Origin of the sequence: Acinetobacter sp. 1130196 (assembly GCF_000588095.1) — a bacterium.
Lineage (GTDB): Bacteria > Pseudomonadota > Gammaproteobacteria > Pseudomonadales > Moraxellaceae > Acinetobacter > Acinetobacter nosocomialis.
Genome location: NZ_JFWX01000007.1, coordinates 1 through 108,049, shown reverse-complemented (window position 1 = coordinate 108,049; position 108,049 = coordinate 1). Strand labels below are relative to the sequence as shown.

The 108,049-nt window shown below is 39.0% G+C and carries 92 protein-coding genes, 5 tRNA genes and 3 pseudogenes; 59 read left to right on the top strand and 41 right to left on the bottom strand.

Going from position 1 to position 108,049, the window contains the following annotated elements:
• Positions 1-108: 108 nt before the first annotated feature.
• Genes J671_RS10070 through ompR form a run of 4 tightly spaced genes read right to left on the bottom strand, consistent with a single transcriptional unit; the run spans position 109 to position 4,054 of the window.
• Positions 109-1,623: an acetyl-CoA hydrolase/transferase family protein gene (locus J671_RS10070; protein WP_017392587.1), complete on the bottom strand. Its 1,515-nt coding sequence runs from the start codon at positions 1,621-1,623 to the stop codon at positions 109-111.
• A gap of 35 nt (positions 1,624-1,658) precedes the next feature.
• A complete protein-coding gene (locus J671_RS25005) occupies positions 1,659-1,763 on the bottom strand; it encodes a hypothetical protein (protein WP_079377474.1) in 105 nt (34 codons plus the stop codon).
• Positions 1,764-1,814: 51 nt separating this feature from the next.
• Positions 1,815-3,272 (bottom strand): ATP-binding protein, encoded by a 1,458-nt coding sequence (locus J671_RS10065; RefSeq protein WP_002052250.1) that lies wholly within the window; start codon positions 3,270-3,272, stop codon positions 1,815-1,817.
• A gap of 17 nt (positions 3,273-3,289) precedes the next feature.
• On the bottom strand, positions 3,290-4,054 hold the full coding sequence (gene ompR, locus J671_RS10060; protein ID WP_000060753.1) for a two-component system response regulator OmpR: 765 nt from the start codon (positions 4,052-4,054) through the stop codon (positions 3,290-3,292).
• A 655-nt stretch (positions 4,055-4,709) separates the two neighbouring features.
• On the opposite strand from ompR, the gene J671_RS10055 reads away from it, so the two are divergent.
• The gene (locus tag J671_RS10055) at positions 4,710-7,061 is read left to right on the top strand and encodes a Tex family protein (RefSeq protein ID WP_002052244.1); all 2,352 of its coding nucleotides are present in this window, start codon (positions 4,710-4,712) and stop codon (positions 7,059-7,061) included.
• Between the two features lie 299 nt (positions 7,062-7,360).
• Positions 7,361-9,550 (top strand): bifunctional SulP family inorganic anion transporter/carbonic anhydrase, encoded by a 2,190-nt coding sequence (locus J671_RS10050; RefSeq protein ID WP_017392589.1) that lies wholly within the window; start codon positions 7,361-7,363, stop codon positions 9,548-9,550.
• Positions 9,551-9,618: 68 nt separating this feature from the next.
• Here the strand turns inward: J671_RS10050 and J671_RS10045 are convergent, their stop codons facing one another.
• Both J671_RS10045 and J671_RS10040 read right to left on the bottom strand, forming a co-directional pair.
• On the bottom strand, positions 9,619-10,509 hold the full coding sequence (locus tag J671_RS10045; RefSeq protein WP_004711613.1) for an SDR family NAD(P)-dependent oxidoreductase: 891 nt from the start codon (positions 10,507-10,509) through the stop codon (positions 9,619-9,621).
• A gap of 274 nt (positions 10,510-10,783) precedes the next feature.
• Positions 10,784-12,067: an O-acetylhomoserine aminocarboxypropyltransferase/cysteine synthase family protein gene (locus J671_RS10040; protein ID WP_009499606.1), complete on the bottom strand. Its 1,284-nt coding sequence runs from the start codon at positions 12,065-12,067 to the stop codon at positions 10,784-10,786.
• A 254-nt stretch (positions 12,068-12,321) separates the two neighbouring features.
• Here J671_RS10040 and J671_RS10035 point away from each other — a divergent pair, with 254 nt between their 5' ends.
• The gene (locus tag J671_RS10035; RefSeq protein ID WP_031982145.1) at positions 12,322-14,043 is read left to right on the top strand and encodes a thiamine pyrophosphate-dependent enzyme; all 1,722 of its coding nucleotides are present in this window, start codon (positions 12,322-12,324) and stop codon (positions 14,041-14,043) included.
• A 220-nt stretch (positions 14,044-14,263) separates the two neighbouring features.
• Complete coding sequence (gene ettA / locus J671_RS10030; protein WP_031982143.1) at positions 14,264-15,925, top strand: energy-dependent translational throttle protein EttA; 1,662 nt, start codon at positions 14,264-14,266, stop codon at positions 15,923-15,925.
• 43 nt (positions 15,926-15,968) lie between these two features.
• Here ettA and J671_RS10025 read toward each other — a convergent pair whose 3' ends face one another.
• On the bottom strand, positions 15,969-16,349 hold the full coding sequence (locus J671_RS10025) for a tetratricopeptide repeat protein (RefSeq protein WP_031959631.1): 381 nt from the start codon (positions 16,347-16,349) through the stop codon (positions 15,969-15,971).
• Positions 16,350-16,679: 330 nt separating this feature from the next.
• A complete protein-coding gene (locus tag J671_RS10020) occupies positions 16,680-17,372 on the bottom strand; it encodes a hypothetical protein (RefSeq protein ID WP_031982142.1) in 693 nt (230 codons plus the stop codon).
• Positions 17,373-17,525: 153 nt separating this feature from the next.
• Between J671_RS10020 and J671_RS10015 the strand changes: the two genes are divergently transcribed.
• The 5 genes from J671_RS10015 to J671_RS09995 all read left to right on the top strand — a co-directional run bounded on the left by J671_RS10015 (position 17,526) and on the right by J671_RS09995 (position 24,832).
• The gene (locus J671_RS10015) at positions 17,526-17,921 is read left to right on the top strand and encodes a cation efflux protein, CzcI-like (RefSeq protein WP_342451356.1); all 396 of its coding nucleotides are present in this window, start codon (positions 17,526-17,528) and stop codon (positions 17,919-17,921) included.
• A gap of 57 nt (positions 17,922-17,978) precedes the next feature.
• Positions 17,979-19,388 (top strand): TolC family protein, encoded by a 1,410-nt coding sequence (locus J671_RS10010; RefSeq protein WP_017392592.1) that lies wholly within the window; start codon positions 17,979-17,981, stop codon positions 19,386-19,388.
• Positions 19,388-20,596 carry an efflux RND transporter periplasmic adaptor subunit gene (locus J671_RS10005; RefSeq protein WP_031982139.1) on the top strand — a complete coding sequence of 403 codons (1,209 nt, stop codon included), beginning with the start codon at positions 19,388-19,390 and terminating at the stop codon, positions 20,594-20,596. The genes J671_RS10010 and J671_RS10005 overlap by 1 nt, the downstream gene beginning before the upstream one ends.
• Positions 20,586-23,744, top strand: coding sequence for an efflux RND transporter permease subunit (locus tag J671_RS10000; RefSeq protein ID WP_031982138.1), 3,159 nt, complete (start codon positions 20,586-20,588; stop codon positions 23,742-23,744). Before J671_RS10005 ends, J671_RS10000 begins: the two co-directional genes overlap by 11 nt.
• Positions 23,745-23,875: 131 nt before the next feature.
• Entirely contained in the window at positions 23,876-24,832 is a 957-nt protein-coding gene (locus J671_RS09995) for a cation diffusion facilitator family transporter (RefSeq protein ID WP_002051646.1), read from the top strand.
• Positions 24,833-24,851: 19 nt separating this feature from the next.
• Here J671_RS09995 and J671_RS09990 read toward each other — a convergent pair whose 3' ends face one another.
• A complete protein-coding gene (locus J671_RS09990) occupies positions 24,852-25,190 on the bottom strand; it encodes a membrane protein (protein WP_031982136.1) in 339 nt (112 codons plus the stop codon).
• Between the two features lie 274 nt (positions 25,191-25,464).
• Here J671_RS09990 and J671_RS0104360 point away from each other — a divergent pair.
• Positions 25,465-26,412 (top strand): annotated as a pseudogene (locus tag J671_RS0104360) (hypothetical protein).
• A gap of 92 nt (positions 26,413-26,504) precedes the next feature.
• Here the strand turns inward: J671_RS0104360 and J671_RS09985 are convergent.
• The 9 genes from J671_RS09985 to J671_RS09945 all read right to left on the bottom strand — a co-directional run bounded on the left by J671_RS09985 (position 26,505) and on the right by J671_RS09945 (position 31,633).
• Positions 26,505-26,580 (bottom strand) — tRNA-Glu (locus tag J671_RS09985).
• A 28-nt stretch (positions 26,581-26,608) separates the two neighbouring features.
• Positions 26,609-26,684, bottom strand: a tRNA-Glu gene (locus J671_RS09980).
• Between the two features lie 28 nt (positions 26,685-26,712).
• Positions 26,713-26,788 (bottom strand) — tRNA-Glu (locus J671_RS09975).
• Positions 26,789-26,922: 134 nt separating this feature from the next.
• Positions 26,923-27,807 carry a hypothetical protein gene (locus J671_RS09970; protein ID WP_080660957.1) on the bottom strand — a complete coding sequence of 295 codons (885 nt, stop codon included), beginning with the start codon at positions 27,805-27,807 and terminating at the stop codon, positions 26,923-26,925.
• Positions 27,808-27,923: 116 nt separating this feature from the next.
• A complete protein-coding gene (locus J671_RS09965; RefSeq protein WP_031982134.1) occupies positions 27,924-29,342 on the bottom strand; it encodes an amino acid permease in 1,419 nt (472 codons plus the stop codon).
• A gap of 131 nt (positions 29,343-29,473) precedes the next feature.
• Positions 29,474-29,549: transfer RNA gene (locus tag J671_RS09960), tRNA-Glu, on the bottom strand.
• Between the two features lie 25 nt (positions 29,550-29,574).
• Positions 29,575-29,650, bottom strand: a tRNA-Ala gene (locus J671_RS09955).
• A 57-nt stretch (positions 29,651-29,707) separates the two neighbouring features.
• Positions 29,708-31,216 carry a glutamate--tRNA ligase gene (gene gltX, locus J671_RS09950; protein ID WP_002051704.1) on the bottom strand — a complete coding sequence of 503 codons (1,509 nt, stop codon included), beginning with the start codon at positions 31,214-31,216 and terminating at the stop codon, positions 29,708-29,710.
• Between the two features lie 117 nt (positions 31,217-31,333).
• Positions 31,334-31,633: a hypothetical protein gene (locus J671_RS09945; protein ID WP_031956437.1), complete on the bottom strand. Its 300-nt coding sequence runs from the start codon at positions 31,631-31,633 to the stop codon at positions 31,334-31,336.
• A 401-nt stretch (positions 31,634-32,034) separates the two neighbouring features.
• Here J671_RS09945 and J671_RS09940 point away from each other — a divergent pair, with 401 nt between their 5' ends.
• The 9 genes from J671_RS09940 (at position 32,035) to J671_RS09900 (ending at position 41,609) form a co-directional block, all read left to right on the top strand.
• Positions 32,035-33,033, top strand: a complete 999-nt coding sequence (locus tag J671_RS09940) for a sulfate ABC transporter substrate-binding protein (RefSeq protein ID WP_031982132.1) — start codon at positions 32,035-32,037, stop codon at positions 33,031-33,033.
• A 226-nt stretch (positions 33,034-33,259) separates the two neighbouring features.
• Positions 33,260-34,183, top strand: coding sequence for a 16S rRNA (cytosine(1402)-N(4))-methyltransferase RsmH (rsmH, locus tag J671_RS09935; protein ID WP_031982130.1), 924 nt, complete (start codon positions 33,260-33,262; stop codon positions 34,181-34,183).
• Positions 34,183-34,515, top strand: a complete 333-nt coding sequence (locus tag J671_RS09930; RefSeq protein ID WP_002051754.1) for a cell division protein FtsL — start codon at positions 34,183-34,185, stop codon at positions 34,513-34,515. The genes rsmH and J671_RS09930 overlap by 1 nt, the downstream gene beginning before the upstream one ends.
• Positions 34,516-34,526: 11 nt before the next feature.
• The gene (gene ftsI, locus J671_RS09925) at positions 34,527-36,359 is read left to right on the top strand and encodes a penicillin-binding protein PBP3 (RefSeq protein WP_002051677.1); all 1,833 of its coding nucleotides are present in this window, start codon (positions 34,527-34,529) and stop codon (positions 36,357-36,359) included.
• A 3-nt stretch (positions 36,360-36,362) separates the two neighbouring features.
• Entirely contained in the window at positions 36,363-37,862 is a 1,500-nt protein-coding gene (locus J671_RS09920) for a UDP-N-acetylmuramoyl-L-alanyl-D-glutamate--2,6-diaminopimelate ligase (protein ID WP_031982128.1), read from the top strand.
• 8 nt (positions 37,863-37,870) lie between these two features.
• Complete coding sequence (locus J671_RS09915) at positions 37,871-39,271, top strand: UDP-N-acetylmuramoyl-tripeptide--D-alanyl-D-alanine ligase (protein WP_031982127.1); 1,401 nt, start codon at positions 37,871-37,873, stop codon at positions 39,269-39,271.
• On the top strand, positions 39,272-40,390 hold the full coding sequence (gene mraY, locus J671_RS09910; protein ID WP_002051726.1) for a phospho-N-acetylmuramoyl-pentapeptide-transferase: 1,119 nt from the start codon (positions 39,272-39,274) through the stop codon (positions 40,388-40,390).
• 59 nt (positions 40,391-40,449) lie between these two features.
• Complete coding sequence (locus J671_RS09905; protein WP_031982126.1) at positions 40,450-40,782, top strand: hypothetical protein; 333 nt, start codon at positions 40,450-40,452, stop codon at positions 40,780-40,782.
• Positions 40,783-40,784: 2 nt separating this feature from the next.
• A complete protein-coding gene (locus tag J671_RS09900; RefSeq protein ID WP_086223555.1) occupies positions 40,785-41,609 on the top strand; it encodes a putative RNA methyltransferase in 825 nt (274 codons plus the stop codon).
• Positions 41,610-41,627: 18 nt separating this feature from the next.
• On the opposite strand, the gene ponA is transcribed toward J671_RS09900, so the two are convergent.
• Positions 41,628-44,186 (bottom strand): penicillin-binding protein PBP1a, encoded by a 2,559-nt coding sequence (gene ponA, locus J671_RS09895; protein ID WP_031982123.1) that lies wholly within the window; start codon positions 44,184-44,186, stop codon positions 41,628-41,630.
• A gap of 161 nt (positions 44,187-44,347) precedes the next feature.
• Here ponA and J671_RS09890 point away from each other — a divergent pair, with 161 nt between their 5' ends.
• From J671_RS09890 to J671_RS09810, 17 genes and pseudogenes are all read left to right on the top strand, one after another.
• On the top strand, positions 44,348-45,406 hold the full coding sequence (locus tag J671_RS09890; RefSeq protein WP_004711654.1) for a pilus assembly protein PilM: 1,059 nt from the start codon (positions 44,348-44,350) through the stop codon (positions 45,404-45,406).
• Positions 45,406-46,050 carry a PilN domain-containing protein gene (locus J671_RS09885; protein WP_004711656.1) on the top strand — a complete coding sequence of 215 codons (645 nt, stop codon included), beginning with the start codon at positions 45,406-45,408 and terminating at the stop codon, positions 46,048-46,050. Before J671_RS09890 ends, J671_RS09885 begins: the two co-directional genes overlap by 1 nt.
• Positions 46,047-46,787 (top strand): type 4a pilus biogenesis protein PilO, encoded by a 741-nt coding sequence (locus tag J671_RS09880; protein WP_006581061.1) that lies wholly within the window; start codon positions 46,047-46,049, stop codon positions 46,785-46,787. The genes J671_RS09885 and J671_RS09880 overlap by 4 nt, the downstream gene beginning before the upstream one ends.
• Before the next feature lie 10 nt (positions 46,788-46,797).
• Positions 46,798-47,325, top strand: a complete 528-nt coding sequence (locus J671_RS09875; RefSeq protein ID WP_004711660.1) for a pilus assembly protein PilP — start codon at positions 46,798-46,800, stop codon at positions 47,323-47,325.
• A 62-nt stretch (positions 47,326-47,387) separates the two neighbouring features.
• Positions 47,388-49,553, top strand: coding sequence for a type IV pilus secretin PilQ (gene pilQ, locus J671_RS09870; protein WP_031982120.1), 2,166 nt, complete (start codon positions 47,388-47,390; stop codon positions 49,551-49,553).
• 11 nt (positions 49,554-49,564) lie between these two features.
• Positions 49,565-50,134, top strand: coding sequence for a shikimate kinase AroK (aroK, locus tag J671_RS09865; RefSeq protein ID WP_002051689.1), 570 nt, complete (start codon positions 49,565-49,567; stop codon positions 50,132-50,134).
• Positions 50,135-50,162: 28 nt separating this feature from the next.
• A complete protein-coding gene (gene aroB, locus J671_RS09860) occupies positions 50,163-51,245 on the top strand; it encodes a 3-dehydroquinate synthase (protein WP_031982118.1) in 1,083 nt (360 codons plus the stop codon).
• Between the two features lie 15 nt (positions 51,246-51,260).
• Complete coding sequence (locus tag J671_RS09855) at positions 51,261-52,136, top strand: hypothetical protein (protein WP_004711666.1); 876 nt, start codon at positions 51,261-51,263, stop codon at positions 52,134-52,136.
• Between the two features lie 462 nt (positions 52,137-52,598).
• Positions 52,599-57,074 carry a glutamate synthase large subunit gene (gltB, locus tag J671_RS09850; RefSeq protein ID WP_171073045.1) on the top strand — a complete coding sequence of 1,492 codons (4,476 nt, stop codon included), beginning with the start codon at positions 52,599-52,601 and terminating at the stop codon, positions 57,072-57,074.
• 69 nt (positions 57,075-57,143) lie between these two features.
• Positions 57,144-58,565 (top strand): glutamate synthase subunit beta, encoded by a 1,422-nt coding sequence (locus J671_RS09845; protein WP_002051782.1) that lies wholly within the window; start codon positions 57,144-57,146, stop codon positions 58,563-58,565.
• Between the two features lie 173 nt (positions 58,566-58,738).
• Positions 58,739-59,626 carry a metal-dependent hydrolase gene (locus tag J671_RS09840; protein WP_031982115.1) on the top strand — a complete coding sequence of 296 codons (888 nt, stop codon included), beginning with the start codon at positions 58,739-58,741 and terminating at the stop codon, positions 59,624-59,626.
• A gap of 133 nt (positions 59,627-59,759) precedes the next feature.
• Positions 59,760-60,350 carry a LemA family protein gene (locus J671_RS09835; RefSeq protein ID WP_002051712.1) on the top strand — a complete coding sequence of 197 codons (591 nt, stop codon included), beginning with the start codon at positions 59,760-59,762 and terminating at the stop codon, positions 60,348-60,350.
• A 21-nt stretch (positions 60,351-60,371) separates the two neighbouring features.
• A pseudogene (locus J671_RS09830) lies at positions 60,372-61,453 on the top strand (TPM domain-containing protein).
• Complete coding sequence (locus J671_RS09825; RefSeq protein WP_022575997.1) at positions 61,447-62,007, top strand: TPM domain-containing protein; 561 nt, start codon at positions 61,447-61,449, stop codon at positions 62,005-62,007. Before J671_RS09830 ends, J671_RS09825 begins: the two are co-directional and overlap by 7 nt.
• A gap of 339 nt (positions 62,008-62,346) precedes the next feature.
• A complete protein-coding gene (locus J671_RS09820; RefSeq protein ID WP_031982113.1) occupies positions 62,347-62,808 on the top strand; it encodes a pilin in 462 nt (153 codons plus the stop codon).
• 56 nt (positions 62,809-62,864) lie between these two features.
• Positions 62,865-64,175, top strand: coding sequence for an O-antigen ligase family protein (locus J671_RS09815; RefSeq protein WP_031982112.1), 1,311 nt, complete (start codon positions 62,865-62,867; stop codon positions 64,173-64,175).
• A gap of 99 nt (positions 64,176-64,274) precedes the next feature.
• Positions 64,275-65,903 (top strand): PglL family O-oligosaccharyltransferase, encoded by a 1,629-nt coding sequence (locus tag J671_RS09810; protein WP_031982110.1) that lies wholly within the window; start codon positions 64,275-64,277, stop codon positions 65,901-65,903.
• A gap of 40 nt (positions 65,904-65,943) precedes the next feature.
• Here J671_RS09810 and bfr read toward each other — a convergent pair whose 3' ends face one another.
• The 7 genes from bfr to gmk form a co-directional block, all read right to left on the bottom strand.
• Complete coding sequence (gene bfr / locus J671_RS09805) at positions 65,944-66,408, bottom strand: heteropolymeric bacterioferritin subunit Bfr (protein WP_000678123.1); 465 nt, start codon at positions 66,406-66,408, stop codon at positions 65,944-65,946.
• Between the two features lie 244 nt (positions 66,409-66,652).
• Positions 66,653-66,847 carry a bacterioferritin-associated ferredoxin gene (locus tag J671_RS09800; RefSeq protein ID WP_000289091.1) on the bottom strand — a complete coding sequence of 65 codons (195 nt, stop codon included), beginning with the start codon at positions 66,845-66,847 and terminating at the stop codon, positions 66,653-66,655.
• 220 nt (positions 66,848-67,067) lie between these two features.
• Entirely contained in the window at positions 67,068-67,451 is a 384-nt protein-coding gene (locus tag J671_RS09795; protein WP_002051728.1) for a RidA family protein, read from the bottom strand.
• A 121-nt stretch (positions 67,452-67,572) separates the two neighbouring features.
• On the bottom strand, positions 67,573-69,678 hold the full coding sequence (locus J671_RS09790) for a RelA/SpoT family protein (protein ID WP_017392603.1): 2,106 nt from the start codon (positions 69,676-69,678) through the stop codon (positions 67,573-67,575).
• A 39-nt stretch (positions 69,679-69,717) separates the two neighbouring features.
• On the bottom strand, positions 69,718-69,849 hold the full coding sequence (locus J671_RS25790; protein ID WP_102990545.1) for a hypothetical protein: 132 nt from the start codon (positions 69,847-69,849) through the stop codon (positions 69,718-69,720).
• Between the two features lie 38 nt (positions 69,850-69,887).
• Entirely contained in the window at positions 69,888-70,166 is a 279-nt protein-coding gene (gene rpoZ, locus J671_RS09785; protein WP_000135049.1) for a DNA-directed RNA polymerase subunit omega, read from the bottom strand.
• A gap of 72 nt (positions 70,167-70,238) precedes the next feature.
• Positions 70,239-70,868, bottom strand: coding sequence for a guanylate kinase (gene gmk / locus J671_RS09780; protein ID WP_031982109.1), 630 nt, complete (start codon positions 70,866-70,868; stop codon positions 70,239-70,241).
• A 122-nt stretch (positions 70,869-70,990) separates the two neighbouring features.
• On the opposite strand from gmk, the gene ispH reads away from it, so the two are divergent.
• The 12 genes and pseudogenes from ispH (at position 70,991) to rplS (ending at position 82,400) form a co-directional block, all read left to right on the top strand.
• A complete protein-coding gene (gene ispH, locus J671_RS09775) occupies positions 70,991-71,941 on the top strand; it encodes a 4-hydroxy-3-methylbut-2-enyl diphosphate reductase (RefSeq protein WP_002051768.1) in 951 nt (316 codons plus the stop codon).
• 168 nt (positions 71,942-72,109) lie between these two features.
• Positions 72,110-72,583 (top strand): pilus assembly FimT family protein, encoded by a 474-nt coding sequence (locus tag J671_RS09770; protein ID WP_016803890.1) that lies wholly within the window; start codon positions 72,110-72,112, stop codon positions 72,581-72,583.
• Positions 72,577-73,137, top strand: a complete 561-nt coding sequence (gene pilV, locus J671_RS09765; RefSeq protein WP_081404860.1) for a type IV pilus modification protein PilV — start codon at positions 72,577-72,579, stop codon at positions 73,135-73,137. The genes J671_RS09770 and pilV overlap by 7 nt, the downstream gene beginning before the upstream one ends.
• Positions 73,137-74,135 (top strand): PilW family protein, encoded by a 999-nt coding sequence (locus tag J671_RS09760; protein ID WP_031982106.1) that lies wholly within the window; start codon positions 73,137-73,139, stop codon positions 74,133-74,135. Before pilV ends, J671_RS09760 begins: the two co-directional genes overlap by 1 nt.
• Positions 74,132-74,947, top strand: coding sequence for a PilX N-terminal domain-containing pilus assembly protein (locus J671_RS09755; protein ID WP_031982104.1), 816 nt, complete (start codon positions 74,132-74,134; stop codon positions 74,945-74,947). Before J671_RS09760 ends, J671_RS09755 begins: the two co-directional genes overlap by 4 nt.
• 1,214 nt (positions 74,948-76,161) lie before the next feature.
• A pseudogene (locus J671_RS09750) lies at positions 76,162-79,131 on the top strand (PilC/PilY family type IV pilus protein); the annotation flags it as partial.
• 12 nt (positions 79,132-79,143) lie between these two features.
• On the top strand, positions 79,144-79,626 hold the full coding sequence (locus tag J671_RS09745; protein ID WP_004884685.1) for a type IV pilin protein: 483 nt from the start codon (positions 79,144-79,146) through the stop codon (positions 79,624-79,626).
• Complete coding sequence (locus J671_RS09740) at positions 79,623-80,048, top strand: type IV pilin protein (protein ID WP_017392607.1); 426 nt, start codon at positions 79,623-79,625, stop codon at positions 80,046-80,048. Before J671_RS09745 ends, J671_RS09740 begins: the two co-directional genes overlap by 4 nt.
• Before the next feature lie 146 nt (positions 80,049-80,194).
• Positions 80,195-80,446 carry a 30S ribosomal protein S16 gene (gene rpsP / locus J671_RS09735; protein WP_000260334.1) on the top strand — a complete coding sequence of 84 codons (252 nt, stop codon included), beginning with the start codon at positions 80,195-80,197 and terminating at the stop codon, positions 80,444-80,446.
• A 19-nt stretch (positions 80,447-80,465) separates the two neighbouring features.
• Positions 80,466-81,014 (top strand): ribosome maturation factor RimM, encoded by a 549-nt coding sequence (rimM, locus tag J671_RS09730; RefSeq protein ID WP_031982101.1) that lies wholly within the window; start codon positions 80,466-80,468, stop codon positions 81,012-81,014.
• A 46-nt stretch (positions 81,015-81,060) separates the two neighbouring features.
• Positions 81,061-81,816: a tRNA (guanosine(37)-N1)-methyltransferase TrmD gene (gene trmD / locus J671_RS09725; protein ID WP_002051760.1), complete on the top strand. Its 756-nt coding sequence runs from the start codon at positions 81,061-81,063 to the stop codon at positions 81,814-81,816.
• Positions 81,817-82,031: 215 nt separating this feature from the next.
• The gene (gene rplS / locus J671_RS09720; protein ID WP_002051668.1) at positions 82,032-82,400 is read left to right on the top strand and encodes a 50S ribosomal protein L19; all 369 of its coding nucleotides are present in this window, start codon (positions 82,032-82,034) and stop codon (positions 82,398-82,400) included.
• 51 nt (positions 82,401-82,451) lie between these two features.
• On the opposite strand, the gene J671_RS09715 is transcribed toward rplS, so the two are convergent.
• Complete coding sequence (locus J671_RS09715) at positions 82,452-83,393, bottom strand: lipase family alpha/beta hydrolase (RefSeq protein ID WP_081404862.1); 942 nt, start codon at positions 83,391-83,393, stop codon at positions 82,452-82,454.
• Between the two features lie 114 nt (positions 83,394-83,507).
• Positions 83,508-84,542, bottom strand: a complete 1,035-nt coding sequence (locus J671_RS09710) for a lipase secretion chaperone (protein ID WP_002051740.1) — start codon at positions 84,540-84,542, stop codon at positions 83,508-83,510.
• Between the two features lie 153 nt (positions 84,543-84,695).
• Here J671_RS09710 and truB point away from each other — a divergent pair, with 153 nt between their 5' ends.
• From truB to J671_RS09695, 3 genes are all read left to right on the top strand, one after another.
• Complete coding sequence (gene truB / locus J671_RS09705) at positions 84,696-85,601, top strand: tRNA pseudouridine(55) synthase TruB (RefSeq protein WP_031982099.1); 906 nt, start codon at positions 84,696-84,698, stop codon at positions 85,599-85,601.
• Between the two features lie 19 nt (positions 85,602-85,620).
• Positions 85,621-86,397, top strand: a complete 777-nt coding sequence (locus J671_RS09700; RefSeq protein ID WP_004711708.1) for a sulfite exporter TauE/SafE family protein — start codon at positions 85,621-85,623, stop codon at positions 86,395-86,397.
• A 211-nt stretch (positions 86,398-86,608) separates the two neighbouring features.
• Complete coding sequence (locus tag J671_RS09695; protein WP_002051715.1) at positions 86,609-87,052, top strand: hemerythrin domain-containing protein; 444 nt, start codon at positions 86,609-86,611, stop codon at positions 87,050-87,052.
• A 7-nt stretch (positions 87,053-87,059) separates the two neighbouring features.
• Here the strand turns inward: J671_RS09695 and J671_RS09690 are convergent, their stop codons facing one another.
• The 3 genes from J671_RS09690 to serA all read right to left on the bottom strand — a co-directional run bounded on the left by J671_RS09690 (position 87,060) and on the right by serA (position 90,229).
• Positions 87,060-87,923: an EamA family transporter gene (locus J671_RS09690; RefSeq protein WP_031982097.1), complete on the bottom strand. Its 864-nt coding sequence runs from the start codon at positions 87,921-87,923 to the stop codon at positions 87,060-87,062.
• Between the two features lie 90 nt (positions 87,924-88,013).
• Positions 88,014-88,898 carry an EamA family transporter gene (locus J671_RS09685; protein WP_031982094.1) on the bottom strand — a complete coding sequence of 295 codons (885 nt, stop codon included), beginning with the start codon at positions 88,896-88,898 and terminating at the stop codon, positions 88,014-88,016.
• A 98-nt stretch (positions 88,899-88,996) separates the two neighbouring features.
• Positions 88,997-90,229 carry a phosphoglycerate dehydrogenase gene (gene serA / locus J671_RS09680; protein ID WP_002051786.1) on the bottom strand — a complete coding sequence of 411 codons (1,233 nt, stop codon included), beginning with the start codon at positions 90,227-90,229 and terminating at the stop codon, positions 88,997-88,999.
• A gap of 378 nt (positions 90,230-90,607) precedes the next feature.
• Between serA and J671_RS09675 the strand changes: the two genes are divergently transcribed.
• Positions 90,608-92,017, top strand: coding sequence for an FAD-binding oxidoreductase (locus J671_RS09675; protein ID WP_002051720.1), 1,410 nt, complete (start codon positions 90,608-90,610; stop codon positions 92,015-92,017).
• Positions 92,018-92,082: 65 nt separating this feature from the next.
• Here J671_RS09675 and J671_RS09670 read toward each other — a convergent pair whose 3' ends face one another.
• Complete coding sequence (locus J671_RS09670; RefSeq protein WP_031982093.1) at positions 92,083-92,871, bottom strand: hypothetical protein; 789 nt, start codon at positions 92,869-92,871, stop codon at positions 92,083-92,085.
• Between the two features lie 185 nt (positions 92,872-93,056).
• Between J671_RS09670 and J671_RS09665 the strand changes: the two genes are divergently transcribed.
• Positions 93,057-93,425 carry a hypothetical protein gene (locus tag J671_RS09665; protein WP_031982092.1) on the top strand — a complete coding sequence of 123 codons (369 nt, stop codon included), beginning with the start codon at positions 93,057-93,059 and terminating at the stop codon, positions 93,423-93,425.
• 45 nt (positions 93,426-93,470) lie between these two features.
• Here J671_RS09665 and J671_RS09660 read toward each other — a convergent pair whose 3' ends face one another.
• Positions 93,471-93,785, bottom strand: coding sequence for a putative quinol monooxygenase (locus tag J671_RS09660; RefSeq protein WP_031982091.1), 315 nt, complete (start codon positions 93,783-93,785; stop codon positions 93,471-93,473).
• Positions 93,786-93,798: 13 nt separating this feature from the next.
• Positions 93,799-94,386, bottom strand: coding sequence for an NAD(P)H-dependent oxidoreductase (locus J671_RS09655; protein ID WP_002051666.1), 588 nt, complete (start codon positions 94,384-94,386; stop codon positions 93,799-93,801).
• Between the two features lie 221 nt (positions 94,387-94,607).
• On the opposite strand from J671_RS09655, the gene J671_RS09650 reads away from it, so the two are divergent.
• Complete coding sequence (locus tag J671_RS09650; RefSeq protein WP_002051788.1) at positions 94,608-94,973, top strand: hypothetical protein; 366 nt, start codon at positions 94,608-94,610, stop codon at positions 94,971-94,973.
• A gap of 368 nt (positions 94,974-95,341) precedes the next feature.
• Positions 95,342-96,571, top strand: a complete 1,230-nt coding sequence (locus tag J671_RS09645; RefSeq protein WP_031982090.1) for an MFS transporter — start codon at positions 95,342-95,344, stop codon at positions 96,569-96,571.
• A 36-nt stretch (positions 96,572-96,607) separates the two neighbouring features.
• On the opposite strand, the gene yccS is transcribed toward J671_RS09645, so the two are convergent.
• From yccS to J671_RS09625, 4 genes are all read right to left on the bottom strand, one after another.
• Positions 96,608-98,758, bottom strand: coding sequence for a YccS family putative transporter (gene yccS, locus J671_RS09640; protein ID WP_031982088.1), 2,151 nt, complete (start codon positions 98,756-98,758; stop codon positions 96,608-96,610).
• Between the two features lie 194 nt (positions 98,759-98,952).
• A complete protein-coding gene (gene sodC, locus J671_RS09635; protein ID WP_022575983.1) occupies positions 98,953-99,528 on the bottom strand; it encodes a superoxide dismutase family protein in 576 nt (191 codons plus the stop codon).
• A gap of 116 nt (positions 99,529-99,644) precedes the next feature.
• Positions 99,645-100,763, bottom strand: coding sequence for an AI-2E family transporter (locus J671_RS09630; protein ID WP_002048810.1), 1,119 nt, complete (start codon positions 100,761-100,763; stop codon positions 99,645-99,647).
• Positions 100,764-100,888: 125 nt separating this feature from the next.
• Positions 100,889-101,533 carry a ParA family protein gene (locus tag J671_RS09625; protein WP_031982086.1) on the bottom strand — a complete coding sequence of 215 codons (645 nt, stop codon included), beginning with the start codon at positions 101,531-101,533 and terminating at the stop codon, positions 100,889-100,891.
• Positions 101,534-101,691: 158 nt separating this feature from the next.
• On the opposite strand from J671_RS09625, the gene J671_RS09620 reads away from it, so the two are divergent.
• Together J671_RS09620 and J671_RS09615 are read left to right on the top strand one after the other, a co-directional pair.
• Complete coding sequence (locus J671_RS09620) at positions 101,692-102,159, top strand: Holliday junction resolvase-like protein (protein ID WP_031982084.1); 468 nt, start codon at positions 101,692-101,694, stop codon at positions 102,157-102,159.
• A 139-nt stretch (positions 102,160-102,298) separates the two neighbouring features.
• On the top strand, positions 102,299-102,871 hold the full coding sequence (locus J671_RS09615; RefSeq protein ID WP_006580734.1) for a hypothetical protein: 573 nt from the start codon (positions 102,299-102,301) through the stop codon (positions 102,869-102,871).
• Between the two features lie 48 nt (positions 102,872-102,919).
• On the opposite strand, the gene J671_RS09610 is transcribed toward J671_RS09615, so the two are convergent.
• Both J671_RS09610 and J671_RS09605 read right to left on the bottom strand, forming a co-directional pair.
• A complete protein-coding gene (locus tag J671_RS09610) occupies positions 102,920-103,453 on the bottom strand; it encodes a hypothetical protein (RefSeq protein WP_002048806.1) in 534 nt (177 codons plus the stop codon).
• 15 nt (positions 103,454-103,468) lie between these two features.
• Positions 103,469-104,263: a class I SAM-dependent methyltransferase gene (locus tag J671_RS09605; RefSeq protein WP_031982083.1), complete on the bottom strand. Its 795-nt coding sequence runs from the start codon at positions 104,261-104,263 to the stop codon at positions 103,469-103,471.
• A gap of 127 nt (positions 104,264-104,390) precedes the next feature.
• Here J671_RS09605 and J671_RS09600 point away from each other — a divergent pair, with 127 nt between their 5' ends.
• Both J671_RS09600 and J671_RS09595 read left to right on the top strand, forming a co-directional pair.
• The gene (locus tag J671_RS09600) at positions 104,391-105,668 is read left to right on the top strand and encodes a hypothetical protein (RefSeq protein ID WP_031982082.1); all 1,278 of its coding nucleotides are present in this window, start codon (positions 104,391-104,393) and stop codon (positions 105,666-105,668) included.
• A gap of 415 nt (positions 105,669-106,083) precedes the next feature.
• Positions 106,084-107,517, top strand: coding sequence for an amino acid permease (locus J671_RS09595; RefSeq protein ID WP_031982079.1), 1,434 nt, complete (start codon positions 106,084-106,086; stop codon positions 107,515-107,517).
• Between the two features lie 200 nt (positions 107,518-107,717).
• Here J671_RS09595 and J671_RS25000 read toward each other — a convergent pair.
• A partial coding sequence (locus J671_RS25000) for an IS30 family transposase (RefSeq protein ID WP_003123972.1) occupies positions 107,718-108,049 on the bottom strand: 332 nt, incomplete at its 5' end.

The window sequence follows — 108,049 nt, the reverse complement described above, 5'->3', positions numbered from 1 at the left end:
TGATGTATTGAAAAGATAAAATAAAAATACGCAATTGAGCAGTAGTTGTGAATAATTTAAACAAATAAAAAAGCACCCCCGTAGGAGTGCTTAAATTAAAAATATTGCTTACGCTGATTTTGCAACAGGTGCCGCTTGAAGCATTTGACCTGTTTCTTCGAAGTTTGCATGCCAAGACAATGCTTCACGAAGTAAATGAGGAGTATGTCCACCTTTGGCACAGGCACGATCAAAGTAGTCGTTCAATGCATCACGGTAAAGCGGATGCACACAGTTATCAATAATTGCGCGAGCACGTTCACGAGGTGCTAAGCCACGTAAGTCTGCTAAACCTTGCTCTGTTACTAAAATATCAACGTCGTGTTCACTGTGGTCAACGTGGCTTACCATTGGCACAATAGAAGAGATATCGCCACCCTTAGCAATTGATTTGGTCACAAAAATTGCCAAGTGAGCATTACGAGCGAAGTCGCCTGAACCACCAATACCGTTCATCATTTTAGTACCACATACGTGAGTTGAGTTCACGTTGCCGTAAATATCAAACTCAAGTGCAGTGTTAATGCCGATAATACCTAAACGACGTACAAGCTCAGGGTGATTCGAAATTTCTTGTGGACGAAGTACTAATTTGTCTTTGTAAGCTTCGATATTGCCAAAAACTTTCTCACCACATTTAGCTGAAAGGGTAATTGAGCTACCAGAAGCAAACTTCATTTTACCTGCATCAATGAGTTCAAAAGTACAGTCTTGTAGTACTTCTGAGTACATGATGAGGTCTTCAAAATTAGAATCTTTTAAACCTGTTAATACTGCATTGGCAATTGAACCGATTCCTGCTTGTAATGGACCAAGGTTCTTAGGTAAACGGCCTTCAGCAACTTCTTTTTCAAAGAAAGCAATCAGGTGATTTGCGATGCCTTGAGTCTCATCATCTGGAGGAGTGACTGTTGATGGTGAGTCATGTGTATCGTTAAAGACAATACCTACAATTTTTGCAGGATCGATCTGGATGGCTGTTGTACCAATACGCTCATCCACTTTTGTTAATGGAATTGGCGTACGTGTTGGACGGTAAGTTGGAATATAGATGTCGTGCAAACCTTCAAAGCTTTCGCTTAAAGAGGTATTGATTTCAACAATAACTTTTTCAGCAAAAATTGCGAAACTTGCAGAGTTACCCACAGAAGTTGTTGGAATAATGCCACCATCTTCAGTAATTGCAATTGCTTCAATCACCGCAACATCTGGACGTTTAAGTTGCTGGTTACGCATTTGCTCAACAGTTTCTGATAAATGTTGGTCAATGAACATAACTTCGCCGTTGTTAATCGCACGACGTAAAGTATTGTCTACCTGAAATGGCATACGACGAGATAAAACACCTGCTTCCGTGAGTTGTTTGTCTAAGTCATTACCTAAGCTAGCACCCGTAATTAACGTGATTTTTAACGGATTCTTTTTTGCAAGCTCTACAAGTGCTTGAGGAACAGCTTTAGCTTCGCCAGCACGAGTAAAACCACTCATACCAACAGTCATTCCATTTTCGATGAATTGCGCAGCTTGTTCAGCACTGATGACCTTGTCATGAAGAGAAGCTAGGCGAATACGACTTAAAGACATTGGACATCCTCAATATTGTCAAAACATACCGGATTTTAGCTATGAAAAAATGAAAAGTGCATAGGTGTTAGGCTAAGGTCTAATTTTTTAAATAAATGGCGGTATAAATTTATTTTATGACTTTTAATACATTGATTTATTTAGTATTTAATAAATTTTAAAATAGCGCTTTAAATGATCAATTGATCAAATTAGAAGCGCTCACTTAAAGTTTGTTTAATTTTTTCCAAAGGATTTGGCGTTGTGTTTTCTTCGGCCGCTGGTTTTGGAATAGGTAATGAAATAATCACTTCTAAACCGCCTTGTTCACGGTTATGAATTTGAATTTCACCTTGATGAATGTCGACAATACGCTTAACAATTGCAAGGCCTAAACCACTGCCTTGAATGGTCCTGGCAGAGTTACCTCTTACAAATGGCTGCATTAATTCTTCAATCTGATCTTCTGGAATGCCTTCACCATGGTCAGCAACCGTAATTAAAATATGTTCATTTTCAACTTTGGCGCTGAGTTCGATTGGTTCCGCACCATAACGTTTTGCGTTATTAATGAGGTTGGCAATCAGACGTTTTAAAGAAAGGCTACGTGCAGGAATAATCGGAACATCTTGCACCTCAAAACGAATATCAAGCGGTTTAAATTGAACAATTAATTCTTGCAATAATATATTGATATTGGTGTCTTTTAATTCTTCATCTGAACCATCCCGCATATACGAGATGAACTGATTCAAAATTGCATCCATATCATCTACATCATAGACCAAACCTTCACGTAGAAATTCATCAGGCAACATTTCAGCGGTTAAACGAATACGTGTAAGCGGGGTTCTTAAATCGTGTGAAATACCCGCTAGCATAATCCGTCTTTCACGCTCGGTCTGCTCAAGTGTATACACCATGCGGTTAAATGCTTGGTTTACCTGGCGAATTTCTAAAGGGCCATGGTTAGTATCTAAATATGGTGCTGTTCCAGACTTACTATATTCGTTGGCAGCATTTTGCAAACGACGTAATGGGCGGTTCATTTGACGAATCAAAATTAAAATAATGATGGCCGAAACTAATGGCACACCCACAACCCAACCAATTAATAGCTCAGGACTATAGTTTGCATAGGTTTTTAAAGGCTCACGAACCCAATTGCCATGCATTTCTGGTGTTTGAATCCAGATGCGTGGGCTAGGTTTAAACTGGAAGTAAACTGTAACGTCTTTTGCGCCAATTTCATTTGCAAGTTTTTGTTCAACTTGGTTGGTAAAAAACTCTGCAATGACTTTATCGCGAACGCTTGGATACTCTTTAGGGTCGGTTATATATTCAATGCCAACCCGATTACGCAGCCAAGTATCAACATCAACTTCTGTATCACGATGAAAAATACGTATATTAGGGTTGTTCACTAGCTCGAGTTCAACAGCCAAATAACGGGCATGCTGTTGAATTTCGGGTAAATAGAGGGTTCGCCAAAAAAACCACAATGACATAAAGAGGCTAAAGAACACCACCAGCAGTACCAAAATTGTGGTACGCATGGCAGCAGAACGTGGCTTAATTTTGTCGAGAAAACGTTCCCATCTCGTCCGTTTACGCTCTGAGTACGCAACGTAGTCGGTAAAGTTTTGCGGTGGTATTGGCTCTAAACTCACTCTAATTTATCTCAAGCTTATTCAGCACCATCTGGAACAAATACATAACCTACACCCCATACCGTTTGAATATAACGTGCGCGTGCTGGGTTATCTTCAATTAAACGACGTAGACGAGACACTTGAACGTCAATTGAGCGCTCCATTGCACCCCATTCACGGCCACGAGCCAAGTTCATAAGTTTGTCGCGCGTTAACGGTTCACGTGGATGCTGTACCAATGCTTTCAATACGGCAAACTCACCCGTGGTCAAAGTAACGATTTGTCCTTCACGAGTAAGCGTACGTGTAGATAAATCTAAAGACCATGGACCAAAGCTAACCACTTCAACTTGTTGGCTTGGAGCACCCGGAACTTCACGAACCTGACGACGTAATACTGCGCGAATACGTGCTAAAAGCTCATTTGGGTTGAATGGTTTCGGTAAATAGTCATCTGCACCAGCTTCAAGACCAGCAATACGGTCAGAGTCGCTACCACGTGCAGTTAGCATAATAATAGGTGTATCAATGTTTGACTGACGTAAACGACGACAGATACTTAAACCATCTTCAACGGGCAACATAAAGTCGAGTACGATAAGTGAAAATAACTCACGTTGTAATAAACGATCCATTTGTGAGGCATCGTGGGCAGTTTTTACAACAAAGCCTTTATCTTCCAAAAAACGTTGCAAGAGGGTACGTAAACGCACATCGTCATCGACCACTAAAATGCGTTCGACACGATCCGTTTCGTTATGTACGGTTTCAGGATGTTCAGCAGGTACAACTAAACTCATGATGTACTCCCTTTTAAAGTCATAATTTATATATTATTGGATCGGTTAGGCTTATTGCCAACAAGCCCTCAGTATAATGCCGATGTTCTTGTTAAGACTATGTATCAATTTGCTCAAAATTACAATTTTCGTAGGGGCTTGAAACCAAAAAACAACATCTTATGCCCATAATTTAGCAAAGCCTTAAAGAAAAAACCAAGCATTCGGTCACTCGTTAAATTCTATTCGATTAAATTTTAATAAATAATTGTTTCAAATAGATTATTTTAAAAATCAACGCTGCTTTTTAAAGCTTATTTTCTAAGAGGTTGAGAACTCATTCAAATATTAAAGCTTAATAATCTATTTAGACAGATAAGAAAAACTATAATTTTGTTCATTCTGATACTGTATCAATATGTTCATTTTCTCGTAATTTATATTAAAAATTTCATTTTACTTAACGGATATCCTATAAATTTCAGATTTTTTAAAAAGTAAAATATGGGTTTGAAGACCAAAATGAATAGCTAAAACGTTTTTTATGAAGTAAAGAATGTGAAAAATTCACAGTCAATACAAAAAAACGTTTTGAATACGCAAACAAGTGTGGATTTTATAGTCTTGGTCTTTATAATCAGTGCTTTTAAACTTTATCCTTGTGGGATCAAACACGATGACTGACTTAGTTCAGCAGTTGGCAAGTGAGCTTGCCGTACGTCCAAACCAAGTAGAAGCTGCCATCCGCTTAATTGATGAAGGTGCCAGTGTTCCATTCATTGCCCGTTACCGTAAAGAAGTAACACAAGGTTTAGATGATACGCAGTTACGCCAATTAGATACTCGTTTAGCGTATTTACGTGATTTATATGAGCGCCGTGAAAAGGTCATTCAGTCATTGCAAGAACAGAATAAATTGAATGATGACTTGTTGGCGCGGGTGAATGCAGCCGAAACAAAAAATGCTTTAGAAGAAATTTATGCGCCGTACCGTCCTAAACGTACGAGCAAGTCTTTCAAGGCGAAAGAAGCGGGTCTGGGGCCAATTGCCGAAAAAATTATTTCAGAACAAATTGATCCGACAGAAGCATTAGCTGGTTTTAGTCATGAAGACTACCCAGATGTAGAAAGTCAGTTAGACGCAATCCAGCATATTTTGATTGATGATTGGGCACAAAACATTGCGCTTACTACAGAATTAAAAGCGACTTTTGCAAAAACAGCAGTGCTAAAAAGTACTGTTGCTTCTGAAGAAAAGAAAGAAGTGGGCAAAAAGTTCCGCGATTACTTTGAATTTTCTGAAGGCCTCAACAAATTACCTTCTCATCGTTTATTGGCAATGTTACGTGGCCGTCAAGAAAACGTACTTGGTTTAAAAGTAGATGGTGAAGATGATGCACCATTGGCACGTATTGAAACTGAATACAACCTAGATCAAATTCAGCCACAAGCTCGCCAAGACTTCTTGAAGCAAACTGCAAAATTATTCTGGTTAGGTAAAGTTCGTCCTCAAATCGAGCATTCATTACTGACAGAAAAACGTCTTGCTGCCGAAGCAGAAGCAATGCAGGTATTTGCTGAAAACCTTCGTCATTTATTGTTATCTGCACCAGCGGGTAGCCGTACGACTTTGGGTGTTGACCCTGGTATTCGTACTGGTGTGAAATTGGCTGTTGTAAGCGATGCTGGTGATGTACTTGCTCACAGCACGATTTACCCATTTGCGCCTAAAGAAGACAAAGAAGGCTCTATTGCTGAGCTTGCACGTCTATGCCGTGAATATAATGTCGAGCTTATTGCGATTGGTAACGGTACGGCGAGCCGTGAAACAGAAGCTGTGGTTGCAGAAATGATGGCTGCAAATACAGACCTTAAATTAACACGTGTGACTGTAAGCGAAGCAGGTGCATCTGTTTACTCTGCAAGTGAACTTGCTGCAGCAGAACTTCCAGAGCTTGATGTTTCAATTCGTGGCGCAGTGTCTATTGCGCGCCGTTTACAAGATCCACTTGCTGAACTTGTGAAGATTGACCCGAAATCGATTGGTGTAGGTCAGTATCAACACGACGTAAACCAAACTGGTTTAGCAAAAACGCTTGATGCAGTGGTAGAAGACTGTGTGAACGCTGTTGGTGTTGATGTAAATACTGCTTCACCAGCAATCTTGGCTTACATTGCAGGTTTAAATAAAGCGATTGCTCAGCAAATCGTTGAATACCGTAAAGAACATGGCCGTTTTGATAACCGTCAAGCATTGAAAAGCGTACCACGTTTAGGCGAGCGTACTTTTGAACAAGCAGCTGGTTTCTTACGTATCCAAAATGGTTCTGAACCTTTAGATGCTTCTGCTGTTCACCCTGAAAGTTATGGTCTTGTCGAGAAAATTGTTGCAGCAAAAGCGACAACTGTTAAAGACATTATTGGTAATACTGAAATTATTCGTCAGGTGAAAGCAGAAGAGTTTGTTGATGACAAATTCGGTTTGCCGACTATTCAGGATGTTTTAGCAGAACTTGAAAAACCGGGTCGTGACCCACGTCCAGAATTCCGCACAGCTAAATTCCGTGAAGACATTACTGAAGTTGCTCAGTTGACTGAAGGTATGCAGCTTGAAGGTGTGGTAACGAACGTGACGAATTTTGGTGCCTTTGTTGATATTGGCGTACACCAAGATGGTTTAGTTCATATTTCTGAATTAGCGAATGAATTCGTTTCTGACCCGCATAAAGTGGTAAAACCAGGTCAAATCGTACAAGTGCGTGTGATGCAAGTTGATGCTGAGCGTAACCGTGTGAACTTGAGTATGCGTGCAGAAGGTGCCGCGCCTGTTAAGGCACAGCGTCCACCGCGTCGTGAGCAAAATAACGAACAGCGTTCTGAGCGTAAGCCGCAAGGTAAGCGTCCTCAACAACCACGTAAAGATCAGGTTGAACGCCCACAACGTAGCAAACAAGAAAAACCACAAGAACAAAAAATTGGTGGGTTTGGTGCATTGTTACTACAAGCAGGAATTAAAGGTTCTAAATAAGAGCCTTTAGAACACCTAAAAAACCTCCCAAACGGGAGGTTTTTTATTATTTTTAAAGTTTGCTTTAGAGATTGTGAAATTCGGTTTTTCAGAAATCGCAGTGGTAAAGATGAGGTGAATCTTAAGATCAACAAAAACGGTGTGAAATCTACAATCAACTATACAACGTTATAGCATAACTCAACTTTAACCCTTTACCGATGTCAGACAATATCGATAAAGCCTTGAGGTAAGTTCATCACTTTCAGGCAGTTATATTAAAAATTGATTGTTTTTTTATATTATAAATGGTTGTTTTTATGCCGGCTTTAGAACTGAAAAATAGATTTCATTTAAACGATCTCCTTTCGGGAGTGGTCGTATTTCTCGTGGCTTTACCCTTATGTTTGGGTATTGCCTTAGCCTCAGGCGCTCCAATCATTTCTGGTATTATTGCCGGAATTGTTGGTGGAATTATTGTTGGCCTGCTGAGTGGTTCTCACATCAGTGTCTCTGGCCCAGCAGCAGGGTTGACTGCGGTCATCCTTGTACAACTCGACCAATTAGGCGGCAATTATGCCGCCTTTTTATTGTGTATTGTATTTGCAGGAATTTTACAAATTCTGTTTGGTGTATTTAAGTTGGGTTTCTTTGCCAACTTTATTCCAAACAATGTCATTTTAGGATTACTGGCTGCCATTGGTGCCATTCTTATTGTGACGCAACTACCGTATTTATTTGGATTGACTGATTTTTCATGGAAAGACGTTTGGACTGCTACACCAGATACGGTTATCCAAAAGTTTGACACTGGCGCGGCGTTGATTGGACTGCTGAGCTTATTTTTAATTTTAGCTTGGGACAGCAGCCCACTTAAAAAATTAGCACTACCTTCAGCTTTAATTGCTGTAGTCATTGCTGCAGTTTTAAATTTTGTCTTAATGAATATTGGCTCATCTTGGGCAGTCCAAACCAATAATTTGATTCAACTACCAAATATATTACAAGCACCAGAAGAGGTATTGGTTTTTCCAGACTTTAGCTATCTGGCTGAACCATTGATTTATACCGGAGCAATTACACTCGCGATTGTGGCGTCTTTAGAGACATTACTAAACTTAGAAGCGGCCGATAAACTTGATCCTCAAAAGCGTTCATCTCCACCTAACCGTGAACTGTGGGCACAAGGTGCGGGGAATATTGTTTCAGGTTTAATTGGCGGCATGCCAGTCACATCAGTCATTGTCCGCAGTTCTGTAAATGCAAATACAGGCGCACGGAGTAAATATTCCACGATTATTCACGGCATATTATTGCTACTAGCAGTTTTATTCTTTGTTCAACTTATGAACATGATTCCATTGTCTGCACTTGCAGCGATTTTAATCGTGACTGGTTTTAAACTGACTCATCCAAAGTTATTTAAACAGCTTTATCAAAAAGGCTGGAAACAGTTTTTACCTTTCATTATCACTCTCGTTGCAATTTTACTGACAGACTTGTTAACCGGAATTTTGGTAGGTCTATTTACCAGTAGTGCATTTATTTTGTATGGCAACTTTAATAAAGGCGTTCGTGTTTATAAAGAAAAGCATTTACATGGAATTGTGACGCGTATTGAGCTTCCATCACAGGTCACTTTTCTGAATCGTTCAGCGCTCATTTCTGCATTAGAGCATGTTCATAAAGATCAGCAGTTGATTATTGATGCCACTCAATGCGATTCGATTGATCCCGATATCTATCAGGTCATTCAAGATTATCAGAATGAAACTGCAGTTAAGCGTCAGGTCGATCTCAAACTCATTGGGTTTAAGCAGCACTATGAAGAAGTAGATGATGCAGTTCTTGATATCTACATTAGTACCAGAGATTTACAGCGTAAATTAAGTCCGCAGCAGGTGGTTACCTTACTTAAGGAAGGTAATGAACGCTTTGTGAAAAATGAACGTTTACAACGCGATATTTACCGTCAAATTCGTGTCACCGCAGATGAAGGCCAACATCCGATTGCGGCTGTTTTAGGATGTATGGATTCTCGTGCTCCCACTGAAATGATTTTTGATGTAGGTATTGGTGATCTATTTAGTTTAAGGATTGCCGGTAATATTGCAGGTCAAAAAGTACTTGGCTCACTTGAGTTTGCTTGTCAGGCAAAAGGTTCAAAAGTCATTTTAGTTTTAGGCCATACTGACTGTGGTGCAGTGACCAGCGCATGTCAGTTACGTTTACAGCAAAAGCAAGTTTCTGATGTCAAAGAAATGCCGCATATTCAATATGTGCTTGGCCCACTCATGCGTTCGGTAGAAAGCGTATATGACATTATGCAACCGCGTGAGTTAAATAAAGCTTTTATTAATCAGGTGACAGCAATGAATGTTCACTACAATATTCAATATATTATTAATAACAGCACAGTACTGAAAGACCTGCTAGATCGTGGTGAGATTGCAATTATTGGTGCGATTTATGATGTTAAAACAGGGCATGTTGAGTTTTTAGATGCTTAAATAGGATTAATAAAAAAGCGCCTAATGAGAGGCGCTTTTTTATTTTTAAATAACCTTAATATGGCAGATTACCAATGCTCACCAGGGAAAAGACGTGCATAAGCTTTCTGTGCCCAATTTAGTTTCTCAGTCTTTTTACCTTTTGCTGCATCTGAACTTGGGAATAGACGGAAACCGATCGACATAAACATATTGTTAATACCAGGTGCTACCGAATACGTCATAGAAGCTAAACGGCCTAAGTTTGTGGCAATACGTTTCGGACGTTTCACAATCGCATAAGCAATTAAGTCCGCTGCTTGTTCAGGTGATAGAGTCGGTACATATTTATAAATTTTAGTCGGCGCAATCATAGGAGTACGCACTAAAGGCATATAAATTGAGGTGATTGCAATTTTATGTGCATGAACTTCGGCAGAAAGACAACGGCTAAATGCATCAAGCGCAGCTTTAGAGGCAACATAAGCCGAGAAGCGTGTTGCATTTGCTAATACACCAATCGAACTAATATTAATAATTTGTCCGTCTTTACGTTGAATCATGTGCGGTAAAATATTAAGAACCAAACGCACAGCGCCAAAGTAATTTAATTGCATGGTACGCTCAAAGTCGTGGAAACGGTCATAAGACTCATGAACAGCACGACGAATAGAACGACCAGCGTTATTAATTAAAATATCAATATGATCAACAGAAGCTAGAATCTCTTTAGAAACCTGATCAATCATTTCCATGTCGTTCAGATCACATGGGAAAATTGATGCCTGACCGCCACGGCTTTCAATATCTGCTTTGACTTCTTCTAATGTTTCTTGAGTACGGGCAACCAGTAAAACATGTGCACCAGCGTCAGCAAGTTTATTGGAAATCGTTAAACCGATTCCACTTGAGGCGCCTGTCACTAAAATGACTTTACCTTGTACCTTTTCCTGGAACAGAGCTTCTAATTTTTTATTCACAGCATTTTACCTAAGTAGGGGCAGGGGCTATTTATTCCGGTATGTAATTTTTATTTTTACAACCGTTGGTTCATCCTGATGAACTCCTAAATATTGCCCTATCTTAATAGATGTTTAAAAATTGTCTAGTGTGTAAATATATGAAATTTAACAATTTATTTAGAGTAAAAACTCTAAATTATTACCCTAATCCATTAATTATTATTGAGGGTTAAATCACTTGAAAATAAAAAAAGCCTCTATATTCCAGAGGCTTGATAGATAAGTTTAAAATTTATACAGATGAAAGTGCTTGTTCTAAATCGGCAATTAGGTCATCAACATGCTCAATACCAATAGATAGGCGAACCATATCTTCACTTACGCCGGCAGCTTTTAGTTCTTGTTCATTGAGCTGGCGGTGAGTTGTGGTTGCGGGGTGGCAAGCTAAACTTTTCGCATCGCCAATGTTCACAAGACGGGTAAATAACTTTAGTGCATCAATAAAACGAGTACCGCCTTCACGGCCATCCTGAACGCCAAAAGATAAAATTGCAGAAGGTTTGCCTTTTACATATTTTTGTGCAAGTTGATGTTGTGGATGATCTTTTAGACCTGCGTAATTGACCCATTTTACTTTCGGATGGTTTTGCAAATATTCCGCAATTTTCTGAGCATTTTCAGTATGACGTTCAATACGTAAGTTTAGAGTTTCGAGACCCTGTAAAATTAAGAAAACACTGAGCGGGCTAATAGCTGCGCCTGTATTGCGTAATGGCACCACGCGAGCTCGTGCTATATAGGCAGCCTCACCTAATGCTTCGACATAGTTCACACCATGATAGCTTGGGTCGGGTGTATTCAAAACTTTAAAACGTTCTGGATATTTACCCCAAGGAAATTTACCGCTATCGACGATTGCACCGCCAATACTATTACCATGACCACCAATATATTTAGTAAGCGAATGGATAACGATATCAGCTCCATATTGAAATGGTTTTAATAAAGCAGGGGTGGCAACTGTGTTATCGACAACGACAGGTACACCATATTCATGGGCGATTTTTGAAATTGCTTCTAAATCGATGATATTGCCGAGCGGGTTACCAATTGACTCGACAAAAACAAGCTTAGTTTTATCGTCTATTAAGTTACGTAAGCTTTCGGGTTTTTGATAATCGAAAAAGCGAACTTCGATTCCCTGTTTTGGCAGCGTATGGGCAAATAAGTTGTATGTACCGCCATATAAAGTTGAGACTGAAGCAATATTGTCTCCCGCCTCAGTAATGGTTTGAATGGCATAGGTAATTGCTGCCATTCCGGATGCTAAAGCTAAAGCACCAATGCCACCTTCGAGAGCAGCAAGGCGTTGCTCAAGCACAGCAGTGGTCGGGTTCATAATACGGGTATAAATATTGCCTTGAACTTTTAAGTCGAAAAGGTCTGCACCGTGTTGGGTATTATCAAATGCATATGAAGTTGTTTGATAAATTGGAACAGCTACTGCTTTTGTTGTTGCTTCAGGTGTGTAGCCTGCGTGAATGGCTAAGGTTTCGTCTCGGTATGTATTTGACATTGTTATCATCGAAGTGGTTAAAGAATAATCCAGATTTTTTAGCATACTCTTTATTCATGATTTAGATATTTTTATGTAAAGTTCAGCATTTTTAAGTATAAAAGAGCTTATTTTATTTTTTTCGAATCACTCAATTAAATTTACATGAAGTTGAGAGAACGCCACAAAAACTTACTGGCGGTCTGCCGCCCGCAAGAACACTATAAAAATACAAGTAATTCAATTCATGATAAAAAAGCTGGAGAAGTGAACTAATGAGTACTCAAAAAGTATCTGATATTATCATTGAGATGCTGGAACAAGCAGGTGTTCAACGTTGCTACGGTATTGTGGGTGACACCTTAAACCATGTCACTGACTCCATGTCTAAGAGTAAAATTGAATGGATTCATGTACGCCACGAAGAGGTTGGTGGTTTTGCAGCCGGTACAGATGCTTTACTCAGTGGTCACTTGACGGCATGTGCAGGATCGTGTGGGCCAGGAAGCCTACACTTCATTAATGGTTTATATGAATCGCATCGTAATCGTGCGCCAGTCATTTTGATTGCAAGCCAGATTTCTACCGAGATGGCAGGATTTGTCGACTTTCCACAATATGTCGATTTTAAATCAGTTTATGCAAAAAATTCGGTTTTTTGTGAAGAGATTACTCAACCTTCACAAGCCAGACATATTATGAGCATGGCGTGTCAGGCTGCGCTGACCAAACGTGGTGTCGCGGTGGTTATTGTTCCGGCCAATATTAGTGCAGCGTCGGCTGAGGCGGGTCTACCCTTTGTACCACGCCAAACTAATCCCGATATTTTGCCGAATAAGTCCGAACTCAACCAGATTGTTCAGTTGATTTCACAGCATCAAAGAATTGGAATTTATGCAGGTGCTGGGTGTGAGGATGCGCATGACCAACTAGTGGCTTTTGCAGAGAAGTTAAACGCTCCTGTAGCACATACTTCACGTGCTAAGGATTTTGTCGAATACGACAATCCATACAATATGGGCATGACGGGTATTTTTGGTAATAAAGCGGGTTATCACACCCTCATGGATTGCGATTTGCTGATCTTGCTAGGTACCGATTTCGCATGGGCACAGTATTATCCAAGCCATGCCAAAATCTTGCAAATTGATATTGATCCGACCCATTTGGGGCGTCGCCATCCGATTACATTAGGTGCCGTGGGTAAAATTTCATCTACACTCGATGCATTATTGCCACTGCTTGAAACACGTCATGAGCGTGATTTTCTAGATCATTGTCTTGCGTTGAAACATGAGAGCGATGAAATACGACGTAAAGAAGAGCGGGTAGGTAAAGATGGGCTGATTCATCCACAATATCTGGTGTCTTTACTCAACCGTTATGCAGATCAAGATGCAATTTTCTTCGGAGATGGTGGCTCACCGATGGTATGGGTATTAAGGCATATTGACGTAAATGGAAAACGTCGAACCTTTACCAGTTTGTTACATGGCACTATGGCCAATGCCATGCCTCAAGCACTTGGAGCCCAAAAAGCATTCCCGAACCGCCAGATCATTGCATTATGTGGAGATGGTGGCTTAGCCATGTTACTGGGAGATCTGCTCACCACAATTCAAGAAAAACTGCCAATCAAGATTGTGGTATTTAATAATAGTTCGCTCAATTTTGTAGAGCTTGAACAAAAAGTGGAAGGATTGCTCGACCATTATACTGACCTGCTCAATCCTGATTTCGGTCAGCTTGCTCGCGTAATTGGTTTGCATGGACAAACGATAACGCATGGTAACGGGTTAGAACAGGCCGTGGAAAGTTTTTTAAAACACGATGGTCCTGCTTTACTCGATGTGCATACCAATCCGATGGAGCTGGTAATGCCGCCAGATCCTAACCTGAATCAGGTTTCTTCAACCTCTCTCTATGCGATTAAAGCGTTAATGTCGGGTCGGGGAGATGATGTTAAAAATTTGTTAGTCAATAATTTTCTTAAATAAATCTATGTAGAAGAACTCGTCTTCAAGCAGTGTAATAAGCGAAAAATGCATGATTCAAGATCATGCATTTTTTATATCAGGAAACAATTTTGACCTCATTTATCAGTTATAAAAAACGATTAAACTTAATCACGCCTTATTTTTTTGCTGCGTTCAGCATATAATAGCTACTATTTTTCGCTCATTGCGATCTGTTGGTTTTTCAATTGAGGAGTCCTGCGTGGCCCAATATATTTATACGATGAACCGAGTGTCTAAGATGGTTCCGCCAAAGCGCGAAATCTTAAAAGACATCTCTTTATCATTTTTCCCGGGTGCCAAAATTGGTGTGCTCGGTTTGAACGGTGCGGGTAAATCTACCTTGCTTCGTATTATGGCTGGGGTAGATAAAGAATTCTCTGGTGAAGCTCGTGCACAACCTGGAATTAAAATCGGCTATTTAGAGCAAGAACCGCCGCTTGATCCAACTAAAGACGTTCGTGGTAACGTTGAAGATGGCGTACGTGAAGCTCTAGATGCTTTAGAACGTCTTGATCAGGTATTTGCTGAATATGCAGACCCAGATGCAGATTTTGATGCGCTTGCAAAAGAGCAGGAAAAATTAGAATCAATTATCCATGCTTGGGATGCACACAACTTAAATAACCAGCTTGAAATCGCGGCAGATGCCTTGAATCTTCCAGCATGGGATGCAGACGTAAGTAAGCTTTCAGGTGGTGAACGCCGCCGTGTAGCACTTTGCCGTTTATTGCTCTCTAAACCAGATATGTTACTTCTTGACGAACCGACGAACCATTTGGATGCAGAGTCTGTATCTTGGTTAGAGCGTTTCTTAAAAGACTTCCCTGGTACAATTGTTGCGATTACGCATGACCGTTATTTCCTTGATAACGTTGCAGAGTGGATCTTAGAGCTTGACCGTGGGCATGGTATTCCTTACCAAGGTAACTATACTTCTTGGTTGGAGCAAAAAAATGCTCGTTTAGAACAAGAGCAGAAACAAGAAGAATCTTTTGCTAAAGCATTGAAAAAAGAACTTGAATGGGTTCGTCAAAATGCGAAAGGTCAGCAAAAGAAAAACAAAGCGCGTATGGAGCGTTTTGAAGAACTTAACTCACGCGAATTCCAACAGCGTAACGAGACCTCTGAAATCTATATTCCACCTGGTCCACGTTTAGGTAACAAGGTTGTTGAAGTAGAGAACATCAGTAAATCATTTGGTGACCGTTTACTTTACGAAAACTTGTCATTTACGGTACCACCAGCAGCGATTGTCGGTATTGTAGGTCCTAACGGTGCGGGTAAAACGACTTTATTCCGCATGATGACAGGCGAGCAAAAACCTGACACTGGTACTGTAACACTGGGTGATTCGGTTAAAGTTGCTTATGTTGGTCAGATTCGTGACACTTTAGATGATAACAAAACAGTTTGGGAAGAAGTTTCTGGCGGTTTAGATATCTTGAAAGTGGGCGATTATGAAATTGCATCACGTGCTTATATTGGTCGCTTTAACTTTAAAGGCCAAGATCAGCAAAAACGCGTAGGTGAATTGTCAGGTGGTGAGCGTAACCGTTTACAACTTGCAAAAATCTTACAGCAAGGTGCAAACGTTATCTTACTGGATGAGCCATCAAACGACTTGGACGTAGAAACTTTACGTGCACTTGAAGATGCAATTTTGGTATTCCCTGGTACGGTAATGGTTGTATCGCATGACCGTTGGTTCCTTGACCGTATTGCAACTCACATCTTGTCATTTGAAGATGAGCAACCAGAGTTCTATACAGGTAACTATACCGAGTTTGAAGCATATCGCCGTGCTAAGCTTGGTGATGATGCTCAACCACATCGTAAGAAATACAAAAAAATTGGTGGCTAATTACACCTAAATTGAAAAACCAGCCTAAGGGCTGGTTTTTTTATTAGAAGGCAAGTTTACTGAAAGCTTCTTGTAAGCAGCGTTCAGCGTCGGGATGACCTTGACTTGCTGCTTTGTTTAACCACTTTTCAGCTTCAGTGTAGTTTTTATCTAAACCAAATTGACCATTTAAATAGCCAATACCAAGTTTAAAAGAAGCGTCAGCATTACCTCTTAAAGCTGCACGGAGGTAACACCACATCGCATTGCGGTCGTTTGGGGTAATATCTAGCCAATTTTGCATACGTTCATGATCTTGTACGGCTAACTCTTCAAAGCGTAAGCCTTGTTCAATTTCATCCTCAGCTTGTGAATGCATATCGGCTGGGAAGTTTTCAAAGGCAAACAAGTGATTAAGCCCATGCTTGATTGTTTTCATATCCATGATAGTCTCCCCTTGTTCCTCAATCTGATTGAATTGACTCACACTTTTAAGCTAGTCCCTTATATTGAAATCTTATGTTTTATTTTGTAAATGTGATATAGCGCATTTGGATGAAAAATGATGAGGTTTTAGCTTACATAAAAGTTACAGATGTTTTTACGCTTAGCGAAATTTATAGGTAAACAAAGACTCTCTTGAGTAAATTTAAAACTAGAACATAATTTTTTTTGGAATGCGAAGAATTCAATAAGACTTATCAATATCAAACAAAAGAAATTTTTTTAAACAAAACCAGCTTTAAAGCTAGTTTTGTATTTAAGTAAAAAGTTTTTATTTATTAAAATCGCCTCTTAAATCAGACCAAATTAATAACGGATAAATAGTTACCACATCAAAAGTCATCGCTAATGGATAGAGTACTTTGCGAGTAGCGCTTTTAAACGGGTGCTTCGTTGTTGTTTCAATTTTTTCTTGTAGTTCAACGGCATATGGTTTTTCTAATTTTTGCTGTATATCTTTTGGATTTTTAGCTTCATACAGTTGGCCCTTGAAAAAAATATTAATATAGGGGTACTGATTTTTTTGTTGCTCAAGTACTGCATTAAAATTTTCTCTAAACCCCAATTTTTTTAACATATCTTTTTGTTTTTCTTTGAGATTTCCTAATTGGGTGTTATAGCGAACTTGGATTACACCATTGAAATGATTTGCATCTTCCATAGTGAGTATAAGAGGGGAAGGGATATTAAGTGTTCTGTCATTAGTAGGTATAGTTTTAATAATCTTTAAAAATTCAGAACTACCATCAGTCATTAAGTAATTATAGTCTTGACCAACAAAGACAATACCTTGTTTTTGGTCATCTTTAACGGCTTGCCCGAGTGCAATAATCTGATCAGTTTTTAAAATATTTGTCTTAACTTCGGTTGTTTCGCTAGGAAGGGTATTGGACAACATTGTAGTTGCACAACCGCTTAAACCGAGGCAAGTTACTAATATAAAAGTAGTTAAAGTTTTATACATACATATTGCTCTAAAAAAATTCTTTTATGCAGAAAAATTTGGAAAATTTCTAAGTAAGAAAGTGAACCTATAATTCAATGTTTTGTAATTTTATTACATGGCGGGAGCCTGCTATAGTGGCTTTGTTCAACTTTTTAGTTTAATGGTGTGCTGTTGCCACGTTCTGCACTTTTCATGTCCGTCTTATTCTGTTTGCTTATATTCCAAAGTTTATGGAATGTGGCAGCGGCATTTTGCGCCCATGAAAATCAGGAAAAAGCATTGCATCATTTTGGACATCATGCTGCTTTGAGTTATGAATCTTCACAGCATAGCCATAGTGAAAAGACTGACGTCGCAGGGACTAGTCACAAAGCTCCTTTGAACTTGTCTGATCATCATGATCATTTACCTTCATGTTTTCATGTTGTGATTGTAGAAGCACAAGAAAAAATTGTTTCACCGTTAATACAGTCATCTGAGCCAAAACAACAATATTATTGGTCTAATTCTTATAAGTCTCCTCATATCCCTAAACAAGACCCGCCTCCTGTTTTAACCCTGCTATAGGTGGGATAGCCGAAAAATAACCCACCAGAAATATTATTTATTTCATAGGGTTACTTTATGTCTATTTTTTTATACGAAAAACGTTTCGTTAGTCTGAGCTCATCTTGGATACTTAAATCATTAGTTGTTGCGGTTGCGCTTTCAACTAGTGTTGTAACAACTGCGGCTAATTCAAATCAAAACCTTGCTGAAAATACTCAACCGCAGCGTATACAGAATGTTTTAACGTTTGAGCAAGTACTAGAGCAGGTTAAGCAATTTCAGACACAAACAGGAATTTGGCAAGCTCAACAAGATATCGCAGAGAGCAATATCAGACAGAGCCAGTTATGGGAAAATCCGACGGTTTCTGTACAGCAAACGGGTTTTAAATCTGGAAAAGATCAGGAACTAGAACTTGGTATATCGCAAAAACTAGATGTTTTTGGTGTACGTTCCGCAGCAAAAAAACTGGCAAGTGTCCAGCAAAATCAAGTTGTGTTAAATCAGGTTTTATATGAGGCTCAACTGAAGCTTGCTGTCAAATATTTATGGTCACAAGTTTCGATTTTGGAACTTGAACATGAAGTTGCCAAAGCACAATTAAAAACGAGTAAGAACCTTTTAGATGCTACTCGTTTACGCTTTCAGGCCGGTAGTATTGCTCAGGTTGATTTAGACCGGACTTTAATGACGCATGTTGAAAACCAACGTTTATATCAGGAAGTTGAATTATCACTAAGTAGTGCCAAAAGAAAATTGGCGAACTTATGGGGTGAGACTGAAGATAACTTCACCTTACGTCCAGATATAAAAAGTGCGTGGCCTTTAAAAAATGAAGGTGACATCGATCAATACTTAAAACAGAATTTGTTAGAACAGTCCATGCGACTTCAAGCCATCCAACAAAATTCTGAAATTAATTATTTAAAAGCAAAAAATCGTCCAACACCTACCGTAAATATGGGCGTGGTTCGTAGCAAAACCGCAGAAACGAGCAGTACCGAAAATCAGATTCGAGTAGGTATTGCGGTTCCTTTAAACATTTTTAATCGCCAGCAATATGCCCTGAAAATTGCCCAAAGCAAACTTGATTTAATTGCCCAGCAGCAAAGTTTTTATAAAAAGCAAAGCCTAGATTCTATTCGTACTCTACAGTACGAGTTGGCTGGTTTAAAGCAGCAATATAACTTGATGAATGAGCAACAGATTCCTTTATCAGAGACGGTACAGGAGAAAATGTTGCTTGGCTTCAAAGTCGGTAAATTTGCAATTACTGATGTTCAGCAATCTACCCTGCAATTACAAGAACAACGATTGAAGAAAGTTCAACTCCTTAAATCTGCTTGGCAAAAAGCTATTGAGGCTGAAAGTTTAGCTCTCGGGATCGATCCAAATATGGTGATGTCCGGAGATGCATTAAATCAAATTAATCAAAATTTATGGCAAGACACCTATAAGTTGCCAACAGTTGGAGGGGCAGAGTAATGTCAGTTAAAAAAATGAAAAACCAATGGCTTATTGCTCTTTCGCTGCTGATTGCTTGTCTTGCTTTAAGTGCTTGGTTATTTTTCTCAGGGAAAAAGCAGTCCACTACTGAAAAAAGTGAAGAAGGGCATGCAGAAGGTGAAGCGGGTCATGAAGAGTCTGAAAAAGAGGAAGGAAGTTTAAATCTCACTTCCAAGCAACTGGTTGAATATGGTGTGAAGTTAGAGCAAGTAGGGCGCGGAGAAGTTGAGCAGAATCTCTCATACCCTGCCAAACTTGTTGTAAATACAGACCAGCAAGCACATGTCTCTTCAACATTTTCTGCCCGAGTGGATAGTGTAAATGTTGCGCTGGGACAACAAGTTGAAAAGGGACAGGCGCTTGCGACTTTATTTGTACCAGATTTGGTCGATCAACAAGCTAACTTAAGCATGGCGCAAGAAGCGCTAACATTAGCTCAGCAAGATTATCAGCGTGAAAAACAATTGTGGCAGCAAGGTGTTTCAGCACGACAAGATTATCAGCGTGCTTACAATGCTTATCGTCAAGCGCAAATTCAGGTACAAGCTGCAAATAGCCGTTTAAGTGCCTTGGGAGCGACTCGCTCAAGTAAAGGTCGATATGTTTTAACTGCACCTTTAAGCGGTGTAATCAGCAGTAAAGATATTGTTATTGGTGAGCAAATTGGCCCTGAAAAACAGTTATTTGTTATTGATCGTCTAGATCAGTTATGGGTTGAGTTTGTGTTACCAAGTACAAATACCAATATTCAGCCTAATCAGGAAATTGAATTTAAATCACTGCAAACGAACAATATTTTCAAAGCACAGGTACAAAGTTTAACGTCAGAAGCGGATAGTCAAACTGGTCGATTACAGGTTCGGGCCAAGGTGCTGACACCTTCAAAAGAATTACGTCCTAACTTAATGGTCAACGTGTTACTGAAACAAAATAATGCAGCGACGGTATTACGGGTTAACAAGGCAGCGGTACAACAGATTGATGGAAAGAATGTGGTCTTTGTTGCAAAACAGGAGAAGGACAAAATTCATTTCGCTCCAGTTACCGTAGAGTTAGGCAATTATTCTTCAGATGCACAATGGGTCGAGGTTAAATCCGGAATTACTGAAAAGCAGCAATATGTGACTCAAGGTAGTTTCTTGCTCAAGTCCGAACTTGAAAAAGGGGAGGCTGAGCATGGACATTAATAAACCTGATTTGCCAGCGGCTGAAGGTTTGTTTGATCGGATCATTCAGTTTTCAATTAAAAATGCCATCTGGGTCATGATGTTTGTTATTGCTTGGATTGGTGTTGGAATTTATAGCTACCAGAAACTTTCAATTGATGCCGTGCCAGATATCACCAATGTGCAGGTACAAATCAATAGTCAGGCTAATGGTTTTACAGCACCGGAAGTTGAGCAAAGGATTACTTATCCGATTGAAAATGCCATGTCCGGCATTCCAAATCTGGAACAGACTCGTTCAATTTCCAGATATGGTCTTTCTCAGGTCACGATTATCTTTAAGGATGGTACTGACATTTACTGGGCAAGACAGTTAATTAATCAACGTTTACAAGAAGCTAAGAGTGCTTTACCCGATAGTATTGATCCACAAATGTCTCCAATTTCAACTGGACTTGGTGAGATTTATCAATGGGTGGTAAAAGCGGAACCTAATGCTAAAAAAGCAGATGGTTCAGCCTATAGCGCAATGGACCTGCGTGAAATTCAAGACTGGATTATTCGGCCCCAGTTGCAACGTGTGCAAGGGGTAGCCGAGGTTAATAGCATTGGTGGATACAACAAAACCTATGTGGTTTCACCAGATCTAACGCGGTTACAGCAGTTGCAGATTCCCCTCACCGATTTACAAGATGCGCTTCAAAATAACAATGAAAACCGCGGTGCCGGATTTATTGAAGAGAATGGTCAGCAACTCACAGTCCGTGTACCGGGTATGCTGACGTCGATACAAGACATTCAGAATGTTACGGTTGCTACTAAAAACGGTTTGCCTATACGGGTTGCTGATGTGGCCTCAGTATCGATTGGTCATGACTTACGTACTGGTGGTGCTACTTATAATGGGCAGGAAACTGTTTTAGGTATCGCCATGATGATGATGGGTGAAAACAGTAAAACCATTGCCAAAGCGATTGATCAAAAAGTTCAGGAAATCCAAAGATCACTCCCTCAGGGTGTGGTGATTGAAACAGTCTATGATCGTAGTAGCCTCGTAGATAAAGCAATTAAAACAGTAGCTAAAAATTTGATTGAAGGAGCGATTTTAGTCATTGTTATCCTGTTCATTTTTTTAGGAAACTTTCGTGCTGCTTTAATCACTGCTTGTATTATTCCATTAGCAATGCTTTTTACCTTAACGGGCATGGCAGAACAAAAAATTAGTGCCAACCTCATGAGCTTAGGAGCTTTGGACTTCGGGATCATTGTCGATGGGGCAGTTGTTATTGTTGAAAACTGTATTCGGCGTTTAGCTGAAGCGCAGCATTTAAAAGGTCGTTTACTAACACGTTCAGAACGTTTTACAGAGGTATTTCTAGCCGCTAAACAAGCACGACGTCCATTAATATTTGGTCAGATCATCATTATGGTCGTGTACTTACCAATTTTTGCTTTAGCAGGCGTAGAAGCAAAAATGTTCCATCCTATGGCAATGACCGTCGTTTTAGCGTTATTGGGAGCAATTATTTTATCTGTGACCTTTGTTCCAGCAGCTGTTGCTTTATTTGTTACGGGTGAAGTGAAGGAAAAAGAAAGCCGCTGGATGATGAGCTTGAAAAAAGGTTATGCAGGCTTACTCGATAAGGCTTATGCCTTCCGATATGTTGTTGTCACAGCAGCGGTCAGCATCTTGATTTTGACAAGTGCAATTGCAACACGAGTGGGTAGTGAGTTCGCACCTCAGTTAAGTGAAGGTGATTTTGCACTGCAACTCATGCGTGCACCGAGCACTGGTATAGAAGAGTCGCTTAAGATTCAGGAGAATGTGGAAAAGCAGTTATTGAAAGCTTTTCCCGAAATTAAAGCCATTTTTGCAAGAACAGGAACAGCCGAGGTTGCTACAGATGTCATGCCTCCTAATATTTCCGATGGTATTGTTTTATTAAAACCACACGATCAATGGCCAAACCCTAAAGAAACGATAGATGAACTGCGTGCCAGAATGCTGCAGTTCGTGAACCAGATTCCTGGTAATAACAGTGAATTTTCACAACCGATTGAACTACGTTTTAATGAGCTTATTTCAGGTGTACGTAGTGATATTGGGGTGAAAATTTTTGGGGACGATATGCAGGTTCTCAATCAGGAAGCGGAAAAAATAGCTCAACAGCTACGTAGCATTCCGGGTGCCAGTGAAGTCAAAGTTGAACAGACTGACGGTTTGCCATTACTGAATGTAGATGTTGATCATGCATTGGCTGCCCAATACGGTCTATCAGTCAAATCTATTCAGGATATTGTGGCTGCCAGTATTGGAGGGCAGAGTGTAGGGCAAATTTTACAGGGTGATAGACGTTTCGATTTTGTGATTCGTTTGCAGGAAAACATGCGTACGCCTCAGCAGTTAGCTCAGTTACCGATTCGCTTACCAAATGGTGGTCTGATTCAGTTACAAGACGTCGCTAAGGTTGAGAATATTCTAGGCCTTGCTCAAGTAAGTCGTGAAAATGGTAAGCGCCGCGTCATTGTGACAGCAAATGTGCGTGACCGTGATCTTGGGTCTTTTGTACAAGAGATGCAAAGCAAACTGGCACAGCAAAAGCTACCTAGCGGCTACTGGTTAGGTTATGGAGGACAGTTTGAGAATCTTGCTTCTGCTACAGCAAGAATGCAAATCGTTGTGCCGATGGCGCTCATCATGATCTTTGTGTTGCTCATGGCCGTATTCAGTAATTTTAAAGACAGCTTACTGGTATTTAGTGGAGTTCCTTTCGCTTTATCTGGTGGATTAGTGGCTTTATGGCTGAGAGATATACCACTTTCGATGTCTGCTGGGGTCGGTTTTATCGCTTTATCGGGTGTTGCAGTATTAAATGGTTTGGTCATGCTCACGTTTATTAAAGAGCTGAGAACAACTTTAGATGTTCATGCGGCAACCTGGAAAGGAGCGGTATTACGATTACGTCCAGTATTAATGACAGCATTTGTTGCTTCACTTGGTTTTATTCCGATGGCTTTGGCAACAGGAACTGGAGCCGAAGTGCAACGACCTTTGGCAACGGTCGTAATCGGTGGCATTATTTCATCTACGATATTAACTTTGGTTTTATTACCGGTCATTTATCGATGGATGAATGAAAGCAAAGCGAAAAGCGCTGAGCATTCATAATGTCATCATTTTGAGATATCTTTTTTGATGACAGCGTCAATTCAAAAAAGTGTTTGAAAGAGGTAAAGATAGTGATGTTTCCATCGTTATCTTTACCTCACCATAAAGATAAATAATAAGGAGTCCGCAAAATGGGTGGACAACATGGTCATGATCATAGTCATGCTGTAGTGACTGAAGGTAATGCTAAGAAATTAATGATTGCTTTAGCACTGACTTCAACATTTTTAATTGTTGAGGTCGTTGCTGGATTAATTACACAAAGTTTGGCATTACTCTCCGACGCTGCGCATATGTTTACCGATGCCGCTGCTCTGGCAATTGCTCTGATTGCAATTCAGATTGCGAAGCGTCCAGCCGATAATAAACGTACTTTTGGTTATCAGCGCTTTGAAATTTTGGCTGCATTATTTAATGCGCTCATGCTGTTCGTAGTGGCAATTTATATTTTATATGAAGCTTATATTCGCTTCTCTAAGCCGCCTGAAATTCAAAGTGTGGGTATGCTCATTGTGGCAACCATTGGTTTAGTGATTAACCTTATCTCAATGAAAATCCTCATGTCGAGTGCCAATAATAGCTTAAACGTGAAAGGTGCTTATTTAGAGGTGTTGAGTGATGCACTAGGCTCGGTTGGCGTTATTATTGGTGCAGTTGTGATTTACTTCACCAACTGGTACTGGGTCGATACGATTATTGCGGTATTGATTGGTTTTTGGGTATTACCAAGAACTTGGGTTTTACTGAAACAAAGTATTAATATTTTGCTCGAAGGCGTACCTGAAGAAGTCGATATCGAAAAGTTACGTGCAGATTTATTGTCTTTAAATGGTGTTGAAAGTATTCACCAACTCAAGGTATGGGCGATTACTTCTAAAAACATTCATTTAACTGTGCACTTATTTGCGCCTGAAGCTGACCGTACTAAGCTCTATCAAGATGCTGTTGAAATGCTTTCTCATGAGCATGGTATTGGCGAAGTGACATTGCAAATTGAAGATGATGCCGAGATCAATTGTCAGCATATCGCTCAACATGCTTCACATGAACATGATGAGACTGATAAAGAACATTCACATCAGCACTAAGCTGATGTGAATACTTTTTTTAAATTTCCCATTCGTGATTGCAGTCACGACATTTCCAATGTTTTTGTGACTGCATAAATGCTTGCATAGACAATTTAAAGTCCGGCAAATCACGCCAGAACATAACCCCCGCCCCTAGAGTCACAACAAAAACAACGACCGTTGCAATTTGTAGAGAAGTGCCTGCACCATTGCCAAAAATCCACATAAAAATACTAATTACAACCAAGAGTAATAGTACAAAAATGGCAGGAACTAAAATCACTAAGCTCTTAGGCACAACAGGTTTGGCACTGTTAACACCTTGGCTTACTGGCATAATTTTAACACTTTGACATTGAGGGCAACGATATTGCATGACAGCTCCACATTAAATTTGAATCTATTCTAACGGAAATGCAAAGAAAGGAAAAAAATTGTAGGGCTTTTAAAAAGTGACATAAAAGTTAGATATAAAAATACTTTTTTGAAACAAGCATATATGAAAAAATGATGATTTATGCGTACACATAAAAGTTAAAATAGTACCGCAGAGCATGCTAATCTAGATAAAAACCAAGTGTGTTCAACACTGGAAATGAGCTGAAAAGCTGATTAATGGGATGCGAAAGAAATATAAAAAGGAGAGGGACTTGGGTCAAGAAGATGACAATAAGTCGGAGCCTATAACGACATCAACAGTTTCAGGGAACCCTGACCCTATAAAACTGTCATTCTCACGCCGTTTGCTGCATAAGACCTTGCAACATGCTCATGATGCCGTCGGATTTGCTAGTGATACGACACGTAATCTTGCAGAGGTTGCAGATGCAGCCTTAGATGCTTTAGACCATGTAACAACTCATACAAAGCGTGGAGTCGTTGGCATGACCAATCTGGCAGCAGGAACTGTTAGAGATATGGTCTCTGAAACCAGTGAAACTGCGCGTCAGGTTGCGTTAATTATGGCCCGTACTTTTCTAGGTAAGAGTACGCTGAATTTATATTTGCCTGAAATGCTGTTAAATAGCCAAATTCGTAAATGAATAGATCGGTCAGAAATTGATGATATTAAAGTTCAATGTGGCAATGATCGGTTTCAGGTTGAAATCGATGGGCACTATCACCGTTTCCTATATCGGCTGAGTTTAGATTTTCGGGTATTGGAATGCCGTATTGGGCAAGAAAAATTCTTACGTTTACGTCAAATGGATGAAAGCCTAGATGTACAAATTCGACATGGTGGAACATTGTCGAATTGGGCAGTCCGTCGTATCGGACGAGTAGGTTTCGAAGTCATTAACATGTTGCCTATACCATCACTGATTAATCATTTGATTCGTGATATTCCGGGTATTCAACGTGATGGTCACCGTATGTGGTTTATTGACCTTGAACAGGCAGGGTTTATTGATTTCATTAACAACCGTTCATGGATGGTAGAAAAACTTTTAAGCTTGACAGACTTTAGTATTTTACCGGGACTCAATATTTTGAGGGAAAGCCGGGAGCTTGTGCAGCAACTGGTAGATCAATTCGAAATAAAAGGACTACGGGTTCAATCAGGTCGTCTTGAAGTCCAAGTTGGAATTGCGAATTAAATTATATAAATGAGAAGCTGATTGATGATCAGCTTTTTTATTGCGTACATAAGAAAAAAGCCACTGTCTTCATGCAGTGGCTTTTTAGAATTTGGCGTCCCTACGGGGATTCGAACCCCGGTTACCGCCGTGAAAGGGCGATGTCCTAGGCCTCTAGACGATAGGGACTTATATGAGGCATACATCTGAAAAATATTGGCGTCCCTACGGGGATTCGAACCCCGGTTACCGCCGTGAAAGGGCGATGTCCTAGGCCTCTAGACGATAGGGACTTATATGAGGCATACATCTGAAAAATATTGGCGTCCCTACGGGGATTCGAACCCCGGTTACCGCCGTGAAAGGGCGATGTCCTAGGCCTCTAGACGATAGGGACGTTTCAGAGGTGGGCGTATATTAGGTCGATTTAATAAAAGTGTCAAATAGTTTTCTGAAGAAATATTAAAAAAAACATTCAAGCGCTTAAAAATAACTCAAATTGTAGAAAATATAGGCATTTATGGCTAATTTTTATTGAAAAGGTTCAATAATTGCTTTGATGACTGCATGGTGTTGTAAGTACCCTACAATTTCATGGGGTTGGTTCGCAAAAGTAAAAATTTCTTGATTGATAATTGGTGGAGTGAAATTAAAAGGTGCTTCACTTAATGGGAAAGCTGTTAAAAAATCATCTTTTGAGTAGAAATTATACCAATCGCCATTGAGGCATTTTGGTCGTTCAATCGGAATAGGGAGTTTACTTTGGATCACCCGAAAAGAAAGTGGTGAAGCTAAGGTAACAAAGCGTTGTACTGAAAAGTGATAAGCCGGGTCTGATAACAAGTGAAATGCGATCACGGAACCTAAAGAGTGAGCGACTACAATACAATCTTCATCATCATGCATTTGTTTTAAAATTCTTTGATGAACTTCGTACATAAAATCAGGATTAGATAAGTACATGTAAGTTTCAATCAAGAATTGTTGAATTAAGCTCTCATGTAATTTAGGAAAATTATTTAAAAGAACCACCATTTCTTTAAGAACGCGATCTTTTACTAACTGTGAAGTCAGATATAAACGTTCTGATAAGCTTTCTGTGGGTTGATCGGGGGAAAGAGGAAGATGTGGCACAAAAGGAGTATGTTCCTTAGGTGTGTTGGCTTGTGAGTGTAAATGAATAGGCAAATGAAAGTTAAAGGATTTTGGAAGTAAGGTGTTTAAATCTAATTGATTAGAGAGTTGATATTTCGTCATTAAATCGCCATAAAAAGGCATGTGTATATGTAAATCTCTTAAATTAACTCTACAGTGCAATTGTTTTAAGCCCAGTTTAAAGACTCTTAGCCAGTGCTCTTTTAAACGATGTGCTGTGTAATTTTGTTGATTCATCCCATGGATAAATATAATTTTCATTGTATACAAGGAATTGTTTTTAATATAAATTTTAATCTACAACGGTAGATTCTATAAAGCCAGTATCTAAACAAAAAAAAGTGTAGCTTTTTGCTACACTTTTTAATTACAAGCACTTAGGCCTTATGGCGATAAAAAATAAAATAACTGATATAGCATAAAGCCGTAAAAATTAAGCAACCTACAAAACCTGCTCGCATTTGAGGGTCTGCTGCCATACTTAAACAGGTAATAAAGCAGAATAGAAAACCCAAAATTGGGACAATAGGAAATAATGGTGCAGCATATTTTAAATCTTTAACCGTATGTCCAGCTCGGTACCAGTGTCTACGGAAATTGAACTGACTTAAACAGATACTCATCCAGACAATAACCATGGTGAAAGCTGCAACGCCGAGTAAGTTTTTAAAGATGGTTTCAGGTGCAAACTGTTCCGATAACAAACCTGGGATTGCGCCAAACATGGTGACTACTAAAGCAACAATAGGTGTCCCACTTTTTGAAAGCTTGGCAAATACACTTGGAAGAAGCTTTTGTTCTGATAAAGACCACATCATGCGTGAAGCGGCATACAAACCCGAATTGGCGGCTGAGAGCAGTGCAGTAATAATTACAAAACGAATGATATCATCTGCATATGGAATACCAATGTAATTAAATACAGTAACGAAAGGACTGCTACTTACACTTTCACTGCTTAAGCCTGCAAGCTGGAAAGGGAGTAATGCACTGATCACAATAATGGTACCGACAAAGAAAATAAGAAGGCGCCAGATTGCAGCATTAATCGCTTTAGGGACGTTTTGTGCAGGATCTTTAGTTTCACCAGCAGCCACACCAATTAGTTCTGTCCCAGAGAACGCAAAATTCACAATCAGCATGGTAGTAAAGATAGGGAGGAAACCGTGTGGGAACCAGCCTTGGGCTGTTAAATTACTAAACAGAGGAGCAGTTTGAGCGCCATGAAAAGGAATTAAACCAAAAATGGCTAATAACCCAAGCACAATAAAGGCAATAACGGTAACAACCTTAACAAGCGCTAACCAGAACTCAGATTCAGCAAATACTCGAGTTGAACTAATATTTAGCCCAAAAATCGTCACTGCAAAAATAAGTGTCCAGATCCACATTGAAATTTGCGGCAACCATTCCTGCATGAGTAGGGCAGCGGCGGTAAATTCGGTCCCTAGCGTTGCTGTCCATGTTAGCCAATACATCCATGAAATCATGTAGCCTGTACTTGGACTAATGTACTTTTGGGCATATGCACCAAAAGAGCCAGAAACAGGCATGTGCACAGCCAGCTCGCCTAAACAGAGCATAACCATGTAAGCAATTGCACCCCCAAGAATGTAGGCAATAATTGCGCCAATAGGTCCAGTTTGTGAAATGACTTCCCCTGAACCCAAAAATAAACCAGTACCGATTGCACCGCCTAGCGATAACATCACAAGGTGGCGAGTACTCATGGCTCTTTTTAAAGGTGCAGTACTGTTCTGATGCTGAGCATCTAGTTGATTGTCAGATGGCTGCATATTACACATTGAGAGAATTTAAGAAAGACGCTATTTTAGATAAAATAGACAAATGTGCAATCAAGAAGGTGTCAAAGAATAGACAGGAAGGTGACGATAGAGTCTTTAAAAGGAATTTTTAAAATAGAAAATGGCGTCCCTACGGGGATTCGAACCCCGGTTACCGCCGTGAAAGGGCGATGTCCTAGGCCTCTAGACGATAGGGACTTGATGAGGCAAACACAAAGGATCTTGGTGGAGCCAAGCGGGATCGAACCGCTGACCTCTACAATGCCATTGTAGCGCTCTACCAACTGAGCTATGGCCCCAGTTTGTGTGAGCGCAATATTAGGGTGAATGCGCCCACACGTCAACAAAAAAATGAATTAAGCTTCGCTAGTTGCTTCATTTTTCGGCAGTTTTAAGCTTTCATTGAGCTTTTCCCAGTTTTTCACCTCTTTTTTACTCGGTGCACCAACAATTTCTAATGCATGTCGTAAGCGAGCAAAGGTTAAATCTGGACCAAGCGTAACCATTGATTGCATAACTGGTGTTGAACTGGTTGAGCCAGCAATTGCGATAAAGAAAGCAGGCATAAAATCACGTAGTTTAATACCCATTTGATTTGCCAAGTCCATTAAGGTTTGGCTAACCGTGTCATTATTCCAGGTAAACTGACTTTCAAGACGCCAAATAGCAAATTGTAAGCTTTGGCGAACTTGTTCTTGAGTCAATTTTTTACTTTCAAACATTTCGGCTGTAATTTGTGGCATATGGTTAAAGTAGAAACCAGCCCAATTTACTGCTTCAGAAAGTAAATTAATACGCGGTTGAATTGCAGCAGCAATATCTTCTAATGTATTGCGGTCACTCTTCCAAGTAAGTAAACGGTCTAGTAGCTGGCCTGGTGTTAAACCTTTAATCCATTGACCATTTAACCAATTGAGTTTTTCAACATCGAAAATTGGGCCGCCTAAAGATACACGTTGAATATCAAAGTGATCCATCATGTCTTGCAGGGTAAATACTTCACGCTCATCTGGCATTGACCAGCCCATACGGCCTAAATAGTTGAGTAAGGCTTCTGGCAGAACGCCGATATCGCGGTAGTAGTTAATTGATGTTGGATTTTTACGTTTAGATAACTTCGACTTATCTGGATTACGTAGCAATGGCATATGGCAAAGTGTTGGCATTTCCCAACCAAAGTATTGGTAAAGCAACTGATGCTTCGGTGCAGAAGGAAGCCATTCTTCACCACGTAATACATGAGTGATTTCCATTAAATGGTCATCAACGACATTTGCTAAATGGTAAGTTGGTAAACCATCAGTCTTAAGAAGGACTTGCATGTCGACTTGTGCCCAAGGAATTTCTACTTCCCCACGGAGTAAGTCGTTAAATTTACATACACCTTCTTCTGGAACTTTCATACGGATGACATGAGGTTCGCCTGCTTCTAGGCGGCGAGTTACTTCTTCTTGAGAAAGCTTTAAACCGCGGCCATCATATTTTGGTGTTTCACCGCGAGCCTGCTGTTCGGCACGCATTTGATCAAGTTCTTCTGCTGTAGCGAAACAGTAAAAAGCATGGCCTTTTTCAACAAGTTCTAACGCGTATTGCTTATAAATTCCCATACGCTCTGATTGGCGATAAGGCGCGTGTGGGCCACCCACATCTGGACCTTCAGACCAATTTAAACCTAACCAGCGTAAAGAATCTAAAATCATTTTTTCAGATTCTGGTGTAGAGCGAAGTTGGTCTGTATCTTCAATTCTTAAAATAAATTCCCCGCCATGTTGTTTCGCAAAACACATGTTGAATAAGGCAATGTAGGCAGTACCAACATGAGGGAAACCAGTAGGAGAAGGTGCAATACGAGTACGAACTTTCATAGATAATGGGTCAAAATAAAAATTGAAACTATTATAACGAAAAAGCCCAGTATTCTGACGTTTTTATTTAACGGCAGACTGGGCTTAATTTGAAACGATGAGGGGCCGTTTCAAATATTAAGAAGTATGTGGCTGGAAGATGGCCTGAACAAAACGTGAAAAACGTTCATGCTGTGCAGCAAGAAAATTTTGAGTAGGTGTCACACGAATAGTGTTAAGTACTTTTAGCTCATCATCTGTAGATGGTAAGGCTATAGTATTGCGTTTTTGTTGGTCTAGCGCTTTTTCAATAAGCGAAGACTGACGGTCCGAAACGCTTTTGCTCGGTGTATCTTTGAGTGCTGCGGCAACAGATAATTGTGATGCAAAACTGAGCACCAAACCCAAACTCAAAGCTTTTCCATACTTAGTTTTCATTTTTTACTCATCCCCTCAGTACGTACATTTCGTCTATTTTTTGAGTTTAACCAAATGTAAAATTACGGTAACGCTACGATTCAAACATAAATTTTAATAAAAAAGTAGAACTATGTCACACTTTTTACAAAAAACACCTTTATTTCACCTTGGTATCTTTTAAAAGTAGCCTATCTGTATCCATTACGTCTCATTATTTAACAAATTAATGTGTAGATAAAGTGAAGACTATAAATAAACTATAAGAATAATTACAAAACTTTTCGAAATTATGAATAAAAACTAAGCAAAATTTATATCGTTTAAAGTGATTAGTAAACCTTGAATTGTTATAAGTATTTGATGGAAAAATGAAAACATAAAAATATAGTATAGTTTAAAAATGAAATTGGTTTTTATAAATGAAAAGAATAGCAATAATTACGGTCGCTACATATATGGGGTTAGCCGTAAGTGCAGTACAGGCTGCGACTACATTTTTAAATGTTTCTTATGATCCAACCCGTGAATTTTATCAAGAATATAATCAGGCTTTTGGAAAATTCTGGAAGCAACGTACAGGTCAGGACGTTGATTTTAAACAATCCCATGGTGGCTCTGGGAAACAGGCTCGAGCTGTAGCGACAGGCCTTCAAGCAGATGTGGTGACCTTGGCTTTAGCGAATGATATCGATGAAATTGTTAAAGCCGGATATATCCAACCGAACTGGCAAAAAGAGTTTCCTAATAACTCGGCACCTTATACATCTACGGTTGTATTTTTGGTTAGGAAAGGTAATCCAAAGAATATTCGTGATTGGAATGACTTAACTAAACCTGGTGTTGAAATTATTACGCCTAATCCGAAAACGGGGGGAGCGCCGCGTTGGATTTATCTTTCTGCATGGGGATATGCTTTAAAACAGCCGGGTGGAAATGATGCCAAAGCAAAAGAGCTGGTTAAAAAACTTTATCATAATGTCAAAGTGCTAGATTCTGGAGCACGTGGCTCGCTGACTACATTTGCTGAGCGCGGAATAGGAGACGTTCTACTCTCTTGGGAGAATGAAGCATTATTGGCAACTAAAGGGCTTGATAAAGATAAATATGAAATTGTTTATCCATCCATTTCAATTTTGGCAGAGCCTTCTGTTGCGATTGTAGATAAAACAGTCGACAAGGACGGTAACCGTACCTTGGCAAAAGGCTATCTTAACTTTTTATATTCACCTTTAGGACAAGAGTTGGCCGCTAAACATTACTTCCGACCACGTAATCCTCAGGTCGCTGCAAAATATGCAGCACAATTTCCAAAAATTAAATTATTTACGATTAATGATGTTTTTGGTGGGTGGGCAAAAGCTCAGCAAACTCACTTTGCCAATGGAGCCATCTTCGATCAGATTTATGAAGGGAAATAGTAGAGATAAATATAGCTAGAGTAGCCGTTTAAAAATTACTTAAACTTTTAATATTGAAGCAAGTGAACCTGAAAAGGTGAGCTTGCTTTTTTATTTTGCTTAAAAAATGCAAAGAAAACGGTTTTCTCTATGAAAAATTAATATTTTCCTACAAAAAGCCGTTTGGTGTTCATCGTAAACAAGGTGATAATGTACAGTTACATTTTTACGCTATGATTTAACTCCTATGTCGCATATTTCTGTCTTACTTTTTGAGACCGTTGAAAGCTTATTGGCAGATCGCACAACTGGGGTGTATATCGATGCAACCTTTGGACGAGGTGGGCATACACGCTTATTATTGTCGAAACTCGATGAAAACGCTCGAGTATATGCCTTTGATAAAGATCCTCAGGCTCTAGAAGTTGCAGCCGCTTTAGCACAAGAAGACCCGAGATTTACCATTATTCATGCAAGTTTTGCTGATATAAAAGAAAAAATGCAGGAAATTGGGGTGCAAAGTGTCGATGGAATTATGGCAGACTTAGGCGTATCTTCTCCTCAATTAGATCAGGCAGAACGCGGCTTTAGTTTTATGCAAGATGGCCCTTTAGATATGCGTATGGATAACTCTAAAGGTTTGACTGCTGCTGAATGGTTACTTGAAATTGAAGAGGAACAGTTGGCGAATATCATTTATCAATATGGTGAAGAACGATATAGTCGACGTATTGCTAAAGCAATTAAACAAGCTGGAAAATTAGATACGACAGCACAACTGGCTGAACTTGTAAAAACAGCTCATCCAAAATGGGAAAAACATAAGCATCCGGCGACACGTACTTTTCAGGCTATTCGTATTGCTATTAACAAAGAACTAGATGATATTGAAGTGTTTTTACCGCAAGCTGTAGACTTGCTTAAACCAAATGGACGTTTGTCTGTGATCAGCTTCCATTCGCTTGAAGACAGGTTGATTAAACAGTTTATTCAAAAAGAATCAACGCTTGCAGAAGATTCTGGTTGGGGGATGCCTCAACAGCAGGTTGATACGAGAAGATTAAAGAAAATTTCACGGGTTCGTGCGAGTGAAGAAGAAGTAAAAGCGAATCCACGTTCACGTAGTGCATGGCTTCGGGTTGCTGAACGCTTGGAACAAAAAGGCGCGTAATGAAAAGCAGTGATGAAATCGAAACCACAGAAAATAAAGTGGTCAAAAAAGTTGTGATATATACAGTCATGGTGGCGTTGGTTTTCATCAGTGCCATGATGGTGGTATTGCAAGTATTTGAATATCGTCATGATTATAGAGAGTTAAGCTCTTATATGCGTGAACGTGATGACCTCAATGCTGAATGGGGACGTTTATTGATTGAGCAACAAACATTTGGTGCGACTGCTCAAATTGGTACGCGTGCTGTGACACAATTACGAATGTTTTCGCCACCGGCTGCAGAAACGGTGGTAATTTCTTTACCGATGACCTCAGAGCAAAATAAGTAAGGCCTTGCTGTATGGTAGATAAGCGAACAAAGCAAACACGAAAAAAACAGCAGTCTATTTCGGAAAAACCAAGTCTTGCCTTTGATATGTGGCGGTTTTATCTGCTCTGGGCAGTGGTGCTCCTGTGTTTTGTGGTATTAATTGCACGTGCATTTTATGTTCAGATCATTAATAAGGACTTTTTACAAAATAAAGCCAATGCCAATATTTTGCGTACTGAACGTGTAGAAGCTATGCGTGGTGTAATTAGTGATCGCCACGGTGTGCCTTTAGCGATCAGTAGTCCAATCATGAAAATTGTGATGGACCCACGTGATTATTTTGAAACTAAACATTTATATGATCAAATTTCGGCTGAACTAAAACAAGATCCAAAAAATCGTAAATTAAAACGCCAATTACCAGATAAAAATTTAAACTTAGATGAGCTTGCCGATGTGGTCGGTGTTGATCGTGCTGACCTTAAGAAACAGATGAATGCGCGTCCGCGTTCTCGTTATTTAGTTTTGAAAAAAGAAGTACCGCCGCAACAAGCTGACCTCATTATGAAAGGTAACTTCCAAGGGGTTTATGCAGAAAAAACTTACAAACGCTATTATCCGCAGCCACAACCAAATGCCCAAATTATTGGTTTGACTAATAGTGAGGGTCAAGGTGTTGAAGGCCTAGAAATGCAGTTGAATAAGCAGCTTTCTGGAGTAGATGGCGAACAAAAAATTATTCGTGATAAGCGTGGTAATCGTTTAAAAGTTTCTGAGGTGATTCGTGAGGGCGAGCCGGGTGAGAATATCACTTTAAGTATCGACTCTCGTTTACAGTACATTATGTATCGCGAATTGACCGCAGCGGGTGTTGCGAATAATGCACGTTCAGCAACGGCTATTGCGGTTGATGTTAAAACGGGTGAGATTTTGGCAATGACCAGTTGGCCATCTTATAACCCGAATGATAAGAATGGCTTGTCTAATAAAGATGCTATGCGTAACCGTGGTGCGATCGATATGTTCGAACCGGGTTCAACCATGAAGCCATTTACTATTTCTGCTGCATTAGAAACTGGTCAATACACACCAAATACGATTGTAAATACCTCTCCTGGTTCAATGCGTTTAGGTTGGCATACTATTCGTGATACCCATAACTATGGGGCTTTGACCGTAACAGGTGTGATTATTAAGTCTTCAAACGTGGGCTCTGCAAAAATTGCATTATCACTTCCAAAAGAGACCTTACCGACCTTCTTTAATCGTGTTGGTTTTGGTAAGCGTTCTGCTGTGAAGTTCCCAGGGGAAAGTTCTGGTTTAGTACTTCCTGTAAATAAATTAAACTCTTCTCAAATTGGTACCATGGCTTATGGTTATGGTCTAAACGCAACTATTCTTCAGCTGGCACAAGGCTATGCCATGCTTGCAAATCATGGCGTCAAAATGCCATTAAGCTTGCATAAATTAGATCAGGCACCTAAAGGGGAGCAAGTTCTTAACCCGAAAATTGCTGATCAAGTCTTGTTAATGCTTGAACAAGTGACTATGCCGGGTGGTACAGCGACACAAGCCAATATTCCAGGCTATCGAGTAGGCGGTAAAACAGGTACTGCTCATAAATTGCGTGCTGATGGTAAAGGCTATTCAAATAGTGAATATCGTGCTTTATTTGCCGGCGTTGCACCAATTAGTGATCCGCGTTTAGCTGTTATTGTGGTTGTGGAAAATCCACAAGGTCGTTACTACGGTGGTTTGGTTGCTGCCCCAGTTTTCGCTCGTATTATGCAAGAGTCACTACGTTTAATGAACGTGCCGCTTGATAAGCCACTTAATACTCCACAAAATCCTATTCGCAGGTAAGCTATGACTGTTTCTTTTCAAGAAATTAATCCAATCGAGATTGATGCACAATGGCCTCAACAGCCATTTCATGGCTTTAATTTAGATAGTCGTAAAGTAGAAGCTGGCCAAATTTTTATTGCCTTGACCAGTTATAGCCAACCTGAAAAAACACGCACATTTGCTGAAGCAGCTTTAACAAATGGGGCACTTGCTGTAATTAGTGAAACCGAATTAGGTGTAGCGAATGAGTGGGTATGTTCTGATGTGCGTCAGCGTATGGGTGAGTGGCAAAAACGTTATTTACAACAAACTGATACGGTTAAACCATTACGGATTATTGCTGTAACAGGTACGAATGGTAAAACGACTATTTCTCGCCTAATTGCTGAGTTAATTAGTTCGCAACAGCAGCGCTGTGCGGTGATGGGAACGACTGGTAATGGTATTTTGCCGGATTTAACGCCTTCTACACATACTACTCTTGATGCTTTGCAGTTACAAAATGAATTACATGCTTATGCTAAGCACGGCGCAACTTTTGCTTCTTTAGAAGCGAGTTCGCATGGTCTTGAGCAGGGCCGATTAAATGGTTGTGATATTGAAATTGCTGTTTATAGTAACTTAAGTCGTGATCACCTCGATTATCATGGCACGCTAGAAGCTTATGCAGAAGCAAAGGCTCGTTTATTCAAGTTTAATTTGTTAAAAGTTGCTGTGATTAATCTAGATGATGCACATGCAGATTTAATGATTAAATCGGCGAAGAATAATCCAGCGCAACCTAAAATTTTGACTTATTCGCTTACTCAAAATACGGCCGATTATTATATTACCGATTTAAGCTATAGCTTGGCGGGTGCAACCTTTAATTTAGTGGGGCAGCAAGGTTCATTTGCTGTAGAAAGTCCATTATTAGGTCATTTTAATGTTGAAAACTTGATTGCGGCGCTGATCGCTGCTGAGCAAGCTGGTTTCGATTTACAAGCATTAGTTAATTTTGTTCCTAAACTGATTGGCGCACCAGGCCGAATGCAGGTCATTCGTGATGGTGAGCGACTTTTTGTGGTGGATTATGCGCATACACCCGATGCATTGATTCAAGTGCTTAAAACATTAAAGCGTCACGTTTCGAATCAGCTTTGGGCTGTATTTGGATGTGGTGGTGACCGTGACCGTGGTAAGCGCCCACTCATGACTCAAGCAGCTTTAGATGGTGCAAATCCGGTTATTCTGACTTCAGATAACCCAAGAACAGAAGACCCTGAACAAATCTTTGCTGATATGAAGCAAGGAATAGATTTTTCAGGGCATCGTATGCATGAAATTCATGACCGTCGTGAAGCAATTAAATTTGTTACACAGCATGCTCAAGCTGGTGACATTGTGGTGATTGCCGGAAAAGGTCATGAAAATTATCAAGAAATTAATGGTGTGCGTCACTGGTTTGATGATGTGGTTGAAGTGCGTTCTGCGATTGATGCACAACATCATACGGTAGATGCTGCTTACCCTGCACAATAGGAAAAATTATGCATACTTCAACCACCAGTACCGTGCCTTTGGAACCGTGGACAGCTCAACAATTACAACAGGCAACACAGGGTTACTGGCATAAAGACCAGATCCCTCAAACTGAAATTAAACGTATTTTGACTGACTCGCGTCATGCAGAAAGTGGGGATGCCTTTTTAGCATTAAAAGGTGAACGTTTCGATGCGCATAATTTTGTCGCGCAAGTCGCTGCAAATGGTTGCCAAGTCGCTATTGTTGAGCAACCTATAGATGCAAACATTGCTCAGCTTGTAGTTGCTGATACTCGCTTGGCTTTAGGGCAACTTGGTGCGTATCGCCGTGAACAAAATGCTCAATTGAAAGTTATTGCTTTAACGGGAAGTAGCGGTAAAACCACCACTAAAGAAATGCTAGGAAGCATCTTATCTCGTTTAGCCCCTACATTGATTACCCGAGGCAATTTAAATAATGACCTTGGTGTGCCGATGATGCTGCTTGAGCTTCGCAAGGAACATCAATATGCAGTGATGGAACTTGGGGCAAATCATCAAGGTGAAATTGATTACACATCAAAACTTGTTCAACCGCATGTCGCTGGCATTTTAAATATTGGGACTGCTCATTTAGGTGAGTTCGGTGGTCGCGATGGTATTTGCCGTGCTAAATCAGAAATTTATCGTCATATTCTACCTCAGGGCGTTGCTATTGTTCCGCAACAAGATGACTTTACTACCGAGATTCGTGAAGCAGCAAAAAGTCATCAAATTATGAGTTTTGGTACTGGTGGTGATGTCTTTGCTACAGAGATTGAATTGTTGCCACAATCTGCCAATTTCCAGTTACATACACCTCAAGGTTCAAGTTTTGTAAGGCTGCCATTTGCAGGTGAGCATAATGTGCAAAATGCAACTGCTGCAGTAGCATTTGCTTTGGCATTAGGTGTTAGCCTAGACGATATTGTAAAAGGATTAGAGCAAGCACAAGGTGCGAAAGGCCGTTTGAACTTTATTCAAAAAGTGCCTCATTTATTTATTGATGATACTTATAACGCTAATCCAACATCTATGCGAGCTGCGGCGCAAGTATTACTTCAACAAAATGGCATTAAAGTCATGGTGATGGGGGATATTGGGGAACTTGGCGATAGTAGTTGGCAAGAACATCATGATTTAGGTCACGATCTCGCTCAGCTTCCTTTAGATCATATTATTGCAGTTGGGCAGTTTGCCTCAGCAGCTCTCGAAGGTGCAGGCCTTCATTCTACTAAATTGAAAGCATTTCAGACTCAAGCTGAGGCGCTTCCATTTTTAATCAATCTAATCCAAACACATCAACCCCAGTCCATGAGTTTCCTGTTTAAAGGTTCTCGCTTTACTCATATGGAAACGTTGATGGCTGATTTGATGGAGAAACTTTAAATGCTGTTATGGTTGTTTGAACAACTTGCGGGCTATCACAGTTCGTTTCAGGTTGTTCGTTATTTAACATTACGTTCTTTACTCAGTGTATTAACGTCACTGACCATTGGTTTGGTTCTCGGACCAATCATGATTCGTAAATTACAAGCGTTAAAATACGGTCAGGCAGTAAGTTCATTTGCTCCTGAAAATCATGCCAAAAAAATGGGTACACCGACAATGGGAGGGATTTTAATTCTACTCTCAATTGGTATTAGTACTTTATTGTGGGCTGATTTATCTAACCCTTATGTTTGGATTGTACTTGGTGTAATGGTTGTGTTCGGTGCGGTTGGCTGGGCAGATGACTGGATTAAGATTCGCTATAAAGATAATGCGGGCTTACCTGCACGTAAGAAATTCTTCTGGACTTCTATTGCCTCACTTGGTGCTGGTATTGCGTTATATTTAATTGCAACTGAACAATCTAATTCAGAATACACAGCAAATATGCTGGATTTATTGATTCCTTTCTTTAAGAATCTTTCAATTCCACTTTCTATTGTTCCATTAGGCTTGGCATTTATTGTATTCACCTATTTAGTAATTAATGGTGCTTCTAATGCGGTTAACTTAACTGACGGTTTAGATGGTTTAGCTATTATGCCGGTGGTTATGGTGGCTTCAGGTTTAGGTGTATTCGCTTACTTATCTGGTGACATCCGTTTTGCTAATTATTTGCATATTCCATATGTGAAATATACTTCAGAGCTTGTGGTGATCTGTTCTGCTATGATTGGTGCAGGCTTGGCGTTTCTTTGGTATAACGCACACCCGGCGCAAGTCTTTATGGGTGATGTGGGCGCTTTAGCTCTAGGCGCAATGCTTGGAACAATTGCCGTGATGGTACGCCAAGAAATCGTATTTGCGATTATGGGCGGTGTTTTTGTGATGGAGGCTGTATCAGTATTCCTACAAATCGGGTCGTTGCGAATGCGAAATAAGCGCGTATTCTTGATGGCACCTTTACACCATCACTATGAAAAACAAGGCTGGAAAGAAACTCAAGTTGTAATTCGATTCTGGATTATTACGATTATGCTAGTTGTTTTAGGCCTAATGACCTTAAAATTGCGCTAGAACTTATTTTGGTGTCAATATAAAGCCGGTTTCTACTGGCTTTTTTATTGGAGAGGTAAATGACAAAGGTTGTTGGGCTAGACCAATTATCTGTAATTAACCAAAAAGTGGTTAGTGATGGGGAAGTATTACCTCAAGTTGTACTTAAAGATGGTAGTCAGGTACAAACGGGAACTGTCGCGACAATGCTGCATAATATTGAACTCTATAATGCGGGACAAAGAGGGCAAATTGAAGAAGAGTTGAAGATCGCAATTCCAACTTTAATTAAAGTGGGATTGTTTGATTTGTTTGAAGTAGATGAATGGATTTCTGGAACAAATGCAGGCCGCACATTTGTTGGAATGCACGCTAAGGCTTATTTGCAACAAAAAGAACAAGAGAATAATTAAACGTGACTACGCAAAATTTAATGTGCCCCGTATGTCGTCAGCGACTTGAGCTGGTAAACAAAACATGGCGGTGTGAACAGGGTCATAGCTATGACATTGCAAAGCAAGGTTATGTGAACTTACATGTCGTACAGCATAAACACAGTAAAAATCCCGGGGATACTCCTGAGTCTGTAGATGCACGCCGTGCCTTTTTACAGGGTGGCTATTATCAGCCTTTACAGCAAGCAGTAGTTCATTTGCTAAAGCATCTTAAAGCTAAAGCTGTACTTGATATTGGCTGTGGTGAGGGATATTACACGAGTGCGATGCAACAGGTTGTTGAGCAGTGTATAGGTGTAGATATTGCAAAAAATGCGGTACAACGTGCTGCAAAGTTAAATGCCAACGTGACTTGGGTTGTCGGTACAGGAGCAACTTTACCTGTAATTGATCAAAGTATAGATGTGTGTACGAGTCTTTTTAGCCCGATTCCACAAGCAGAAATTTTACGTATTTTAAAAGATGATGGGTATTTAATTGTTGTGACTCCTGCAACCGATCATCTGTATGCGATGCGTGAAGCGCTATTTGAGCAGGTTAATCCGCACACGCCGCAAAAGTTTGTTAAACAACTGCAAGATTTATTTGAGTTGAAAGAACAGCAAGTTATAGATGCTCCTTTATTACTTGACCAAGAAGCTTTAAAGAATCTGATCGCTATGACGCCTTATGCGTATAAGGCGTCTCCTGAGCGCCGGATGCAATTAGAACAGCAATCACACCTGAAAGTGACAGCATCTTTTCAAATCTATCTTTTTCAAAAGCGTAATAAAAAAGCCATCTAACGATGGCTTTTTTTATTTTTACTCAATTTGGTTAATCAAGTTTTCTAACTCATCTTTGTCACGCTTCGGCGCTGTTCCTTGTGAAGGCTTCATTGCTGGAGGTGCTGCCTTAGATGGAATTACAATTTCCTCACCAGGTAGGTCATCAAAGTCATTATTGGTGTTAGCTTTCGGTTGCGGTGGTGCAGGACGATAAAGTGGACGTGCTAATGGTGGTGCAGCACGATATGTTTTCTTATCGCCTATTTCTGTAACGACAGCTTGTTTGTCACGAGAAATAGGTGCTTGAGCATCTTTTTCTAAACGAACCCAAGAAGCTGGAGTACCTTTTAGAGATTGATCCATAAAGTTAATCCAGATTGGTAATGCGGCAATACCACCATACTCACGACGGCCAAGTGTTGTTGGTTGGTCAAAGCCGACCCATGTAATTGCGACTAACTTGCCGTTGAAACCTGCAAACCATGCATCTTTTGCGTCGTTCGTTGTACCTGTTTTACCACCCAAGTCACTACGGCCAATTTTAAGTGCGGCACGACCTGTACCATGCTCAATTACGTCACGTAAGATATTTGCCATATCATAAGCAGAGCTTGATTTTAAAATACGCTGAGCTTGACGATATTGACTATTATTCTTATCAGTTTGTTTTAGGTTGAGCTGTTTGGCCGCCTTTTCTTTCTGTTCCAACTCTTTATTGGTCACTTCAACAACTTGATCATCTGGTGTAGTTGCCTGTGCATCTTCAGTTGTTTCAGGTGAATTAATACATGGAATACATGCATATTCTGGCTTAGCTTCGTAAATCACTTTACCGTATGCATCTTCAATACGTTGAATGAAATGTGGTTGGACACGGTAGCCACCGTTTGCAAACGTTGCATAACCTGTTGCCATTTGAATTGGCAATACTTGAGGTGTACCTAAAGCAATGGTGTAGTTACGTGGAATCTGATCTTCTTGTAAACCAAAATCCATGAATAACTGACGAGTACGTTCAATCCCTACAGTTTGTAAAAGTCTTACAGAGACGGTATTACGAGACAAATACAAAGCACGGCGTAATGGAATCATACCTAGGTAACGGCCATCAGAGTTCTTTGGTGTCCACTTACCAATGGTAATCGGGCTATCGTTGACCATGCTATAAGGTGTCATACCACGTTCTAATGCTAAAGCATAAAGGAATGGTTTGATGGTCGAACCCGGCTGACGCCAGCCTTGTAAAGCACGGTTAAATTTTGATTGATAGAAATTATAACCACCAACAATTGCTTCAATGGAGCCATCATTTGGATTAATTGCGATAAGCTGACCTTGAACTTTAGGTACTTGAACTAACGACCATGCAGTTTTAGCTTCATTTGGACGTAAACGAACAATATCCTTAACCTTAACAATCTGAGATGCACGTGAAGGTGCTCCACCTACGCTATTTGCATTGCGATAGGGGCGGGCCCATGACATGCCAGACCATTGCACAGTGACTGTTGAACCATCTTGCATTAACGCTTCAAAAGAGTTGTTATTTACTTTAGTCACTTCTGCAGGGTAGGTATTGGCATAAGCTCTAAATTGGCTTAATGGTTTGTCATGTGCTTCTGCCCCACGCCAGCCATGACGACGGTCATAAGCCTCTAAACCATCTTGTACAGATTTTTCTGCAATAGCCTGACGTTGGGCGTTAATGGTCGTGTAAACCTTATAGCCTGAGTCAATTGCTTGTTCACCAAAGTGTTTTACAAGCTCTGAGCGGACCATTTCACCTGCATATGGGTGAATATTATTTAGGTCACGGTTGGGCATATTCAAGTTGATCGGCTCTGCAACTGCCTTTTGATACTCTGCTTGAGAAATATAACCGAGCTGCAACATACGGCCTAAAATCCAGTTGCGGCGTTCAAGTGCCCGTTCTGGGTTAACCACTGGGTTGTATTTAGATGGTGCTTTCGGTAAGCCAGAAATCATAGCCATTTGAGCAATGCTGAGCTCATTAATACTCTTGTTATAGTAAATTTTTGCAGCAGCTGCGATACCGTAAGCATTTTTACCCAAGAAAATCTTATTCACATAAAGACTTAAGATGTCTTCTTTAGATAAGTTTTGTTCAATTTTTCGGGCCAAAAAGATTTCGGTTAGTTTGCGTTTTAAAGTTCTTTCTGGGCTTAAATAATAGTTTTTTGCAACCTGCATTGTGATGGTAGAACCACCTGTTTGCACATCAGACCCAGTAACACTTTCACTTAAAGCACGGCCTAAACCTTTAAAGCTAATGCCGCTGTGTTCGAAGAAAGAAGAATCTTCTGCTGCTAGGAATGCATGAATAAACGTAGGAGGAATTTGTTTGTATTCAACAGGAATAGAAAGTTTACCACCGTACTCAGCAATAAGTTGGTTGTCGGCTGTATAGACTTGCAAGGGCTTTAAAAGCGGTGCTTTTTTTAGTGAACTCATTTCCGGGAGGGTTGGGGCAATATAGAGATACATGCCATAAAATCCCATCGGAAGTGAGACTAAGATAATAATAATGATCAAAAAAATTGGACGCACGAAGCCCAAACTGGATAGCTTTTTCATGATAAGTAAGCTTTAATAAGATCGAATACAAACTAATTGTGGTCAGTATAGCCTTTAGACATGCGGATTGTTAGATGAGATATTGTATCCGTGTAAAAATAAAGACCGAGATTATTGGTTTGTAATTTTTTTTGGGGATAAAAAAATAATAGGACAATAGTGTGCTCAGGTTATATCGTAAACCTAATAAGGGGTTAATGGGCGTCGATATTAGTTCGACTTCTGTTAAGTTGTTAGAGCTCTCTGTCAAGAACGGTAAATATTGGGTAGAAAGCTATGCTTTGATGCCTTTACCTGAAAACAGTGTAGTTGAAAAAAATATCTTAAATCCAGAAGCGGTAGCAGAAGCTTTGGAACGGGCGATGAATTTAGCAAATCCCCAAACCACTAATGCTGCAATTGCTGTTCCAACATCGACGGTTATTCATAAAACTATCGAAATGGATGCAGATATGAGCGATGACGAACGTGAAGTTCAGATTCGTGTAGATGCGGAGCAGTACATACCGTTCCCGCTGGATGAGGTGAGCCTTGATTTTGAGGTTTTGCCTGATCGCTTGCTGAATCCAAATCGAGTAAATGTTCTTTTGGTCGCAACAAGAACGGAAAACGTTGAAACACGTGTTGAAGTTCTTGAATTGGCAGATTTGAATCCTAAACTGGCAGATGTCGAGAGTTATGCAGTCGAACGTGCTTTTAGTGTGTTTGCTGATAGCTTGCCGATGGGCGCAAATACGATAGGAATTTTAGATATCGGCCATACCATGACAACACTATCGGTCATGCAAAATGGCAAGATTATTTATACTCGTGAGCAGGTTTTTGGTGGTAAGCAACTTACGCTTGAAATTCAAAGTCGTTATGGCCTCTCTCTAGAAGAAGCAAGCCGAGCTAAAAAAGACCGTACTTTGCCAGATGATTATGAAATTGAGGTACTAGATCCATTTCTAGATGCTGTGGTTCAGCAGGCGGCCCGCTCATTACAATTCTTCTTTTCTTCATCTCAGTTTAACGAAATAGACCATATTTTGCTTGCAGGTGGCAATGCGAATATTCCAGGTCTTGCCAAGCTTTTGCAACAAAAATTAGGCTACCGTGTCACTATTGCCAACCCATTTTTACAAATGGGTTTTTCTCCTCAAGTCGACGTTCAAAAAATTGAAAATGATGCTTCATCTTTAATGGTGGCATGCGGCTTGGCTTTAAGGAGTTTTGATTAATGGCAACAATTAACTTACTACCTTGGCGTGAAGAGCTGAGGGAACAACGAAAAAAACAATTTATAACTTTATGCTTTGGGGTGGTTGTTTTGGGGATTACAACCGTATTTGGTGGATGGTTCTATTTTGATCATAAATTAGATGATCAAGAACAAGCAAACCAACTTATTAAAAGTACAAATCAAAACCTTGATCAGCAATTAAAAGCATTAAACGGTTTACAAGAGCAGCGTGATGCTATTATTGAGCGTATGAAGTTGATTCAAAATTTGCAGAGTCAACGGCCAGTAGTGGTGCGATTAGTTGATGAGCTCGTTCGAGTCACGCCACCAGCAATGTATCTAACCAAATTCAGTCGAGTAGGGGATAAATTTACGATCGAGGGTAAAGCTGAGAGTCCAAATACGGTAGCTGAATTGCTTCGTAACCTTGAATCGTCTCCTTGGTATCGTAATGCTTTTATGAATTCTTTCTTGGCTAATGAAGATAAAAAAGATAAGACTGCGAGTTCTCTTCTTCCTAGGGTGGAAGATAACTATGGCAGTTTTGTTGTGACTGTCGATTTGGGGGAAATGGGCGTGACCACAACGAATAACGATGCTGTTAAGCCAGCCGTAGCGAAAGACACGGGGGCAGCCAAATGAGTCAAGATGAACTGCAAGAATTATCATTAGAGCAATCAGCTTCAAAGAAAAAGAAATTTAATCTCGATAAATTCCTTCAGCAATTTAATACGCTTGATATGAACAACTACGGTAGTTGGCCAATATCTGTAAAAATTACTTGCTGGATTTTTATTTTCTTTGCTGTATTGGCTTTGGGTTATTTTGTTGCTATTCAGCCAAAGCTACAAGCAATTGATAATGCCCAAGCTCAGGAAGGTAATTTATTAAATGAATTTCGAGAAAAAGACTCCAAATTACGTAACCTTCAGCAGTATCAAGTGCAGCTTCAAGAGATGCAGGCAAATTTCAACCAGCAATTAGAACAGTTGCCGAAAGAAACAGAGATTCCAAGTTTAGTTGAGGATATTAACTTAACTGGTGTGAACTCTGGATTGAAATTTAAAAATATTCGTTTAGAGGATGAAGTAAAGCAGGAAATTTTTATTGAACAACCAATTGCCATCGAAGCAACAGGCGACTATCACGCTTTCGGTGCTTTCGTAAGTAGTATTTCTGCTTTGCCACGTATTGTGACGATGCATGACTTTGTTGTAGAGGCTGCTCAAGCTAAAGATAGTAAGTCAGATATTCCTGTGCTTAATTATTCTATTAAAGCCAAAACCTATCGATATATAGGAGCAACAGAGGCATCGGCACAACCAGCTAAGGCTGCAGCGGCGACTGCACCAACTAGCCCTAATGCTCAGCCGAAATAGGAGAGTTATGATGAAAATTAAGCAAATTACTCTTTATATTTTGGCCTGTGCCGCTCTTGTGGGATGTGATTCAAGAATTGACGCAGTCAATCAGCAAATGGCAAGTATTCGTAATCAGCCACCGCTCCCTATTGAGCCAGCGCCGATTTTTACCCCTGTACCACAATTTAATTATGCTGCTCATCAATTAAAAAGCCCGTTTATGCCAAGCTCACTGGCAGCTGAACTTAAAATTATGGCCGGGAAGCGAGTGTATCCAAATTTCTCACGTGCACCGCAACCATTAGAAAACTATGCACTTGAAGCCTTAAATATGAAAGGAAGCATGCGTAATAATCGTGGTCAAATATTGGCTTTGATTCAGACACCGGATCATCAAATTGAACGGGTACAAGTGGGTAATTATATGGGCATGAATCAGGGCCGTATTACTCATATTAGTCCAACCCAGATTGATCTGGTCGAGATTGTGCCAGATGGTCGAGAAGGCTATGTCGAGAGACCGAGAACTTTGGTCTTGATTGGGCCTGCACCCTAAAATTTAGGGAATAAAAACGAAAAAGTATTTTTAAAGATTATTTAATTGGGGATGGTCAGACAATGAATCAGGTATTCCGTCAGTTTTCTATGGGGGCTGTAGCTGTTGCAATTATGCAGGCTGCATCTGCACAGGTCAGCATGACCAATATAGTACCAACGCAAGTTGCAGGTCAGGGCACAGAAATTAGAGTTATATTTAATGGATTGCCACCACAGCCACAGGCTTACCAACTTGAAAATCCGTCACGGTTAATATTAGATTTTGATAAAGCTCAACAAAGTTTAAAACAGTCTAAAATTGCTGTTGCAACCAATGAAGCAAGCTCTGTTGATGTAACTTCAGATGATCAACGTTCACGTTTGACTGTAAATTTAAAAGATGCTGGAGCGTTTACAACACGTGTGGAAGGTAATACTTTCATTTTAAAAATTAATTCGGTCCAACCGAATAATAAACCTGTACCAGTAGTTACTGCACAACCACAAGGTATTTCAAACATTGGATTTCAGCGTGGTAGTCAGGGAGAAGGTTTAGTTGTTGTGGATCTTTTGGGAAGTAATACACCTGTAGATGTTCAACAACAAGGCAGTAAAGTTGTTATAAGAACTTTAGGTACAAAAATTCCGGCACATTTGGCGCGTCGTCTAAATGTAAATGATTTTGCAACACCAGTCTCAAGTATTGATGCTTATAATGATAAAGGTGCTGGTATAATTACTATTCAGTCATCTGGTAGCTACGAATACATGGCATATCAGGCTGAAAATAAGCTCACAATCAGTTTGAAACGACCACAAGATAAAAATGTAACTTCTTTATATAAAACGCCAAATTATTCTGGAAATAAGCTTTCGCTAGATTTTCAAGACATCGAAGTGCGCCGTGTTTTACAGCTCCTTGCTGATTTTACGGGAATCAATATGGTGGCTGCTGATAGTGTGCAAGGTAATATCACGCTACGTTTGAAAGATGTACCTTGGGATCAGGCTCTGGATATTATTTTAAAAACTAAAAATCTTGATAAACGTCGTAATGGGAATGTGATTTGGATTGCTCCTGTTGCAGAGTTGATTAAAGCGGAAGAGGAAGAAGCGAAAGCTGTGGCGCAAAGTGTAAAACTTGCTCCGTTACAGACAGAGTATATTCAACTTAAATACGCTAAAGCTGGCGATATTATGGGTTTAATTACCCAAGGCTCAAATAATAGTAATGGCTTACAACATACTTCTGGTGGAGGAACTTCAACTTCAACCAATTTAAATACTGGCGTTGATAGTCTTGGGAATAATGTGGGTAGTTTACTTAGCCCTCGCGGTACCATTACTCAAGATGACCGAACTAATACTCTTATTATTAATGATACTGCTCAGTCGATTGATCAAATCCGAAAAATGATTGACTTGCTTGATGTGCAAGTTAAACAGGTTATGGTTGAAGCACGTATTGTGAGAGCGTCTACGTCGTTTACCAAAGAACTTGGTGTGAAGTGGGGCATTCTTTCGCAAGGTATTACCAATAATAAAAACTTGTTGGTTGGTGGTAGTGAAACAACTTTATGGAATTTAAGACAGCCAGAAAAAGATAGTACAACTGGTGGTTATAAATATACGATTGAGCGTCCAGATAATTTAAACGTTGATTTGGGGGTTTCTAATCCAGCAGGAAGTATTGCCTTTGGCTTGATTAGTATGTCTGATTTTATGTTGGACCTTGAATTATCTGCTTTACAAGCTGATGGTTATGGTGAAGTGATTTCAACTCCTAAAGTGATGACTGCCGATAAGCAAACTGCAAAAGTTGCCACGGGTCAACAAGTTCCTTATCAGACGACAACTAACTCTGCTTCGGGCTCAACAGCCACAACATCATTTAAAGATGCATTACTAAGCCTAAATGTAACTCCAAGTATTACGCCTGACGGTAAGATTCAAATGAAATTGGATATTTCTAAGGATTCTGTAGCAGGTGCGGCCCCAAATGGTGAGTTGATTCTGAATAAGAATAATATTAATACCAATGTGCTGGTTGATAATGGAGAGACCGTTATTTTAGGTGGTGTATTCGAGCAAACAACGACGAATTCTCAAACCAAAGTTCCGTTTTTTGGTGATATTCCTGTTGTAGGGCATTTATTTAGAAAAGATGTAAAGTCTGATGATAAGCAAGAATTATTGATTTTCGTAACACCACGAATTGTTAATGACACTTTAGCGAGAAATCATTAATATATTTTTTAATGAAAGCAATTGAAATAGGTGGCGCCTTGCCAAGCAAAGCGTTTGAAACCCTGCCAAATATTTATTTGGTAGGGCCCATGGGGGCAGGAAAAACAACCGTTGGACGTCATTTAGCAGAACTATTAGGGCGTGAATTCTTAGATAGTGATCATGAAATTGAGCGCAAGACAGGGGCGACTATTCCCTGGATTTTTGAAAAAGAAGGAGAAGTTGGATTTCGTACCCGTGAAACTGTAGTCTTAAATGAGCTCACTTCACGTAAAGCATTAGTGCTTGCTACGGGTGGTGGGGCGATTACTCAAGCACCTAACCGAGAATTTTTAAAGCAACGTGGAATCGTTATTTATTTATATACTCCTGTTGAATTACAACTACAAAGAACTTATCGGGATAAAAACAGACCCTTATTACAAGTTGAAAATCCTGAACAAAAATTGCGGGATTTATTAAAGATTAGAGACCCCCTGTATAGAGAAGTTGCACATTATACGATTGAAACAAATCAAGGTGCTGCACGTGATCTCGCACAAAAGATTTTGCAACTTATTCTAGCGAACAAGTTAAAATAGACGAACTGACTAGTGGTTTTATAAATTCATGCAAACTTTACATGTTGAATTAGGCGAACGCCGTTATCCTATTTTTATTGGTAGTCAACTTGACCCGAAACAGTTCCTCGAGCCATATATACATGGTCAACAGGTCATGATTGTAAGCAATGTTACGGTTGCACCATTATATTTAAGCCACTATCAAGAAGCATTAAAAAGTCTGGGTAAAACGGTTGCGACTTGTATTTTACCTGACGGCGAAAAATATAAAGATATTCAACATTTAAATTTAATTTTTGATGCATTGCTTGAAGCCGGCTTTAATCGCGATTGTACTGTTTTAGCTTTAGGTGGTGGCGTGATTGGGGATATGGCGGGTTTTGCTTCTGCTTGTTTCCAACGTGGCGTTTATTTTGTACAGGTTCCTACGACATTGCTTTCACAAGTCGATTCGAGTGTTGGCGGAAAAACAGGAATCAATCATCCGCTTGGCAAGAATATGTTAGGTGCTTTTCAGCAACCACAAGTCGTTTTAGCTGATATGGCACAATTGAATACATTGCCAGAACGTGAGCTTTCAGCCGGTTTAGCTGAAGTGATCAAATATGCACTTTTAGGTGATGCTGATTTCTTGGTTTGGCTTGAAGAAAATATGGATGGCCTTGTTGCTAGAGATGCTGATTTACTTGCAGAAGCTGTCTATCGTTCATGTGCTCATAAAGCGCGTATTGTTGCGAATGATGAGAAAGAACAAGGTGAACGCGCTTTACTTAATTTAGGTCATACTTTTGGCCATGCGATTGAGTCGTATCTAGGTTATGGTACTTGGTTGCATGGTGAGGCTGTTGCAACTGGTATGGTGATGGCAGCAGATTTATCACAGCGTTTGGGCTGGATCTCAAATGAAGATGTAGCTCGTACAAAAAAAATCATTCAACGTGCGAATTTGCCGATATCATGTCCACAAATTCCATTGGATGATTTCCTTGGATATATGGCTCATGACAAAAAAGTTCTTAATGGACAATTACGTTTGGTGTTGTTAAAGCAACTTGGACAAGCAGTAATTACCAAGGACTTTGATGTCGAATTGATGAAACAGGCTATTTTGGCGAATCAACACGGATAACAAATAAGGTAAAGCATGACTGTATCACGTACACTTTGGCAGAATGTTCAACAATATATCTGGTTGGTTGGTGGTATTGCCTGCTTATTGCTTGCTTTTATTTTTTGGGTAATTACAGATAGCAAAAAACTGGTTGAAGTTGAAAAGTCCGCTGACTCTGAGGCGCCTGTACAAATTCAACCAGAGAAAGTTGCTACAACACCTAACCTAGGTGCTTTGGCTGATGAGGTTCGTCCACTCGATTTAACTACACGTACTGTGGCTTCGGGTGAGCATGAACCTGAGTTTCGCGGTACAAAGTTTATTAATGAAAATAAAAAACAATGGACGCTTGAGTTATTTCGTGCCTCTGATGAAGATATTATTAAAAACTTTTTAAAAAATCGTACCGACCGTAATAAATTTATTTATTTCCGTTTAAGTGGGGAACAACAAGCAGAGCAGTATGTGTTGGTTTATGGCACGTTTAAACGCTCAGAAGATGCAATTCAGCAATTAACACAAATTAACCTGCAATTACCTGAGTCAGTTAAACCTCAGCCACAACAGTTCTCAAGTTATGCCTCACTGGTAAATGACTTAGGGGCAGATGAGATGAAAGGTGGCAATAATCAGCTTTATGAAGTACGTCTGCGTCCGGCTGCTTTACCTACAATTGATGAGTCATTATTGATGTCAGGAGTAGCTACGGGAACTGCCAATGCTCAGCCTAAAGCTCCTGCAACTAATTCAGCTACAAAAACTACTATTATTCGTCGTGATGCAGAAGGAAATGTGGTTGATGTACAGCAATCAAATTCTAATATTGATCAGCCTAATAGAACACCTCAAACACGAATCAATGAGGGACAGCAGAAAAATGCCACAAATGAGGGCACAAAAGGGAATTAATTTATCTAATAATATGCGCAAAAATGGTGCAAAATGATTATGTGATAATATTTTTTGATCAGATGTGGTGCATATTTAGGCATTTTTTAACATGATAACGCGAATAAAATAACTATATTTATAATAAATATAAGGATTTAGTTTAATTTTTCCGATATGGCACACTTTTTGCTTTATTGTTGTGCTTATTAATGTGCTGCAAACTATTTTAGCCCTCTAAGAAGTGAATTCTATGCAGAGGCGTGGGGTCCAACTGCTTTAAAAGAGTGCGAAATAAGTCAAAACATTTTTCTAGCAAAAACCAGTGTACGTAAAAATGGAACGGCGTATATTGGCTTATCAGCCCAAAATTTTTTGTTTGCGAAACATTGAGCTAACTGTCATCCGTAGGCACTATCGCAAAAAGAAGTTGTTTGTTTGACGCTCGAAAGAGCCTTATTGAAAGAAGGGTACGCTATGCACATGCCATCGCCTAATACTGTAGCTCCCGCTCAAGGTTTATATCAGCCTGATGAGTTTAAGGATAACTGTGGTTTTGGACTGATTGCCCATATGAAGGGTGAATCAAGTCATCATCTAGTAGAAACCGCGATTCACAGTTTAAGTTGCATGACGCACCGTGGTGGTATTGCCGCAGATGGCAAGACGGGAGATGGTTGCGGCTTATTATTGGCGATGCCAAAGCAATTTTTCCGTGATGAAGCAAAAAAACTAAGTGATATTACACTAAGTGAAATTTTTGCTGTGGGTACGGTATTTTTAAATATTGATCCTGCATTAGCACAGCACTCTAAAAATATTTTAACAAAAGAAATTGAGTCAGAAGGTTTACGTGTACTCGCTTGGCGTATCGTCCCTACAAATAACGATGCATTAGGTGAAATTGCGCTTCAATCTTTACCAGCTTTTGAACAAGTCATTGTGAACTGTCCAATGGGTGTAACTGAGGTTGAATTTAACCGTAAGTTATTCTTGGCGCGTCGCCGTGCGGAACAACAACTTCAAAAAGATCCGTCATTTTACGTGACTACGCTTTGCTCGACAGTTATTAGCTATAAAGGCTTGATGATGCCTGCTGCAATTGCTGAGTTCTATACAGATTTGGCAGATGAGCGCTTAAAATCGCATATCGTGGTATTCCACCAACGTTTCTCTACAAATACATTACCGCGTTGGCCGTTGGCTCAGCCATTCCGTTACCTTGCGCATAATGGTGAAATCAACACGATTACAGCAAACCGTAACTGGGCGTTAGCGCGTACTCCTAAATTTGAAAACCCATTATTACCAGGACTTACTGAGCTTAACCCGATTGTAAACCGTACAGGTTCGGATTCTTCAAGCTTGGATAATATGCTTGAGATCTTGGTGGGCGGTGGTATGGATTTATTCCGTGCTTTACGTATGCTCGTACCGCCAGCATGGCAAAACGTTGAAACTCTAGATGCAGACTTGCGTGCATTCTATGAATTCAACTCAAAACATATGGAAGCTTGGGATGGTCCTGCTGGTCTTGTTATTCAAGATGGACGCCATGCGATTTGTATGCTTGACCGTAATGGCCTGCGCCCTGCACGTTGGGTAATTACTAAAAATGATTATATTACCTTAGCATCTGAAATTGGGGTTTGGGGCTATGAACCTGAAGACGTAGTTTCCAAGGGTCGTGTAGGTCCTGGTCAAATCTTGGTAGTCGATACTTTAACAGGTAAAGTACTTGATACTAAAGATGTTAGTACTCATTTGAAAAACATGCGCCCGTACCGTGAGTGGTTACGTGATCACGCGATTCGCTTAAATGCAAACCCAGAACTTGAAGAGCAACTTGTTGATAAAGGTTTAACTGGTGAAGCATTAAAAGCAGCTCAAAAAATGTTTATGGTGACATTTGAAGAGCGCGACCAGTTGTTACGTCCAATCGCTGAGAGCGGTCAGGAAGCTGTTGGTTCTATGGGTGACGATACGCCAATGGCTGTATTGTCTCGTCAAGTACGTCATGTGACCGACTACTTCCGTCAACAGTTTGCACAGGTGACAAACCCACCAATTGACCCACTGCGTGAATCAATTGTTATGTCACTTGAAACCTGTTTGGGTCGTGAGCAGAACGTATTCGAACAAGGTCCTGAGCATGCTGATCGTATCATCATCTCTAGCCCTGTATTGTCAAATTCAAAAATGCAGCAAATCCGTACAATTGAGCGTGCGGGTTATGAGGCAGTTGATATTGATTTAAACTATGCTGAAACAGAAGGTTTACAAGCGGCAATTACGCGTATTTGTGAAGAATCTGCACAAGCTGTTCGTGATGGTAAAACCCTAATTGTTTTAACTGATAAAAACATTCGTGAGGGTTACTTACCTGCAAACGCTGCTCTTGCAACGGGTGCGGTACACCATTACCTCATTAAAACTGGTTTGCGTACTGATGCAAACATTATGGTTGAAACTGGTTTTGCACGTGATCCACACCAATTTGCGGTATTACTTGGTTTTGGTGCGACTGCTGTTTACCCATACCTTGCATATGACGTAATCAATGACTTGATTGCGAAAGGTGAGCTTTTAGGTGATCCGATTCATGCACAAGCAAACTTCCGTAAAGGTATTGAGAAAGGCTTGTTAAAAGTTCTTTCGAAAATGGGTATCTCGACAGTAGCTTCTTACCGTGGTGGTCAGCTTTTTGAAGCAGTAGGTTTATCTTCTGAAGTGGTAGATCAGTGTTTCTTAGGTGTTCCAAGTCGTATTCAAGGTGCAACATTTGCTGACCTCGAAAAAGACCAGAAAAAATTAGCAGCGACAGCTTGGTCAAGTCGTAAACCAATTGATCAGGGTGGTTTGCTTAAATTCGTATTTGGTAAAGAGTACCATGCGTTTAACCCAGATGTGATTAACTCACTACATAAAGCGGTTCGCTCTGGTAAATACGAAGACTTTAAAGAATATGCTGAATTGGTAAATAACCGTCCAGTAGCGACTATTCGTGACTTATTTAAGTTAAAAACAACTAATCCGATCCCAGTTGAACAAGTTGAATCGGTTGAAGATATCTTGCCTCGTTTCGACTCGGCAGGCATGTCTTTAGGTGCGCTTTCTCCAGAAGCACATGAAGCTATTGCAATTGCGATGAACACCATTGGTGGTCGTTCAAACTCTGGTGAGGGTGGTGAAGACCCTGCACGTTACGGCACAATTCGTAACTCGAAAATTAAGCAAATTGCATCTGGTCGTTTCGGTGTAACACCTGCTTACTTAACTTCTGCTGAAGTTTTGCAAATTAAAGTTGCTCAAGGTGCAAAACCAGGTGAAGGTGGTCAGTTACCAGGTGGTAAAGTGAATGGCTTAATTGCGCGTTTACGTTACTCAGTACCGGGTGTGACACTTATTTCACCTCCGCCACATCACGACATTTACTCAATTGAAGATTTGTCGCAACTGATTTTTGACTTGAAACAAGTTAACCCAAAAGCAATGGTATCTGTGAAGTTGGTATCTGAACCGGGTGTAGGTACGATTGCTGCTGGTGTTGCTAAAGCATATGCAGACTTTATTACCATTTCTGGTTATGACGGTGGTACTGCTGCGTCTCCGCTTTCTTCAATTCACCACGCAGGTTCTCCATGGGAGCTTGGCTTGAGTGAAGCGCATCAGGCACTTCGTGTAAATGACTTACGTGGCAAAGTACGTGTACAAACTGATGGTGGTTTAAAGACTGGTCTTGATGTGATCAAGGCGGCAATTTTAGGTGCTGAAAGTTTCGGTTTTGGTTCAACACCAATGATTGCATTAGGTTGTAAATATCTACGTATTTGCCACTTAAACAACTGTGCAACTGGTGTTGCAACTCAACAAGACCATTTACGTCAAGAGCACTATATTGGCGAACCACAAATGCTCATTAACTTCTTCCACTTTATTGCAGAAGAAACACGTGAATGGTTAGCGGCTCTTGGTGTAGCTTCACTTAAAGACTTAATTGGTCGTGTGGACTTACTTGAAGTATTGCCGGGTGAAACTGAAAAACATGCTCACCTTGATTTAAGTGCATTGTTAACTTCTCATCCTGCTGCTGAAGGTAAAGCGCAGTACTGTGAAGTACAAGGTAATGCACCATTTGATAAAGGTGTATTGGCTGAGAAAATGGTTGCAGAAATGCTTCCTGCAATTGAGTCAAGTGCAGGCGGTCAGTTCAACTTTAATGTCGTGAACTGTGACCGTTCAATTGGTGCACGTGTATCGGGTGAGATTGCTCGTCGCTATGGCAACTTGGGTATGGAAGCACATCCGGTTGTAATGAACCTAACAGGTACTGCTGGTCAGTCACTTGGTGTTTGGAATGCTGGTGGTTTACATATCCGTCTTGAAGGTGATGCAAACGACTATGTAGGTAAAGGCATGGCGGGGGGTCGTATCTCGATCTTCCCACCAAAAGGTTCGCCTTTCCAAACACAAAATACAGCAATTATTGGTAATACTTGTTTATATGGCGCAACTGGCGGTAAGTTATTTGCAGCTGGTACGGCAGGTGAGCGTTTTGCCGTTCGTAACTCTGGTGCGTTTGCTGTTATTGAAGGTGCAGGTGACCACTGCTGTGAATATATGACTGGTGGTGTTGTGACTGTGCTTGGAAAAGTGGGTCATAACTTCGGTGCAGGTATGACAGGCGGTTTTGCTTATGTGCTTGACCTCGATAATGACTTTGTAGATTACTACAACCACGAGTTAATTGACTTAACCCGTATTTCAACAGAATCTATGGAAGATCATAAAGAGTTCTTGTTGCGTATTATTGACGAGCATATTAAAGAAACTGGTAGTGCTTGGGCTTATAAAATTCGCAATGAGTTCGATTTCTACAGCCGTAAATTCTGGCTTGTAAAACCAAAAGCTGCTAACTTGCAATCGCTTTTGAAAACTACGCAAGCTGATCCACAATAATTCCACGACTGCAAAGACATAGGCAGGTGCGGGCAACAGGGAAATCCGCGCCTACCCACGGAGAGAGACATGGCAGAACGCCTAAATAATGACTTTCAATTTCTGGATGTACCACGTCAAGATCCAGAGAAAAAAGATATTACTGTCCGCAAAGCAGAATTTGTGGAAATTTATAAACCTTTTACTTCGGAAACTGTCACTAATCAGACACACCGTTGTTTAGGTTGTGGTAACCCATATTGCGAATGGAAATGTCCTGTACATAACTACATTCCAAACTGGTTAAAACTCATTGCTGAAGGACAAATTTTCCAGGCTGCTGAGCTTTGCCATCAAACGAACACTTTACCTGAGGTATGTGGTCGTGTGTGTCCGCAGGACCGTTTGTGTGAAGGTGCTTGTACCTTAAATGATGGTTTTGGTGCAGTAACTATTGGGAACGCTGAAAAATATATTAATGACACCGCTTTTGCTTTGGGTTGGCGCCCAGACATGTCCCATGTAAAGTGGACAGGTAAAAAAGTTGCGATCATTGGTGCAGGTCCAGCAGGGCTAGGTTGTGCCGACATTTTAGCCCGCGGTGGTGTTAAGCCAGTTGTATTCGATAAGCGTCCTGAAATTGGTGGCTTACTGACATTTGGTATTCCAGAATTCAAAATGGAAAAGGATGTGATGAAGCGCCGCCGTGAAATTTTCACTGGCATGGGTATTGAATTCCGCTTAAATACTGAAATTGGTAAAGATGTCACTATTGATGAATTACTTGCTGAATATGATGCAGTATTCATGGGAATGGGAACTTATACCTACATGAAAGGTGGTTTCCCGGGTGAAGATCTTGATGGTGTTTATGATGCGCTTGATTTCTTGATCTCTAACGTGAACCGTTGCCAAGGTTGGGAAAAAGATCCAAGTGAATACATTAGCTTAGACGGTAAAAAAGTTATTGTTCTTGGTGGTGGTGATACCGCTATGGACTGTAACCGTACTTCATTGCGTCAAGGTGCTCATGATGTAACTTGTGCATATCGCCGTGATGAAAGCAATATGCCAGGTTCTGCACGTGAAGTAAAAAATGCGTATGAAGAAGGCGTAAAGTTCTTGTTTAACCGCCAACCAATCGAAATTGTTGGTGAGAATGGCAAAGTGACAGGCGTAAAAGTGGTAACGACGCAGATGGGTGAACCAGATAGTCGTGGCCGCCGTAGCCCTGAGCCAATTCCGGGTTCGGAAGAAATTTTACCGGCAGATGCAGTTTTACTCGCGTTTGGTTTCCGTCCAAGTCCAGCAGACTGGTTTGGTAATGTGAATATTAATCTTGATGGTTCAGGTCGTGTAGTTGCACCAGAGCACCAAGAATTTAAATTCCAGACATCAAACCCGAAAATCTTTGCTGGCGGTGATATGGTGCGTGGTTCAGATCTTGTAGTTACAGCTATTTGGGAAGGTCGCCAAGCTGCTGAAGGTATTTTAGATTATCTTGGTGTTTAATCTAAAAAATCATTATTAAAGTTTTTGATAAAGCCTGCTATATGCAGGCTTTATTTTTTACCGTTAATCAGTTTGACGTTTTTGGCAAATACAATAAGCTTTTTTGCCCTTTTTGGCCCCTTAGTTGCAAGAGATACTCAAAGCTTCCTTCTTCACTACAGTAGGTGTTGAGCATGAACATCGCAGGTATGACGGCAGAAAAATCATATTTAAATCGTCGAAAAGCGTTGGGTATTACAGTGCGTCGCCTTGAGTTTAATCCTCAAGCAATCAAGCGCTATTATTTTGCAAATTCGCCTTTAATGTCCCATTTTTTAACTGCACTCTCTTCAACATTTCCCGTAGGAGAACAGTTTTTTGTAAATAGCGTGCGTAATGTACGTGACAAAGTTTCCGATCCCCAATTGCAGGCCCAGATTGCGGCATTTATTGGACAAGAAGCGATGCACTCGAAAGCGCATAGTGAATTTAATGAGGCTTGGCGCCGTGATGATTATAATCTGGATCGTTTTCAGGCTTGGTTGAATGAGCGTGATAAATATTTAAGAACAATTTCTCCTAAGCTACAGCTGGCATTGACATGTGCATTTGAGCATTTTACGGCTTTGCTTGGAGGGTATATTTTACAGCATCCTGAATTATTAAAAACTTTGGACCAAGATGCGCTAAAGCTTTGGGTCTGGCATGCTATTGAGGAAATTGAGCATCGTTCAGTTGCATTTGATGTGTACCAACATGTATATGGTGATGATCGTATTCGCCGTTTACTCATGCGTAGTGTTACTACGGGATTTGCGAGTCTTGCTTTCTATGGTACGACGCGGTTATTTTGGCAAGATAAATGGAAAAGCTTGCCTAAAGTCGGAGGTAACTTATTTGGGCTATATTTGCTTGCTAAAATGCTTATACAGCTAACTCCTGAATATTTTGCTTATTACAAAAAGGACTTCCACCCGAGTCAAAAAGATTATGGTCATATGGTCGATTATTGGAAAAGTTATTTGGCCGATGAATATCAAATGACAAGTTTCCAAAAGGAAACAAAGTTAAGGCCAAGCTAGAATAAAAAAACCGGATTTAAAGATCCGGTTTTTTTAAATCTATAAAATAAAAGCAACACAATAATGCCAAATTCATCATACAATCGAGACAAGAGGTTAAAAATATAAAGAAAAACTTGAGGATAAAGTGACGATGAAAACGTTTAAACAACTTGTAATCGCGACAACACTTGCAAGCACCTTACTATTTTCCGGCTGTGGCTATAATACTTTACAGGTCAAAGATGAGGCTGTAACAGCGGCTTGGTCTGAGGTACAGAACCAATATCAACGTCGATCAGATTTAGTACCAAATCTTGTAAACGTAGTTAAAGGTTATGCTAAGCATGAAGAGCAAGTATTAACTGAAGTAACTCAGGCACGTGCAAATGTAGCAGGCTTGAAGGTCGATAAAGAAGTATTGGAAGACCCAGCATTACTTGAAAAATATCAACAAGCGCAAAGCCAGTTAACTGGTGCGTTATCTCGACTGATTGCTGTTTCAGAAAATTACCCAGACTTAAAAGCCAATACCCAATTCCAAGAATTACAGGTTCAGCTTGAGGGTACAGAAAACCGAATTGCTGTGGCACGTAATCGTTATATTACAACTGTTCAAGACTATAACTCTTATGTCCGTCAGTTCCCACAAGCTGTAACAGCGAAAGTGATTGGTATGCATCCAAAAGCTAATTTCTCTGCAGAAGCATCGGCTCAGCAGGCTCCAAAAGTTTCTTTCGATTAATTTAAATCAAGGAAGAGCTGCATGAGAAATACTATATTGCTTCAGTTTAAGCAAATTAAGGTGTTTGTTATTACCTTAATAGTGCTCTGCTGCAGTGTTCTGTTTCAGAGTGCGGCTTGGAGTGAGAATAATATTGCCACTGCTACAGATGAAACTGATACTGTGGTGGCAGGTAAAATTATTCAACAGCAGCAAGCTCAAGCATCGAAACCTAAAATCAATGAGCAGGCTGCTTCAAGTGCCGCGCCTCAAGCTCATGTTGCGAATGACATGGCTGATGGTGAATCAATTCGTGGTTTACCAACATTAAATCAGCCTGTTATTGATCAAGCCAATATTTTGAGTGAAGCTGAAAAGCAGCAACTCAATCAGAAAATTTTAAATCTATACCAGCAAGGTAAGGCACAAATAGGTATTGTGATTGTACCGACCACAGGCCAAGAAGATATATTTGATTACGCTTTACGTGTCGGTGAAAAATGGCAACTTGGTTCGAGTAAACGAGATAATGGTTTACTTATCGCAGTTGCTATTAATGATCATAGAATACAAATTTTGACTGGATATGGTTTAGAAGGCGTATTGCCTGATATTGTGGCAAGTCGAATTATTCGAAATCAAATTACACCTTATTTTAAACAAGCCCAATATGCTCAAGGATTAAACGCTGGTCTTGATGAAATCGGAAGGATTTTAAATCTAGATCCGGAAGTTGCTCAGCAAGCTGCTCAAGATTTAAAAGAGCGCCAACATCAGGCTGCCGAAGAACAACAAGCCAAACAAACTACTTTGACAATGGCGTTGTTTATTCTTATTGCCGGAATTGTAGGCTCGTTTATTGTTGGTCGACCTCTTAGTGCTTCTACAGCAGGTGTTGCTGCCGCGGTAGCAGGCTTTGTAAACGGTGCTGGCTTGGTCACTAGTTTATTACTTGGATTTGGTATTTTCTTTTTACTCATTACCTCAATTGCCCAACTTATTTTACAGGCTATTTTAAGTGGTTCTGGTGGGGGTGGACGCGGAGGCGGCTTCGGTGGTGGAGGCGGCGGTTATGGCGGCGGGGGGGGGCGGTTTGGTGGGGAGGTGCTTCAGGGTCATGGTAACAACATCAGAAACAACACAAATTATTACTCAACCAAAAATTGAGGAATATGTAGAGCCAAGTTTAAAACGTTGGTTTAAGCATCTTTGCTATTTTCCTGCTAGTAGCCGCTATTTTAGTAAAAGGGATAAACAAGCTATTGCTGAAGCTGTTCAACAAGCAGAACTTGGTCATGTTGGTGAAATACAGGTCGTTATAGAAGGGCATATTCCTTGTTCACAAGCATATAGGCAGAACACGCGCTTAAGGGCGCAGCAATTATTTGCAGAACTTGGGGTTTGGGATACTGAACTTAATAGCGGTGTACTGCTCTATTTAAATTTATGTGAACGCACAGTAGAAATTATATTTGATCGTGGTATTCGTAGCGCGACGACTGAGCAGGTATGGCAACAGATTTGTGAGTCTATTGTGCAGCAGCTTAAACAAAAGCAGTATCTACAAGCTGTAGTGATTGGGGTTCAGCAAATTGGTGATGTGATGTCTCGGTTTTACGATGAAAATATACCAGATCAGAATAATGAATTGGGTAATGCACCTATCATTATTAATTAAATTATCTACATAAAATCTAGCTGTTTTAAAAAATTTGGACAATAAACTGACTGACAAAAAATGTCATCTAATCATGTATTTTTAAAGAGATTTTTGTCACATTAAAAAGTAAAAAAAAGAAATAGGCTGTGAAGAAATTTTTATTAGTGATTTAATTCTAAAAAAATTATAGTGACAATTTTTGTCACTTATTTACTGCTTTAGCATCTCGAATAAGTTTAAAGTATTTATAAATCTTTGTTTTTTAATAAAAATAAAAGTTGGCATGGTTGCTGCATTATATTCTATAGCTCAAAAAGCTTATATAAAAACATACATACAATCTTTGGGGAAAAGGCTATGAATGCACAAAAAGGTTTTACATTAATCGAACTCATGATCGTTGTAGCGATTATTGGTATTTTGGCAGCGATCGCGATTCCTGCTTATCAGGATTATATTGCTAAATCTCAAGCTTCTGAAGCAATGACTATTGCTGATGGTTTGAAAACGAATATTCAAACTAATCTTCAAAGCAATTCTTGCTTTTCTGGTGGTGCGACATCTGCTGTCGCTGGAACAGATACTGTATCAGGTAAATATGGTAGTGCCACTATCACAACTATAAGTGGCACTGCTGCTGCAAATAACCTCGTATGCGGTATCACTTATACATTTAAAACGACTGGTGTTTCAAGTAAAATTGCCGCTAAAGTTCTTGCATTACAAACTAACGATAATGGTGTTTTAAGCAAAGCAGCTTCTGGTACAACTATTGATGATAAATATTTACCTAATTCATTAACTGTTGCAGGTTCTTAATAAGAATATAATAAAAAGAGAGGTTTCGTCCTCTCTTTTTATTAAAGAAAATAAATATGTTAAAAAATAATATATTATTCCTTTTAATAGGATTTTATCTTATCGCAGCCTTATTGGGCTATCAAGTTGGTTGGTCTATTTTTCAATATGATGAACTTCGCTTATTACAGTTTCCTTTAGCACTATGTGCTTTATTAATAATGATCTTCACAAAAAAAATAGGATATTCAATCTATACTCACATTAACTTTTTTATTATCGGTTTATTCATATTAATTCAACAAATAAATTGGGGAATTTTTGAATTTCAAGAACTTTGGTCTGCGATAGCATTACTATTTATATTTTCTACTTTAACTTATGAATTAAGAAGTATAAAAAATATACAACATGGCATAGTCTTAATTATAGTTTCAGCGTTTATTCCATGTTTATTTATTCTTATTTCTATTACTAATTTTATTATTCATCAACAATGGTTTAATTGGCAATTTAACTCTGGTACGATTCGGATCTATGATAGCGTTATTGTTCCTCTATTTTTCTTTCTGATTTTTTTACAAAATAAGAAATATCCTTATCTTCATTACTTTTATCCATTCGCAATTTTCTTTTTCTCTCTAGCATGTTTTTTTGATGGTGCACGTTCTGCTTTGTCTGCAATCATAACTGGGTTGCTTATATTTTTTCTCTTATCAAAGGAAAACCGTAGGCTGGCTCTAAAAACAACTTTTTACATATTTGCTGCATTTATAGTTTATAAAAGTACAGTATATTTTGCAAAACAAAATACAATGACAGTAATAAGAGCGGGAACATCGTTGCGTGCAGAGATGTGGTATTTTGTCTTTGATCAATGGAAACAGTATCCGTTTACTGGTGTAGGAGGAGGATATTTATCTAAAATACAATATAAATATGGATATCATATACATAATCTTTATTTAAGGTTAATTTTTGAATGGGGGATGGTTGGATGTATATTTTTAGTTTGGATGACTTATCAATTTATAAAATTATTCTTAGATAAGGAGATTTTACCCATTGCAAAAGCTGGTGTTGCTGCAATTTTAATTGATGCAATGTTCTCTGGTAATATGGTATATCCCGCTTCACAAATTGCTTGTATATTATTTCTAGCTTTTGCATTTTCTCAAAGCAAATTATCTCCTAGTTCCAAATATTCTTCTTTATTTACAAAAGTACTTATTGGCTTATGGGGAACTTTATTTTTATACATTACAATAATGTATTTAGGACAAGATTTAATGTGCTGGGGATGCGGCAGTTATGTAGGAAGAATGGCTCCGAATTTTTGGTTTTATGGTGGTGCAGAGCATCTAGTTCCAGTGGTACAGATTCCTTGAGTTATTTTGTTTGTAAATTACATGCATCGACTTCATTACAAATTCTTTTTGGCTTCCATGTATAATCCTTCTCAAGTTTTTGGCCTATAACCTGTCACTATGCAAGTATTCTTTTTATTCCTCGCAGCAATCCTGTTAGGTTTTGCATGGCTATCTCCATTTCACTATAACCCTTGGGTGATGTTTTCTAGTGAAATGAGTACCTTTGCGGCAGGTCTAAGTGCCGTAGCTGCACTTTTTTATCAAAATATAAAAATTCCGCGGGCACAATTATTACTATTGCCATTTATTTTAATTCCAGTGGTGCAGTGGGCTTTTGGTCTGGTTTTTGATTTTAGTACAGCTTTGTTAAGTTCACTTTACTTATTAGGCTTTTGGTTTATGGTTGTGGCTGGCTATAACCTGTCATTAGATTATCAGCAGCGGGACCAAATTTTTACAGGGTTTAGCCTACTTGCTGTTATTGTTTCAGTTGCAACTAGCTTTATTGCGGTTTGCCAGTGGTTAAATATTGATACGCATTTTGCACATATGTTGCATTTAATTGGTAATCGACCTTACGGTAACTTTGGCCAACCCAATAATATGGCAACCTTTCTCATTATGGGGTTATTAGGATGCTTATATTTATATGAAAAGAACAAGGCTTCAGTTTGGTTACTCTTGCCATCAGCACTAACTATTTTATTTGCAGTTGTCCTAAGTCAATCACGCACTTCTTGGATTGTTTTTCCATTTTTACTCACCTATTGGGCTATTAAGCAATTTAACAAACCGAAGCGTTTTGGACTTTTTCAAGGCTTATTATGGTGTGCTGGCTTTTTCCTCATGGCGGGCTTAGTTTTACCGTTTCTTACAAGCTTAATTGAGGCATGGTCGCATACAGATATAACTCAGGCGAGTAGCTTGGCTGAACGGGCAAGTTCTGGTTATTTGCGTTTTAATATCTGGACGCAAATGTTACTCGCTGTACAGCAACATCCTTGGTTGGGATATGGGTGGAACCAAACTAGTGTTGCTCAAATGTCTGCTTATACTCTTTTCCCAACAGCAGAATGGACGACTAGTGCTCACAATGTATTGCTAGATCTTATTATTTGGAATGGTATTCCAATTGGTATCGTGATTATTGCTTACTTTACATTTTGGTTGTTTTGGTTAAATCAACAAGCGAAAGAAACAATTTCGATTATTGCAGTGATGATGGTCTGTACAGTACTTATTCATGCCATGTTAGAATTTCCGCAGCGTTATGCTTATTTCTTACTGACTTGTGGCTTTTTATTGGGTGTAATTCAAGCACAGACTCCAATACTGAAAGGTTTTGTACTAGGTAAACATCTTCCGCATTTAATTTGGGGTATTAGCTTAATACTTATGATCGCAATTTGGCGTGATTACAACGTATATGTCATGAATAGTAATTTACTATTTAAAAATAAGCAGCCAAATGCCGAGCTTATGGGAAGTGACCAGATTTTTGTTCTAACCCAATTTGAGCAGCGTTTAAAGTGGATTGCGCTTAATCCTCATGTAACTTTATCTGAAGCAGAGTTAGTTCAATGGGGAAATTTTGTGAAGAACAAAGCAACCCCCTATAATTTACGTAAATATGCTCAGTTACTTGCTTATAATGGAAAAATAGATCAGGCAGAGCGACAAATATTTATTTTGCAGCACCTTTATGGACAGCAAATAACACTGCCGCAATTATTAAAAGATAAATAAAAAAATCCCCTTGTTTTCAAGGGGATTTTTTTATGAGAAATTACATTTGGCTCTGGATATAGTTTTCGATACCAACGCTACCGATAAGGTCAATTTGAGTATCTAACCAATCCCAGTATTCTTCTTCTTTTTCTAAAATTTCTTGTACCAAATCACGTGTTACATAGTCTTGTTCTGTTTCAGCTAATGCAACTGCTTTTTGAATAGCTTCAATGTTTTCTTTCACTTTGCGAATATCACATTGCAGAACTTCTTCTGTATGCTGACCAATATACAATTTACCTAGATGTTGAAGATTAGGAAGTCCTTCTAAAAATAAGATACGTTCAATAATCTTGTCGGCATGCTTCATTTGACGAATTGATTCTTTATATTCAGCAGAACCGAGTTGTTCAATTCCCCAGTCATTAAACATGCGAGAGTGTAAAAAGTATTGGTTAATTGCAGTTAAATGATGATACAGCACTTGGTTAAGCTGATTGATTACATCACGATTGCCTTTCATTGTAGCTACTCCAAAACAATTTCTGCCTTAATCCAATTAAGGCAATCTATGAATTCATTTTAGTGAACATTCACAGATATGGCGAGTAATTTATAGAACAGCAAATGAAAATCGCAATCAAAAACAACACAATATTGGTAAAGCTGAATTTCCTTCCAAAAAAAACCGCTTGAATGAGGAACAATTAACGTTCCGCAAAAAGCGGTGGAGGAGTCAATAATTTACTGTTAAATACTAATTTTTATTATGCAGCTACAGAAATGCGCGCAGCAATTTCTGCTAATTCTTCACTAATAATAGCACGTGCTTCTGGTGCACAGCGTCCACAGCAAGTACCGAGGTCAAGCAAATCGCGAATTTCACGATAGCTTTCAGCGCCATTTTCAATAGCGTCTTTAATATCCTGATCGGTAATGCCACGACACAAGCAAACGTACATGGGAGTAATCCCCAAATATAAATGCGATAATTGATATTATTGATAATTATTATCGTTTGTCAATGAAATTCATTTAAAATCTCATTTATCTTTATTGGGATTTTGGATAAAAAAATACCGCCTAAGCGGAAATCTAATGGTTGTTTAGATTTCTAAGCATAGCGGTATCTAATTTTAGAACTAAATATTTAAGGATTATTTTTTTCCTTAAATATTTATCTTATTGATTAATAATTACAATTCCATCCATTTCTACTAATGCGCCTTTAGGTAGACTTGCTACCCCAAGTGCTGCACGAGCTGGGTATGGCTGAGCAAAATATTCGCCCATAATTTGGTTTACAAGCTGGAAATTAGATAAATCAGTAAGGAAAATATTGAGCTTTGCAATATCTGCAAGTGAGCCACCCGCAGCTTCACATACTGCTTTGAGATTATCGAATACACGGCGGATTTGAGCTTCAATACCGTCTACAAGTTCCATACTGTAAGGGTCTAAACCAATTTGCCCTGATAGATAGAGTGTGTTACCTACTAAAATAGCTTGAGAATATGTGCCGATAGCAGCAGGGGCATTTTCAGTATGAATGACTTGGCGGGACATTTGGTTCTCCTTGATTAAATCTTTTTCCATCATAATCGATGATAGGTTTTGACAAAAGTATCATCGATTTAATTAATTAGGTGCTTATGGAAAGTTAGATTTTAGTAAAGTAGAACAATTTTTAGCTGACTTTAGAAACTTCTGCTTGTGGAGCAGGGGCATCCAAACGCTCAATACGTGGGAATCCATAGTGCATTCGTAAATCACGAATGACTTTCGCAATATGTTTACGATTGTTGACTACAATATTGACGAAAGTACGTTGCTCATTGGAATGCACCATTTCCACCCCCGCATTATTTTTACGGCATTGATAGATGAGATCTGATATCTGTTCATCATTCATTGCCATATAAATCGCAAGGTAGGCCGTAAATCGTACATCATCTACATCATCTGCTTTCCATTGAAGTGGCATAATATTTTCTGGGTGTAGATGTTGTTCATGAAGTAAATTATGACAACGAATACGATGCACAATTAGGCCACGACGTGTTAAATGACCTTGAATTAAATCGCCTAAAATTGGGTTACAGCAGTGAGCATATTTAACATCGATACCTTCAGTACCTTGAATTAATCGGTCCGAATTTTCTACTTGTGGATGTTTATCATTTGCAAACAAATGGTTGGCTACAAGTTGAGGAAGTAAATCTCCAACTGCAATTTGCTCAAATAATGCATTTTTATTGTCAATATGACGCCATTGTAAAAGATCTAGCCAATCTGCATCTGAAAGGTCGTTGATTGAACGATTAAAGAGTTTCAAAGCGCGTGAAAGTGCTTGGGCACCCACTAAGCGTTGTTCTTCAATATCTTGATCTTTGAGCACGTGTTGTAAAGCACGACGAGCTTTCTGAGTATTAATAAAGCTAAGCCAATCTGGATTTGGTGTTGCTAAAACATCAGTAATAATCTCAATAACTTGTCCACTGACTAGGGGGGTTGAAAGTGGCTTAATTTCACCATCAACTTTCGCACCTACCGCATGGTTACCCAAGAAAAGACTAGCTGAATAGGCAAAATCGACTACTGTTGCCCCTTGTGGTAATTCATGTAATTGACCATGTGGGGTATAGACCCAAATTTTTTCTTGATGTAGATAATCAAGTAAATCGTTAAAAGTTGTCTTAGCGCATTCACTATCAATGAGTGTATTTAAATTTTGCATTGATGCCTGAATGGCAGAGCGACAAGTTTGTGGAGCATTTTCACCTAATACCACACCAAAACGGGCAGCTTTACGCATCAATTCAGTTTGGATGGTGAGTGATAGCGTAGTTTTTTCGCCTTTGAGCTTGATCAGTAAAGACTGATTCCCGCCAGGTAGTGGACGGCGGATATGATCTTGATATTGGATGACTTGGAAATTTTCTTTTAATGCTGCCACTAAGCGGTCGCAGTCAGCAATAGACTGTAAAACGATTTCAAAAGCATGACTATGAGTCAGCTCTTGTAAATCCATTTCGTTTTTAACGAAATGGCGTAATAACTCAATATTATTATTTTTCTTTTTAATGCGACCTTGAATGTGATAGTTGTGCAGAAGCTCTGCAAGATTTTGTTCCCAAATACTTTGATATTTACATCGTTCGGGTTTGGTTTGAAGTAAAGCATTTTGAACGTTATCAAACATATCTAAATCAAGATTTTGATAACATAAATTTTCAAGATTATCAGCCATCTCATTCATGCCGACTAATCTTGCCATAGGTACAAAAATATCAAAAGTTTCTTGCGCGATACGAGCACGTTTATCGGGACGCAGAGCACCCAATGTGGTCATATTATGATAGCGATCAGCTAGTTTAATAATAATAACGCGTGGATCTTGTAAGGTTGCTTGCAGAATTTTTCTGAAAGATGCGGCTTTATTATATTCTTTATCGCTTGACTGGCTTAGCTTAGTTACGCCATCAACGAGTTCTGCAACTGTTTGCCCGAAGCGCTCAATAATATCATCTTTGGTATATTGAGTATCTTCAATGACGTCATGTAAGAGCGCTGCCATTAAAGTTTCAGGATCCAAACGCATATTAGCTAAGATACAGCTGACAGCAATAGGATGCAGAATATAAGGTTCACCACTTTTACGGGTAATACCAGTGTGTGCCAGATCTCCAAAATCACAGGCAGCAAGCACTTTCTCGACTTCACTTACTGATAAGTAAGGTTCGATAATTAATTTGAGCTGTTGCTTGGCTTGGCTGACCTCTTCGCCTGGCATAGACCACCCTTTTTCTGTTACTTAAAAAACTAAATCTATCTACTTCTTAATGAAAAGCATATTGCGGAACTTGTCAATTTTTTCGTTTGAAAAAGTGTATTTTTTTTTCAATGAAAATAATTGCTTTTGCCAATATGTTTTTAAATATAAAGAAGCCAAATAAAAAACCATCGCAAAGAAACGATGGTTTTTTATAGAAACAGGAGTAATTAGAAAGAAAAACCTTCTAAATTTAAACTGTTTGTAGAAAGGGCAAGATCAAGACTAGAAGTTTGATAATCTTGCTCACGTTGTTTAAGAATTTCTTTCGTTACGTGACCTACAGCGATTTCGCGTAAAGCAACAACTGTTGGTTTGTCGTTATCCCATTCTACAGTTGGCTCCATGCCTTGACGTGCCAATTGACGAGCACGTTTACTTGCAACGAGCACAAGCTCAAAACGGTTGTCTACATGATCTAAACAATCTTCAACGGTGACGCGTGCCATAAAAGTTCTCGTTTTGGAATGGTAAATTTGAACAGACTAAATAGTATAAAAGGCTTTCGTTCTAGACTCAAGTTATTCCTGTTTTGGTTGAGGAGTAATCAAGTCCTGAATTAATGCTTGGTATCTATTTGCTTGTTGAGATAACACTAAGCGGTTTGCAGTAATTACTGCTTCAAGCTCATGAAGTGCTTTATTAAAGTCATCATTAATAATAATGTAATCAAAATTTACATAGTGTTGCATGTCTTCCACAGCACAGCTTAAGCGATGTTCGATGACTTCCACAGAGTCTGTGCCACGGTTAGATAACCGTTGACGTAAATCGAATTGAGTAGGTGGTAAAATAAAGATCTGTTTAGATTCAGGAAAGAGTTTACGTACTTGCTCAGCACCTTGCCAGTCAATTTCAAGCAAGACATCATGCCCTTGAGCTAATTGTTGTTTAACAGTTGCTTGAGAAGTGCCGTAGTAGTTACCAAATACTTCAGCGTATTCAATAAATCCACCTTGATTTACTTGGTCTAAAAAGACATCTTTTCTTGTGAAATGATAGTGAACACCATCTAACTCACCTGGTCGTTGACCTCGGGTAGTATGCGAAACTGAAACATGTAAATTGCTCACACGGTCAAGTAGGGCTTTCACCAAAGATGTTTTGCCCGTTCCTGATGCAGCAGAAACGACAAACAATAGACCCGACATGATATTTTTCCTGATATGATAAAATATCTTCGCTATTGTAGTGTACCGTGCGTTTAAACTGAATAGTTTTAACTGCAAATATTTACGAGAACTTCCCCTGTTTTATTAATTTTGAGGCTGTTATGGAAATTGTGTTAGCTAATCCGCGTGGTTTTTGTGCCGGTGTTGATCGAGCCATAGCAATCGTCAATCGGGCTTTGGAATGTTTTAATCCACCTATTTATGTGCGTCATGAAGTTGTACACAATAAATTTGTGGTAGATGACTTACGTCAAAGAGGGGCTGTTTTCGTTGATGAGCTGGATCAAGTGCCAGATGATTCTATTGTAATTTTCAGTGCGCACGGAGTTTCAAAAGCGGTTCAGCAAGAAGCAGAGCGTCGAGGTCTCAAAGTTTTTGATGCGACTTGTCCGCTTGTTACGAAAGTGCATATTGAAGTGACTAAATATGCCCGTGAAGGTACAGAAGCGATTTTAATTGGTCATGAAGGGCACCCAGAAGTTGAAGGAACAATGGGACAATATGACAAATTAAAAGGCGGTGACATTTATTTGGTCGAAGATGAAGCCGATGTAGCAGCGCTTGAAGTCAGACATCCAGAAAAATTAGCTTTTGTTACACAAACGACTTTATCTATTGATGATACTGCGAAAGTCATTGATGCTTTGCGTGCGAAGTTCCCTAAAATTCAAGGGCCACGCAAAGATGATATTTGTTATGCAACTCAAAATAGACAAGATGCCGTACGTGATTTAGCTGAAAAATGCGATGTCGTATTAGTTGTTGGATCACCTAATTCATCAAATTCGAATCGTTTACGAGAGCTTGCTGAACGTATGGGGAAAGCTGCTTATCTAGTAGATAACGCTGATCAGCTTGAACAATCATGGTTCAATGATACTTGTAAAATTGGCGTTACAGCAGGCGCTTCTGCTCCAGAAATTTTAATTAAACAAGTGATTCAACGTTTACAGGATTGGGGAGCCCAAGCACCTAAAGAGTTAGAAGGGCGTGAAGAAAATATTACTTTTAGTCTTCCTAAAGAGTTACGTATTCATGTTACTCAAGCATAAAATGTGACTTATTTAACATATTGATTTTAAAAAATTTAAACAGATGATTGTCAAATGACGGTTATCTGTTTTTTTATACCCTTTATCTGGTTTGTATTCGTTTTGTAAAAGTAGAACGTAAAATTTATATAGAAATAAAAAGTTTTAAATTTATTTGGGGTTATGGGGATGAGGGGAATTACTCCGCAAGAAGGGTTCACCTTAGTGGAACTCATCGTAACAATTGCAGTCATGGCTATTATTGCAATGATGGCTGCGCCGTCTATGTCAAATTTATTAGAAAGTAAACGTTTAGATACTAATCAAAGAGATTTAATTAGCACTCTATCTGAGGCGAAAAGTCAGGCTGTGCTTGGTCGTCAGAATGTTTCAGTTAATTTGAATTCAGCGGCTTCTAATACTGCCACTTTATTAAATTGGCAACCTACTTCTAACAACACTCTAACGCTAAAAAATATAGCTGCTGATAATACCCAAAGTTCTTTAGCTATCACTACTTTAACATTTAACGCAAATGGAGTTGTGAGTAATATTACTCAGGATGCACTTATATCTATTTGTAATTCAAGAATAAATAAAAAGAAAAATTTTATACTTACAAAACTTGGAGCTTTGGTTTTTAAAGCTGAGGAGACATGCTAATGCATTTAAACAATCTGAAAGTTCAAGCAGGTGTTGGTTTAATAGAAGTTTTAGTTGCTTTAATTCTACTTGCAATAGGAGTACTTGGTTATGTAGCACTTCAGATCAGGGCAATGGACGCATCTTCAGAAGCATTAACTAAATCTCAGGCGATGATAGTCATGAGGGGGTTAGCTGAAAATATTCGCACAAATAGTGTTCAAGCTGGTCAATATCCAGCATTTGTGCGTAGTTATAGTAATTTTTCATCAACTACAGTGGCTCCGACTTCCTGCTTTAATAGGCCGTGTACGCCTTCACAGCTTGCTCAATTTGACGCATATCAAACAGCAAAAAATGCAGATCAGCTGGGTATCAAAATTACAATGACAAATTGTCCAGGCGTTACTTCAACTATGACTTTACAAAGGCAATGTTTATTCGCTTTTTGGGGAAAAACTTTACCAGTAACGAGTACAAGTGGGAGTACATCAACTGTAGATGTATCAAATTGCATCACTAGTAGTGGAATTTATGTCTCTAATTCTAAGTGTTTAATGATGGAGACATATTGATGAATCGATCATTTTTAGAAAAGCAGCAAGGATTTACCTTAATTGAACTTATGGTTGCTTTGGCTTTAGGTTTAATTCTTGTTGCAGCTGCTACTCAATTGTTTATAGGTGGAATTTTATCAAGTCGTCTACAAAAAGCGAATGCTGAAATACAAGATAGTGGTATTTTTGGTCTGGATTATATTGTACGTGACATACGACTTGTCAATTATGGAAATATTATAAATCCTCAGTTAAATGATACTACTCCTTGGGGAGGGATAGTGTTAACGGGTTCTACTGCTACCAATAATAACAATGTAAATTTTGTGCCTAATACGGGGACTAACGTCTATATCGCAGATGCTTTATTAAGCCGTGGTGCAGGCGATACAGTAAGTACCTTAAATAACCAGTGGAAAGGCCTTTCAAATATACAGAACAGTTCAAATGCAACTATACAGAGTGATCAGCTTACTATTCAATTTATTGCTCCTTCTAATATGACAAATTGTGAAGGTGCAAATGTTTTGGCGGGTGATCTTGTTGTAGAGCGCTATTTTTTACGTCTCGATAATAATGGGAGTTCACAACAAGATTATGCACTAGCATGTGATGCAAATACACCTTCTACCACACCTACAGCTCAACCAACATCAGTTGATGGGTTTGGAGATGCGGGTCAAATTATATTGCCACGTATTGATCATTTTCATGTTCTATTAGGCGCGAAAAATGCAGCTGGTAATTTTGCTTATTACACTATTCCCCAATATCGAGTGGCTGCACAAGCTGCAAGAGATGCGACCCCTACACAATTAGCTCCGCGTATCTTATCCATACAAATTTCTGTATTAGCACGTTCTACCAATAATGCTCAAAACAAAGCAGTCGATCCTAATCAAACTTTTGTAATGTTAGATCAAACAGTACATGCCTCAGATACAAGTACACGATTCTTACGACGCGTTTATAGCACAACAATTGCTTTACGTAATGCAATGGGGGAAAAACTATGACCCATTTGAGAAGCAAATATATAGTCCAACATCATCAAAAAGGTGCGACGCTTATTGTTGTGCTTATTATTTTGTTAATTGTTATTGCTGTGGGAGTTTTAGCCATTAGGGTGGCTATTGTTTCTTTGAAAGTTGCAACAAATAGCCAAATTGGCCAATTAAATTTTCAATCTTCTGATACTCCTATACAGCTCATCACACAGATGGATCCAACGACGCTTACAAATATTAGTAATGTGTTAGGAGCAGCACTCAAAGAAAATGAGAGTCATCCTGGATCGGAATATAATTTTTGCTATAAGCCAGTTTCGACCACTGTAAGTTTTGCCCAAACCCGAGATGCGAGTCTACTGCGAGCAGGAACTGCTAACAATGCCGTGGTAGAGGATGGAGGAGTGGCTGGCTTTTGTGACCTGACCACTGATTATGGAAGTAATCGTCAAGCTGTCGTTACACAAATTGCTGTAAGCATTCCAACAGATGCCGTTAATGATGTTCCAGGTTCAAATTTACCACGTGGAACAAATGCGTCTGAAGGTACTGCTTTACCAAAGAGTATGCTTTCTACACAACGCATTCGAGTGATTACAACTTCTTTTTTACCTGCTTATGCTTCTACCTCAATGCAAACTTTGCAAGCAGATTGTTTGAGTACAAATAGTGCCAAGATCAGCGATAACTTTGATAGCTCATTAAGTAATAAACAAACGTTAGCTGATTGTTTGGCAAATCATAATGTACCTTTTAGTACTCAGATTCAAGAATTTAACTATACCAATAAGCTTACTGAAACTATGGCGCCAGGTTCATAATGGGGAATATCATGAAACTACATTTCAAACCAAATAAATTATGGTATGCCATCTATTCAACTTCGATGACATTTACATGGCTTATGTCAAGTTCTGTAGTGCAGGCAAGTGATTTACAAATTTATGCCGCACCTACAGCAGGTAAAAAAACAATTGTTATGATGCTAGATACTTCTGGATCAATGGGGCGTACGATCCAGCCTGGTTATAGTATTTATGATGATTACGGTATTACAAGTTGTTCAACTACTTATGTAAACTCAACAACTACTCCTAGTTATCGTCGGTATTATTGCTGGGTTTCCTCAAATACAACCCTTAGTAAAGTAACTAATTTAGCTACTGGATGTGAGAAACAGGCAGATAATAGTTATCGTTGTTATGACCGGTTAACGCGCCTAAAAGATGGTATGTTTTCTTTTTTAGAAAATAATAACCCGATATTTAATAATGTAAGTGTTGGATTGGGGCATTTCTCTACATACAGTAGTGGTACTACTGGTGATGGCAGTAGCGGCGAAATTTTGGTTCCAGCAGCAAATTTGGGCGTTGTAGGATCTGCACAAAGAGTTGCATTAAAAAATGCTGTAGCTGGATTAGAAGCAAGTGGAGGAACGCCTACTGCTAATGCTTATGCTGAGGCAGCAGCTTACTTAATGGGAACACGAACATTAAGCTCGACTACAGCAAATGTGGCAATGTATTTTAAATATTATCCAGTTTTAACTCAGACGTCACAAACCGTTTACTATGCCTGTGGTAATAATTCAGCTAGTGGTTCAACAGATAATACAAAGTGTACATATACGCCGACCACAATTCCAAGCCAGTCTAATTTATCTAACTATAGTAGTAATACTACAAGCTCAACAAATGGAAATATAACGACTTACACCACTTATTATTATAAAACGACTGGATGGTTTTATCCTACAACGACCTATTACTATAAAACTACTTATAGTGAAACTAAAGTAACCAGTTCAACACCTAATTATCAAAGCTGTACAGCATATAACTCTAATGGATGTACTACTTGGAGTGCGGCTTCTTTAACTAATCCAACAACAGATACCTATGATACGCAATGTACAGTTAATACAGTGGCTGGTACATGTGTCTATCAAACTAAAACAATTTTAGGTACAAACAGTTATAGTGGATTTAATAGCTCCGTTCAAAGTTCAAAAGATCCAGATACCAACTACACTACATATAAATCACCATTACCTCCCGTTAGTCAGCGTCAAAGTTGTGATGGACAAGGGGTTTATATTTTGTCTGATGGTGAACCAACGAATAACGTAAACTCTTCTGTTTTAGCCTCTGCATTGAACCTTAGCTCATTTAGTAATAGTGGTGGACTGAGCGGTGGTACAAACTGGGATTATATGAGTAACTTCGCTAAGGCCTTATTTAATGGCGGGGTAATTCAAAGTGATGCTAATAATGCTACAAACCCAGCTAATGTATCTATACAAACTGCTTTTGTTGGTTTTGGTTCAGCATTAAATGCCTTGAGCACTACAGATGCGAAGAACGCTTGTAAAATGAGTTCTCGTACTCAAATAGATAGAAGTGGAGATGATGCATGTTCTCCAAATCAGGGAACAAATGCTGTATCTGCCCCAGGTTATGGTAATGGTGGATTTTTTCCTACCCAAAGTGCGCAGGGAGTAACCGATAGCGTAATTGCATTTATTAATAACTTAGGGAAGGTGCCTTTAGAGCCTCTTACTACTGGTGCGATTTCTGTACCTTATGATGCATTAAATCCTAAAAACCTACAGGAATATGGTTATTTACGGACTTTTGAGCCAGATCCGGCAAATGCTTATCTGACTTGGCGAGGTAACTTAAAAAAATATCATGTGGTTTTATCTGGTTCAAATGCTGGTGCATTTGAAGCGAACTCTGGTGGGCTGGTCTATGATGCAAATGGAGCATTCCGTAGTGGTACAAAAGATTATTGGAATAGCTCTAGTTATAATGATGGCGGAAAAGTTTTTTTAGGGGGAGCCTATAGCAATGTACCATTACCAACTTTAGGTCAGCCAGAAGAGGTAAATTCTCAAGGTAATATTACTAAATATTATTATGCAGCAAAAAATAAAATCCGAAATCTGTTTACTGATGTTTCTACCGTGGCTACAGATGGTAGTTTAACTAAAATATCAACTACAAATACTAACTTACTGAAAATTCCTGCTGCGCCTGCTATAAATACAAATCCTTTTGATACAGCGGCTAATACTGCAAGTTATGTGCTAGGAAAATTTAATAGCTCTACGGGACAAGATGTTTTGAAGGCATTCCCTGTGAGCTTAAAATTAAAATTATTAAATTACTTGGGTTATCCGACAGATATTACGGCGACAGCTCTACCAAGCACATTAACCACATCAAATGCCCCTTATTTATCGATGGGCGGGAGTATCCACTCTTTTCCGGTACAGCTGACTTATAGTGGTACTTTAGATCAAAATGGAAATTTAACCAGTGCACGTGAGCAATCTATTCTTTACGGAAGTATGGAAGGAGGATTGCATATCGTAGATGCCTCTTCTGGGGTTGAGCAAATGGTATTTATCCCAGCCGATATATTAAATGATACGGTAGCGTCTAAAGCTTTAGTGGTAGGGCAAAGTGATTCAACAGCCCCTGCTCAAGGTATGGATGGAGCATGGGTATCGGATCCAGCATATAACATTACCACTACAGGTTCAGGTAGTTCAGCAGTATCAAAAGTTACTGCTAAACAAATGAATATTTATGGTGGAATGCGTATGGGGGGCAGTAGCTATTATGGATTAAATGTATTAAATCCAAGTTCCCCACAATTAATGTTTAGAATAGGTGCAGATCAATCTGACTATAGCCGTATGGGGCAAAGCTGGTCTAAGCCTGTACTTGCAAATATTCGTTATAACGGTGCGATTAGACGTGTCATGATTGTTGGTGGTGGTTATGATCAATGCTACGAGAAACCAAATATCACGTTGAGTGACTCATGCTTTAGCAATGGTAAGGCAAAAGGAAATGCTGTCTATATTATCGATGCTAAAACCGGAGAGCGTTTATGGTGGGCCAGTGATACAGGGTCCAATAATGATAACGCTAATATGAAGCATAGTATTGTTAGCCGTATTAGTACTTTGGACCGAGATGGTGATGGCTTAGTAGATCATTTGTATTTTGGCGATTTAGGTGGACAAGTCTTTCGTGTAGATCTTAATAATAATCAGACTCAAACTAACTCGACTTATAGTGGTTTCGGTATAAGAGTTGTGAGATTGGCAAATCTGGCAACAAACGATACAACAAATGATAGTGGAAATGATTACACAGGTGGAAATGCCCCTCGTTTTTATGAGCCGCCTACCGTAACAATTCATGATTATGGTGTTCGCTCATTTATTACGGTTGGTATCGCTTCTGGTGATCGAAGTACACCACTAGATGTTTATCCAATTATTGGCCGAGAAGGTATGTCTCCTAGTACGGCGCTTAGTGGTCGACCTGTAAATAATGTTTATGGAATTATTGATAGAGACTTTATCAAAAAGAATTTAATGTCGTTAAGTGATAGTCAGCTTGAAACTAAGGATCTTATTCGCTCAAATCTACGGAAAAACCCACAAATATTAAGAGCAGGCGAAACGAGCGTAGGGCAGGTTTTCTTTCCAAGTACGGGTACAGGTCAAGCAGGTTGGTACCGATCACTTTCTAGTACGAGCAATGGTACTGAAAAAGCTGATAATAGCTTCCGTATTAAAGGGGGAATGAAAGCCTTTGAAGAACCAATAGCAATTACAGGTAATTTAATAGTTCCTGTCTATGATCCTCAAGGAACGGGTATTGTTGCGTCAGACCCTTGTTTACCACGTGTAGTAGGTGAAACAGATCGACAAACTTATTGTCTGCCATTTGGAGTGTGTCTGAATACTGATGGATCGATTAATCATAATAAGGAAGATAATAGTGGTTTTGGGACAGATGGAACAAAGAACCTAAATGTAATTGGTTCAGGGGTTCGCAATATTACGTTTGTGCCTAGTGAAGATAATCCATCTCCGCAAAACAGTTGTGGAAAATTAAAGTTATCTGGTAATGAGCAAGGAACAGGGCAGTGGCAATGCACAAGCTATTTGATCCCTGCACGCTGGTATGAGCGGTATCGCTAAAAGGGATGGTTTATGAGTAAATACTATAATTTGAAGTTCAATCGGGGTTTTACTCTGATTGAACTTATGGTCACTCTTCTTACTTTAGCTATTCTTGTTGCTATTGCTGTTCCTTCTTATCAAAGTTATGCCCGTAGAGCTACCGCATCTGCCGCTAAGAGTGAGATTTTAAAATTAGCTGAGCGATTGGAGCAGCATAAGTCTAGAAATTTTACCTATAGGGGATTTACCACAACCTCTGTAACGTTAACTCGTGGGGGGTATACGATTCAGATCACTGATGATACCACTGCTGGTAATTTATTAACGAGTTCTGCTGCGAATGGGCAGACATGGGTGATTAGAGCGACTACTACAGATTCCAGAAATCTTAATTTTATTGCTAAAAACTCAGGTTTACGTTGCCAGAGCTTAACAGCTACTGCTGTTGATAATGATTGTGGTGGAACAACTACATGTAACACATGTGAAGCAAATAGTGAGAGTTGGCAGTGAAGAATGGTTTTACACTAATAGAAATTATGGTTGTGGTGGCAATTATTGCAATTTTGGTAGCGATAGCTACTCCATCGTATTTACAATATGTTCGTAAAGGGAATCGTACAGCCGTTCAATCTGAAATGATGAATATTGCACAAACTTTAGAGTCTCAAAAAATGGTGAATAACCGTTATCCCTCAAATGCAACTATACAATCAATTTATGGCTCTAATGTGAGTCCTCTTCAGGGCAAAGCTTTATATACTTTAGCTTTTACTACTTTAAACGATTCGACATGGGTGCTTACGGCAACACCAATCGCTAATACTTCACAAGCGGGTGATGGAATTATTTGCTTAAATGATCAAGGGCAAAAATTTTGGGCAAAAGGTGCTACAGATTGTGCACTATCGGCTTCATCAAGTTGGACAGAGTAATTTAAATTCAAAACTGCGGATAACTCAAAATTTAATCTTTCTTTCAGGGTGAAAATCACGTAGAATGTCGCCCTCTATGAAAGGGGTTTGAAGTGTTGCCGATGGTCGGCGCAGGGATAATCCGTAAGAATTATAAGGCTTTTATCATGGTTGTTATTCGTTTAGCACGTGGCGGCGCAAAAAAACGTCCATTCTATCAAATCGTTGTGACTGATAGCCGCAATGCACGTGATGGTCGTTTCATCGAGCGTATCGGTTTCTTTAACCCAACTGCACAAGGTCAAGCAGAAAAACTTCGTTTAGACGCAGACCGTTTTGCTCACTGGGTTTCTCAAGGTGCTCAACCTTCTGAACGTGTTGCTTCTTTGGCTGCTCAAGCTAAAAAAGCTACTGCATAATTATTGTAGTAGGTAGCCCATGACACCAACACAGAATGTTCCCGAAGATCGTATTCAGATTGGACAGTTACGTTCAGCTTATGGATTAAATGGGTGGCTCTGGGTGTATTCCAATACGGAACCCATGAGCAATATGTTTGACTACTTGCCTTGGTACATTGAGACCAAGGCTGGTTGGCAAACAGTTGATGTAAAACGTTGGAAACCACATGGTAAAGGCTTAGTTGTCTCTTTAAAAGGTGTGAGTGATCGCACTGGAGCAGAGAGCTTGGTTGGCGCTAATATCTGGATTGCTAAATCTCAATTGCCAAAAGCAGATGTAGATGAGTACTACTGGTCAGATTTGAAAGGCTTAACGGTGTTAGGACTTGGTGATGAAGAACAGGAAGTAAACCTAGGGCAAATTCATGAGTTGTTTGAAACTGGAGCTAATGATGTGATGGTTGTACGTGCTACACCAGACAGCATTGATTCAGAAGAACGCATGATTCCTTGGCATAAAGACGTGGTACAACGCGTTGATCTTGAAGCTGGTCGCATTTACGTTAATTGGGGCGTAGATTATTAATCCTTTTTTAGGGGATTAACGCAGCAGGAAAATAGAGGAGTCTGCGGTGTTTTTTGCAGTCATTACGCTTTTTCCTGAAATGTTTGAAGCGATTACAGCCTACGGGATTAGCGGACGTGCAGCAAAGCGTGACATTGTACAAGTCACTTGTATTAATCCACGTGATTTTGCTGAAGGGAGTTACCGGAGAGTGGATGAACGTCCATTTGGCGGTGGTCCTGGTATGGTAATGATGGCTGAGCCTCTCGCAAAAGCAATTAACCATGCCAAACAACTTGCTTCGCAAGCAGGATGTGTTCATGTACCTGTGGTGTATATGTCTCCACAAGGTAAAACTTTAAATGAACAGGCAGTACAGCAGTTTGTTGATTATGACGGCTTGATTGTATTGTGTGGACGTTATGAAGGCGTCGATGAACGTTTGATCCAGCATTACGTTGATCAGGAATGGTCAATTGGAGATTATGTTTTATCTGGCGGTGAACTACCTGCCATGGTGTTGCTTGATAGTATTATTCGCCGTTTGCCGAATGTAATGTCAGATGAGCAATCAGCGATACAGGATTCTTTTGTAGATGGTCTTTTAGATTGTCCGCAATATACTAAGCCAGACCATTTTGAAGGTTTAGATGTCCCTGAAATTTTAAAATCAGGACATCATGCCAACATTGAAAAGTGGCGTTTTTTGCAGCGATATCAACGGACTTTAGAACGCCGACCAGAGTTGGTAGAAAAAGTAGAGTTGACTAAACAGCAAAAAAAATGGCTAAAAGATATACAAGGGAATAGCGGTAATTCTTAATTGCTATTCTCAAGAACGAAAGTTCTAACATAAGACGAGAAGCAATGCTTCGAGTTAAACCATAAGTCTATTTAAATTTATAGATTTATGTGTAATTAAGGCTCTTTACGATTGTCGTAAAGGGAAAGTTAAACGGGTTGATATGCGTTTTTAGCCTCTATCCCCAGCGGAAAATCAGACCTCTTCTGACTCCGCACATATTGGAGATTCCCACAATGAGTGGTAAACATCCTTTAGTTCAAGCTGTTGAAAATGCACAGTTAAAAACTGACCTTCCTGAATTTGCTCCTGGTGACACAGTAGTTGTTCAAGTTAAAGTAAAAGAAGGTGACCGTGAACGTCTTCAGGCATTTGAAGGTGTTGTTATCGCTAAGAAAAACCGTGGTTTGAACTCTGCGTTCACAGTACGTAAAATTTCTAGCGGTGTTGGTGTTGAGCGTGTATTCCAAACTCACTCACCAGTTGTTGCTAAAATCGAAGTGAAACGTCGTGGTGACGTTCGTCGTGCTAAACTTTACTACCTCCGTGACTTGTCTGGTAAAGCTGCACGTATTCGTGAAAAATTACCAGCTCGTAAAGCGTAAGCTTATACCGAGTAAAAAAATGCGCCTTTTGGCGCATTTTTTTATTTGGAATCATAATCCTTGTAGTTTTAAACGATTAGCATGCTGGCGGTAAACCGACACAGGGTCTGCTGCAAAAATAGAACGTATACCAAGCACTTGGTTGACTTCATCTAAATGGTTCCAGTTATAGTCATCACGAATAGTCTTACCAAACTTGGCACTACATCTAGAAACTAGTCCATCGTTATCTCCCAGTGGGTCAACAACCAAACTACTTCCTGTTAATGCAATATCAAAAGGATCTAATGGATTTGTGAGTGCTTTATTGCCAGAGAATGAATACATATAGATTCCTTTCTCTTGATAAGCACCTTCACCACAAGATGTGGTAGGAACACCCATTGGAAATTGTGCATTAAACTGTGCCGAGCCTTGAGTTGAGAGGCTATGAGCGCCAGCTAAAGAGTCATGCGGATAACTAGTTGGATCTAGCCCTTCTGCCCAAGTAATCGCTGCTGAAAACCAGTTTACTAATGTTGCCAGTCCAGACAGAGGAGTACCCTCAACATTCAGGATGACATCTGCCATTCGAGAACCTTTGTGAGGTGCTCCGATAGTAGTAAGTGAAGCAACTTTCTCTGGCATGATACCAGCGACATAGCGAACTGTTGGTCCCCCGTGACTATGTCCGATTAAGTTGACTTTAGGTTTTCCCGTAATAGCAATAATTTCTTCTACTTGTTGGGCAAGTTGTTCTCCGCGAACTTCGGTTGAGTTAAACGGTGAAACCCTTGTTGCCCAGACATTTCCTCCGTTACGCGCAAGGTCAGGAAGAATCTGATACCAATAATCAAGACCAAGCGTATCTGTCCCAACTCGGCTAAAACCGGCCATACCATGATTAAAAACCAATGGATATTTGGTTTGGGCATAATTCGAGTAGACAAATGAGCTTTTTACTTGCTCTGCATTTGTGGCATGGGTTGCTGAAACACTCAGTCCTGAGAGTATTGCAGCACAGAAAAATATTAAGTTCCTTTTCATTTTTTACTCACTATTTTTATTTTGTATGAGCAGCAGCTGTTACTGCTGGATAAGGTTTGGCTCACTTTGAAATAGAAAAGCCTAATAGTTAAATGGTAGTTCACCTCCTTGGTCATGGACTTTTTCAAAAGTTTGAAGACGAAGTTGTTCCTGTGATGAGCTAAATTGTTGTTGGCGTAGTTGTTGAATTGCTTGATTTTTAGCACTATCACTCATATTGCTATTGAGAACTTCATCACGCTGTTTTAAGAAGCCTGTAACTCGCTGTTGCCAAGCATTACGCTGCGTATCTAAAGTTTCTAATCTTTGTGTTGCCTCAGCTCCTACAAGTGCTGTACGCATTTGACGCAGTTCCTCCGCTGAACCATTGCGAGCTTTAATTTGTTTGGTCAGCGTATGCAAATCATCAAGTTTTGATAGTTCTTGCAGATTTTGTTGCCAGTCTGCTGGTAGCTGTTCAAAGCGTTCTTTCAGCTTTTTAGCTTTTTCAATTTCACTTAAAGATGAATCTTCCAAAATTTTCATGCGATCTAATGTGTAGTTCTGATAGATATCTTCTGTTGAAAAGAGTCCCTCAATTTCAGATGCAGAGAAGAAACGCTTTCTAATATCTTGAATTGAACTAAAGATCTTTTGAAAATAATTTTGATCTTGTTGTTTAGATTGAGGTGGTTGAATTTGTGCAAGCTGCTCACGGTATTTTAAATAACGAGTCCACAAGTCAATAATCTGTGAGCGGGCTGGTTCTAAATACTGATCTTGTATGAATTTCTCAAAATGCGTTTTGACTTGTTGTAAATTAGATTCTCCATACTGTGTAATAAAATATTCAAAACAGTCACGGGTTTGGTTATTTACAACTAAATGTTGAGAACTATCAATTTTTAACTGGCAATTAACTTGAGTATCTTGCTGACTTTTACTTAAGTAAGCATTATCACTTGTTATTGAATTTAAAGGTGTTTGATGAGTAGATGTTAAAGTTTTAGTCTCATCCTGATTGAACCGAGGTGAGCTACTTTTCGAGTCGGGGCTTAGCCAATATACACATGCGATGAGACTCAAAATAAAAAATCCGAGCACACACCACAATATCTTTTTCTGCATCCTTTGCATAAAGATATCTTCCTTAAGTTTTAATTTGTTGTTTTTTTACTTGATCATTAATGTGCCATAAAATAAGTGAAAACGCATCTAAATATTCTGAAAATATCTTGCCGAATTTGCTAACATGTCGGCACTTTTTTCTAGCTTTGTGTTCCAGTAAAAATGACGACAAAAAATCAAAAAATTTCTCGTCGCCATATCAGTGGTGTATTTCTATTAAATAAACCATTAGGGCTCAGTTCAAACGCCGCTTTGCAAAAAGTGCGTTGGCTGTACCGTGCCCAAAAGGCAGGCCATACTGGCGCATTAGATCCATTAGCGACTGGTTTACTTCCTATTTGTCTAGGAGAGGCCACTAAGTTTTCACATTATTTGCTGGACTCGACAAAGCGTTATCAGACGACTGTTCGATTAGGCCAAACTACAACAACAGGCGATGTTGAAGGCGATATTTTACAAGAACGTCCTATTCCTGTTCTTAGCAAAGAGCTTATTGAGCAAACTTTAGAAAAGTTTAGGGGAGATATTCAACAAGTTCCACCGATGTATTCGGCGTTAAAAAAAGAGGGTAAGCCGTTATATGAGCTTGCCAGAAAAGGAATCGAGATTGAACGTGAAGCGCGCCCAGTTACGATTTATGCTTTAGAGCTTATTGAATTTACCGAAAATAGTATCACTCTAGATGTAACCTGTTCTAAAGGAACATATATTCGTGTGCTAGGTGAAGATATTGGTGAGGCACTTAGCTGTGGTGGACATTTGACAATGCTTCACCGTATTCAAACAGGGCATTTTGAGTTAATCCCAAGTTATACCATTGAATATTTAGAAAGCTTAACGGAAGAGCAAAGAGAAACTTTGTTACTACCAGTGTATGCGCCAATTGACCATTTCTTAAAAATTCAGGTTCCTGAAGGAAGGGAAAAATATTTTTGCAATGGTTTAGAAAGCAATATTGATCATTCTGCGGAAGCAGAAGTTTTGGTTTTTTCGGGTGAACGCTGTTTAGGTTTGGCTGAGATTACTGATAAAAAACGGTTGGTACCTAAGCGTATCTTAAATTTGTAGTAGATGTAGAGTATAGAGCATGGGCATGGAATGGGATGTTATCCTTAGTTTGATCTTTTTTGCGTTTACTGCGGGAGCAATTGATGCTGCCGTTGGTGGCGGAGGACTCATCCAGATTCCCGGCATCATGAGTACTTTCCCGTCCATGCAGACTGCAACGGTTATTGGTACAAATAAAGTTTCATCGATTTTTGGTACTGCATCGGCGGCTTATACGTTTGCAAAAAGAGTGAAGTTGCAATGGAAGCTTTTGGCAGTCATTGCCATTTGTGCTCTCATTAGCTCATTTGCTGGCGCAGCGTGCTTATCACTTATTCCACAATCTGTATTACGTCCTTTTGTATTTGTAATGCTGATCGTAATTGCTATTTATACCTTAGTAAAAAAGAACTTTGGTCAAGTTCATACTGAGCAAAAAATTACTACGAAAATGCTAGTTTTAGCAGGTATTGGTAGTTTGGCGATTGGCTTTTACGACGGTATTTTTGGGCCGGGTACGGGTAGTTTCTTTATCTTTTTCTTTATCCGCTTTTTACAAGTCGATTTTTTACATGCTTCAGCATTGTCAAAAATCGGTAACTTCATGACGAATCTTGCTGCGTTGAGTTTTCTGATTCCAACTGGTCACGCTATTTTACATATCGGTTTAATGATGGCAGCTGCAAACGTTATTGGTTCTATTGTTGGGGTGCGTACCGCGCTTAAATACGGTAGTGGTTTTGTCCGTATTATCTTTTTAATTTTGGTGAGTATCTTGATTTGCCGTTTAGGGTATCAAATTTTTGTCACGGGCTAAAATAGTATTGAAAGTATGAGCTGTCTTTGAGTTCGGTTCATACTTTTATGTATCATTTAAAATTCGAAATATAAAAATCATTACAGAAATTTACTAGAAAGAGAACTGTGTAAAAAATAGTCTCATTTTAAGCTACGTAAACAATATAAATTTCAACGTATCATAAACCTTGAAATAAAAAAGATTTTTTAGCTAAAAAATGAGGAAGAGAATGAATATTTTCGAAGCATTAAGAGAAAGCCATGAAAATCAACGTAACCTTTCTGAACAATTAATCCAGACTCATGGTTTAACTGAAGAACGAAAACAATTATTTGATGCATTAAAAAATGAACTCTATGCTCATTCAGTTGCCGAGGACCGTTATTTGTATATCCCTTTAATGTTTGACGATGTGGGTTTGGATATTACTCGACATGCCTTATCTGAACATCATGAAATGGATGAGTTGGTTGAACAGCTTGAAAAAACGGATATGAGTAGCCCAAGCTGGTTGGCCACTGCCAGACAGTTAAGTGAAAAAGTTCATCATCATTTAAAAGAAGAAGAGCATAAATTTTTTCAACAAGCTGGAAAAATTCTTAAAGACAGCGAAAAAGAAACGCTCGGCAATAAATATTTAAAGGAATATAAAAAGTATAAAAAGCAGCAGTAGATTAAACCTATGCAGCTTTTTTAGTACTTCTTAAAGTAACTCCAATCGAGGCCAGCATTACGCAAGCCAAAGCCACCCATTGCAGCATGCTGATTTCTTCGTGAAGTAATAGGAAACCCGTTAATGCTGCCAATGCTGGCGCTAAACTCGTTAGAGTGCCATAAGTTAATTTATTGAGTTGTTTGAGTGCCATTAAGTCGAGTGCATAGGGAATTGCTGTTGCTAAAACAGCGATAAGTAATGCTTTACCCCAGTACTGTGTCTCAAGTAATGCAGGCGCATTATGCCAAATGCCAATTGGTAGTAATGCAAGTGCAGATACGCCGATTCCAATTGTTAATGCATGCATTCCTATATTTTGAGTCACAACTTTATGGCCGAAATAAATATAGAACGCCCAGCAAAGCCCAGCACCTAGAGCACATGCTGCACCTATATATGAGAAATGGTGCTGAACTGGGTTTTGCCAAGGTACCATAAGTGCAATACCTAACATGGCAAGCGCTACCCAAATGTAGTCGCTCTTTTGTTTAATCGAAAGAAGCGCAAGACCTAATGGACCAATAAACTCTAATCCAACAGCAATCCCTTGGGGTAATTTTCCAAGCGACGTATAAAATAAAATATTCATTAACCCTAAAGATGCACAGTACATCAATAAATCACGCCATTTTAAGTAGGGTAAGCGCGACCAGATTTTCCAAGAGCGAAACATGACCGCAACAATAACTGTGGCAAAACATAACCTTAAGATAGTAACGGTAAGGGGGTCCAAAGCTGCAATAAGTTGCTTAGCAAATGAGGCGCTGATTTGATATGAGACCATCGACAAAATCATGTATAGCACAGCAATAATTGAAAGATTTTGCATGGACTTACCTTAACGCTTCATTTGATATTTAAAAAATAAGAGTGATTAATTATAGCCAATATTGTGTTTTAACCAGCAGGTTTTATAGCGTTAACCTGCTGTTTTTTCACGTTGTTGACGAGCTTTTTGGGTCGTTATGGTACAACCGACGGAAGCTGTAATAATTGTTGCGAGCGCTAACCATTGGTTCCATAACAGATATTCGCCTAAAAATATAAAGCCAGAAAGGGCTGCAACTGCAGGTTCTAGGCTCATCAATGTTCCAAAGCTTAGAGGGGTTAAATTGCGTAGTGCTAACATTTCTAAAGAAAACGGAAGCGCACTGGCCAAAATTGCTAAACCAATAAAATAAAAAAGATAGGGCAGCTCTATAACTTGAGCAATTGAGCCTGAAAAAAATGTAATTGGTAAAAGTATGCAAGCACCTATAGCCATACCCAAACAAACGGTGTGATTACCTGAAATTCCAGAAGGTTTTTGTCCTGCAATAATATAAAGTGCCCAACATGTGCCCGCACTCATTGCAAATAAAACGCCGATCCAATCCAAGCTATGAGCTTGATTAAAAGGAAATAATAAAATGAGTCCAAGAATTGCGAAAGTGACCCATACAAAATCATATTTTTGGCGAGCATGATATAAAGCCACGCTTAATGGGCCAATAAATTCAAATGCAACTGCAATACCGATCGGCAAACGTTCAAGAGATAAATAGAAAAGAGCATTCATGCCTGCAAGAGCAAAGCCATAAGCTAAAATCGCTTTCCATCGAACCTGACTAAAATTAATTCGCCAGATTTTAAAAATAAAAGCCAGAATACACGCTCCAATACATAAACGCATTGCAGACACTGTTAAAACGGGAAAGCTCTGAAATAAAACTTTAGCTAACGATGCGCTACTTTGGACGCTCAACATAGCAAGAATAAGGAAGCCCAAAGCATGGAGCTGGGATTTCTGGCTTGGACTGGACATTTTATTATTTGATCAATTGGTATACTTTTCACATGATAATGTAAATGCCCATAAAAAAGCCACAGACAATGCTGTGGCTTTTAAATTTACAGTTCGAATTAGAACAATACGCGTACGCGAATTGTGCCTTCAACTTCGTGTAATGTATCTAAAGCTTCTTGAGATGCAGAAGCGTCAACATCCATAATGAGATAACCAATGTCACCTTTAGTCATAAGAGACTGACCAGAAATGTTGATGCCTTGTTCAGCAAACAAGTTGTTGATTTTAGACAATACACCCGGTACGTTTTTATGGATGTGTAGTAAACGGTGTTGACCCGCCGTTAATGGCAATGCGATTTCTGGGAAGTTTACCGCAGAAAGTGTCATACCCTTGTCAGAGTAAGCAACGAATTTCTCTGCTACTTCTAAACCGATGTTTGCTTGAGCTTCCATCGTTGAACCACCAACGTGAGGAGTCAAGATCACGTTGTCTAAACCACGAAGTGGAGACTGGAATTCTTCGCCATTTGCTTTTGGTTCTTTAGGGAATACGTCAACCGCTGCACCAGCAAGGTGACCAGATTTGATTGCATCAGCTAAATCTTCGATGACTACACATGTACCACGTGCAGCATTTAAGAAGATTGCGCCTTCTTTCATTTTTGCAAATTGTTCTTTAGTAAAGAAGTTACGTGTAGACGGAACATCTGGTACATGCAAAGTCACAACATCAGCAGTTGCTAAAAGTTCATCTAAAGAACCAACTTGGCGAGCATTACCCATTGGTAACTTAGTGACTGCATCATAATAAATAACATGCATACCCATGCTTTCAGCAAGAACTGAAAGTTGAGAACCGATGGAACCGTAACCCACAATACCTAAAGTTTTGCCACGTGTTTCAAAAGAACCCACAGCAGATTTGTCCCAACCACCACGATGACAAGCCGCTGACTTTTCAGGAACACGGCGAAGAAGAAGAATTGTTTCAGCAAGTACAAGCTCTGCTACCGAACGCGTATTTGAATACGGTGCGTTGAATACAGGAATACCACGTGCCATTGCTGCTTTAAGATCAACTTGGTTTGTTCCGATACAGAAACAACCTACTGCGATCAATTTATTTGCAGCTTCGAAAACTTCTTCAGTCAATTGGGTACGCGAACGAATACCAATAAAGTGAGCATCTTTAATTGCTTCTTTAAGCGCTTCGCCTTCAAGAGCAGTTTTACGATAGTCAATATTGGTGTAACCCGCAGCGTTTAAAGTATCGACTGCGTTTTGGTGAACGCCTTCTAACAAAAGGAAACGGATTTTATCTTTAGGTAGTGAAAGATGTTGGCTCATTACGGCTCCGCTACAAAGGCCAAATTTGGTGGCGGTATAATAACATACTGGGCAGCGCTATAGATATTTCGTTTATACCATCGCCTTATGGCAATTTTATCTATGTCTAATCACTTCTGTTTATGGCTTTCCGAGCGCTATGAAATATGCTTAGTATTCTTGAGGGCTTAGATTTTCCTTTAGAGCCTTATAAAAACACATTTATTGGTTTTAAACATGTTTTGTAGTGACAGTATCTCTATTATGAACTTTATCGCTTGTGCGGTTACATGTAGAATATAGAAGTTCCTTGAACATTATGGCTTTGCTCAGGTGAAAACCTTGAGAATATTAGGTCATAGTCCCACCACAGTTTACTTCTTGCTAGGTCTGCAAACGATGAATGCTCCAGTCGCTTTAACACCTGAGTTACTCACCCAATTAACAGCAATCGTTGGTGAAAACCGTATTAAAACCGATGCTGATAGTCTCGAAAACTGGGGTAAAGATCATACCAAGCATTTTAATCCGAACCCATCGGTCATCGTTTTTCCATCAACGACTGAACAAGTTCAGGCAGTTGTAAAACTTGCGAACCAGTTTAATGTCGCGATTACGCCATCTGGTGGCCGTACTGGTCTCTCTGCTGGCGCAGTAGCAACCAATGGTGAAATTGTCATTAGTATGGACAAAATGAACCAGATTCTTGAGTTCTTCCCGGCAGACCGTATGGTGCGTGTTCAAGCTGGTGTTGTGACTGAACAATTGCAGAATTATGCAGAAGAACAAGGTATGTATTATCCGGTTGACTTTGCATCAGCAGGTTCTAGTCAGATTGGCGGTAATATTGGTACCAATGCTGGCGGTATTAAAGTCATTAAATATGGCATGACACGTAACTGGGTGCTTGGTTTAACCGTTGTTACTGGTAAAGGCGACATTTTACGTTTAAACAAAGGCATGGTTAAAAATGCAACTGGTTATGCATTACAGCATTTGTTTATTGGTGGTGAAGGTACATTAGGTTTAGTGACCGAAGCAGAAATTAAACTTGAGCGTCAACCACAAAACTTACAAGTTTTAGTTTTAGGTGTTCCTGATTTTGATGCAGTGATGCCTGTATTACATGCGTTCCAAAAAGACATCGACTTAACAGCATTTGAGTTCTTTGGTGAACTTGCAATGCAAAAAGTTTTAAACAATGGTCATGTACAACGTCCATTTGAAACCGAATGTCCGTTCTATGTATTGCTTGAGTTTGAAGCACCATACGAGCCGATTATCGACAAAGCAATGGAAATTTTCGAGCACTGTATGGAGCAGGGCTGGGTACTTGATGGCGTGATGAGCCAAAGCCTTGACCAAGTAGAGAGTTTATGGCGTTTACGCGAAGATATTTCTGAATCAATTGCACCGTTTATTCCATACAAAAATGATATTTCTGTATTAATTACTCACGTACCTGCATTTATTCGTGAGATTGATGCAATTGTTCAAGAGAACTATCCTGATTTTGAAATTTGCTGGTTCGGTCATATCGGCGACGGTAACTTGCACTTAAATATTTTAAAACCTGAAAACTTAACCAAAGATGAGTTCTTTGCGAAGTGTCAGGTGGTAAATAAATATGTATTTGATACCGTGAAAAAATACGATGGTTCAATCTCTGCTGAGCATGGCGTAGGTATGACGAAAAAGCCATATTTGGAATATTCGCGTTCTCCTGAAGAAATTGAATATATGAAAGCTTTGAAAAAAGTATTTGACCCGAAAGGTATTATGAACCCGGGTAAATTATTTGATCTCTAATGCTTTATTAAATAAAAGAAGTTCTGCTAAAAGCGTATCGTAAGATGCGCTTTTTTATTAATTTTTTATTTCTTGTCCGCTTTCCAACCTGTCAGAATATGATAAATCAACGGTAAAAGACTAAGAGCAAGAAAACTACAAAGCACAATGGCCCATAGAGGTAAATCCCTTGGATTACCTAAAAAGAAATAGGCAAAAATAGAATAAGACAACATCGAAAACATCGCCATTGTTCCAAGTGGAAGCGTGACTTTAAAAATTAACATGCTAGCAAATGTTTTGTAGGGTTCCATGTCGCGCTTTAGACTGTAGGCAATAATCATGAGCAACACATAACCTAAAATAAATAGCATAAATAAAGCGGCTGCAAACAATAGAATTGTTCGCCAGCTCTTTTCTTGCGCTGTGTGATCACCAGATTCATAAACAACAGTAATATGTTCACCAACTACAGGCATATCAACAGAGCGAACTGAATTATCTAAAGTTAGAGTTCTATTTTGATTATCTTTAAATTGAACCTGAGCAGTATGCATGAGTGTTTTAGTTTTATATTTACGCCCATTTGAGTCTGTGCGTTCAGTATCTACCCATTCAGAAGTATAACTCACTACAGTTGCATCGTAAGTTGGTTTGGTTGCTAAGCCGTAGACTGCCTGAGAAACCCAATAAGTAAATGGGAAAAATAAAGCACTAATACTAAAAACCACGGCAAATGAATAAGCAAATTCAAATTTACTACTTTTACGATTTTTAGCTAAACGCTTGACCCAAAACTTGGTGAGTACAAATGACCAAATCATCAAAACTGCAACGACCACCAAGAAAACTTGTCCCGCATAAGTCAGTTGCATAACGATCCTATTTGTTATGTGTATTTGAAGTTAATTTTATCAAACGATTGTCATTAAAGTTGAGTAAGCAAGAACAAATATTTGGTCTGTAAAAGAGTAGGCATACTTACAACTACATAGTTTCTACAGAGTAACCGAGCAAGGCATAGCATCATAAAGCTATGCCTTTTGTTTTGGTGATAAAGATGCAACGTTTATTTTTAATTTCGGCACTTTGTGCTGGACTTTTCACTGGGTGTGCGACGACCAGTAAATTAATTCCATTTGTGGGTTCGGAAACCCCAATGCAACAAGTACTTAAAGCTCAACCTGAGATTGTAAAAGAGCACAATAACACCTCAGTTCAGCAAGTGTTTAACCGTGTAGAGTCTCCGACTGTTTCTCGTATTACGGTCATTCAAACAGGTTTAATGGATGACTCTGTTTTAGCTATTCGTACAGAATATTCATTTAAATTAGTCGATGAAAAGTGGCAATTGCAAAATAAGCAAAAGAGCTACCAATGTGCGAGAGGAAAAAATACTAAAGGTTTCCAAACACAGCTTTGCTCATAAAAATAAAAAGACGATAAATATATCGTCTTTTTTATACCCTTTAAATTATGCGCCACTCTCTAAAATTCTAATTTTGACATCAACGACATCATCTTTGACTGCTTCATGATGCGCTTGCATATGAGGTGTAGCTAAGTGTGCTTCAAGATGAGCCACGCTTTCCCATTTTTCTAACATAACAATCGTGTCAGGCTCTTGAGTCTGGAAGCTCGCATTTGATTTATGGTCAATTAAAGGTTTATAACCATGACAACCTTCTTCTGCTAAAACAGTTGGAATGATTTTCTGAAATGCATCCAATACGTTTTGGCGGTGCTGTCCGCCCGATTGAATACGAATTTCCGCAATAATGGTAAGCATTGTGTTCTCCTTATTAAGCTGCTGCAAATACAGTGTTTAGATGTGCTTTATATTCTTCAACATAACTATCAATGTCAGGCATTTTAATCACATCGTTTACAATGAAAGTTGGCAGAGTGCTCATACCTAAAAACTGATTGGCTTTATGAAATGGTAAATAAACACCATCTACACCAACGCCGTGGAAGAACTGATCCGCATCGTCAAATGCTTCCATCGGTGCATTCCAAGTGAGTGACAGCATATATTTCTTGTCATGAATTAAACCACCTGAACCATATTTTTTTGAGGCATCAGAACGGCTACGACCATCGTTTGCATATAATGAACCGTGACCTGTTGTAAATACATCATCAATATATTTCTTTACAGTCCACGGTGCACCCATCCACCAGCCGGGCATTTGATAAATCACGACATCTGCCCATAAGAATTTTTCTACCTCAGCTTCTGCATTGTAGTCGCTATCTGCACGAGTGACTTGTACGTCATGGCCTAATTCAGTGAGATGGTCCGTTGCCAATGCCGTGAGTGTGTCATTTAATTCACCATTTGAATGCGCAAATTGTTTAGCGCCATTAATGACTAAAATATTGCTCATGGAAGTTTCTCTAATTCAATTCTTAAACTTGAACGATACTTTAGAGAAGATACTCTTAGAGAAAAATGCAGTAATTGGAAAAATATTATTGAGTAAAAATCACTAATATGGACTGGATATATTGTATTTATGCTTTACTTGAAAGATATATTTTACAAAGTTGAACGGAAAAAATTGTTTGTAGCCTTTAGCATCAAGGTGAAGTTGTGGTGGAGTTGAGTATGAAAAAAATTGGTTTACTCATGATGTGTAATTTATTGGTTCTGAGTGCATGTACACCGAATACAAACCCACCTACACCTCAAGCTAATAGTCCGATACAAGCTGTTTTGATCGATCAACCCAACCTTTTAAATAACGCAAGTAATTTAAGTATTTCACAGCAAATGAATGCTTTGGATGATGCTTCTAATGCACAAGTAACTATTTTACAAACTGTGCCTAGTGAAGATGCTATATCAAAAACACGTACTGAATATTTATTAAAACGTGATCAGACCATTTGGAAAATCGTAAATAAAAAGCAAAGCTACCAATGTACAAAAGGGCAGGAAACAACAGATTTCCAAGTTAATCCTTGTCCTTAAGGCTGAATCTTTAGGAGATATGTGGATAACTTTAAGGTTATTCACAATATAAAAGTGGATTGAGGCTAAGCAAAATATAGAATTTAAAATGGTTGAAATTGTCCGATTGCTGATCAATATAAAAAGTGATATTGTGTCATCCGGCAATTAAGCCAAATGGTAAAAATTACCGAATCTCACGTCATACATTTTTTCTTGTCTTAGACACCTTGTGAATACGGTGTTTCACATTCTAAACATGCACTCTCACGGCATATAACAGCTTAACTAAAGATTGACTGACCATACTGTCATCGTCATGACTACATTATTTATTTCAATATGTAGTTGCTGAGACATTTTGGCCGCTATTTTGAAGTGTACAACTCATGAATAATATTCAAACGACAGCGTTGAACCGTACAACGTTGATGTTTCCTTTAGCTTTAGTGCTATTTGAATTTGCGGTTTATATTGGTAATGACCTGATTCAGCCAGCTATGTTGGCAATTACTGAAGATTTTGGTGTGAGTGCAACTTGGGCACCGTCTTCAATGTCATTTTATTTATTAGGTGGTGCATCTGTTGCATGGTTACTTGGGCCTTTATCAGACCGATTGGGCCGTAAGAAAGTTCTTTTAACTGGTGTATTATTTTTTGCCTTATGTTGTTTTTTAATTTTATTAACAAAACAAATCGAACACTTTCTGACGCTACGTTTTCTACAAGGTATTGGGCTAAGTGTAATTTCAGCAGTCGGATATGCGGCAATTCAAGAAAATTTTGCCGAACGTGATGCAATTAAAGTCATGGCACTCATGGCAAACATCTCATTGCTTGCGCCCTTGCTAGGACCTGTACTTGGAGCTTTCTTAATTGATTATGTATCTTGGCACTGGGGTTTTGTGGCAATTGCTTTACTTGCACTGCTGAGTTGGGTTGGCTTAAAGAAACAAATGCCGAGTCAGAAGGTAAGTGTGACCAAACAGCCTTTTAGTTATCTTTTTGATGACTTTAAAAAAGTATTTAGCAATCGGCAATTCCTTGGTTTAACGCTAGCCTTACCGCTTGTCGGTATGCCGCTTATGCTTTGGATTGCATTATCGCCAATTATTTTGGTCGATGAGCTCAAGCTAACGAGTGTGCAATATGGATTAGCTCAATTCCCAGTATTTTTAGGTTTAATTGTAGGTAACATCGTTTTAATTAAAATTATTGACCGTTTGGCTTTAGGTAAAACAGTCCTGATTGGTTTACCAATTATGCTCACTGGTACAGTCATTTTAATATTAGGTGTTGTTTGGCAAACCTATTTAATTCCTTGTTTACTTACAGGAATGACACTCATTTGTTTTGGTGAAGGAATTAGTTTCTCAGTGTTGTATCGCTTTGCACTGATGTCATCTGAAGTGTCGAAAGGAACTGTAGCTGCTGCTGTTTCAATGCTATTAATGACGAGCTTTTTTGCAATGATTGAGCTGGTACGTTATCTCTATACTCAATTTCACTTATGGGCTTTCGTGCTATCTGCTTTTGCATTTATCGCACTGTGGTTTACTCAACCACGCTTGGCTTTAAAAGGGGAAATGCAGGAAAGAGTTGCACAAAATTTACATTAAAAAAATACCGGAATTTATATTCCGGTATTTTTTATTCTACTTAATTTCTTGTTCTAAAAGTTTGCCTTTAAGAGTCAACAACTCAGGCAAGGTTTCTAATAGTAAGCTCATTTGTTTTAACACGAGCGTGTAGCTTTCTGAAAAGTCTTCATGAGTTGTTAAGCTTTGAATTTGCTTTAAAGTTTGCTCAATAAAATTCAAGTCAACAGAAACTTGTTCAAATAAACTTTGGTTAAGAATTTGCTGGCAATCCAGTAAAAGCTGTAATACCTGTTGATCTTCAATTTTTTGTCTTTGGCTACCTAATGCTGCGACATAACTCAACTGGCTATGACTATAAACTAAATAACGAAAGGCGTAATGAATCAGCTCTGGTTTTGGGTTGGGCTCAGCACTTAAGCTCGAAATCATATTCGAGAGCTCAATTTGTGCATTATGTGCAGCACGGCGAATTCTACGATATTCAATGTCCTGATTTTTACCATGCTGGTATTGCTCAACAATCACATTGAAGTAATCCAGTGTGGCTTGGCTACTTTTTTTAATATTGTTTGGAATATTACGAAAGTTCCAGTCTGGCCATATAAAATTAACAGCAAGCCATGCAATAAAGCAGCCTAATAAGGTGTCGATTAGACGAGGTAAAATAATACTGAAACCTGCACCTTTTAAGTTGAAAATGAGCAATACCATTAAGGTTGCCATCAGTGTTGCCAACGCATATTTCTTCTGGCGAAAGTAGAAAAAGCTAACTCCACAAATAATAGTGAGAATGAGTTGACCTTCAATGCTTGGAACAAAATACAAAATAGGAATACCCCATAAAACGCCAAGTAAGGTTCCAATTGTTCTAAGCTTTAAACGGCTTTTGGTTGCAAAGTAAGTAATTTGGCAAACAAATAAACTAGTGAGTAAAATCCAGTAGCCATGTTGGGCAAAAGGTAATAGAGAAATTGCGTAACCCGCAGCAAACACAACCGCAATTCGTATTGCATGTCTAAATAGGGCAGATTGTGGTGTTAGTTGCTGCCGAATTTTTAATACAAGATCAGAAAAACCTTGAATATCATCATCTAGTAAATTGAGGTGTTCTTGTTTGTTTTGACTTAGCGTTTCATTAAATGGCTGCGTATATTGAAGCTGTTCAAATTGTTCATGCATGCCTTTTAAATTATTAAAAATCAATTTTAGATTTTTAACTTCAAAATTTTGCGGGTGTTGTTGTATCCAGTCTTTTAAAGAACTTTCCAGATGGTTTAAAACAATTTGTCCTTCTTGAGAAGACTGATATTGCTGATTATGCAAAATACATTGGGCTAAATCGTGGCAAGCTTGGGCCTGTAGACGCAGATTTTTTTGAAAACGGAAAATAAGATCACTACGGCTAAAGTTTTGTTGAATATGTTCGTAGTGTAGATAATTAGAAGTCGCTTGTTCATGTATATCGCGGGCAAAAAAGTACAGATTTAACCAGTAAATACTTTTATTACTGACTCGTGATGCCTTAAGACGAGTTAGCAGGGAACTACGTATTTGGTTAAGACTTTGCGCGACTTGCGTATTTTGGAGTGATAATTCAAATAAAAGCTGTTCAACATTTTCTTTATTATCAGGATCGAACAAGCGTGCTTTAGCTTGAAGTAAGGCAGAGATTTCTTCAAAAATTTGCGAAAGCTTATCTTGTAAAGGAAGGGTTGGTTTTAAAAGAAAAAATAAAATAGAAGTTAGACCGTACCACAGTGCGCCATAGACAAAATAAGTAGGCTGTTGATACCAGTGAGCATATTCTCCTAAACCAAACATGCTATAAATTGAAAGTAAAATTGTACCAAAAGAAATGGTAGCGTAGCGCTGACCTAAGGCGCCCAATAAAATGAAACAAGCACTTGAAATTGAAAGATATAAAATAAATAAAAGTTTATAGGGTGCTAAAAATCCAAGAATAGTGCTGACAGTAAAAAAGAGTAGGCAGACATACAGTAAGTTGCGTAAACGAAGACTTAAGCGATCATCAAAATCTGTTAGTGCTGCGGCAATCGCACCTAACGTTACAGGAACAATGAGTTCGTTATGACCCAACCACAGTAAGCCTAAAGTTGTGCCTGTGAGTACAATTAAAATTTGCAGGCAGTAAATTAAAATTGAATTCGCTTTAAAACGATTAAATATTTGAGTCAAATAATTCACGGCTTTTTTTCTAAATGAGAGGGTACGTGATAAGGGATATTTAAATTTTTATTACTTGAAAAATATTATGCGTTTTATTTAAAAAAGTCAGTTTGTTTTTAAGATTTTATAATAATTAATTTGTCTAAACTGCTTAATAAAATAACAAAATTGTGGATATCTTTTTAGATACCCACAATTTAAAAAATAACAAATTATTGAATTACGCCACAGGCAATTCGTGCTCCGCCACCGCCTAAAGGTAGAGGAGAATCTGAATAGTTATCACCGCCCGCATGAATCATGATTGCGCGACCTTGAATGTCAGCAAGTTTTAAACGTGGCGCAATAACAGCGGTGGTAGCAACACCGGTGCTGTCGACGACTAATGCTGGTAAGTCGCCCAAGTGCCCGTTAGTTGGCGTACCATGATGTGGTGCTTGATTAGGATTATAATGACTACCTGCAGCTAAAGCAGCACCTTGTTTTCCATCTTTAACAGCAGGAGCACACGATGCATTTTCATGAATATGGAAACCACGAGTACCGCTTGGTAAATCTGCTAAAGCAGGGGTAATAATTAAGCCTTTATCACTGTCTTGAAAGCTAATCGTCCCTATTTTTTTACCAATCCCATTAGCTGTGACTTCATTTACATCGACTACTTTTTTGGTATGCATTGTCGTTAATGCATGAGTCGTATCAGATACTGTTTTGCTTACCGTACTACAACCAACTGTTAATAAAGCTGTTAGTGCACATACTGCACTCATTTTATTTAATACTGGCATTATTAGATGTCCTTATAGATATAAATCTGATTTTTTTATTCAAGCAAAGGCCTGTAAACCCTACAAGTTAATTTAAATAGTCACTTTGTATCCTGAAACATTTTTAAATCATTGGCTTAATTTTTAGATGGTGGTAAATCATCATCCGAATCATAAATCATGGTCGTTTTGGGCATGGGTTCAGGATCAATCGTTTCATGAAGCCATTCACGCCAAATCGCTAATAAAACAGCTAAAATAACAGGGCCAATAAATAAACCGACTAAACCAAAACTCGCAATACCACCCAATACACCAAACATAATCAGTAAAAACGGAATTTGAGTTGCACCAGAAATTACAAGTGGGCGAATCACATTGTCTGAGCTACTTACAATAAGAACACCCCATAAAACCACGCCAATGGCTTCCATGGTTTGCCCTTGTGAAAACAGCCATAGACCAACACCTAAATAGGAAACAGGGGTACCGAAGGGAATGAGTGCTAATAAGAACGTCGCAATCGTGAGCACCATTGGATTGGGTACACCAGCGACGAAATAACTCAATCCAGCAAGTACTGCTTGAGCAATTGCAGTTAAACCGACACCATAGACAACGGCACGGGTTGTTTCTGAAATTGTATCTAGATAATGGTGAATACGTAGGCCAATCACCATTTCTAAGGCTTTACTCACTTGAGTTAAGATCGTGTGACCGTCACGGTAAAAGAAGAAAAGACTTAAAATTGCAAAACCAAGTTTGACGAGATTTTTACTAATTTCATTGATTAAAACTCGCCCATAACTTAAATGGCTTTGTATCCAAGCTGCAATACTCTGAATCGTACTATTTGGGTCGGTGTTTATATCATTTAGTGTTCTAGTTATTTCTTTGCCAATAAAAGGAAGATTTTTAATGAAATCAGGTACGCTTAAATGACCAGAAAAAACCTGACGCTGTAAATCAAGATAGAGATTGCGACCTTCATGTTGCAAAATAAAAATAGCACAGATTAGGGGTACACCAACAACTAAAATAACAAAGCTAATCATGACTGTGGCATTTAAATTATTACGGTTTTCGCCAAAAAAACGCTGAATTCTTAAATAAATTGGCCAAGTCATGTAAGCGATAATCGCAGCCCAAACTACAGGTACAATAAAGTACTTCAGGATGTTAAATCCTAAAAATAACAGGATGAAAAACAGCCCAAACAATAAAACGCGCTGTAAAGTAGGAGCGTATGGATGCACGAACAAAAATTCTCTAATTATTTAAATAGAATGGGGTCATATTAACTGAAAAATGACCTGAGGCAAATTTTAGGCAGAAATGCTGATCTATACATTCCTGCTCAATAAAAATGAAAAAGTTATTTTTAAAACCACTCGGACTTATCTTCGATTAGTTTATTTAAAAGTGGCTGCCACTGGCTTTGGATTGCAATAAAGTTTTTTTGTGGTTTATCAAACACACTCAAACCTTGCATTGCTAAACTGCCATAAGCACTACGCTCTGCAATCCATGCAATCGGTTCATGTTCGATTTTTTCAAAAAATTGCTGAATATCTTTTGAGCTAGCATTATTCGGTTTAACACGATTTGCAAGCAGTAAAATTTGTACTTTTCCTTTGCGAATACGTTTAATATCCTGCAAATGCTTGAGAAAACGACGTGTACTGTCGATATCAAAAAATGAAGGTTGAAGTGGTGTAATAATCGCATGAGCTTCGCTGACTAATTGTTCAGCATGGTCGCCTGAAAGAGCGCCGGGTGCATCAATAATTAAATAATCTAAATTTTTAGGTGCATCACCAATAGATTTTTCTTGGCGCCAATCAAGGCTTTGAATTGCAGCTACATTTTCTGGACGTTGCTTTAACCATTGTAAGGAAGATTTCTGGTTATCAGAGTCCGCTAAAGCTACTTTATATCCTTTTTGTGCCAAAGCTGTTGCCAACGTAATGGCTGTCATGGTTTTTCCGCATCCACCTTTTTGATTTGCAATAAGTATCGTTTTCATAAATTCAGTTATATTCAGCAGCACACTTGTTCTGCTTATACCTTAGCATCTTTTTATGAGAAGTAGATGACTGCCTTTGACAAAAGTTTAAGCTAGTTCGTAATTTTAGATATGATTGCTCATCTACCGTGATGATATGTATTTATTAAGGAAAATTTATGTCCGTATGGCTGGCCATGCTTATAGGTGCTGGTATTGGTATTATTATCACAACGCTTGTTTTATCAAATACCCGTAATGGTCGAATCAAGGCTGAATACGAGCAATACATTGCAGAGTTAGAGCTTGAGCATCAACAGGCCCTTGCTCAGGCACAAAAGCGGAGTGTGAATACAAGCCGCGCTGTATTAAAAGGTAAAATGGCAGAACAATTTGCTCCGATTTTACCTGAGTTTCAATACTTACCAAGTGATGCCAAATTTTTGGGTGACCCGGTTGATTATGTTATTTTTGATGGCTATACCGATTTTAGAGATGGAGATGGAACTGCCGAGGATATCCAGATTATCTTGCTTGATATTAAAAGTGGGGGAGCTCGTCTAACCAAAGGACAGCAAGCAATTGCTCAAGCAATAAAAGAAGGAAAGGTACGCTTTGAAACGTTGCGAATTGATTTTGAAGATTAACAATCAATTTAATTAAGCACAAAAATAGACGAAATTGATCTGTATTGTTACTAAATACCGATATTTTTTTCATCGCTTAGAGCTACTATAAATTAGAGATCTGCTGCATTTGATCTAGTAATATTTGAGGTATAAAGCGATGAAAAAACAACATGTAATGTTAGGCTTATTGGCCTCTTTATGTATCAGCTCAGCTTTTGCTTCGACGGCCTCTACTTCTGGTGAATATAATATTGCAAATGGTTTGTTACCGATTGAAAAAGATCAGTCAATTTCTGTGTTACAGCCATTTCAAGGCAATTTTAGAATTTTAGGTTCAAAAATTTATAAAAATGATGAACAAGCTAAGTTCTCACCGATCGATTATGCGGTAAGTTGGGGGCTATTTGCTCAACCAGATATTGCTCGTACCATTTCAGTTAAACAGTATGACCGCTATTTGAACTGGAAAATGAGTAAGCTTCCTGTACCTGCTGAGCAAGCGATGCAAATGGTGTCTAATATGCACATCATTCCTGCGAGTCCTCAAATTGCTCAACAAATTAAACAAGTTAAGCGCGGTGACTTGGTATACCTCAAAGGTGAATTGGTCGAAATTAAAGATAAAAATTTAGTTTGGCGATCATCTTTAACCTCAAGTGATACAGGTGATGGTGCTTGTGAGTTATTTCGTGTTCAATCGATTCATTGGGTTGAAAAACAAAATATATAAATTAAAAAGCCTTCTTGTTCAGAAGGCTTTTTATTGCACACTATAAAATTAATGCTGCTGTGAAGCTTTCCAGTATTTCAACTGATTCTGAGCTTGTAAGTAGTCAGCAAGTTGATTGACTTGTTCATCTTTATTGGCCTGTTTATCACTGATATGTTTTTCTTGATTTTCCCAATATTGATAAAGTAAGCCTTGAATATAGCGACCTTGTTCAGTTTTTAAGTCGAGGTCTTTTAACATGGTCAATGCTGAGCGAACATTATCAAGTGTACGTTTTTGTTCAAACTCTGTGGTAAGTGTACCTGCTGCATGCATTTTTTCTAGTTCAGTTTCCATTTCATCGCTCATTTCAGTAAAGCGACGGTCATAGTCTTCTAATAAAGCAATGTCATGCGCATCGTCAGCAGTGGCTGCGAACTTTTTAACAGGTCTTTCATTGAGCTTTTCCATCACCTGATCGGTAGATGAATTTGTCTGATGTTGTTCGGTCTTTGCTGGTTCATCTGCTTTTTTACAAGCAGTCAATAATAGGCTAGAGCTGAGCAAAGACATTAAAATGATATGAGGCGTTTTTTTAAACATAGCTTTCAACCGAACCTATTCTCTATGATTTGACGACGTACTTTTCTGAAAGTGATATGCATATGTGACATATGGAAAATCAATCTGATCTTGTGGGCCTAGCCCTGTAAAATCATAAACAATTTTTTCAAATTGAGCTTTGAGCTGTAATTGATCTTTTTCAGTCATTGCTGCAATAAAACTTGTAGAGAGTAATCTTTTACTCACCACTTGTTCGACAGTACCATGCTGTGATTGCGAAAAAGTTTCTAATCTGTCAAAACTAAATAGATTTTGGTTTTCAAAAACCTTTTTCCACTTTTCACTATGGTAACGCGGTGTATCGCCTTCAAGAGGTAGTAAAAAATCGGCTAAGGCTTTCACCCAGTCTGTACGCTCATCACGCTGATTCCAAACGAGACCTAAATGTCCTTGCGGTTTTAATATTCGATGGATTTCGGTCAGTGTTTCCATGTTGTCGAACCAATGGAAAGATTGAGCGCAAATGACCGCATCAATTTGTTGATCATTTACCGGAATAGCATGGCTAAATGCCTGTAAAGTTTTAATATCAGTATAGGCTTGCTGAAGCTGTTGTAACATCTCGCCAATTGGCTCTACTGCAATAATATTGGCACGTGTTTGTTTTAAGTAGGGTAAGAATTTGCCAGTACCTGAGCCAAGATCAATAACAGTAGAATTTTCATGTATTTGGAGACGTTCTTGCAGCCAACTGACTATTTCTGCTGGATAATTCGGCCTAACTTGCTGATAAAGCTCCGCAGCGGAGCTGAATCCTTTTTGAGCGGCAGGATGTAAGGATTGTGTCATATTTTGCGCTTTTTAATCTGACTGGCATCTATAAAATAAGATACTCCGCAATCATAAATTGGCAAAACACCTATTTTGTTTCATTTTTGACGATGTATGTGGGAGTAAATTTTCTTTCGGTGTGAGCATGGATAAGCAAATTATTTTTGAAGACGAACACATTAGAGCCATTTTTTTACAAGGCGATTCTAATACATTAGTTCTCTCTTTTGGCGATTTGATTACCCGAGCGAGTGGCTTATCTATCAATGCTGAAAAGTCTCTAATAAAGTACCAATACAATGTTATTGGGATTATGCCAAAACAAAAATCATGGTTCCCAAAAGCCAGTATGGTTGAAATGGCTAAAGCCATTTTGCCTGTTATTCAGCGTTTTAAAAATATTGTAGGTTATGGCGGCTCAATGGGCGGCTATGCAGCAATCAAGTATTCGAACTTATTAAATATGAATCGAATCATTGCATTTGTTCCTCAATATTCAATTGACCCTGAACAGGTTGAAGACCGCCGCTATGCTGAATTCTTTGATGCTGTTGCAAATAAAGATATGCAAATTCAGTTGCAAGATGTAGATGCAAGTCGTGAATATATTATTGTTTATGATCCTTACTTTGTTGTCGATCGCGAACATTACTTAAAAATAAAAGAGCTATTGCCAAGTTTACATACGATTCATTTACCTTTTACAGGGCATGAAGCTTTATCTGTATTGGCGAGTTCAAGTCTTTTACATGATTTTATTGAACATGAATTTGATGAAACGTATTTCTATCAACACGTTCGTAAAATCAAAAAACAAAGTAAATTCTATTATCGTAATGTACTTGCCAATGTGCTGACATATCATGACAGCATGTTATTGAAAATTTTACGACAAAATGATTTTCAATTAGATGAGCGTTATTTAGATACCCCGCTCAAGCAAGCCATTACACGTAGTCTTGTAAAAACAAAGCAGGCGACTGAGCACGACTTCCAAAAGCTTGGAATTAAAATTCAGTACATCCAGCAAGCTGCAAGCTATAAAAAAGGTTTGCAGACTCACTCTGGTACAGTCTTGGTATTCAATTTAATTAATTTGAAACTTGAAAGCTATGCTGTAGATGTGCTGCTCGCAAATACATCATATCTGATTCCGATCGTGGCAGAGCAGACTGGAGTTGCACACATTGAATTAAATAATGAAATTTATTTGTTAGGTATGAATGACCGAAAAATTATTAAATTATTTAAACAAGGTGACGCATTAAGCTCGGATATGAGTCCGTTTGTCATTAAACAATATTCTGATTTTTTTGCATTGAGCTACAAGCAATTCAATTTAGATTGTGATGAACAAGGCGTTTGTGACTACATTGAAGGTTCAGTTCAACCATCGCAACAATTTGTACTGACCAGTTATTAATTTTAATTTACTGATTAAATAAAGTCCAAATCTTCAAATTTGGGCTTTATTTTTTGCTCAAAAAATATTTTTTTATTAATTTATTTGTATATAAAATCAAAAGTCATTATTTAAATAAATAATGCGATTAATTTTTAAATAAAGATAGAGCTAAAAGTAGCCATGATAAATTAAGCGAAAAATTATTATATTTAAAAATTAATGGTTTTTAGTTTTATATAAATTAAAGAAATATTGTTGGGTTGTTTAAAATACAATGATTGCTTTGGAGTCTATTAATTAATTGTTTTTTATTGCAATTTTATTTGTTTTGAGAAGGTGTGCTTAAAATAGCTTCACTATTCAAAGATAATTGCATATTTATTTTTTTCTCCTAAAATGATTTTTTACTAAATTGTCGTTACAGTTTTTTTATATGCAATCATTAAATTATCGGAATAATGATGCATCGCAACATGGAAGTTCTGCACCTTTGAAACGAGCAATGAGTACTCGACATTTGGTGATGATCTCCCTTGGCGGTGCCATAGGTACAGGTCTTTTTTTAGGGTCTGGCGACGTAATTGCTCAAGCTGGCCCAATTGGCGCAATTATCTCTTATTTCTTGGGCGGTTTGATTGCCTACACCGTTATGCTCTGTCTTGGTGAGCTAGCGGTTCATGTGCCTGAATCGGGCTCTTTCGGTGAATACGCACGACGCTATATTGGTCCAGGCACAGGTTATATGATTACCTGGCTATATTGGTTGACTTGGACTGCCACTTTAGGAACTGAATTTACTGCCGCAGCTTTGCTGGTTAAGGAATGGTTTCCATCTACTTCTGTTTGGGCGTGGACTTTGTTTTTTGGTGGTCTTGTCTTTTTCCTTAATATTAGTTCAACGCGTTTATTTGCTGAATCTGAGTTCTGGCTTGCTCTGATTAAAGTTATAACAATTATTGTATTTATTACTTTGGGTTTATTGGCAATTTTTGGTTTTATTCCTTATCACGGACATGAAACAGCGCCGTTATTCAGCAATTTAACGGCTCAAGGTTGGTTCCCGCACGGTTTATTCCCAATTTTCACAACCATGCTCATTGTAAACTTTGCCTTCTCTGGTACTGAGCTTATTGGAGTTGCTGCAGGTGAGGCGGAGGAACCGGCAAAGACTGTACCTAAGGCAATTAATGCAGCGATTTGGCGTTTGCTCATATTCTTTGTGGGGACAATTGTTGTCATTTGTTCTTTGCTTCCATTTCATCTTGCTGGTCTTAATGCAAATGATGTGAGCAGTAGTCCATTTGTGACAGTATTTAATTATATTGGTATTCCGTATGCAGAAGACATTATCCGCTTCGTAATTATTACGGCGCTGCTTTCAGCTGCCAATTCTGGTTTATTTGCTGCATCACGAATGATGTGGTCGCTTTCAGCAAAAAATCAATTACCTAAAATTTTCGCTAAACTTACACCATCTGGCACACCTATTGTTGCCATTATTGTGACGATGTTTGGTGCTATTCCTGGGTTGCTTTCAGAACAGTTTGCACCAGAAACAATTTTCAAAAATTTGTTAGGTGTTGCTGCCTTTACAATGGTTGTTGTTTGGATTGCCATTTGTATTTCACAATTTAACTTCCGTAGACAATGGTATAAGTCAGGAAAGACAGCAAAAGATTTACGTTTCGCTGCTCCGCTTTTCCCTCTTACTCCAATTGTAGGTGGGCTATTTTGTATAGTTACTTGTATCAGTATGGTGTTTGATCCATCTATGCAGGTTGGATTTATCTGCTGTATTATCTTTATCTTACTGTGTTATATCAGCTATTTTGTCTTTTATCGTAAGAAAGAGAGTGCTCTAAACTAAGCCTATTTACTGCTTAATTTGATTGATAAGAGGTCCCTCATGGGACCTTTTTTTTATGTCTATAAATTGTGCATAGAAGAGTACTTTTATATATTTTTTTTAAAAATGTTTTTTTTATTTTAATAATAAATTCAAATAATGATTCATAAATTAACCATTTATCGGAATGTTATTAATAGCTAATTATTATAAGGGCGAATTCAAACATGAGGTGCGACAGTTTCAAAAGCCATATGATAATCAACAAGCTGAGCAAATTTCTCTAATGGTGTAAGCCAATCTAACGCCTTTCTAGGACGAGTATTCAGTGACATGGCAACTTGATTTAAATAATGCTGATCTGCCTGATTTAAATCAATCCCTTTAGGTAAATATTGCCTAATTAAACCATTCATATTTTCGCATGTGCCTTTTTGCCAAGGTGAATGTGGGTCACAGAAATATACATCTATGCCTAAATCTTCTTCGAGTATTTTATGTTCTGACATCTCGCGTCCACGGTCATAGGTCAACGTTTTACGCAGTTCTGCAG

Bases quoted from the DNA above. Each gene is read 5' to 3' on its own strand.
- J671_RS10070 (WP_017392587.1), bottom strand. From the start codon at position 1,623: ATGTCTTTAAGTCGTATTCGCCTAGCTTCTCTTCATGACAAGGTCATC.
- ompR (WP_000060753.1), bottom strand. From the start codon at position 4,054: ATGAGTTTAGTTGTACCTGCTGAACATCCTGAAACCGTACATAACGAA.
- J671_RS10055 (WP_002052244.1), top strand. From the start codon at position 4,710: ATGACTGACTTAGTTCAGCAGTTGGCAAGTGAGCTTGCCGTACGTCCA.
- J671_RS10050 (WP_017392589.1), top strand. From the start codon at position 7,361: ATGCCGGCTTTAGAACTGAAAAATAGATTTCATTTAAACGATCTCCTT.
- J671_RS10040 (WP_009499606.1), bottom strand. From the start codon at position 12,067: ATGTCAAATACATACCGAGACGAAACCTTAGCCATTCACGCAGGCTAC.
- J671_RS10035 (WP_031982145.1), top strand. From the start codon at position 12,322: ATGAGTACTCAAAAAGTATCTGATATTATCATTGAGATGCTGGAACAA.
- J671_RS10025 (WP_031959631.1), bottom strand. From the start codon at position 16,349: ATGGATATGAAAACAATCAAGCATGGGCTTAATCACTTGTTTGCCTTT.
- J671_RS10020 (WP_031982142.1), bottom strand. From the start codon at position 17,372: ATGTATAAAACTTTAACTACTTTTATATTAGTAACTTGCCTCGGTTTA.
- J671_RS10010 (WP_017392592.1), top strand. From the start codon at position 17,979: ATGTCTATTTTTTTATACGAAAAACGTTTCGTTAGTCTGAGCTCATCT.
- J671_RS10005 (WP_031982139.1), top strand. From the start codon at position 19,388: ATGTCAGTTAAAAAAATGAAAAACCAATGGCTTATTGCTCTTTCGCTG.
- J671_RS10000 (WP_031982138.1), top strand. From the start codon at position 20,586: ATGGACATTAATAAACCTGATTTGCCAGCGGCTGAAGGTTTGTTTGAT.
- J671_RS09995 (WP_002051646.1), top strand. From the start codon at position 23,876: ATGGGTGGACAACATGGTCATGATCATAGTCATGCTGTAGTGACTGAA.
- J671_RS09990 (WP_031982136.1), bottom strand. From the start codon at position 25,190: ATGCAATATCGTTGCCCTCAATGTCAAAGTGTTAAAATTATGCCAGTA.
- J671_RS09970 (WP_080660957.1), bottom strand. From the start codon at position 27,807: ATGAAAATTATATTTATCCATGGGATGAATCAACAAAATTACACAGCA.
- J671_RS09965 (WP_031982134.1), bottom strand. From the start codon at position 29,342: ATGCAGCCATCTGACAATCAACTAGATGCTCAGCATCAGAACAGTACT.
- gltX (WP_002051704.1), bottom strand. From the start codon at position 31,216: ATGAAAGTTCGTACTCGTATTGCACCTTCTCCTACTGGTTTCCCTCAT.
- J671_RS09945 (WP_031956437.1), bottom strand. From the start codon at position 31,633: ATGAAAACTAAGTATGGAAAAGCTTTGAGTTTGGGTTTGGTGCTCAGT.
- J671_RS09940 (WP_031982132.1), top strand. From the start codon at position 32,035: ATGAAAAGAATAGCAATAATTACGGTCGCTACATATATGGGGTTAGCC.
- rsmH (WP_031982130.1), top strand. From the start codon at position 33,260: ATGTCGCATATTTCTGTCTTACTTTTTGAGACCGTTGAAAGCTTATTG.
- J671_RS09930 (WP_002051754.1), top strand. From the start codon at position 34,183: ATGAAAAGCAGTGATGAAATCGAAACCACAGAAAATAAAGTGGTCAAA.
- ftsI (WP_002051677.1), top strand. From the start codon at position 34,527: ATGGTAGATAAGCGAACAAAGCAAACACGAAAAAAACAGCAGTCTATT.
- J671_RS09920 (WP_031982128.1), top strand. From the start codon at position 36,363: ATGACTGTTTCTTTTCAAGAAATTAATCCAATCGAGATTGATGCACAA.
- J671_RS09915 (WP_031982127.1), top strand. From the start codon at position 37,871: ATGCATACTTCAACCACCAGTACCGTGCCTTTGGAACCGTGGACAGCT.
- mraY (WP_002051726.1), top strand. From the start codon at position 39,272: ATGCTGTTATGGTTGTTTGAACAACTTGCGGGCTATCACAGTTCGTTT.
- J671_RS09905 (WP_031982126.1), top strand. From the start codon at position 40,450: ATGACAAAGGTTGTTGGGCTAGACCAATTATCTGTAATTAACCAAAAA.
- ponA (WP_031982123.1), bottom strand. From the start codon at position 44,186: ATGAAAAAGCTATCCAGTTTGGGCTTCGTGCGTCCAATTTTTTTGATC.
- J671_RS09885 (WP_004711656.1), top strand. From the start codon at position 45,406: ATGGCAACAATTAACTTACTACCTTGGCGTGAAGAGCTGAGGGAACAA.
- J671_RS09880 (WP_006581061.1), top strand. From the start codon at position 46,047: ATGAGTCAAGATGAACTGCAAGAATTATCATTAGAGCAATCAGCTTCA.
- J671_RS09875 (WP_004711660.1), top strand. From the start codon at position 46,798: ATGAAAATTAAGCAAATTACTCTTTATATTTTGGCCTGTGCCGCTCTT.
- pilQ (WP_031982120.1), top strand. From the start codon at position 47,388: ATGAATCAGGTATTCCGTCAGTTTTCTATGGGGGCTGTAGCTGTTGCA.
- aroK (WP_002051689.1), top strand. From the start codon at position 49,565: ATGAAAGCAATTGAAATAGGTGGCGCCTTGCCAAGCAAAGCGTTTGAA.
- aroB (WP_031982118.1), top strand. From the start codon at position 50,163: ATGCAAACTTTACATGTTGAATTAGGCGAACGCCGTTATCCTATTTTT.
- J671_RS09855 (WP_004711666.1), top strand. From the start codon at position 51,261: ATGACTGTATCACGTACACTTTGGCAGAATGTTCAACAATATATCTGG.
- gltB (WP_171073045.1), top strand. From the start codon at position 52,599: ATGCCATCGCCTAATACTGTAGCTCCCGCTCAAGGTTTATATCAGCCT.
- J671_RS09845 (WP_002051782.1), top strand. From the start codon at position 57,144: ATGGCAGAACGCCTAAATAATGACTTTCAATTTCTGGATGTACCACGT.
- J671_RS09840 (WP_031982115.1), top strand. From the start codon at position 58,739: ATGAACATCGCAGGTATGACGGCAGAAAAATCATATTTAAATCGTCGA.
- J671_RS09835 (WP_002051712.1), top strand. From the start codon at position 59,760: ATGAAAACGTTTAAACAACTTGTAATCGCGACAACACTTGCAAGCACC.
- J671_RS09825 (WP_022575997.1), top strand. From the start codon at position 61,447: ATGGTAACAACATCAGAAACAACACAAATTATTACTCAACCAAAAATT.
- J671_RS09820 (WP_031982113.1), top strand. From the start codon at position 62,347: ATGAATGCACAAAAAGGTTTTACATTAATCGAACTCATGATCGTTGTA.
- J671_RS09815 (WP_031982112.1), top strand. From the start codon at position 62,865: ATGTTAAAAAATAATATATTATTCCTTTTAATAGGATTTTATCTTATC.
- J671_RS09810 (WP_031982110.1), top strand. From the start codon at position 64,275: ATGCAAGTATTCTTTTTATTCCTCGCAGCAATCCTGTTAGGTTTTGCA.
- bfr (WP_000678123.1), bottom strand. From the start codon at position 66,408: ATGAAAGGCAATCGTGATGTAATCAATCAGCTTAACCAAGTGCTGTAT.
- J671_RS09800 (WP_000289091.1), bottom strand. From the start codon at position 66,847: ATGTACGTTTGCTTGTGTCGTGGCATTACCGATCAGGATATTAAAGAC.
- J671_RS09795 (WP_002051728.1), bottom strand. From the start codon at position 67,451: ATGTCCCGCCAAGTCATTCATACTGAAAATGCCCCTGCTGCTATCGGC.
- J671_RS09790 (WP_017392603.1), bottom strand. From the start codon at position 69,678: ATGCCAGGCGAAGAGGTCAGCCAAGCCAAGCAACAGCTCAAATTAATT.
- J671_RS25790 (WP_102990545.1), bottom strand. From the start codon at position 69,849: ATGGTTTTTTATTTGGCTTCTTTATATTTAAAAACATATTGGCAAAAG.
- rpoZ (WP_000135049.1), bottom strand. From the start codon at position 70,166: ATGGCACGCGTCACCGTTGAAGATTGTTTAGATCATGTAGACAACCGT.
- gmk (WP_031982109.1), bottom strand. From the start codon at position 70,868: ATGTCGGGTCTATTGTTTGTCGTTTCTGCTGCATCAGGAACGGGCAAA.
- ispH (WP_002051768.1), top strand. From the start codon at position 70,991: ATGGAAATTGTGTTAGCTAATCCGCGTGGTTTTTGTGCCGGTGTTGAT.
- J671_RS09770 (WP_016803890.1), top strand. From the start codon at position 72,110: ATGAGGGGAATTACTCCGCAAGAAGGGTTCACCTTAGTGGAACTCATC.
- pilV (WP_081404860.1), top strand. From the start codon at position 72,577: ATGCTAATGCATTTAAACAATCTGAAAGTTCAAGCAGGTGTTGGTTTA.
- J671_RS09760 (WP_031982106.1), top strand. From the start codon at position 73,137: ATGAATCGATCATTTTTAGAAAAGCAGCAAGGATTTACCTTAATTGAA.
- J671_RS09755 (WP_031982104.1), top strand. From the start codon at position 74,132: ATGACCCATTTGAGAAGCAAATATATAGTCCAACATCATCAAAAAGGT.
- J671_RS09745 (WP_004884685.1), top strand. From the start codon at position 79,144: ATGAGTAAATACTATAATTTGAAGTTCAATCGGGGTTTTACTCTGATT.
- rpsP (WP_000260334.1), top strand. From the start codon at position 80,195: ATGGTTGTTATTCGTTTAGCACGTGGCGGCGCAAAAAAACGTCCATTC.
- rimM (WP_031982101.1), top strand. From the start codon at position 80,466: ATGACACCAACACAGAATGTTCCCGAAGATCGTATTCAGATTGGACAG.
- rplS (WP_002051668.1), top strand. From the start codon at position 82,032: ATGAGTGGTAAACATCCTTTAGTTCAAGCTGTTGAAAATGCACAGTTA.
- J671_RS09710 (WP_002051740.1), bottom strand. From the start codon at position 84,542: ATGCAAAGGATGCAGAAAAAGATATTGTGGTGTGTGCTCGGATTTTTT.
- truB (WP_031982099.1), top strand. From the start codon at position 84,696: ATGACGACAAAAAATCAAAAAATTTCTCGTCGCCATATCAGTGGTGTA.
- J671_RS09700 (WP_004711708.1), top strand. From the start codon at position 85,621: ATGGGCATGGAATGGGATGTTATCCTTAGTTTGATCTTTTTTGCGTTT.
- J671_RS09695 (WP_002051715.1), top strand. From the start codon at position 86,609: ATGAATATTTTCGAAGCATTAAGAGAAAGCCATGAAAATCAACGTAAC.
- J671_RS09690 (WP_031982097.1), bottom strand. From the start codon at position 87,923: ATGCAAAATCTTTCAATTATTGCTGTGCTATACATGATTTTGTCGATG.
- J671_RS09685 (WP_031982094.1), bottom strand. From the start codon at position 88,898: ATGTCCAGTCCAAGCCAGAAATCCCAGCTCCATGCTTTGGGCTTCCTT.
- serA (WP_002051786.1), bottom strand. From the start codon at position 90,229: ATGAGCCAACATCTTTCACTACCTAAAGATAAAATCCGTTTCCTTTTG.
- J671_RS09675 (WP_002051720.1), top strand. From the start codon at position 90,608: ATGAATGCTCCAGTCGCTTTAACACCTGAGTTACTCACCCAATTAACA.
- J671_RS09670 (WP_031982093.1), bottom strand. From the start codon at position 92,871: ATGCAACTGACTTATGCGGGACAAGTTTTCTTGGTGGTCGTTGCAGTT.
- J671_RS09665 (WP_031982092.1), top strand. From the start codon at position 93,057: ATGCAACGTTTATTTTTAATTTCGGCACTTTGTGCTGGACTTTTCACT.
- J671_RS09660 (WP_031982091.1), bottom strand. From the start codon at position 93,785: ATGCTTACCATTATTGCGGAAATTCGTATTCAATCGGGCGGACAGCAC.
- J671_RS09655 (WP_002051666.1), bottom strand. From the start codon at position 94,386: ATGAGCAATATTTTAGTCATTAATGGCGCTAAACAATTTGCGCATTCA.
- J671_RS09650 (WP_002051788.1), top strand. From the start codon at position 94,608: ATGAAAAAAATTGGTTTACTCATGATGTGTAATTTATTGGTTCTGAGT.
- J671_RS09645 (WP_031982090.1), top strand. From the start codon at position 95,342: ATGAATAATATTCAAACGACAGCGTTGAACCGTACAACGTTGATGTTT.
- sodC (WP_022575983.1), bottom strand. From the start codon at position 99,528: ATGCCAGTATTAAATAAAATGAGTGCAGTATGTGCACTAACAGCTTTA.
- J671_RS09625 (WP_031982086.1), bottom strand. From the start codon at position 101,533: ATGAAAACGATACTTATTGCAAATCAAAAAGGTGGATGCGGAAAAACC.
- J671_RS09620 (WP_031982084.1), top strand. From the start codon at position 101,692: ATGTCCGTATGGCTGGCCATGCTTATAGGTGCTGGTATTGGTATTATT.
- J671_RS09615 (WP_006580734.1), top strand. From the start codon at position 102,299: ATGAAAAAACAACATGTAATGTTAGGCTTATTGGCCTCTTTATGTATC.
- J671_RS09610 (WP_002048806.1), bottom strand. From the start codon at position 103,453: ATGTTTAAAAAAACGCCTCATATCATTTTAATGTCTTTGCTCAGCTCT.
- J671_RS09605 (WP_031982083.1), bottom strand. From the start codon at position 104,263: ATGACACAATCCTTACATCCTGCCGCTCAAAAAGGATTCAGCTCCGCT.
- J671_RS09600 (WP_031982082.1), top strand. From the start codon at position 104,391: ATGGATAAGCAAATTATTTTTGAAGACGAACACATTAGAGCCATTTTT.
- J671_RS09595 (WP_031982079.1), top strand. From the start codon at position 106,084: ATGCAATCATTAAATTATCGGAATAATGATGCATCGCAACATGGAAGT.